General features: G+C 42.3%; 102 protein-coding genes (1 of these 102 running past the window's edge). 86 read left to right on the top strand and 16 right to left on the bottom strand.

Annotated elements, in window-relative coordinates; translation table 11 throughout:
* From V8G47_RS04470 to V8G47_RS04255, 44 genes are all read left to right on the top strand, one after another.
* Nucleotides 1-1,843: the 3' end of a PolC-type DNA polymerase III gene (locus V8G47_RS04470; RefSeq protein WP_336199043.1), read on the top strand. It extends 2,477 nt beyond the left edge of the window; only the last 1,843 of its 4,320 coding nucleotides appear in the window; its start codon lies off the left edge, out of view; its stop codon occupies nucleotides 1,841-1,843.
* Nucleotides 1,844-2,030: 187 nt separating this feature from the next.
* Nucleotides 2,031-2,501 carry a ribosome maturation factor RimP gene (gene rimP / locus V8G47_RS04465; protein ID WP_034760152.1) on the top strand — a complete coding sequence of 157 codons (471 nt, stop codon included), beginning with the start codon at nucleotides 2,031-2,033 and terminating at the stop codon, nucleotides 2,499-2,501.
* A gap of 35 nt (nucleotides 2,502-2,536) precedes the next feature.
* Complete coding sequence (gene nusA, locus V8G47_RS04460) at nucleotides 2,537-3,670, top strand: transcription termination factor NusA (protein ID WP_336199042.1); 1,134 nt, start codon at nucleotides 2,537-2,539, stop codon at nucleotides 3,668-3,670.
* 12 nt (nucleotides 3,671-3,682) lie between these two features.
* Nucleotides 3,683-3,952 carry an RNase P modulator RnpM gene (gene rnpM / locus V8G47_RS04455; RefSeq protein ID WP_336199041.1) on the top strand — a complete coding sequence of 90 codons (270 nt, stop codon included), beginning with the start codon at nucleotides 3,683-3,685 and terminating at the stop codon, nucleotides 3,950-3,952.
* Nucleotides 3,953-3,962: 10 nt separating this feature from the next.
* Nucleotides 3,963-4,265, top strand: a complete 303-nt coding sequence (locus tag V8G47_RS04450) for a YlxQ family RNA-binding protein (protein WP_336199040.1) — start codon at nucleotides 3,963-3,965, stop codon at nucleotides 4,263-4,265.
* Nucleotides 4,266-4,285: 20 nt separating this feature from the next.
* Nucleotides 4,286-6,466, top strand: coding sequence for a translation initiation factor IF-2 (infB, locus tag V8G47_RS04445; RefSeq protein WP_336199039.1), 2,181 nt, complete (start codon nucleotides 4,286-4,288; stop codon nucleotides 6,464-6,466).
* Nucleotides 6,463-6,741 (top strand): DUF503 domain-containing protein, encoded by a 279-nt coding sequence (locus tag V8G47_RS04440; protein ID WP_336199038.1) that lies wholly within the window; start codon nucleotides 6,463-6,465, stop codon nucleotides 6,739-6,741. The genes infB and V8G47_RS04440 overlap by 4 nt, the downstream gene beginning before the upstream one ends.
* Before the next feature lie 53 nt (nucleotides 6,742-6,794).
* Nucleotides 6,795-7,163, top strand: a complete 369-nt coding sequence (gene rbfA, locus V8G47_RS04435; RefSeq protein WP_060669663.1) for a 30S ribosome-binding factor RbfA — start codon at nucleotides 6,795-6,797, stop codon at nucleotides 7,161-7,163.
* A 100-nt stretch (nucleotides 7,164-7,263) separates the two neighbouring features.
* Nucleotides 7,264-8,169 carry a tRNA pseudouridine(55) synthase TruB gene (gene truB, locus V8G47_RS04430; RefSeq protein ID WP_336199037.1) on the top strand — a complete coding sequence of 302 codons (906 nt, stop codon included), beginning with the start codon at nucleotides 7,264-7,266 and terminating at the stop codon, nucleotides 8,167-8,169.
* Between the two features lie 18 nt (nucleotides 8,170-8,187).
* Nucleotides 8,188-9,138 (top strand): bifunctional riboflavin kinase/FAD synthetase, encoded by a 951-nt coding sequence (ribF, locus tag V8G47_RS04425; protein ID WP_336199036.1) that lies wholly within the window; start codon nucleotides 8,188-8,190, stop codon nucleotides 9,136-9,138.
* Nucleotides 9,139-9,273: 135 nt separating this feature from the next.
* Nucleotides 9,274-9,543: a 30S ribosomal protein S15 gene (rpsO, locus tag V8G47_RS04420; RefSeq protein WP_034760125.1), complete on the top strand. Its 270-nt coding sequence runs from the start codon at nucleotides 9,274-9,276 to the stop codon at nucleotides 9,541-9,543.
* A 346-nt stretch (nucleotides 9,544-9,889) separates the two neighbouring features.
* Nucleotides 9,890-12,013, top strand: coding sequence for a polyribonucleotide nucleotidyltransferase (gene pnp, locus V8G47_RS04415; protein ID WP_336199035.1), 2,124 nt, complete (start codon nucleotides 9,890-9,892; stop codon nucleotides 12,011-12,013).
* Nucleotides 12,014-12,156: 143 nt separating this feature from the next.
* Nucleotides 12,157-13,161, top strand: a complete 1,005-nt coding sequence (locus tag V8G47_RS04410; RefSeq protein ID WP_336199034.1) for a polysaccharide deacetylase family protein — start codon at nucleotides 12,157-12,159, stop codon at nucleotides 13,159-13,161.
* Between the two features lie 28 nt (nucleotides 13,162-13,189).
* Nucleotides 13,190-14,431 (top strand): M16 family metallopeptidase, encoded by a 1,242-nt coding sequence (locus V8G47_RS04405; RefSeq protein WP_336199033.1) that lies wholly within the window; start codon nucleotides 13,190-13,192, stop codon nucleotides 14,429-14,431.
* Nucleotides 14,432-14,548: 117 nt separating this feature from the next.
* Entirely contained in the window at nucleotides 14,549-14,782 is a 234-nt protein-coding gene (locus V8G47_RS04400) for a YlmC/YmxH family sporulation protein (protein WP_034760116.1), read from the top strand.
* Nucleotides 14,783-14,951: 169 nt separating this feature from the next.
* Nucleotides 14,952-15,854 (top strand): dipicolinic acid synthetase subunit A, encoded by a 903-nt coding sequence (dpaA, locus tag V8G47_RS04395; RefSeq protein WP_336199166.1) that lies wholly within the window; start codon nucleotides 14,952-14,954, stop codon nucleotides 15,852-15,854.
* A complete protein-coding gene (dpaB, locus tag V8G47_RS04390) occupies nucleotides 15,851-16,444 on the top strand; it encodes a dipicolinate synthase subunit B (RefSeq protein WP_261751129.1) in 594 nt (197 codons plus the stop codon). Before dpaA ends, dpaB begins: the two co-directional genes overlap by 4 nt.
* Nucleotides 16,445-16,647: 203 nt before the next feature.
* A complete protein-coding gene (asd, locus tag V8G47_RS04385; RefSeq protein ID WP_336199032.1) occupies nucleotides 16,648-17,694 on the top strand; it encodes an aspartate-semialdehyde dehydrogenase in 1,047 nt (348 codons plus the stop codon).
* A gap of 87 nt (nucleotides 17,695-17,781) precedes the next feature.
* Nucleotides 17,782-19,020: an aspartate kinase gene (dapG, locus tag V8G47_RS04380; protein WP_336199031.1), complete on the top strand. Its 1,239-nt coding sequence runs from the start codon at nucleotides 17,782-17,784 to the stop codon at nucleotides 19,018-19,020.
* Nucleotides 19,021-19,042: 22 nt separating this feature from the next.
* A complete protein-coding gene (dapA, locus tag V8G47_RS04375) occupies nucleotides 19,043-19,915 on the top strand; it encodes a 4-hydroxy-tetrahydrodipicolinate synthase (protein ID WP_442970798.1) in 873 nt (290 codons plus the stop codon).
* Between the two features lie 287 nt (nucleotides 19,916-20,202).
* A complete protein-coding gene (locus V8G47_RS04370) occupies nucleotides 20,203-21,870 on the top strand; it encodes a ribonuclease J (RefSeq protein ID WP_336199030.1) in 1,668 nt (555 codons plus the stop codon).
* A gap of 144 nt (nucleotides 21,871-22,014) precedes the next feature.
* Complete coding sequence (locus tag V8G47_RS04365) at nucleotides 22,015-22,749, top strand: ClpP family protease (protein ID WP_098441884.1); 735 nt, start codon at nucleotides 22,015-22,017, stop codon at nucleotides 22,747-22,749.
* The gene (locus V8G47_RS04360) at nucleotides 22,746-22,952 is read left to right on the top strand and encodes a YlzJ-like family protein (RefSeq protein WP_336199029.1); all 207 of its coding nucleotides are present in this window, start codon (nucleotides 22,746-22,748) and stop codon (nucleotides 22,950-22,952) included. Before V8G47_RS04365 ends, V8G47_RS04360 begins: the two co-directional genes overlap by 4 nt.
* Before the next feature lie 183 nt (nucleotides 22,953-23,135).
* On the top strand, nucleotides 23,136-25,499 hold the full coding sequence (locus V8G47_RS04355) for a DNA translocase FtsK (RefSeq protein ID WP_336199028.1): 2,364 nt from the start codon (nucleotides 23,136-23,138) through the stop codon (nucleotides 25,497-25,499).
* A 425-nt stretch (nucleotides 25,500-25,924) separates the two neighbouring features.
* Nucleotides 25,925-26,650: a GntR family transcriptional regulator gene (locus V8G47_RS04350; RefSeq protein WP_060669639.1), complete on the top strand. Its 726-nt coding sequence runs from the start codon at nucleotides 25,925-25,927 to the stop codon at nucleotides 26,648-26,650.
* A 50-nt stretch (nucleotides 26,651-26,700) separates the two neighbouring features.
* Nucleotides 26,701-27,795: a BMP family lipoprotein gene (locus V8G47_RS04345; protein WP_336199027.1), complete on the top strand. Its 1,095-nt coding sequence runs from the start codon at nucleotides 26,701-26,703 to the stop codon at nucleotides 27,793-27,795.
* 214 nt (nucleotides 27,796-28,009) lie between these two features.
* Nucleotides 28,010-29,545, top strand: a complete 1,536-nt coding sequence (locus tag V8G47_RS04340) for an ABC transporter ATP-binding protein (protein ID WP_336199025.1) — start codon at nucleotides 28,010-28,012, stop codon at nucleotides 29,543-29,545.
* Entirely contained in the window at nucleotides 29,538-30,587 is a 1,050-nt protein-coding gene (locus V8G47_RS04335) for an ABC transporter permease (protein ID WP_336199024.1), read from the top strand. The genes V8G47_RS04340 and V8G47_RS04335 overlap by 8 nt, the downstream gene beginning before the upstream one ends.
* Nucleotides 30,588-31,547 (top strand): ABC transporter permease, encoded by a 960-nt coding sequence (locus V8G47_RS04330; RefSeq protein WP_336199023.1) that lies wholly within the window; start codon nucleotides 30,588-30,590, stop codon nucleotides 31,545-31,547.
* 270 nt (nucleotides 31,548-31,817) lie between these two features.
* On the top strand, nucleotides 31,818-33,092 hold the full coding sequence (gene yfmF / locus V8G47_RS04325; RefSeq protein WP_336199022.1) for an EF-P 5-aminopentanol modification-associated protein YfmF: 1,275 nt from the start codon (nucleotides 31,818-31,820) through the stop codon (nucleotides 33,090-33,092).
* A 2-nt stretch (nucleotides 33,093-33,094) separates the two neighbouring features.
* Nucleotides 33,095-34,384, top strand: coding sequence for an EF-P 5-aminopentanol modification-associated protein YfmH (yfmH, locus tag V8G47_RS04320; RefSeq protein ID WP_336199021.1), 1,290 nt, complete (start codon nucleotides 33,095-33,097; stop codon nucleotides 34,382-34,384).
* Between the two features lie 70 nt (nucleotides 34,385-34,454).
* Nucleotides 34,455-35,171 (top strand): elongation factor P 5-aminopentanone reductase, encoded by a 717-nt coding sequence (gene ymfI, locus V8G47_RS04315; RefSeq protein ID WP_336199020.1) that lies wholly within the window; start codon nucleotides 34,455-34,457, stop codon nucleotides 35,169-35,171.
* A gap of 88 nt (nucleotides 35,172-35,259) precedes the next feature.
* A complete protein-coding gene (locus V8G47_RS04310; protein ID WP_034760081.1) occupies nucleotides 35,260-35,517 on the top strand; it encodes a DUF3243 domain-containing protein in 258 nt (85 codons plus the stop codon).
* A 231-nt stretch (nucleotides 35,518-35,748) separates the two neighbouring features.
* Nucleotides 35,749-36,540 (top strand): DUF3388 domain-containing protein, encoded by a 792-nt coding sequence (locus V8G47_RS04305; protein WP_034760078.1) that lies wholly within the window; start codon nucleotides 35,749-35,751, stop codon nucleotides 36,538-36,540.
* Nucleotides 36,541-36,559: 19 nt separating this feature from the next.
* Nucleotides 36,560-37,456: a RodZ domain-containing protein gene (locus tag V8G47_RS04300; RefSeq protein WP_336199019.1), complete on the top strand. Its 897-nt coding sequence runs from the start codon at nucleotides 36,560-36,562 to the stop codon at nucleotides 37,454-37,456.
* Between the two features lie 81 nt (nucleotides 37,457-37,537).
* The gene (gene pgsA / locus V8G47_RS04295; RefSeq protein ID WP_034760074.1) at nucleotides 37,538-38,116 is read left to right on the top strand and encodes a CDP-diacylglycerol--glycerol-3-phosphate 3-phosphatidyltransferase; all 579 of its coding nucleotides are present in this window, start codon (nucleotides 37,538-37,540) and stop codon (nucleotides 38,114-38,116) included.
* A gap of 72 nt (nucleotides 38,117-38,188) precedes the next feature.
* The gene (locus tag V8G47_RS04290) at nucleotides 38,189-39,424 is read left to right on the top strand and encodes a competence/damage-inducible protein A (RefSeq protein ID WP_336199018.1); all 1,236 of its coding nucleotides are present in this window, start codon (nucleotides 38,189-38,191) and stop codon (nucleotides 39,422-39,424) included.
* 198 nt (nucleotides 39,425-39,622) lie between these two features.
* Nucleotides 39,623-40,660: a recombinase RecA gene (gene recA, locus V8G47_RS04285; protein WP_060669610.1), complete on the top strand. Its 1,038-nt coding sequence runs from the start codon at nucleotides 39,623-39,625 to the stop codon at nucleotides 40,658-40,660.
* 446 nt (nucleotides 40,661-41,106) lie between these two features.
* On the top strand, nucleotides 41,107-42,666 hold the full coding sequence (rny, locus tag V8G47_RS04280; RefSeq protein ID WP_034760066.1) for a ribonuclease Y: 1,560 nt from the start codon (nucleotides 41,107-41,109) through the stop codon (nucleotides 42,664-42,666).
* Between the two features lie 162 nt (nucleotides 42,667-42,828).
* The gene (locus tag V8G47_RS04275) at nucleotides 42,829-43,632 is read left to right on the top strand and encodes a TIGR00282 family metallophosphoesterase (protein ID WP_336199016.1); all 804 of its coding nucleotides are present in this window, start codon (nucleotides 42,829-42,831) and stop codon (nucleotides 43,630-43,632) included.
* A gap of 136 nt (nucleotides 43,633-43,768) precedes the next feature.
* Nucleotides 43,769-44,029, top strand: coding sequence for a stage V sporulation protein SpoVS (gene spoVS / locus V8G47_RS04270; protein ID WP_034760060.1), 261 nt, complete (start codon nucleotides 43,769-43,771; stop codon nucleotides 44,027-44,029).
* A 102-nt stretch (nucleotides 44,030-44,131) separates the two neighbouring features.
* Complete coding sequence (locus V8G47_RS04265) at nucleotides 44,132-45,055, top strand: dipeptidase (protein ID WP_336199015.1); 924 nt, start codon at nucleotides 44,132-44,134, stop codon at nucleotides 45,053-45,055.
* Between the two features lie 767 nt (nucleotides 45,056-45,822).
* Entirely contained in the window at nucleotides 45,823-47,565 is a 1,743-nt protein-coding gene (locus V8G47_RS04260; RefSeq protein WP_336199014.1) for a 2-oxoacid:acceptor oxidoreductase subunit alpha, read from the top strand.
* 3 nt (nucleotides 47,566-47,568) lie between these two features.
* Nucleotides 47,569-48,435, top strand: a complete 867-nt coding sequence (locus tag V8G47_RS04255) for a 2-oxoacid:ferredoxin oxidoreductase subunit beta (protein ID WP_336199013.1) — start codon at nucleotides 47,569-47,571, stop codon at nucleotides 48,433-48,435.
* 22 nt (nucleotides 48,436-48,457) lie between these two features.
* Here V8G47_RS04255 and V8G47_RS04250 read toward each other — a convergent pair whose 3' ends face one another.
* Nucleotides 48,458-49,450: a hypothetical protein gene (locus V8G47_RS04250; RefSeq protein WP_336199012.1), complete on the bottom strand. Its 993-nt coding sequence runs from the start codon at nucleotides 49,448-49,450 to the stop codon at nucleotides 48,458-48,460.
* A gap of 491 nt (nucleotides 49,451-49,941) precedes the next feature.
* Between V8G47_RS04250 and V8G47_RS04245 the strand changes: the two genes are divergently transcribed.
* From V8G47_RS04245 to V8G47_RS04225, 5 genes are all read left to right on the top strand, one after another.
* A complete protein-coding gene (locus V8G47_RS04245) occupies nucleotides 49,942-51,114 on the top strand; it encodes a hypothetical protein (protein WP_336199011.1) in 1,173 nt (390 codons plus the stop codon).
* A 96-nt stretch (nucleotides 51,115-51,210) separates the two neighbouring features.
* Nucleotides 51,211-52,398 (top strand): hypothetical protein, encoded by a 1,188-nt coding sequence (locus tag V8G47_RS04240; protein ID WP_336199010.1) that lies wholly within the window; start codon nucleotides 51,211-51,213, stop codon nucleotides 52,396-52,398.
* Between the two features lie 20 nt (nucleotides 52,399-52,418).
* A complete protein-coding gene (locus V8G47_RS04235) occupies nucleotides 52,419-52,553 on the top strand; it encodes a hypothetical protein (protein WP_336199009.1) in 135 nt (44 codons plus the stop codon).
* Nucleotides 52,554-52,566: 13 nt separating this feature from the next.
* Nucleotides 52,567-52,953: a M67 family metallopeptidase gene (locus tag V8G47_RS04230; protein WP_336199008.1), complete on the top strand. Its 387-nt coding sequence runs from the start codon at nucleotides 52,567-52,569 to the stop codon at nucleotides 52,951-52,953.
* A 105-nt stretch (nucleotides 52,954-53,058) separates the two neighbouring features.
* Nucleotides 53,059-53,763 (top strand): glycosyltransferase family 2 protein, encoded by a 705-nt coding sequence (locus V8G47_RS04225; RefSeq protein WP_336199007.1) that lies wholly within the window; start codon nucleotides 53,059-53,061, stop codon nucleotides 53,761-53,763.
* A 56-nt stretch (nucleotides 53,764-53,819) separates the two neighbouring features.
* Here the strand turns inward: V8G47_RS04225 and V8G47_RS04220 are convergent, their stop codons facing one another.
* Both V8G47_RS04220 and V8G47_RS04215 read right to left on the bottom strand, forming a co-directional pair.
* Nucleotides 53,820-54,731, bottom strand: coding sequence for an NAD-dependent epimerase/dehydratase family protein (locus tag V8G47_RS04220; protein WP_336199006.1), 912 nt, complete (start codon nucleotides 54,729-54,731; stop codon nucleotides 53,820-53,822).
* Between the two features lie 86 nt (nucleotides 54,732-54,817).
* The gene (locus tag V8G47_RS04215) at nucleotides 54,818-55,882 is read right to left on the bottom strand and encodes a glycosyltransferase family 4 protein (RefSeq protein ID WP_336199005.1); all 1,065 of its coding nucleotides are present in this window, start codon (nucleotides 55,880-55,882) and stop codon (nucleotides 54,818-54,820) included.
* A 271-nt stretch (nucleotides 55,883-56,153) separates the two neighbouring features.
* Between V8G47_RS04215 and V8G47_RS04210 the strand changes: the two genes are divergently transcribed.
* From V8G47_RS04210 to V8G47_RS04180, 7 genes are all read left to right on the top strand, one after another.
* Nucleotides 56,154-57,113: a hypothetical protein gene (locus V8G47_RS04210; protein WP_336199004.1), complete on the top strand. Its 960-nt coding sequence runs from the start codon at nucleotides 56,154-56,156 to the stop codon at nucleotides 57,111-57,113.
* 225 nt (nucleotides 57,114-57,338) lie between these two features.
* Nucleotides 57,339-58,553, top strand: a complete 1,215-nt coding sequence (locus tag V8G47_RS04205) for a glycosyltransferase family 4 protein (RefSeq protein WP_336199003.1) — start codon at nucleotides 57,339-57,341, stop codon at nucleotides 58,551-58,553.
* A 48-nt stretch (nucleotides 58,554-58,601) separates the two neighbouring features.
* On the top strand, nucleotides 58,602-59,375 hold the full coding sequence (locus V8G47_RS04200) for a sulfotransferase family 2 domain-containing protein (RefSeq protein WP_336199164.1): 774 nt from the start codon (nucleotides 58,602-58,604) through the stop codon (nucleotides 59,373-59,375).
* Between the two features lie 178 nt (nucleotides 59,376-59,553).
* Nucleotides 59,554-60,648, top strand: a complete 1,095-nt coding sequence (gene wecB / locus V8G47_RS04195; protein WP_336199002.1) for a non-hydrolyzing UDP-N-acetylglucosamine 2-epimerase — start codon at nucleotides 59,554-59,556, stop codon at nucleotides 60,646-60,648.
* The gene (locus V8G47_RS04190; RefSeq protein ID WP_336199001.1) at nucleotides 60,638-61,630 is read left to right on the top strand and encodes an SDR family NAD(P)-dependent oxidoreductase; all 993 of its coding nucleotides are present in this window, start codon (nucleotides 60,638-60,640) and stop codon (nucleotides 61,628-61,630) included. Before wecB ends, V8G47_RS04190 begins: the two co-directional genes overlap by 11 nt.
* A complete protein-coding gene (locus V8G47_RS04185) occupies nucleotides 61,627-62,448 on the top strand; it encodes a dTDP-4-dehydrorhamnose reductase family protein (RefSeq protein WP_336199000.1) in 822 nt (273 codons plus the stop codon). The genes V8G47_RS04190 and V8G47_RS04185 overlap by 4 nt, the downstream gene beginning before the upstream one ends.
* Nucleotides 62,445-63,326 carry an NAD-dependent epimerase/dehydratase family protein gene (locus tag V8G47_RS04180; RefSeq protein WP_336198999.1) on the top strand — a complete coding sequence of 294 codons (882 nt, stop codon included), beginning with the start codon at nucleotides 62,445-62,447 and terminating at the stop codon, nucleotides 63,324-63,326. Before V8G47_RS04185 ends, V8G47_RS04180 begins: the two co-directional genes overlap by 4 nt.
* Nucleotides 63,327-63,379: 53 nt before the next feature.
* Here V8G47_RS04180 and V8G47_RS04175 read toward each other — a convergent pair whose 3' ends face one another.
* From V8G47_RS04175 to sat, 5 genes are all read right to left on the bottom strand, one after another.
* Nucleotides 63,380-64,261, bottom strand: a complete 882-nt coding sequence (locus tag V8G47_RS04175; protein WP_336198998.1) for a glycosyltransferase family 2 protein — start codon at nucleotides 64,259-64,261, stop codon at nucleotides 63,380-63,382.
* A 99-nt stretch (nucleotides 64,262-64,360) separates the two neighbouring features.
* A complete protein-coding gene (gene cysQ / locus V8G47_RS04170) occupies nucleotides 64,361-65,134 on the bottom strand; it encodes a 3'(2'),5'-bisphosphate nucleotidase CysQ (RefSeq protein WP_336198997.1) in 774 nt (257 codons plus the stop codon).
* 46 nt (nucleotides 65,135-65,180) lie between these two features.
* The gene (gene cysC / locus V8G47_RS04165) at nucleotides 65,181-65,777 is read right to left on the bottom strand and encodes an adenylyl-sulfate kinase (RefSeq protein WP_336198996.1); all 597 of its coding nucleotides are present in this window, start codon (nucleotides 65,775-65,777) and stop codon (nucleotides 65,181-65,183) included.
* Nucleotides 65,778-65,803: 26 nt separating this feature from the next.
* On the bottom strand, nucleotides 65,804-67,558 hold the full coding sequence (locus V8G47_RS04160; RefSeq protein WP_336198995.1) for an SLC13 family permease: 1,755 nt from the start codon (nucleotides 67,556-67,558) through the stop codon (nucleotides 65,804-65,806).
* 13 nt (nucleotides 67,559-67,571) lie between these two features.
* The gene (gene sat / locus V8G47_RS04155; RefSeq protein ID WP_336198994.1) at nucleotides 67,572-68,732 is read right to left on the bottom strand and encodes a sulfate adenylyltransferase; all 1,161 of its coding nucleotides are present in this window, start codon (nucleotides 68,730-68,732) and stop codon (nucleotides 67,572-67,574) included.
* 280 nt (nucleotides 68,733-69,012) lie between these two features.
* On the opposite strand from sat, the gene V8G47_RS04150 reads away from it, so the two are divergent.
* Nucleotides 69,013-70,215 carry a hypothetical protein gene (locus V8G47_RS04150; protein ID WP_336198993.1) on the top strand — a complete coding sequence of 401 codons (1,203 nt, stop codon included), beginning with the start codon at nucleotides 69,013-69,015 and terminating at the stop codon, nucleotides 70,213-70,215.
* A 41-nt stretch (nucleotides 70,216-70,256) separates the two neighbouring features.
* Here the strand turns inward: V8G47_RS04150 and V8G47_RS04145 are convergent, their stop codons facing one another.
* Nucleotides 70,257-71,330 carry a hypothetical protein gene (locus V8G47_RS04145; protein ID WP_336198992.1) on the bottom strand — a complete coding sequence of 358 codons (1,074 nt, stop codon included), beginning with the start codon at nucleotides 71,328-71,330 and terminating at the stop codon, nucleotides 70,257-70,259.
* A 322-nt stretch (nucleotides 71,331-71,652) separates the two neighbouring features.
* Between V8G47_RS04145 and V8G47_RS04140 the strand changes: the two genes are divergently transcribed.
* On the top strand, nucleotides 71,653-72,411 hold the full coding sequence (locus tag V8G47_RS04140) for a CsxC family protein (RefSeq protein ID WP_261751091.1): 759 nt from the start codon (nucleotides 71,653-71,655) through the stop codon (nucleotides 72,409-72,411).
* A gap of 145 nt (nucleotides 72,412-72,556) precedes the next feature.
* Here the strand turns inward: V8G47_RS04140 and V8G47_RS04135 are convergent, their stop codons facing one another.
* From V8G47_RS04135 to V8G47_RS04125, 3 genes are all read right to left on the bottom strand, one after another.
* Nucleotides 72,557-73,846, bottom strand: a complete 1,290-nt coding sequence (locus tag V8G47_RS04135) for a hypothetical protein (RefSeq protein ID WP_336198991.1) — start codon at nucleotides 73,844-73,846, stop codon at nucleotides 72,557-72,559.
* A gap of 318 nt (nucleotides 73,847-74,164) precedes the next feature.
* On the bottom strand, nucleotides 74,165-74,920 hold the full coding sequence (locus tag V8G47_RS04130) for a CsxC family protein (RefSeq protein ID WP_261751089.1): 756 nt from the start codon (nucleotides 74,918-74,920) through the stop codon (nucleotides 74,165-74,167).
* Nucleotides 74,921-75,117: 197 nt separating this feature from the next.
* Nucleotides 75,118-75,885: a CsxC family protein gene (locus V8G47_RS04125; RefSeq protein ID WP_261751088.1), complete on the bottom strand. Its 768-nt coding sequence runs from the start codon at nucleotides 75,883-75,885 to the stop codon at nucleotides 75,118-75,120.
* A 235-nt stretch (nucleotides 75,886-76,120) separates the two neighbouring features.
* Between V8G47_RS04125 and V8G47_RS04120 the strand changes: the two genes are divergently transcribed.
* Both V8G47_RS04120 and V8G47_RS04115 read left to right on the top strand, forming a co-directional pair.
* On the top strand, nucleotides 76,121-77,302 hold the full coding sequence (locus V8G47_RS04120; protein WP_261751087.1) for a ParM/StbA family protein: 1,182 nt from the start codon (nucleotides 76,121-76,123) through the stop codon (nucleotides 77,300-77,302).
* Nucleotides 77,303-77,314: 12 nt separating this feature from the next.
* A complete protein-coding gene (locus tag V8G47_RS04115; protein WP_336198990.1) occupies nucleotides 77,315-77,701 on the top strand; it encodes a hypothetical protein in 387 nt (128 codons plus the stop codon).
* Nucleotides 77,702-77,744: 43 nt separating this feature from the next.
* Here V8G47_RS04115 and V8G47_RS04110 read toward each other — a convergent pair whose 3' ends face one another.
* On the bottom strand, nucleotides 77,745-78,317 hold the full coding sequence (locus V8G47_RS04110) for a CotY/CotZ family spore coat protein (protein ID WP_261751085.1): 573 nt from the start codon (nucleotides 78,315-78,317) through the stop codon (nucleotides 77,745-77,747).
* Nucleotides 78,318-78,700: 383 nt separating this feature from the next.
* Here V8G47_RS04110 and miaB point away from each other — a divergent pair, with 383 nt between their 5' ends.
* The 3 genes from miaB (at nucleotide 78,701) to V8G47_RS04095 (ending at nucleotide 81,494) form a co-directional block, all read left to right on the top strand.
* On the top strand, nucleotides 78,701-80,266 hold the full coding sequence (gene miaB / locus V8G47_RS04105; RefSeq protein WP_336198989.1) for a tRNA (N6-isopentenyl adenosine(37)-C2)-methylthiotransferase MiaB: 1,566 nt from the start codon (nucleotides 78,701-78,703) through the stop codon (nucleotides 80,264-80,266).
* A 1-nt stretch (nucleotide 80,267) separates the two neighbouring features.
* Nucleotides 80,268-80,699: a RicAFT regulatory complex protein RicA family protein gene (locus V8G47_RS04100; protein ID WP_034759994.1), complete on the top strand. Its 432-nt coding sequence runs from the start codon at nucleotides 80,268-80,270 to the stop codon at nucleotides 80,697-80,699.
* Between the two features lie 258 nt (nucleotides 80,700-80,957).
* On the top strand, nucleotides 80,958-81,494 hold the full coding sequence (locus V8G47_RS04095) for an outer spore coat protein CotE (protein WP_034759992.1): 537 nt from the start codon (nucleotides 80,958-80,960) through the stop codon (nucleotides 81,492-81,494).
* A 129-nt stretch (nucleotides 81,495-81,623) separates the two neighbouring features.
* On the opposite strand, the gene V8G47_RS04090 is transcribed toward V8G47_RS04095, so the two are convergent.
* Nucleotides 81,624-82,613 (bottom strand): YeiH family protein, encoded by a 990-nt coding sequence (locus V8G47_RS04090; protein WP_261751082.1) that lies wholly within the window; start codon nucleotides 82,611-82,613, stop codon nucleotides 81,624-81,626.
* Between the two features lie 150 nt (nucleotides 82,614-82,763).
* Between V8G47_RS04090 and V8G47_RS04085 the strand changes: the two genes are divergently transcribed.
* The 13 genes from V8G47_RS04085 (at nucleotide 82,764) to V8G47_RS04025 (ending at nucleotide 99,427) form a co-directional block, all read left to right on the top strand.
* A complete protein-coding gene (locus tag V8G47_RS04085) occupies nucleotides 82,764-84,932 on the top strand; it encodes a DNA topoisomerase III (RefSeq protein ID WP_336198988.1) in 2,169 nt (722 codons plus the stop codon).
* Between the two features lie 100 nt (nucleotides 84,933-85,032).
* Nucleotides 85,033-85,551: an ankyrin repeat domain-containing protein gene (locus V8G47_RS04080; RefSeq protein ID WP_336198987.1), complete on the top strand. Its 519-nt coding sequence runs from the start codon at nucleotides 85,033-85,035 to the stop codon at nucleotides 85,549-85,551.
* Between the two features lie 226 nt (nucleotides 85,552-85,777).
* Complete coding sequence (locus V8G47_RS04075; RefSeq protein ID WP_336198986.1) at nucleotides 85,778-87,232, top strand: carbon starvation CstA family protein; 1,455 nt, start codon at nucleotides 85,778-85,780, stop codon at nucleotides 87,230-87,232.
* Between the two features lie 398 nt (nucleotides 87,233-87,630).
* The gene (locus V8G47_RS04070) at nucleotides 87,631-88,521 is read left to right on the top strand and encodes a nitrilase-related carbon-nitrogen hydrolase (protein ID WP_336198985.1); all 891 of its coding nucleotides are present in this window, start codon (nucleotides 87,631-87,633) and stop codon (nucleotides 88,519-88,521) included.
* Nucleotides 88,522-88,592: 71 nt separating this feature from the next.
* Nucleotides 88,593-89,948, top strand: coding sequence for an NAD(P)-dependent oxidoreductase (locus V8G47_RS04065; protein WP_336198984.1), 1,356 nt, complete (start codon nucleotides 88,593-88,595; stop codon nucleotides 89,946-89,948).
* A gap of 24 nt (nucleotides 89,949-89,972) precedes the next feature.
* A complete protein-coding gene (preA, locus tag V8G47_RS04060) occupies nucleotides 89,973-91,259 on the top strand; it encodes an NAD-dependent dihydropyrimidine dehydrogenase subunit PreA (RefSeq protein ID WP_261751076.1) in 1,287 nt (428 codons plus the stop codon).
* 16 nt (nucleotides 91,260-91,275) lie between these two features.
* The gene (hydA, locus tag V8G47_RS04055) at nucleotides 91,276-92,703 is read left to right on the top strand and encodes a dihydropyrimidinase (protein ID WP_261751075.1); all 1,428 of its coding nucleotides are present in this window, start codon (nucleotides 91,276-91,278) and stop codon (nucleotides 92,701-92,703) included.
* Between the two features lie 133 nt (nucleotides 92,704-92,836).
* Nucleotides 92,837-94,309 (top strand): NCS1 family transporter, encoded by a 1,473-nt coding sequence (locus V8G47_RS04050; RefSeq protein WP_261751074.1) that lies wholly within the window; start codon nucleotides 92,837-92,839, stop codon nucleotides 94,307-94,309.
* A gap of 44 nt (nucleotides 94,310-94,353) precedes the next feature.
* A complete protein-coding gene (locus V8G47_RS04045; RefSeq protein WP_261751073.1) occupies nucleotides 94,354-94,563 on the top strand; it encodes a hypothetical protein in 210 nt (69 codons plus the stop codon).
* A 16-nt stretch (nucleotides 94,564-94,579) separates the two neighbouring features.
* The gene (locus V8G47_RS04040; protein ID WP_261751072.1) at nucleotides 94,580-94,759 is read left to right on the top strand and encodes a hypothetical protein; all 180 of its coding nucleotides are present in this window, start codon (nucleotides 94,580-94,582) and stop codon (nucleotides 94,757-94,759) included.
* 61 nt (nucleotides 94,760-94,820) lie between these two features.
* Nucleotides 94,821-96,422, top strand: a complete 1,602-nt coding sequence (locus V8G47_RS04035) for a PucR family transcriptional regulator (RefSeq protein WP_336198983.1) — start codon at nucleotides 94,821-94,823, stop codon at nucleotides 96,420-96,422.
* 161 nt (nucleotides 96,423-96,583) lie between these two features.
* Nucleotides 96,584-98,050: a CoA-acylating methylmalonate-semialdehyde dehydrogenase gene (locus V8G47_RS04030; protein WP_261751070.1), complete on the top strand. Its 1,467-nt coding sequence runs from the start codon at nucleotides 96,584-96,586 to the stop codon at nucleotides 98,048-98,050.
* A 21-nt stretch (nucleotides 98,051-98,071) separates the two neighbouring features.
* On the top strand, nucleotides 98,072-99,427 hold the full coding sequence (locus V8G47_RS04025) for an aspartate aminotransferase family protein (protein ID WP_336198982.1): 1,356 nt from the start codon (nucleotides 98,072-98,074) through the stop codon (nucleotides 99,425-99,427).
* A gap of 33 nt (nucleotides 99,428-99,460) precedes the next feature.
* Here the strand turns inward: V8G47_RS04025 and V8G47_RS04020 are convergent, their stop codons facing one another.
* On the bottom strand, nucleotides 99,461-100,387 hold the full coding sequence (locus V8G47_RS04020) for a VanW family protein (protein ID WP_336198981.1): 927 nt from the start codon (nucleotides 100,385-100,387) through the stop codon (nucleotides 99,461-99,463).
* A gap of 131 nt (nucleotides 100,388-100,518) precedes the next feature.
* On the opposite strand from V8G47_RS04020, the gene V8G47_RS04015 reads away from it, so the two are divergent.
* The 4 genes from V8G47_RS04015 to mutL all read left to right on the top strand — a co-directional run bounded on the left by V8G47_RS04015 (nucleotide 100,519) and on the right by mutL (nucleotide 106,738).
* Entirely contained in the window at nucleotides 100,519-101,337 is an 819-nt protein-coding gene (locus V8G47_RS04015) for a hypothetical protein (protein WP_336198980.1), read from the top strand.
* A 132-nt stretch (nucleotides 101,338-101,469) separates the two neighbouring features.
* A complete protein-coding gene (locus V8G47_RS04010) occupies nucleotides 101,470-102,072 on the top strand; it encodes a DedA family protein (RefSeq protein ID WP_336198979.1) in 603 nt (200 codons plus the stop codon).
* A 163-nt stretch (nucleotides 102,073-102,235) separates the two neighbouring features.
* Nucleotides 102,236-104,857 (top strand): DNA mismatch repair protein MutS, encoded by a 2,622-nt coding sequence (mutS, locus tag V8G47_RS04005; RefSeq protein ID WP_336198978.1) that lies wholly within the window; start codon nucleotides 102,236-102,238, stop codon nucleotides 104,855-104,857.
* A gap of 12 nt (nucleotides 104,858-104,869) precedes the next feature.
* A complete protein-coding gene (gene mutL / locus V8G47_RS04000) occupies nucleotides 104,870-106,738 on the top strand; it encodes a DNA mismatch repair endonuclease MutL (RefSeq protein ID WP_336198977.1) in 1,869 nt (622 codons plus the stop codon).
* 41 nt (nucleotides 106,739-106,779) lie between these two features.
* Here the strand turns inward: mutL and V8G47_RS03995 are convergent, their stop codons facing one another.
* The gene (locus V8G47_RS03995) at nucleotides 106,780-107,226 is read right to left on the bottom strand and encodes a DUF4385 domain-containing protein (RefSeq protein ID WP_336198976.1); all 447 of its coding nucleotides are present in this window, start codon (nucleotides 107,224-107,226) and stop codon (nucleotides 106,780-106,782) included.
* Between the two features lie 190 nt (nucleotides 107,227-107,416).
* On the opposite strand from V8G47_RS03995, the gene V8G47_RS03990 reads away from it, so the two are divergent.
* The 6 genes from V8G47_RS03990 (at nucleotide 107,417) to hfq (ending at nucleotide 115,200) form a co-directional block, all read left to right on the top strand.
* Nucleotides 107,417-108,454 (top strand): methyltransferase domain-containing protein, encoded by a 1,038-nt coding sequence (locus V8G47_RS03990; protein ID WP_336198975.1) that lies wholly within the window; start codon nucleotides 107,417-107,419, stop codon nucleotides 108,452-108,454.
* A 154-nt stretch (nucleotides 108,455-108,608) separates the two neighbouring features.
* A complete protein-coding gene (locus tag V8G47_RS03985) occupies nucleotides 108,609-110,027 on the top strand; it encodes an FAD-binding oxidoreductase (RefSeq protein ID WP_336199163.1) in 1,419 nt (472 codons plus the stop codon).
* Nucleotides 110,024-110,584, top strand: a complete 561-nt coding sequence (locus V8G47_RS03980; protein ID WP_336198974.1) for an MFS transporter — start codon at nucleotides 110,024-110,026, stop codon at nucleotides 110,582-110,584. The genes V8G47_RS03985 and V8G47_RS03980 overlap by 4 nt, the downstream gene beginning before the upstream one ends.
* A 125-nt stretch (nucleotides 110,585-110,709) precedes the next feature.
* A complete protein-coding gene (locus V8G47_RS03975) occupies nucleotides 110,710-113,091 on the top strand; it encodes a penicillin acylase family protein (RefSeq protein WP_442970795.1) in 2,382 nt (793 codons plus the stop codon).
* Between the two features lie 888 nt (nucleotides 113,092-113,979).
* Nucleotides 113,980-114,939 (top strand): tRNA (adenosine(37)-N6)-dimethylallyltransferase MiaA, encoded by a 960-nt coding sequence (gene miaA, locus V8G47_RS03970; RefSeq protein WP_442970794.1) that lies wholly within the window; start codon nucleotides 113,980-113,982, stop codon nucleotides 114,937-114,939.
* 27 nt (nucleotides 114,940-114,966) lie between these two features.
* Complete coding sequence (gene hfq / locus V8G47_RS03965; RefSeq protein WP_079534150.1) at nucleotides 114,967-115,200, top strand: RNA chaperone Hfq; 234 nt, start codon at nucleotides 114,967-114,969, stop codon at nucleotides 115,198-115,200.
* The last annotated feature ends 143 nt before the right edge of the window (nucleotides 115,201-115,343 follow it).

The raw sequence follows: 115,343 nt of genomic DNA, 5'->3' as shown, positions 1-115,343 counted from the left end.
GGAAATGCGCCGGATGAGTTATGCCATGGCGAAAAGCATCTATGGAGAAGATCTTCCGGAAATTGTCGAAGCAAGAATCGAAAAAGAGTTAAAAAGTATCATCGGACACGGTTTTGCGGTCATATATTTAATCTCTCATAAACTTGTTAAGAAATCGTTGGACGATGGTTATCTCGTTGGTTCACGGGGATCGGTCGGATCTTCTTTCGTAGCGACCATGACGGAGATCACTGAAGTAAATCCACTGCCTCCTCATTACGTCTGTCCGTCCTGCAAGAAATCTGAGTTCTTTGATGATGGTTCAGTCGGATCGGGATTCGACCTGCCTAATAAGGACTGCCCGGATTGCGGGGTTCCTTATAAGAAAGACGGACATGATATACCGTTTGAAACCTTCCTGGGCTTCAAAGGAGACAAGGTCCCGGATATCGATTTGAACTTCTCAGGTGAATATCAGCCGAACGCCCATAACTATACAAAGGTTCTTTTCGGGGAAGATAATGTATATAGGGCAGGTACGATCGGGACAGTGGCGGAAAAGACCGCCTATGGATATGTAAAAGGATATGCGAATGATCATCAGCTTCAGATCCGTGGAGCGGAAATTGACCGTTTGGTAAGTGGATGCACCGGTGTCAAGAGAACAACCGGACAGCATCCTGGAGGAATCATCGTTGTACCTGATTATATGGATATCTTTGATTTCTCACCTATCCAATTTCCTGCTGACGATTCGAATTCCGAATGGAAAACGACGCATTTTGATTTCCATTCCATACATGACAATCTCCTGAAGCTGGATATCCTGGGACACGATGACCCGACTGTCATCCGCATGCTTCAAGATTTATCCGGAATCGATCCCAAGACGATTCCTACCGATGACCCTGAAGTGATGAAGATCTTCAGCGGTACAGAATCTCTGGGTGTTACGGAAGATCAAATCATGTGTAAAACCGGGACTCTCGGGATTCCTGAATTCGGTACGAGATTCGTCCGACAGATGCTTGAAGATACAAAGCCGACAACGTTCTCCGAGCTGGTCCAAATTTCAGGCCTCTCCCACGGTACAGACGTATGGCTGGGGAATGCACAAGAGCTCATTCATAACAACATCTGTAATCTGAGCGAAGTGATCGGGTGTCGTGATGATATTATGGTATACCTGATCTATCAGGGACTCGAACCTTCACTTGCCTTTAAGATCATGGAATTTGTGCGTAAAGGAAAAGGTCTGCAGGATGAATGGGTAGAAGAAATGAAGAAGAACGGGGTACCGGATTGGTATATCGATTCCTGCCTGAAGATCAAGTATATGTTCCCGAAAGCCCATGCTGCCGCATATGTATTGATGGCTGTTCGTATTGCGTACTTTAAGGTGCATCATGCACTACTTTACTATGCCGCTTATTTTACCGTTCGAGCGGAAGATTTCGATATCGAAGCGATGGTAAGAGGCTCACAGGCTGTAAGAGCCAAGATCGAGGAAATCAATAGCAAAGGCCTGGATGCATCACCGAAAGAAAAGAATACGTTAACGGTTCTGGAGTTGGCACTTGAAATGTGCGAGAGAGGCTATAAGTTCCAGAAAGTAGATCTGTACCGTTCAGAGGCTGCTGAATTTGTCATTGATGGAGATACTTTGATCCCGCCATTCAATTCCATCCCGGGACTTGGAACCAATGCTGCCATCAATATTGTAAACGCAAGGAAAGCCGGTGAATTTCTCTCGAAAGAAGATCTGCAGCAAAGGGGCCGCGTATCCAAGACCATCATTGAATATCTGGATAATCACGGCTGCCTTGAAGCCTTGCCGGATAAGAACCAATTATCCCTCTTTTAATACCGATACGACGGGAATTGTTTGCATAAAAATGTTGATTATGGTATATTTTTATTGGAAATACTAAAGATAGCTCTAAAGGTAGAAGAGTGGGGTCGCACCCCACTCTTTCGTTATTACATGGAGATTTTTTGAACTATCATTTCTAGTCTTGGTGCAAGATTTTCATATAGACCAGGAGGTAAGTATGAGCAAAATAACAACACTAGTAGAAGAAATTGTTACACCAATCTTAGATGACATGTCTTTGGAACTCATCGATATGGAATATGTAAAAGAAGGATCCAATTGGTTTCTTCGGATATTCATCGATAAAGATTCCGGTGTTGACATTGAAGAATGTGGAATAGTAAGTGAAAGACTTAGTGAAAAGTTAGATGAAATTGACCCAATTCCTCATAATTACTTTTTAGAAGTTTCTTCACCGGGTGCTGAACGTCCTTTAAAGAAAGACAAGGACTTCGAGAAAGCCATCGGCAAAAATGTTTATGTGAAAACATATGAGCCATTGAACGGCGAAAAAGCATTCGAAGGAACACTTCTTTCCTATACTTCAGACCAATTATCATTAGAAGTAACCATTAAGACTCGAAAAAAGAAGGTTGAAATTCCAACAGATAAGATAGCCATCGCACGATTGGCTGTTACATTTTCATAGGAACTAACCGCACTATAAAGGGGGATGAAACCACCATGAGCACTCAGTTATTAGATGCTCTAACTGTTTTAGAGAAAGAAAAAGGCATTGCAAGAGATGTCATCATTGAAGCTATTGAAGCGGCACTTGTGTCAGCTTATAAACGAAATTTCAACCAGGCTCAAAATGTCCGTGTAGACCTAAACCTTGATACGGGTACGATGAGAGTCTTCGCCCGTAAGGAAGTCGTGGATGAAGTGTTCGATTCCCGTCTTGAGATCTCAGTCGAAGACGCCGGGGAAATCAACCCAAGCTACGAAGTGGGAGACGTTGTTGAACTTGAAGTGACTCCTAAGGATTTCGGGCGCATTGCCGCTCAGACGGCTAAACAGGTTGTGACCCAGCGAGTAAGGGAAGCAGAGAGAGGAATTATCTATTCCGAATTTGTGGACCGGGAAGAAGACATCATGACAGGTATCGTTCAACGTCAGGATAATCGATTCATCTATGTGGCTTTAGGGAAGATTGAAGCTCTCCTACCGGTGAGTGAGCAAATGCCTAACGAAACATACAAACCTCATGACCGGATCAAGGTGTTCATTACAAAGGTTGAAAAGACGACAAAAGGTCCTCAAATCTTTGTTTCACGAACACACCCGGGCTTATTGAAGCGACTATTTGAAATTGAGGTTCCTGAAATCTTTGACGGAACGGTAGAAATCAAATCGGTTGCACGCGAAGCCGGAGACCGTTCTAAAATTTCGGTTCACGCAGAAAACCCTGAAGTGGATCCCGTAGGTGCATGTGTGGGGACCAAAGGTGCCCGTGTACAGGCAATCGTGAACGAACTAAAAGGTGAAAAGATTGATATCGTCCAGTGGTCGGAAGATCCCGTGACATTTGTAGCCAATGCTTTGAGTCCTTCTAAAGTACTGGATGTTCAGGTGAATGAAGAAGATAAGGCAACCAGAGTCGTGGTTCCTGACTATCAACTGTCACTTGCGATCGGTAAACGTGGTCAAAACGCTCGTCTTGCAGCTAAATTGACTAACTGGAAGATTGATATCAAGAGCGAAACAGATGCACGTGAATTAGGAATATATCCTCGTGAAGAGGCATTTTTGCCTCAGGATGAAGAGGACGAGTATGACAACGAGCCTTTAAATATTGATTTCGAAAATCAAGATTAAGAGGTGGGCAAGATGGGTGTAAATAAGAAGATTACTTTGCGCAAGTGTGTGGCAACGGGTGAAATGAAGCCAAAAAAAGAAATGATACGTATTGTCAGGTCTAAAGAAGGGGAGGTTTCCATCGATCCTACCGGTAAGAAATCAGGACGTGGAGCCTATCTCTCGAAGGATAAAGACGTCATTTTATTAGCAAAAAAGAAAAATACTTTAGCCAATCAATTACAAGCGAAAATAGATGAATCTCTTTACGATGAATTGATTAGCCTTGTAGAGAAGGAGTAACGTTTAGCGTATGAATCAGAATCGTTGGATGTCACTTTTAGGATTGGCGAATCGGGCACGTAAGATTATTTCAGGTGAAGAGCTTGTTATTAAAGAAGTTCGTAGTGGACGAGCGAAACTTGTCATCCTTTCCAAAGATGCTTCTGCTAATACAAACAAGAAAATCACGGACAAATGTAAATCATATAATGTTCCGGTATGCTTAGTGGAAAACAGGCATGACTTAGGTCAAGCCATTGGAAAAGAGGCCAGGGTAGTGGTCGCCGTAATGGATGCCGGCTTTGCCAAAAAATTATCCGAACTGCTCGATTGAATCTCAGTGGGGGTGAACATATGAGCAAGATGCGTGTATATGAATATGCAAAGAAATACAATGTTTCAAGTAAAGATGTGATCGAAAAATTAAAGCAACTGAATATTGAGGTATCAAACCATATGGCAACTATAGAAGATGACGCAGTAACAAAATTAGATGCAATGTACAAAGGTGATTCAAAAGGGCAGGGGAATAATGCCACGAAAGAATCTAAAACAAGTGCATCCAAGTCAGAAGAGGCTCCGAATAAGGAGAAAGTAAAGACAGCACCGAAAAGTCGTGAAGGAAAAAAACACGATCAACAGAACCAATCAAAGGAGAAGAAGGTCTTCAATAATAATAATAATAACAACAACAAAAACAGAAACAACAAACAAAATAATAAGCAGAACAAAAATTTCAAACAGGCTCCTCAACAGCAAACGCCTGCGAAGAAAAAAGAGCTTCCATCAAAGATCACATTCTCAGAATCACTGACGGTTTCTGAACTTGCCAAAAAGCTTCATAAAGAACCATCTGAAATCATAAAAAAACTATTTATGCTTGGTGTCATGGCAACCATCAATCAGGAACTGGATAAAGATTCAATTGAATTGATTGCAGGGGAATACGGAGTCGAAGTGGAAGAAGAAATCAAGGTAGACGCTACCGACCTTGAAGTATATTTCACTGAAGATACAGAAGAGCAAACAGAAGAACGTCCATCTGTCGTAACCATCATGGGTCACGTCGATCACGGTAAAACAACGCTTCTTGACTCAATCCGTAACACGAAAGTGACAGCAGGGGAAGCTGGCGGGATCACCCAGCATATCGGTGCTTATCAAGTTGAAGTGGACGGAAAGAAGATCACATTCCTTGATACTCCTGGGCATGCTGCCTTCACGACTATGCGTGCGCGTGGTGCCAAAGTGACGGACATTGCAATCATTGTAGTAGCTGCCGATGACGGTGTGATGCCTCAAACGGTTGAAGCAATCAACCATGCGAAAGCGGCAGAAGTTCCGATCATCATTGCTGTTAATAAGATGGATAAAGAAGCTGCCAATCCAGATCGTGTAATGCAGGAGCTTACAGAGTATGAATTGGTTCCTGAAGCATGGGGTGGAGACACAATCTTCGTTCCATTATCTGCATTATCAGGTGAAGGAATCGACAATTTACTTGAAATGATCGTTCTTGTAAGTGAAGTGGAAGAGCTTAAAGCGAATCCAAATCGTCTTGCACAAGGAACAGTCATCGAAGCTCAATTGGATAAAGGCCGCGGATCAGTTGCCACTTTACTCGTTCAAAACGGAACGTTAAAAGTAGGGGATCCAATTGTAGTCGGTAATACTTTCGGGCGTGTCCGTGCTATGGTCAATGACCTTGGTCGCCGTGTGAAAGAAGCTGGCCCTTCCGCTCCTGTAGAAATCACTGGACTGAATGATGTTCCACAAGCAGGGGATCGCTTTGTTGTATTCGAAGATGAGAAGACAGCTCGTTCTGTTGGTGAATCCCGTGCATCACAGGCGCTTCAAGCCCAACGTGGAGAGAAGTCGAAGGTAAGTCTTGAGAACCTGTTCGAACAAATGAAACAGGGAGAAATGAAGGACCTGAACCTTGTGCTTAAAGCGGATGTTCAAGGGTCGGTTGAGGCACTGGCCGCTTCATTAATGAAGATTGAAGTGGAAGGTGTCAATATCCGGATCATCCACACAGGTGTGGGTGCGATTAATGAGTCTGATATTACACTGGCGTCTGCTTCGAATGCAATTGTAATCGGCTTTAATGTGCGACCTGACGTCAATGCCAAGCGCACTGCCGAAGCAGAGGGCGTAGAAATTCGATTACACCGTATTATCTATAAGGTAATGGAAGAGATCGAAGCGGCAATGCAAGGGATGCTTGACCCAGAGTTTGAAGAAAAGATCATCGGTCAGGCGGAAGTGCGTCAAACATTTAAAGTGTCTAAAGTTGGTACGATTGCGGGAAGCTATGTAACAGAAGGTAAGATTTCTCGCGATAGCGGAGTTCGTCTGATTCGTGACGGAATCGTTATCTTTGAAGGGGAACTCGATGCCCTTAAGCGCTTTAAGGATGACGCAAAAGACGTAGCCAAAGGTTACGAATGTGGTATTACAATTAAGAACTTCAATGATGTGAAGGAAGGCGACGTCATCGAAGCCTTCATCATGGAGGAAATTACACGTAAATGATCACATATGTTGAATGTGAGTGCATGATTTATGACTCTCACTCATTAAAAGATAAGCGGGCTGTCCTCCAAAGGGTCATGTCCCGACTTAAACAAAAATTCAATGTATCGGTTTCTGAAATCGGACATCAAAATGTATGGCAGCGTACAAGGATTGCCATCGTCACTGTCGCTTCTTCCAAAGGGGCGAGTGAAAGAGAGATTGAACATGCATTGAAATTCATGGATTCTTTTCCTGAGTGGGAACGACTGGAAACCCAAATCGAGTCACTATAAGGAACGCCTTATATCAACGTATAACCATTAACGACATATAAGAGGTGATATTGATGAGCCATCGTGCGAATCGTGTTAGCGAGCAAATGAAGAAAGAGCTCAGCGATATTATCGGACGAAAAATAAAGGATCCACGTATTGGCTTTGTAACGGTTACAGATGTACAAGTATCCGGGGACTTACAACAGGCAAAAGTGTATATTACCGTTCTGGGTGGGGAAGACCAAAGAGAGAACACTCTGAAAGGTCTTGCAAAGGCAAAAGGTTTCATCCGTTCCGAAGTGGGACAGAGAATCCGCCTGCGTAAAACACCTGAAATTATTTTTGAGTTTGATGAGTCGATTGATTATGGTAACCATATTGAATCTTTATTAAGAAAAGTTCAAGATGAACCAGAAGAGTCTAAAGATACAGAAGAGTAATATGAAAGGGCTGATCCGGACGGAAGTACAATTCCAGAGGATCAGCCCTTTATGTTTCACTTGTATGGATCCAATATAATACATACTGGAGGTAATATAGATGAATGGTATCCTGCCCTTATGGAAGCCCAGGGGAATGACGTCCCATGATTGTGTCTTTAAGTTGAGGAAACTACTCAAAACAAAAAAAGTCGGCCATACCGGTACCCTGGACCCTGAAGTCTCGGGTGTCCTGCCCATTTGCGTCGGACGGGCCACCAAGATAGCGGAGTATATAACAGCATCCGGAAAGACCTATGAAGGAGAAGTCACGATCGGATATTCCACCACTACAGAGGACGCTTGGGGAGAGAAGGTCGAAGAAAAGAAGGTGGACCGGATCATCAGAAGAATGGAAGTTGAGGAGATTCTTCAAAGTTTGACTGGTGACATCATCCAGACACCGCCTATGTTTTCGGCAATCAAAGTAAATGGAAAGCGGTTATATGAATATGCGAGACAGGGCATAGAAGTCGAAAGACCTTCAAGGACTGTACATATCCAAAGGCTGCAATTGCTGGAGGAGTGGAATGAGTTAGACCTTGATCATCCTTCATTCACCTTTGAAGTGGTGTGTGGGAAAGGAACTTATGTAAGGACGCTTGCCGTTGAAATCGGGAATGGACTGGGGTATCCTGCTCATATGTCCGCCCTTACGCGTACGCAATCAGCAAGTTTTAGAAAAGAAGATTGTTTCACGTTCGAACAGATACAGGAGTTTGTTCAGAATGAAGAGCCACAAAACCTTCTTCTTCCACTGGAAATGGGGCTTTCTCATTTGCCGAAAATGACAATTAGTGATACATTAGCAGAGAAAGTGAAGAACGGAGCACGCCTTGAAGAGCCTGAGGACTGGCAGGACGGTTCCGTAGTGATGGAGCATAAAGGCAAGGCCATCGCCATTTATCAGCGGCATCCTGACAAGCCTGGGATTATCAAGCCTGTCAAAGTGCTTTTCAACGACTAGTGAAAAAGGTGAAATACTGTGAAAGTAATAACTGTACATCATCCCCATTCAATTAGTAAGAATGAATTTCCACCCCTGGTACTCGCCCTGGGATACTTCGATGGAGTTCATAAAGGACATCAAAGGGTGATCAGGGCAGCAGTGGAAGAAGCGAAGGAACAGGATGTTTCGAGCGCCGTGATGACATTTGATCCCCATCCTTCCGTTGTACTAGGTCATAAACACCAGCATATACACTACATAACACCATTGGAAGATAAGAAAGAAATCATAAAGGAACTCGGTGTGGATTACTTATTCATTGTCCGGTTTACGTCGGAATTTGCAAATCTGACTCCTCAGGACTTCGTCGATCAATATATTATCGGCCTAAATGTAAGGCATGTAGTAGCAGGATATGACTATTCATATGGCAGAATGGGGAAGGGTACGATGGAAACCCTGCCCTTCCATTCCCGCGATATGTTCTCCTCAACGACCGTTTCAAAGCTGACAGATGCTGATCTGGATTTGAAAGTGAGCTCTTCCTTGATAAGGGAGAACCTTAAAGAAGGCGACGTATCCAGGGTGAAAAAGCTTCTTGGCAGACCGTTCAAAATGAAGGGAACGGTCATACATGGAGATAAAAGAGGTAGGAAAATCGGGTTCCCTACAGCGAATATCGAACTCTCCGATGACTACCTGACCCCTAAGGTTGGGGTTTATGCGGTAAGGATGAAAATTTATGATAAATGGTTCGATGGTGTGTGCAATATCGGGTACAAGCCAACCTTTAAAAATCCGGACGACTATTCTTTGACAATCGAAGTCCATCTTTTTGATTTCCACACTTCCATTTACGGAGAAGAAGTGTTCATTGAATGGTATGATAGAATAAGGGACGAACAGAAATTTTCCGGAATAGAGGAGTTAATCTCCCAAATTCAGAAAGATAAGGACCAGGCGATAGACTACTTTGCGAAAAATTGAGGATTACACTTGATTTTTATTTAAAAGAGTAGTATTCTAAATATCGTATGAAATGAACCTTTGCTTGGCATCACGATTCACCAACGGCTGCTCAGTAACAGGGGATTTGAAAGAAATTATTAGGAGGTGAAAAGGATGGCTATCACTAAAGAGCGTAAAAACGAACTTATCAGTGAATACAAAGTACATGAGAACGATACTGGATCTCCAGAAGTTCAAATTGCTGTCCTAACTGAAGAAATTAACAACCTGAACGATCACTTACGCGTTCACAAGAAAGATCACCACTCTCGTCGCGGTCTTCTTAAAATGGTAGGTCACCGTCGTAATCTATTATCTTACTTACGTAAGAAAGATGTACAACGCTACCGTGAGTTAATTAACAAATTAGGTTTACGTCGATAAACAGACAAAGGAAGCGGGATTATGTCCCGCTTTTTCTTTAGCTTTCATAAGTGGAAATCTTTGTATGATCCTCCACTTCTTTTTATACATTTTCATCATTTGAAGTATTCATTTTTCTCGTTTTTGTCTAAAATACATAATATGTATACAATATGGATGGAAACCCATCGTACAATGGGTCTGGCATCCGCTTTGATACAACATCCTGTATTTACATAGTCAGCAGGGATTCAAATCAAACGAATATAACAGCGCATATGTGCATGATATAGATTAATTTTTATGTTTATCCGGGTTGGGTACAGGCCGAACCTTTTAGTGATATATAAAGAGAGGGGTACACTTTATGGAACAAACTAAACAAACCTTTTCCATCGAATGGGCCGGAAGAGAATTGACGGTCGAAGTTGGCCAATTTGCCAAACAAGCGAATGGAGCGGTAATGGTACGTTATGGAGATACTGCGGTACTTAGCAGTGCTACAGCTTCTAAAGAGCCAAAGCCTTTGGATTTCTTCCCATTAACCGTTAACTATGAAGAGAGATTATATGCAGTGGGTAAAATCCCTGGAGGATTCATTAAACGTGAGGGCCGCCCGAGTGAGAAAGCCATCCTTGCGAGCCGCTTGATAGATCGTCCCATCCGACCATTGTTCGCAGATGGATTCCGTAATGAAGTTCAAGTAATCAGCATTGTAATGAGTGTAGACCAGAATTGTTCATCCGAAATGGCAGCTATGTTTGGTTCTTCATTAGCGCTATCGGTTTCAGATATTCCGTTCGAAGGTCCGATTGCAGGAGTCATCGTTGGTCTTGTCGATGGGAAATTCATCATTAACCCTTCTGTAGAGCAATTGGAGAAGAGTGAGATCCATTTATCCGTTGCCGGTACGAAAGATGCCATTAATATGGTAGAAGCGGGTGCAGATGAGGTTCCTGAAGAGACAATGCTTGAAGCAATCATGTTCGGTCATGAAGAAATCAAGCGTCTGGTTGCTTTCCAGGAGGAAATCGTCGCTAAAGTCGGTAAAGAAAAATCTGAAATTCAACTTGTTGAATTAGATCAAGACGTTGAATCAGAAGTTCGTTCCTTATGTGAAAGTGAATTGATCCCTGCCATTCAGGTTCAAGAAAAGCATGCTCGTGAAGAAGCAATCAAAGCAGTAAAGAATAAAGTGATGGCTGTATATGAAGAAGAGAAGGAAGCTGATGAAGCTACCCTGAAGCAAGTAAAGAAAGTGATGGACAAGCTTGTGAAGAATGAAGTCCGTCGTCTGATAACAGAAGACAAAGTACGTCCGGATGGCCGGAAGGTTGATGAAATCCGTCCACTTTCTTCAGAGGTTGGATTACTTCCAAGAACGCATGGCTCAGGATTGTTCACACGTGGACAAACCCAAGCATTAAGCATTTGTACATTGGGAGCTCTTGGAGATGTACAGGTCCTTGATGGTTTAGGGATCGAAGAATCAAAACGATTCATGCATCATTACAATTTCCCTCAATTCAGTGTAGGGGAAACAGGACCGATCAGAGGACCGGGCCGTCGTGAAATCGGACATGGGGCTCTAGGTGAAAAGGCTCTGGATCCAATCATTCCAAACGAAAAAGACTTCCCTTATACAATCCGACTTGTATCGGAAGTACTCGAATCAAACGGTTCAACTTCTCAAGCAAGCATTTGTGCAAGTACTCTTGCAATGATGGATGCCGGTGTTCCTATTAAAGCACCAGTAGCAGGGATTGCAATGGGGCTCATCAAGTCAGGTGAAAACTATTCCATCCTGACAGATATTCAGGGAATGGAAGATCACCTTGGTGATATGGACTTTAAAGTAGCCGGGACTTCTAAAGGTGTAACCGCTCTTCAAATGGATATCAAAATTGATGGGTTATCCCGTGAAATTCTGGAAGAAGCACTTCAACAAGCGAAAAAGGGAAGAATGCAGATTCTTGACAGCATGTTAGCAACAATCGGTGAAGCAAGAACGAGCCTGTCCCAATACGCTCCGAAAATCCTGACCATGCATATCAATCCTGATAAAATCCGCGACGTCATTGGACCAAGTGGTAAGCAGATCAATAAGATCATCGACGAAACAGGCGTTAAGATTGATATTGAGCAGGACGGAACGATCTTCATCTCATCTACCGATGAAGAGATGAATAAAGTAGCTAAGAAAACGATTGAAGATATCGTTAGAGAAGTTGAAGCTGGACAAATGTATCTTGGAAAAGTGAAACGAATTGAGAAATTCGGTGCATTTGTAGAAATCTTCAGTGGTAAAGATGGACTTGTCCATATTTCTGAACTTGCAGAAGAACGCATCCGCAAGGTGGAAGATGTAGTGGCGATCGGTGACGAAATCCTTGTAAAGGTTCTGGATATCGATAATCAAGGAAGAGTCAACTTATCACGAAAAGCAGTTCTTAAGGAACAGCGCGAAAAGGAAGAACAAAACCAAGGTTAATCTTTAAGATTGGCAGGCTGTCCTGTAGGGAGCAAACTCTCCTCCGGGACGGCCTTTTTTATCTGTTCGATGAGCTTTAATGGCGCGTGTTCTACCCTGTTCTTTTCTTACATATGTTTGTAGGAGAAGGAAGGTGGACAGGGATGGAAAAAAAATACTTGATTGGATTTAGTCTAATTGCTATTCTGACTTTAGTAGTAGTGGAGAATCCTCTATCAGATCAGTATGTGAACGGCTTAAAGCAAGAGGCGGTAGTAGTGAATGGAGTAAACAGCACAAACGACCTCACCCGTATGATAAAAGAGGAAGCTAAATCAAGAGAGATACCGGCTCAGGATGCTGTGATAGATAGCGTTTGGAAAGCTACACCTGGATATAATGGATTGAAAGTAGACGTAGAGGCGTCTTTACAAAACATGAAGAAAGAAAAATCGTTTGATGAAGACAAACTGATCTACAAACAAATCCCTCCAGAAAAGCATTTACCTGATTTACCTGCCTCTCCTGTTTATCGTGGGAATCCTGATAAGCCCATGGTGTCCTTTATTATCAATGTAGCGTGGGGGAATGAATACATCCCTGATATGCTTGCAACTTTGAAAAAGCATCAGGTATATGCTACGTTCTTTCTAGAGGGGAGATGGGTGAAGAATAACCCTGACTTGGCGAAGATGATCGTGGATGCAGGGCATGAGGTGGGGAATCATTCGTATTCCCATCCTGATATGAAAGTGCTTGAAGCAACCAAGGTAAGAGAAGAATTGAAAAAAACAAATGAAATGATTGAAGTGACCACCGGTGAAAAAGTAAAGTGGTTTGCTCCCCCAAGCGGCAGCTACAGGGATGAAGTCGTTAAAATTGCAGATGAAATGCATATGAGGACAATCATGTGGAGTGTGGACACGATCGATTGGCAAAAACCACAACCCAATGTGCTGATTGAACGTGTGATGGGCAAGATGCACAAAGGGGCGATTGTACTCATGCATCCGACTGCTTCAACAGCCAATTCATTGAACACGCTGATTCTTCAAATAAAAGAAAAAAACTTAAGGCTGGGTACGATTTCAAGTTTAGTGAGAGAAGAGAGAATCGTTGAAGAGGCAGATAATTCGCCACAACAAGGAGATAGTAAGAAGAAGCAGTAACTTCGCATCATGAATAGGAGGAACTTTCTTGATTAAGAAATATACATGCCAAAATGGATTGCGAATTGTACTGGAAGAAATTCCACACGTTCGCTCCGTAGCGATAGGGGTCTGGATCGGTACCGGCTCACGTAATGAAACTGAACAAAATAATGGGATCTCCCATTTTCTTGAGCATATGTTTTTTAAAGGCACAAAGACCAAGACTGCACGTGAAATAGCCGAGTCCTTTGATAGCATAGGCGGACAGGTTAATGCATTTACTTCAAAGGAATATACGTGCTATTATGCAAAAGTATTGGACAATCATGCAGATTACGCATTACATACACTCTCAGATATGTTTTTCAACTCCACTTATGTAGAAGAGGAATTGAATAAGGAAAAAAATGTAGTGTATGAGGAAATCAAAATGTATGAAGATACCCCTGACGATATTGTTCATGATCTACTCAGTAAGGCAATTTATGAAAAGCATCCACTGGGGTATCCGATCCTGGGAACGGAAGATACACTGAACACATTTAATCAGTCTAAATTGAAGGAATACATGCATGACATGTACACACCGGATCAAGTTGTGGTATCCGTTGCCGGAAATGTGGATGAGTCATTCATCAAAGAAGTTGAAAAGTTATTCGGTTCATATGAAGGTGGAAAAGGGCCGGAAGAGAGGCTAAAGCCTGCTTTTCATTACAATAAGCTTGCCCGCAAGAAAGATACGGAACAGGCACATTTATGCTTAGGGTTCGATGGTCTTGAGATCGGTCACCCCGACATTTACAATTTGATTGTGTTGAATAATGTATTGGGTGGAAGTATGTCTTCCCGTCTCTTCCAGGAGGTTCGCGAACAGAGAGGACTTGCCTATTCTGTATTTTCATATCATTCCGCATACGAAGACAGCGGGATGGTGACCATTTATGGGGGAACAGGGGCCAATCAATTAGATCAATTATTCGATACCATTGACAGTACACTGCAAGCTCTTAAAGCAGAAGGGATCACCTCTAAAGAACTGCAAAACAGCAAAGAGCAGTTAAAAGGAAATCTTATGCTGAGCTTAGAAAGCACCAATAGCCGTATGAGCAGGAACGGAAAGAATGAATTACTGCTGAAACGACACCGGACCCTGGATGAAATCGTTGAAGAAATCGATGGAGTGACCATGGATAAAGTCAATCGTCTGGCTTTGGACATCTTCACAGATGACTATGCTTCCTCACTCATCAGCCCGGATGGAAACCTGCCTCAAAACATGAAAAAATGAACGTGAAAAGCAGACCTCCTGAGGTCTGCTTTTCTTTATGAACGTTAAGTTTTTCTTCTAAAAAATGTGGACAGTGTATACATTGTACTACATAGCTATTTTTAGGAGGATACGATCATGAGGCTAAGTGAATTAAGCGGGAAGGAAATCGTTGATTATAAAAAAGCGGAGCGGCTTGGCATCCTGGGGCAGACAGATCTTGAATTTAATGATAAGTCAGGCAGCATCAGTGCACTGATCATCCCCACCGGTAAATGGCTGAGGAAGCAGGGCGGGGAAATCCGGGTTCCCTGGCATCAGATCAGGACAATCGGGGCAGATATGATCATTTTGGAAGTCTCGGATGACTGATTCAATACTCTAGTAAAACGAAACGGGTCCTGACCCGTTTTTTATTTTGGCTGCTTTCCAAGCGTCCATACTTGCTTTTCTTCTCACCCATTGGGTCTGTGCAACATACACTGTTGAAGTGAAAAGGGATTTAGAATAGCGATTATGTAAAAAGTAGGTGAAATCAGTGATGCTGACCGGAATGCAGATCGCAGTTCTAGGCGGAGATGCTCGTCAACTTGAGATTATTCGAAAGCTTACGGAGTTGGATGCCAAAATATCACTCGTAGGTTTTGAACAATTAGATCATGCCTTTACAGGGGCTACGAAGGAAAAACTCGGTGAAGTGGACTTTTCAGTGATGGATGCCATTATCTTACCTGTACCCGGCACGAATCTACAAGGAGAAATCGATACGATTTTTTCAAATGAGAAAATCACGATAACGGAAGAAATTGTATCTGAAACGCCAGAGCACTGTAAGATCTATTCAGGAATTAGTAATGCGTATTTGGATCAAATCATGTCTTCAACGAACCGCAAACTTGTTCAGTTGTTTGAAAGAGACGACGTTGCCATCTATAACTCCATCCCTACAGTAGAGGGAACGATTATGATGGCTATTCAACATACAGACTTTACGATCCACGGATCCGACATCGTGATATTGGGTCTCGGCAGAGTGGGTATGAGCGTGGCCAGGACGTTTCATCATTTAGGAGGAAGGGTGAAGGTCGGAGTGCGCAAAAGTGAGCATCTGGCCAGGGTGACCGAAATGGGGTTAGTGCCATTCCACTTGGATGATTTGGAAAAAGAGGTTGAGAATTGTGATATTTGTATTAATACAATTCCAGTGCACATAGTGAAGGCTGGCGTTATAGCCAAAATGCCTGCCCATACATTAATTATCGATTTGGCTTCAAAGCCGGGGGGTACAGATTTTCGTTATGCAGAAAAACGCGGGATTAAAGCATTGTTAGCCCCAGGGCTCCCAGGAATCGTAGCACCGAAAACGGCAGGCCAGATCCTGGCGAATGTTCTTTGTCAATTATTAGAGGAAGATTTTGATTCAGGAAAGGAGAGTTCATCATGAGTGTGAAAGGAAAACGTATCGGGTTTGGTCTCACAGGATCTCATTGTACGTATGATGCCGTGTTCCCTGAAATTGAAAGATTAGTGAATAATGGAGCGGAAGTCATGCCGATTGTGACATCTACCGTTATGAATACGGAAACAAGATTCGGCAAGGGAGAAGATTGGATCAAACGTATTGAAGACGTAACCGGCCATAAGGTGATCGATTCAATCGTCAAAGCAGAACCACTCGGGCCAAAGATTCCACTGGATTGCATGGTGATTGCCCCCCTGACGGGTAATTCAATGAGTAAGTTTGCCAATGCAATGACTGATTCCCCTGTGTTAATGGCCGCCAAAGCAACACTGCGTAACCACCGCCCTGTAGTACTCGGAATTTCCACAAATGATGCTCTGGGATTAAATGGTATAAATCTGATGAGATTAATTTCAACGAAAGATATTTATTTTATTCCGTTTGGGCAGGATGCACCTGAAAGTAAGCCAAAATCGATGGTTGCCAGGATGACATTGATTCAAGAGACGATCGAAGCGGCCATGGAAGGACATCAGCTTCAACCAGTTGTCATTGAAAGATATTTAGATTAATTCAAGAAGAAGGTCATCCCCTCGGGAAATTCAGATGACCTTCTTTTCATGCATATGAAAGATAGACGAACCCGGAATCACCAATAAAAAATCCTATTGTCGAATAATTGTTTATGTTAAAATATTCTTTATTATAGTAATAGACTAAATTAACTTACCTATTGTACTATGAGAATATTGAATGGTTGGAAGGAGAGAAGGTTTTGAATACAACGGGATTTCATGTAGCTGTTGTCGGTGCCACCGGTGCCGTCGGACAACAAATGCTTCAAACATTAGAAAAAAGGGATTTTCCTATAAAACAATTGACTTTACTATCATCAGCACGTTCTGCAGGCTCCACTGTACTATTTAAAGGGAAAGAATGGACGGTTGAAGAAGCGAAGCCCGAAAGTTTCGAAGGGGTCGATATCGCTTTATTTAGTGCAGGTGGGAGTGTATCCAAACTTCTTGCTCCTGAAGCCGTAAAACGCGGGGCGGTCGTAGTCGACAATACGAGTGCATATCGAATGGATCCCGATGTTCCACTTGTCGTCCCGGAAGTGAATGAAGAGGACATCAAACTTCACAAGGGGATCATTGCCAATCCGAACTGTTCGACGATTCAAATGGTTGCAGCACTCGAGCCGATACGTAAGCAGTATGGCTTGAAGAAAGTAATCGTATCCACTTATCAAGCCGTTTCAGGTGCAGGTGCCGTTGCAATTGATGAACTTCACGCCCAATCACAGGCCATTTTATCCGGTGAATCATTTGAACCTGGTGTGTTACCTGTAAAAGGCGACAAAAAGCATTATCAGATTGCTTATAATGCCATTCCTCAAATTGATAGATTTCAGGATAACGGCTTTACATTCGAAGAAATGAAAATGATCAATGAAACGAAAAAGATCATGCATATGCCTTCCCTAAAGGTATCAGCGACATGTGTCAGATTACCGGTTGTAACAGGTCACTCCGAAAGTGTATATATTGAAATTGAGAAGGATTCTGTTTCGGTGAAGGATATCCACGCACTTCTTAAAGATGCACCCGGGGTAACCCTGGAAGACGTACCTGAAGAACAAATCTATCCGATGCCTGCACATGCCGTAGGTAAGCCGGATGTATTTGTGGGCCGCGTCCGCAAAGATCTTGATGAAGAAAGAGGGTTCCATATGTGGGTTGTCTCTGACAACTTACTGAAGGGAGCTGCCTGGAACTCTGTTCAAATCGCAGAAAGTTTAATGAATCTGGGGCTAATTAAGTAATGAAGAGGGATCATTTCAGCAATTAATCTGCATAATTCCACTAATCGTTTTTCAGATACCTCTTGAATATGACAACGAGGTGTAGTCATGAAAGTGATCGTTCAAAAATTTGGTGGAACATCTGTACGTGATGAGGCAAGTCGTTTGAAGGCAATCGCCCACACGAAACAAGCAATCGACAAAGGGTATAAAGTGGTGGTGGTGGTCTCGGCAATGGGAAGAAAAGGGGAACCCTACGCCACAGATTCCCTTTTGTCCTTAATTGGTGGCAGGAACACGTCAATAAGCAAGCGGGAACAGGACCTTTTACTATCCTGTGGAGAAATCATTTCGAGTCTGGTGTATTCCAATTTGCTCCTCGAGCATGGAATCCGATCGACTGCCCTGACCGGAGCCCAGGCAGGTTTCCGGACGAATAACGATTTTAACAATGCAAAAATTATAGAGATGAAATGCAGCCGTTTGGTAAGGGAACTGGAACATCATGATGCCGTCGTAGTGGCAGGCTTTCAGGGAGCGACCAAGGACGGGGATGTGACAACCATTGGAAGAGGGGGCAGCGATACCTCCGCCTCTGCTCTTGGTGTCGCATTAAAAGCGGACTACATCGATATTTTTACGGATGTGGAAGGGGTCATGACCGCTGATCCACGTATTTCTTCCAAAGCAAGGCCGATAACGGTCGTTTCATATAATGAAGTGTGTAATATGGCATATCAGGGAGCCAAGGTAATCCATCCAAGGGCGGTTGAAATTGCCATGAATTCGAATGTACCGATACGGATTCGTTCAACCTATTCAAATGGAGAAGGCACTCTTGTGACGACACTGGAAAATACGAAGGCCCATAAAGAGTTCAGGAGTCACCCCGTCACAGGGATCGCTCATGTATCCAACCTCACCCAAATTAAAGTATTCGCTAAGGAAGATCAGTACAATCTTCAAGCCGAAGTGTTCAAAGCCATGGCCAAAGAGGAGATCAGCGTTGATTTCATTAACATTTCCCCGAGAGGTGTCGTGTACACGGTGGGTTCTTCGGTGGCGGATGATGCAATCAGGGTTTTAAGAAAGATTGGGCATAACCCTGTCATAGAATCGGAGTGTGCCAAGATCTCAGTGGTGGGAGCGGGAATGACAGGTGTACCCGGGGTGACTTCTGCCATTGTATCTTCCCTCTCTAATGAAGGGATCCGCATACTTCAATCAGCAGACAGTCATACGACCATCTGGGTTCTGGTGAAGGAAATGGACTTGATCAATGCCATCAATGCCCTTCATGATACATTCCAATTACAAGAAAGAAATGCTACATTCAGAGTGGGATAAACTTACGAGGAGAGTGACTAGATTGAATTTTGGCCGCGTTTCTACGGCGATGGTAACACCATTTGACCGTAAAGGAAATATTGATTTTACCAAAACGACGCAATTAATCCATTATCTGATCGAGAATGGATCGGATTCATTAGTAGTAGCAGGCACTACCGGGGAGTCTCCCACCTTAACGAAAGAAGAAAAGATCGCACTTTTCCGCCATGCCGTGAAAGTCGTGAATGGCAGAATTCCGGTCATTGCAGGGACCGGAAGCAACAACACCCATGCTTCGATCGAACTTACTAAAAAGGCGGAGGAGGCAGGCGTAGATGCCGTCATGCTTGTAGCGCCTTATTATAATAAGCCGAGTCAGGAAGGGATGTACCAGCATTTCAAGGTGATTGCAGAATCAACTTCCTTACCTGTCATGCTGTATAATATTCCGGGCAGGTCAAGTGTCAATGTCTCACCTGAAACGATTATTCGTCTCTCAAAGATTGAGAACATCGTTGCTGTGAAGGAAGCAAGCGGGGATCTGGACAGCATGACTGAAATCATTTCCCATACGGCTGATGATTTTATGTTGTACAGTGGTGATGATGGCCTCACACTTCCGGTACTATCCATTGGAGGGGCGGGAATTGTGTCAGTGGCTTCCCATGTCATCGGAAATGAGATGCAGGAGATGGTATCATCCTTTTTAGGAGGGAACATCATCCAAGCAGCACAACTGCATCAAAAGCTCCTTCCGATCATGAAAGGCCTGTTTACGAGCCCGAACCCCACTCCGGTCAAAACGGCCCTTCAGATGAAAGGTCTGGACGTTGGCTCAGTGCGCTTGCCACTGATCCCACTGACAGAAGTAGAAAGGGCGAAACTGTCTCACGTGCTCGAAGCCTTATCTTAATATAATGTGCATGCTATATCCTAAAGACTGTGAAGATATGTCCTTCACGGTCTTTTGTTTTTTCTTATAGGGCGAAATCCGTTTGGTTTCTTGAGAGAGATAATTCTTCAAAAGAAGAAGGAATTATTCTTACCGTATCGAAATAGTAACGTAGAATAAATGATTGCAGTCTTTTTCCTAATCCTGAATTTGAAGGATAAAATTGGTTGTACTACCAAAATGGTATCAAGTATAATGAATATAACTGATTGAAGATCGGGGAAGGAACAGCATAGGAGGACATAATGGTGAGTAAGATAAAGAATGAAAGCATTAAGGTGATACCACTCGGGGGAGTGGGAGAGATAGGCAAGAACATGTATGTGATCGAAGTCGACCATGAAATATTCGTGATTGACGCAGGGCTTATGTTTCCTGAAAATGAAATGCTTGGGATCGATATCGTCATTCCTGACATTCAATATTTGATTGAAAATAAAGAGCGGGTCAAAGGGATCTTCCTGACTCATGGACATGAAGACAGTATCGGTGCGATTTCATATGTATTAAACAAGATCAAGGCTCCAGTCTATGGAACACGCTTAACGAATGCACTGGTTAAGGCACGTTTGAAGGATGAACATATCAGGGATGATGTGAAGTTCTATACGATTCATTCCGATAGCTATCTTACTTTTGATGGGGTGAATGTGACGTTCTTTAAAACCACACACAGCATTCCTGATTCAGTTGGGATTTGCATACATACATCTGAAGGGGTCATCGTCCATACAGGCGAATTCAAGTTCGATCAATCGGCAAAGCATCTTTACCGGCCGGATTTAGGCAAGATGGCGCAAATCGGTGAGAAGGGTGTCCTTTGTCTGTTGTCTGACAGTAAAGAGGCCGAGAGACCAGGGTTTACAACATCAGAGTCGGTTATCGAACAACATATCACGAACGCCTTGAGGAAAGCGTCAGGGAGAGTGATTGTGGCATGCTTCGCCTCGAATTTAATTCGTCTTCAGCAGGTATTTGATGCAGCTGAGCAGAATAATCGAAAAGTGGCTGTGGTCGGGAAGAGTTTAAAGAGAGTCTATGATGTGGCTTTGAAGCTCGGCTACCTTCATGTCCGGGATGAAATGATCATCGGAATTGATGAAATGGAGGATTATCCTAAAGATGAAGTCCTCATCATAGCAACAGGAACTCAAGGGGAACCGTTTGAAGCCCTTCAACGTATGTCCAAGCGTTCCCATCGTCTTGTAAACATTGAAGAAGGTGACACAGTCCTCATTACCGCTACACCTTCCCCAGGAATGGAAGTGATTGTCGGGAGGACGATCGACATGCTATATAGAGCCGGGGCAAATGTATTAACCGCGTCGAAAAAAGTTCATGTGTCAGGTCATGGGAGTCAGGAAGACTTGAAGTTCATGTTGAATATCATGAAACCCAAGTATTTCATACCCATTCAGGGTGAATATAAAATGCTCGTCGCTCATACCCAGCTCGCCCACGATACCGGACTGCCTTATAAGCAGATCTTTATCATGGATAAGGGGGACGTGCTTCAATACAAGGACGGAAAGATGAGAATGAGCGGCCGAGTTCAGGCCGGGAATGTCTTGATTGATGGGATCGGTGTCGGGGACGTAGGGAATATTGTCCTTCGTGATCGTAAGTTATTATCGGAAGACGGTGTATTTACGGTTGTCGTCACCATCAACAGAAGATCCAAGTCTATCGTCTCAGGACCTGAAATCATCTCCAGGGGTTTCGTATATGTGAGGGAGTCCGAGGAATTGATCGAAGGGGCAGGGGGAATCGTGACGGATGTGGTTCATTCCTATCTGCAAAAAGGTTCTTTTGAATGGACAGCGATCAAGCAGGACATCCGTGATCAACTAAATTATTTCCTATTTAATAAAACACGAAGAAGACCGATGATTTTACCTATCATCATGGAAGTATAATGTGTGGGGCTATTTGTTTCGAACAAATAGCCCCATATTTATTTGAACACAAAGAATGAAGTATGAAAACACTCCCATATTAAAATAATAACAAGAGAATGGGATTGAAAAGGAGATGTTTTCATGGAACAAAATCATGAACATATGCAGGATGAGCCAAATAAAGGACAGGATGATCAGAAAGACAAACCGTCTGGATTGATGGAAAAGATTCAACAGCTGGGTCAAACCAATGTTCCACAACTTTCTCAAGACTCCAATATTCACTGCCTCACCATTGTGGGCCAGATAGAAGGACATATGCAGCTGCCGCCTCAAAATAAAACAACGAAGTATGAGCATGTCATACCCCAGCTTGTGGCCATTGAACAAAATCCTAAGATCGAAGGGCTGGTTGTGATTCTGAATACGGTCGGGGGAGACGTAGAAGCGGGTCTGGCCATTTCTGAAATGATTGCGTCACTATCCAAGCCTACTGTTTCTGTCGTACTTGGGGGAGGTCACAGCATCGGGGTTCCGATTGCTGTATCTTGTGACTTTTCATTTATTGCAAGTACAGCTACTATGACGATTCACCCCGTTCGATTAACCGGTTTAGTCATCGGTGTGCCCCAAACATTTGAGTATCTTGATAAAATGCAGGACCGGGTAGTCAGCTTTGTCACAAAGCACAGCAATATCACGGAAGAGGATTTTAAAGACCTTATGTTTGCAAAAGGGAACCTCACAAGGGATATAGGTACGAATGTGGTGGGGGATGATGCAGTGGAGTACGGATTGATCGATGGAATTGGCGGCATCGGGTCGGCGATCAGAAAGATCAATGAATTGATTGAGATGAAGAAGCAGGCAGATTCACAAGAGGGACTGGTTCAATGATCCTCTATACAATGGTTCCAAGTGATCTGGTGTTCCCGGCCGATGGAAGTGAATTCAACGGGCAAATGATGATAAACTATCAGGGCGTTCCCCTTCTGGTTCAGCAGGAGGAGAACAAATATCGAATCATCAGGGTTATGAGCAGTGATCCCGCCCATTACTTAAATGATCAAATTTGCCCAGGGGAATATCTTAACAATTAAGTGAGAAAGAGGATTTTCCCGTATTAGTGGTTATGCTATAATATTACTCAGAAGACAGTAGATACGAAAAGTTCACGGGAAGGGTTTGACACCTTAGGCACATACATTGCCCCAAAGGGTCAGCCCTTTCTTCATCTTTTAGTACATAAATCAGAAGACTTCAACAGAATTTAGGTGAATGGTTTGGCAAAACGGAAAAAAAGAAAAAAACGCTCTCAAACAGGCTCTGCACTGAAACAGACGATCAAGTTCGAGATCATAGGATTGATCCTATCCGCATTAAGCTTGATATCCATCATTGAGCTTGGAGCGGTTGGAAAGGCACTCGTATATTTTTATCGTTTCTTCCTAGGAGAATGGTATATGATTGCCCTTCTATGGATGCTGTATGTAGCGGGCTACCTGATGATTAAACGAGAGGTACCGATGTTGTTCAGCAGGAGACTTGTCGGGGTATACATCATCATTGCCAGTTTCCTCCTATTAAGTCATGTGAAATTATTTGATCTCCTTTCAAATGGAGGTTCATTCGCTAATCCCAGTGTCATCATGAATACGTGGGACTTATATTGGATGGATGTCAACGGTGAATCCAGTACTTCCGATCTTGGAGGAGGAATGATCGGCAGCCTCCTGTTTGCGGTATCCTACTTTCTATTTGATTCACAGGGAGCGAGAATCGTCAGCGCAACGTTCATTATGATCGGCATCATCCTGGTGACTGGTAAATCCATTGGGGACGTACTTGGAAGAGCAGGGAAACGCTTTGGTGAATTCATGAGTAGTCAATGGTCAGCATTTAAACAGGATATGAGCGACTGGAAGGAAGAGCAATCCAAGAAAAAAGAAATAAAAGAAAAGCAAAAGCAAGATGCACCAAAGAAAAAGGAAGAATCGCCTGAACCAATAGTTCCAGAGGAAGAAGAAACCCGTGAACCGATCATCTCGAATTTCGCAGAGCGTGCATATGGCGGATCACAATCAAAAGAAGACCCCGTCTCTTCGGGTTCAGGGACAAGTAACGGTAAAGAGGCTTCTTCATCAGGGAAAGAGGGCGATACGGAAGGGGAAGCAGAAGCAGCCCCTCCAATCACCTTTACGGAAGTGGAAAATAAAGATTACAAGCTTCCTTCGATCTCATTATTAAAAACCCCGCGAAAAACGGATCAGAGTAACGAATATCAATTGATTCATGCCAACGCGGCAAAGCTTGAAAGAACATTCCAGAGCTTCGGGGTAAAGGCGAAAGTGACGCAAGTCCATCTTGGCCCGGCAGTCACAAAGTATGAAGTACACCCAGATGTAGGAGTGAAAGTAAGCAGGATCGTCAACCTGAGTGATGATCTGGCATTGGCCCTTGCAGCGAAAGATATTCGGATTGAAGCTCCGATCCCGGGAAAATCGGCCATCGGTATTGAAGTTCCGAACTCAGAAGTAGCCATGGTGTCCCTGCGGGAGGTCCTTGAAGCGAAGGAGCATAACAAACCGGAGGCTAAACTGCAAATTGGCTTAGGGCGTGATATTACAGGTGAAGCGGTACTCGCAGAGCTGAATAAAATGCCCCATTTACTAGTAGCGGGAGCAACGGGTAGCGGTAAGAGTGTATGTATCAATGGAATCATCACGAGTATACTCATGAGGGCAAAGCCCCATGAAGTTAAACTGATGATGATTGATCCGAAAATGGTTGAACTGAACGTATACAATGGAGTTCCACATCTCCTGGCACCCGTCGTAACAGATGCCAAGAAAGCGTCTCAGGCTTTAAAGAAGGTTGTAAGTGAAATGGAGCGCAGGTATGAGTTGTTCTCTCATACGGGAACGAGGAATATTGAAGGTTACAATGACTACGTTAAGAGACAGAATATAGAAAATGAAGACAAACAGCCCCTGCTGCCTTATATCGTTGTGATTGTAGACGAGCTGGCGGATCTAATGATGGTAGCCTCGAGCGACGTGGAGGATGCCATCACAAGGCTTGCACAGATGGCACGTGCTGCCGGAATCCATCTAATCATTGCGACGCAGCGTCCATCCGTCGACGTCATAACAGGGGTCATCAAAGCCAATATCCCGTCACGGATTGCCTTCGCCGTATCTTCCCAAACCGATTCCAGAACGATCCTGGATTCCGGTGGAGCTGAAAAGCTATTGGGTAGGGGAGATATGCTCTTCATGCCTGTTGGGGCATCCAAGCCAACAAGGGTGCAAGGTGCATTTTTATCAGATGAAGAAGTAGAAGAAATCGTTGACTTTGTCATCTCCCAGCAAAAGGCTCAATATCAGGAAGAAATGATTCCTGATGAAGTGCCGGAGGATGAGAAGTCAGGGGAAGCGGAAGACGAATTATATCATGATGCCGTCCAGTTGATCGCGGAAATGCAAACAGCATCCGTTTCGATGCTTCAAAGAAGATTCAGGATCGGCTATACGAGGGCCGCGAGATTGATCGATGAAATGGAAGTAAGGGGAGTAGTTGGCCCTTATGAAGGCAGTAAGCCCAGAACCGTCCTGGTCGGCAAGCCATCAGAAGAGCAGAGTTCCTGATGGGAGGTGTGTTACTCTATTCATAATGAATGGGGTAACATGCCTTTTTTTTGTGCGTGAATTGAGGGAAAAACTCCAAATGAATACGCTTTAATGAAACTGATACGGGTTTATCCACGAATGTGTTATACTATTAAAAGCGTTTACAAATGTAATGCCTTTGTTGAGAGTATGTAAAAAATGATATCGGAAAACGATCTGACTGTAAAAAAGTAGTTAATATATCCCATTTAAGCCCATTTAACCAACTATTTTTTCAATATTTTTACAGAAAAGGATTCTAAATTGTCATTCTAATCATTTTTTTCGACAAAATCACACAATGCTATTCCTTTATCAAAAAAAAAGTGTTATAGTATTTTCGATTAGTAGGAAAGATATACATCAGAGGTCTGATGTCTTGAGAAAATGTGGTGGTGGTTCCAGTGACAATAAAAACAGACAATCGGCATTTATACTTACAAGTAATTGACCGTTTGAAGAAGGATATCGAGGCGGGAATTTACAAAGAAAAAGAAAAACTCCCATCTGAATTCGATCTTTCCAAACAGTTAGGTGTAAGTAGGGCTACTCTTAGGGAAGCTCTCAGAATTCTTGAGGAAGAAAGTGTCATCGTACGACGTCATGGTGTAGGTACATTTGTAAACGCAAAGCCGCTCTTCACTTCGGGTATCGAGCAGCTGAACAGTGTAACGAACATGATCAAGCAGGCTGGTATGGAGCCAGGGACCATTTTCTTAAGCTCAACAACTCAAGAAGCTACTGAGGATGATGTGAAGAGGTTTACTTGCAATGAAGAGGACGACGTGATCCTCATTGAAAGGGTTCGAACCGCAAACGGGGAACCGGTTGTATATTGTGTGGACAAAATTCCTGAGAAAGTCATGCCGAGGAATTTCACACATGAGGATAATTCGATCTTCACCGTTTTAGAAAAACGGGAGAATAAGAGAATTACCCACGCGGTGGCACAAATCGAACCAATGGGATATCACGATAAAATCTCCCCTATTCTAAATTGCGAGCCGGAAACGGCCTTACTCGTCTTAAAGCAAATGCATTTTGATGAAAACGACGAGCCGATCCTGTATTCCGTAAACTATTTCAGATCAGACAAATTTAGCTTCCAGGTATTAAGAAAGCGCGTATAACAGCAATCCATCTTACTACTAATTTATTACAAAAACAGGGGGTACTCTAGGTGAAAAAACGTAAATTCGGTTTAGCGTTATCATTTGTTCTGGCAGCAGGTACATTATTAGGTGCTTGTGGAACAAGCAAGGACAAAGAAGGTGCATCTAGTGGTGAAGGCAAGAAAGAAGATCAATTTACAGTAGCAATGGTTACAGATGTTGGTGGCGTGGATGACAAATCATTCAACCAATCTGCTTGGGAAGGTCTGAAAGCCTTCGGTAAAGAAAACGACATGGAAAAAGGTAAAGATGGATTTGACTACTTACAGTCACAATCTGATGCTGACTATGCTACGAACTTAAACACATTAGCTCGTCAAGACTTTGACTTAGTATATGGTATCGGCTTCCTTATGGAAGGTGCAATCAATGATATTGCACAACAACAAAAAGATTCACATTTTGCAATCGTGGATGCTGTAGTGGATCAACCGAACGTTGCAAGCATCATGTTCAAAGAGCAGGAAGCTTCTTTCCTTGCTGGAGTGACAGCAGGACTTGCGACAAAGACGAATAAAATCGGATTCATCGGTGGTATGGAGATCCCTGTAATCGAACGTTTCCATGCTGGGTTCATCGCTGGCGTCAAAGCAGTCAACCCGGATGCAGAAATCGTTGCTGACTATGCAGGAGCTTTCGACAAAGCTGAACTTGGACAAACGATCGCTTCAAAAATGTACTCTCAAGATGTAGACGTTATCTTCCACGCAGCTGGTGGAACTGGTAATGGATTATTCAAAGAAGCACGTGACCTGAAAGAAAAAGATCCTTCCCGTGAACTTTGGGCAATCGGTGTTGACTCCGACCAGTCAGCAGAAGGTAAAGTAGGAGATCACAATATCATCCTTACATCAGCTCTTAAGCGCGTTGATAACGCAGTAGTGGATCTTTCCACTAAAGCGAAAGAAGGGAATTTCCCTGGAGGAGAGACAATCCTTTACGGTCTTAAAGAAGACGGCGTAGGACTTGCTGAATTAAATGACGAACTTTCCAATAAAGATGAAGTTATGAAAAAAGTGGATGAATGGAAAGAAAAGATTAATAGCGGAGATGTAAAAGTTCCTGAATCTATTAAAGATGCGGAAGCTTTCTCAGCTAACTAATCATTCATGATGGATAAGATGGCCGGAAATTTCCGGCCGCTTGTCCTCATACAAAAATAGATTCATAAATTAATAGAAATTTAATTGAAGTATAGAACATTTCTATCTTTCATTTAGATTTTTATTCGGGGAAACCCTTTTTTTTCTGAGTAGTGAAGGTCTGACCTCTAACTACTAGATAAATATCCCTAGTCTATGCAAGGAGTGATTAGCAATGGATTATGTAATCGAGATGCTGAATATCCGCAAAGAATTTCCCGGCATCGTAGCAAATGACAATATTACCCTTCAGCTCGAAAAAGGTGAAATTCATGCGCTTCTTGGTGAAAATGGTGCAGGTAAGTCTACATTAATGAATGTATTATTCGGGCTATACCAACCAGAACAAGGAGAAATACGGGTAAAAGGACAGAAAGTGAACATTACCAATCCGAACATAGCCAATGATCTCGGAATCGGTATGGTCCATCAGCATTTTATGCTGGTCGATACCTTCACTGTAACAGAGAATATCATTCTTGGGAGAGAGCCGAAATCCGGAGCTACAGTGGATATTAAAAAGGCGGAAAAAGATATCCTTGATATCTCTGAAAAATATGGATTGAAAGTAGATCCGAGTGCTAAAATTTCTGAAATTTCTGTAGGTATGCAACAGCGTGTAGAGATTTTAAAAACACTTTACAGAGGGGCGGAAATCCTGATCTTTGATGAACCGACCGCTGTATTGACACCTCAAGAGATCAAAGAACTGATTCAAATCATGAAAACACTGATTAAAGAAGGTAAATCAATTATCCTCATCACTCATAAGCTTAAAGAGATTATGGAGGTGTGTGATAATGTAACCGTTATCAGGAAAGGTAAAGGAATCGGCACAGTGAAGGTCTCAGAAACTGATCCGAATCACCTTGCCAGTCTGATGGTGGGACGTGAAGTCACATTTAAAACAGAGAAGAAAGAAGCTACACCTAGTGATAATGTCCTCGAGGTTCGTGACTTAAACGTAAAAGATCAACGGAATGTCCCTGTTGTAAAGGGCTTGAACCTTGAGGTGAAAGCAGGGGAGATCCTTGGCATAGCCGGTGTGGATGGAAACGGACAAAGTGAGTTGATTGAGGCCATCACGGGTCTTCATAAAGTCGACAGTGGTTCAATCAAACTGAATGGAAAAGAAATCGCAAATATGAAACCCCGTAAAATTTATGAATCAGGTGTAGGTCATATTCCTCAGGACAGGCACAAGCATGGTCTGGTACTTGATTTTCCTATCGGGGAAAATATGGTTCTTCAGACCTATTATCAGAAACCTTATTCCAACAAAGGGGTACTTAGTTATAAAAATATTTACAATCAGGCGAGAAAACTGATATCAGAGTTTGATGTACGGACACCTTCTGAGTTCACCCTTGCCCGGGCTTTATCCGGTGGTAACCAGCAAAAAGCAATCATTGGCCGTGAAGTAGATAGAGATCCGGATTTATTGATAGCTGCTCAGCCGACCCGGGGTCTTGACGTCGGAGCGATCGAGTTCATCCATAAGCGTCTGATTGAACAAAGGGATAACGGGAAAGCAGTACTGCTGCTTTCATTTGAACTGGATGAAATCATGAATGTAAGTGACCGGATCGCCGTGATTTATGAAGGAGCAATTGTGGCCGTTGTCAATCCAAAAGAAACAACCGAACAAGAGCTTGGATTACTAATGGCCGGCTCGAAAAGGAAGGAAGCGGGAGGGAACGCAAATGTCTAATCGATTAACCAATATATTGATCCCGGTCATCTCAGTCCTTTTGGGTATCATCGTCGGAACGATTATCATGCTTGTTAGTGGATACGATCCGATTGCGGGATACTCCGCACTATGGAATGGTATCTTCGGAGAAATATACTATGTCGGGGAAACAATCCGTCAAGTCACACCGTATATTTTGGCAGGATTGGCTGTTGCCTTCGCCTTTAGAACGGGATTATTCAATATCGGAGTAGAAGGTCAATTAATTGTAGGGTGGCTTGCAGCTGTATGGGTAGGGGTCGCATTCGATGAGTTACCTAAGGTGATCCATTTACCCCTTGCAATCATCGCAGCAGCATTAGCTGGTGCTTTATGGGGCTTTATACCCGGTCTGCTTAAAGCGAAATACCGGGTCCATGAAGTAATTGTCACGATCATGATGAACTATATTGCCCTTCACGTCACGAATGCGATTATCCGTGATGTGCTGACAGATCGTAAAGACCGCACAGATTATATAGCAGATTCGGCTTCATTGAAGTCTCCTTTCTTTGAAAGCTTAACGGACTATTCCCGTCTGCACTGGGGAATCTTCATCGCACTTGCTTGTGTATTCATTATGTGGTTCCTGCTTGAGAAAACTACCCGTGGTTATGAACTGCGTTCTGTAGGATTCAACCAGCACGCTTCTCAATACGCCGGCATGAACGTAAATGGTAATATCATTCTGTCCATGGTCATCTCAGGAGCATTTGCCGGACTTGCTGGAGCTATGGAAGGACTCGGAACATTTGGTTATGCCTCAATAAAAGGAGGATTCACAGGGGTCGGGTTCGATGGGATCGCTGTAGCCCTTCTTGGAGGAAATGCAGCCATCGGAGTAGTGTTCGCTGCTCTATTATTTGGAGGACTTAAAGTAGGGGCGCTGAATATGCCTCTCGATGCAGGAATTCCAAATGAACTGGTAGATATTATCATTGCCCTTATTATTTTCTTTGTAGCATCCGGTTATATGATTCGTTATCTGATTCAGCGATTTAGTAAAAAGGGGGTGAAATAAGTGGGTTTTATTGATATCTTGACGATCCTCATCCCATCAACATTACTGTGGGCAACACCACTTATTTTCACTGCTTTGGGAGGAGCGTTCTCAGAGCGTTCAGGCGTAGTTAATATCGGACTTGAAGGTCTGATGGTCATCGGTGCATTTTCAAGTATCGTATTTAACCTTGCATTTGCTGATACTTTCGGTTCCGCGACACCGTGGGTGGCTTTGATCATTGCCATGGTGATGGGTGCCCTTCTTGCCATCCTGCATGCGGTTGCTTCTATAACATTCAGGGCTGACCAGGTCGTTTCCGGTGTCGCCATCAACCTGCTTGCAGTGGGATTGACTCTTTTCTTAGTCAAACGCATTTATGGAAAGGGTCAAACGGACATCATCTCAGAAGGATTCGGCAAAGTCGATGTTCCATTACTACACAAGATTCCGGTCATCGGAGATATATTCTTTTCTAACACATATTGGCCGCCATTCGTCGCGATCCTTGTATCCTTCATTGTCTGGTTCATTATGTTCAAAACGCCATTCGGCTTAAGATTGCGTTCTGTGGGTGAACATCCTATGGCCGCAGACACAATGGGGATCAATGTAACGAAAATGCGCTATGTCGGTGTCATCATTTCCGGTGCTTTTGCAGGTGTCGGCGGGGGAGTATACGCCCAGGCGATTTCCTCAGACTTCAGCCATGCAACGATCAGTGGACAAGGGTTCATGGCCCTTGCAGCCTTGATCTTCGGGAAATGGCATCCACTTGGAGCCATGGGAGCGGCCCTGTTCTTCGGGTTCGCCCAAAGTTTAAGTATAATCGGATCCAGTATCCCATTATTCGAAAACATTCCAAGCGTCTACCTGTTAATTGCACCTTACGTATTAACCATCCTTGCACTAACCGGCTTCATCGGTCGTGCAGATGCACCCAAAGCACTGGGTACACCATACATCAAAGGAAACCGTTAATAAATCAAACAAACCAAAAAGATATCCCGGAACCCGGGATATCTTTTTATATGGATTGAATTTCGTTTTAAGGAGGGTTGTCTCCGCCACATAATGAAAAAACGATAAGCATATAATAGTTTATTCATAAGAGCATTCTTCCAATAGAGGAAGATGCTTGAAATCAATCTCCCTCTACATGTATAGTTATACATAAATACCGCACAATAAGGGTGTTTATTAATTTTGCATTTAAATCGATTGAAGTATGGAACTAAGGAGGACGGTACGATGACAGCCATAAACGAAATAGTGAAGAAGAAACCTGGTTACACGCTACATATCGTTCAAACGGATAAGTATAAAACCAATAGCCTCGTATTAAAGATGAAAGCCCCCCTCGATCCCGAAACAGTCACTTTACGGGGATTACTGCCCCATGTGATGCAGAGCAGCACAAAGACTTACCGGAGCACTACGGAGTTACGCTCCCATCTGGATGAGTTATATGGAGCGAACTTTTTTGCGGATTTAGGTAAAAAAGGTGAGTGCCATGTGGTCAGTATGTCTGTTGAAATCGCCAACGAAAAGTTTTTGAGGGATTCTGAACCCCTGCTTCAAAAAGGAATCGAATTCCTTGCAGATGTCCTTCAGAATCCTCATGTTGAAAATAACGAGTTCGACAAGAAAACAGTCGAAAAAGAAAAACGGAACCAAAAGGTCAGAATCCAAGCAGTATATGATGATAAAATGCGCTATGCCAATTCACGACTGGTGGAAGAAATGTGTAAAGGTGAGCGTTTCGCCCTCCATGTAAATGGTGTAAGTGAAGAAGTGGAGTCCATTACTGCGAAGAGTTTATATGAATATTATCAAAAAGTGATGGCTGAAGATCAGTTTGATCTTTATGTGATTGGTGATGTCGATGTTAATGAGGTTGAAAGCCTCTGTGATCGATTACTCCAATTAAATGAACGCACTCCTAAACAAGTGGATGCTTCTCTTGTGAAGCAAAAGGAAAAAGAAAATGTCGTAAAAGAAAAACAGGATGTGAAACAAGGGAAGCTTAACATGGGCTACCGTACACATACTCAATATGGCGACGATGATTATTTCGCTCTTCAAGTATTCAATGGAATATTCGGTGGCTTCTCTCACTCCAAATTGTTCATTAATGTGAGGGAGAAAGCGAGCCTCGCATATTATGCTGCGAGCCGCCTCGAGAGTCATAAAGGTTTATTGATGGTGATGTCCGGTATCGAATTTGAGAAGTATGATCAAGCGGTAGGAATCATCAACGAGCAGCTACAGGCAATGAAGGACGGAGATTTCACGGATGGGGAAATCGATCAGACAAAAGCGGTCATCCGTAACCAGCTCCTTGAAACCATCGATACTTCAAGAGGTTTGGTTGAAGTTCTTTACCATAATGCGGTAGCTCATGAAGAAATCGACCTGAAACACTGGTTGGATGAGATTGAGAAGACAACAAAAGAAGATATCGTAAAAGCCGCAAATAAAGTTGAACTTGATACGATTTACTTTCTAACAGGAATGGAGGGATAAAGGTGAAGAAAATTTCCTTCGATCAATTACAAGAAGATTTGTATTATGAAAAAATGTCTAATGGGTTGGACGTATACATCCTCCCGAAAAAAGGTTTTAACAAGACGTATGCTACATTTACAACGAAATACGGAAGCATCGATAATCATTTTGTCCCATTGGATGAAAATGAATTCGTAAAAGTACCCGATGGGATCGCCCATTTCTTAGAGCATAAATTGTTTGAAAAAGAGGATGGAGATGTCTTCCAACAGTTCAGTAAGCAAGGGGCATCCGCCAATGCATTCACTTCCTTTACAAGGACAGCTTATCTGTTCTCGAGTACGACCAACGTAGAACGGAATTTAGAAACACTCATCGATTTTGTTCAAGATCCGTATTTCACGGAGAAAACGGTAGAAAAGGAAAAAGGCATCATCGGTCAGGAAATCACCATGTATGATGATAATCCGGATTGGCGATTATACTTCGGGGTCATCCAGAATATGTACAAAAATCATCCTGTTAAAATCGATATTGCCGGAACGATCGAATCCATCACCCCGATTACAAAGGATATGCTCTATCAGTGTTATAATACATTCTACCATCCAAGCAATATGCTCTTATTCGTGGTGGGGTCGGTCGATCCCGAACAGATCATGAATCAGGTCCGTTCGAATCAGGAAAAGAAAGATTATGAAAAAATGCCTGAAATCAAGCGTAAATTCGAGGATGAACCAGAGACAGTGGCGGAGAAAAAACAGGTCCTCAAGATGAATGTCCAAAGTCCTAAATGTATCGTCGGACTGAAAGCTCCGGAACCAATCCAGCAGGGGCGGGAAATGCTTAGACAAGAGCTTTCCATGAATGTTTTTCTTGATATGCTGTTCGGAAAGAGTTCACCGTACTATTCCGAACTTTATAATGATGGATTGATCGATGAGACATTCCATTATGACTATACACAGGAAAATGGCTTTGGTTTCCTTACGGTCGGTGGAGATACGGAAAAGCCGGATGAGCTCTCTGAGAAGGTACAATCGCTCCTTCTGAAAGCGAAACGGGAATCTCTTTTTACTGAGGAAGGTCTTGAGAGGACGAAAAAGAAGAAGATTGGTGCATTCCTGCGTGCCATTAATTCTCCTGAGTATATTGCGAATCAATTTACCCGCTATGCCTTTAATGAAATGGATTTATTTGAAGTCGTGCCTACCCTTGAATCGTTGAAATATGACGATATCCAGGCGGTTGCGGAGTCCATTATCAGTGAAGAACGATTTACTGTATGTCAGGTCGTACCTAAAGCATGATGGAAGGGGGGGCTATCCTTTTTAAAGGATAGTTCCTCTATTCATGTGAATGACGTTTGGAGTGAAACCAATGAAGTATGCATTAATAACAGGGGCATCTGGTGGAATCGGGAGTAGTACTGCTCTTACATTGGCAGAAGAGGGCTGGAATTTATACCTGCATTATCATTCCAATGAAAGTGCAATGAAGGAACTGGTTCATAAAGTCGAAGCGTTAGGAGTGGAGGCCATCCCCATTCAGGGTGATCTTGCCAACCCGGACGAAGTGGGTCATCTTGTGCATTCCATATTCCGCCTCGATGCGATCATTTACTGTAGTGGAAATTCTACCTGGGGGCTCTTCCAGGACCATTCAGAAGACGATATGGATCAGATGATCAATCTTCATGTCAAAAGTCCTTTGCTCCTTGTTCAAAAACTCCTGCCAAAGCTGATTGACCGGAAAGGGACAATCGTCATGGTGAGTTCGATATGGGGACAGATAGGAGCTGCCTGTGAGGTTGTATATTCAACAGTCAAAGGTGCTCAATTAGCTTTTGTGAAATCGTTGAGTAAAGAGCTTGCATTAAGCGGTGTAAGGGTAAACGCCGTTGCTCCCGGGGCCGTTGATACGTCCATGATGGGCGCGTTTACGGATGAAGATAGAGATGCGATCCGTGAAGAGATCCCTATGGGACGGCTTGCTCATCCGGGTGAAATTGCTGACTCCATTCAGTTCCTTCTTTCCTCCAGGTCCTCTTATATTACCGGCCAAACCCTTTCCGTCAACGGGGGATGGCACACATAAAAAATTTTTCAATCAAATGATTCCAGCGCATAATTTTTCCTCCAGGATACAAACTAAGGTTGTATTTCAATAAAGGAGGTCATGACAAATGTCTGTATTAGATAACTGGTCTGATTGGAAAAACTTTTTAGGGGATCGCCTAAACCAGGCAGAACACAGCGGCATGGAGCACGAAACGGTAAATGACTTGGCTTACCAAATCGGTGATTACTTAGCCAATCAAGTCGAAGCTAAGAACGATCAGGAAAAAGTATTAGCGGATTTATGGTCAGTCGCGTCTCCAGAAGAGCAACATGCCATCGCCAATATGATGGTCAAGCTTGTTAATAATAACGGTAGTCGTTAAGGAGAGGGATTTCCCTCTCCTTTTTCTTATGGGGGATGACTTACATCACCATAATATTGGTCTTCAAGTTATCATTTTACGTATGAATGAGAAATTGTACATATTTATGTAGGTTTTGCTTTTCTATTAGCAGGAAATCATTTATTATAATACCTAGATGTTTAAATAACTTTTCGAAATATGTCGATTTTTATCGAAGTGGGATGTCACATTTTTCTGGGGAGGTAAGCGATGGAACGCAAAGAATGGTATTTAGAGTACGAAATTCAAAAAAATCGTCCCGGCCTCTTAGGTGATATTTCCTCGTTATTAGGGATGCTTTCTATCAATATAGTGACGATAAATGGTGTGGATGAAGGAAGAAGGGGAATGCTTCTCCTTGCCAATAATGATGAACAGATCATGAGGCTTGAATCCATCCTTCAAACGATGGATACAATCAATGTGACAAAGCTCAGGGAACCTAAATTAAGGGACCGTCTTGCTGTGCGTCACGGCCGTTATATCCAGCGTGATGCCGACGACAAGAAAACGTTTCGATTTGTTCGTGATGAGCTTGGTTTATTAGTTGATTTTTTGGCTGAATTATTTAAGCAGGAAGGACACAAGCTTGTTGGGATCAGAGGGATGCCCCGGGTAGGGAAGACCGAATCCATCGTGGCATCAAGTGTATGTGCGAATAAGAAGTGGCTTTTTGTCTCTTCTACATTATTAAAGCAAACGATACGGAGCAAGCTCATTGAAGACGAGTATTCCGCTGAGAACTTATTTATTATAGACGGCATCGTTTCTACACGCCGTGCAAGTGAAAAGCATTGGCAGCTGGTGAGGGAAATCATGAGATTACCTGCTGTGAAAGTAATCGAACATCCTGATGTATTCGTTCAAAACTCTGAATATTCACTTGAAGATTTTGATTATATCATTGAACTTAGAAACGATCCTGATGAAGAAATTACATACGAATTAGTTGAACAAAATAATCTATTTCAAAATTCCGATTTTGGAGGTTTTGATTTTTAATATTGGAAGGTGTTAAGTAGTGACGGAATTAGGAAATCGTTTAAAGGAAGCTCGAGAGGCTAAGAATTACAGCCTTGATGATTTACAAAGGATAACAAAAATTCAAAAACGCTATTTGGTTGGGATCGAAGAAGGCAATTATGATGCGATGCCGGGTAAATTCTATGTGCGTGCATTCATTAAGCAATATTGTGAAGCAGTCGGACTTCCTCCTGAGGTGATTTTTGAAGAACATAAGGAAGAAATACCGACGACCTATGAAGATGAAATACCGGTTTCCCTTTCAAGGGTGCAGTCCCGGAAGAGTGTTTCAGAGAGCTCGACGAAGGTATTTGACTTTCTGCCGAAGCTCCTCATTGCCCTGTTTGTCATCGGTGCACTTGTTGCCGTGTGGGTTTTTTGGCAAGGGAAAGTAGGGGACAAGTCTCCTGAATCCAACCCAGCAGAAAACCAGACTCAAGTAGATGTTGATGAGAATAAGAGTGCTGAGGGCGAGAAGCCTGAAGAAGAAACAAATGATAAAGAACAGACCGAAGAACCCAAGCCTTCAGAAGATCACAATGACGGTGAAGATAATTCTCAGCCTGAACAGTCTTTAGAAGTAGTGGATTCTTCAGACTATAAAACGACGTACAAATTGAAAAATGCAAAAGAATTCAAGCTGCAATTGTCAGCTAAGGGAGACACGTGGGTAAAAGTATTTAACACCGACGACCAGGTTTTGTTTGAAGGACTGTTAAAACAGGGAATTAAAAAGGACTTTGATCTTTCTGATGATAAGCAGGCATATCTCATTATTGGGGATGCTTCGAATACAGAAATAAGTGTGAACGGCAAACAGCTTGAATATAAAATTTCTGCAACTGATGTCGTCAGGCAGGATATCATCATCAATTACTCACCGCAGGAACAATAATTGAAACGGGAGGAGTTTTAATAACTCCTTTTTCTTACATACTAAAGGTATACGCGTTTTTAAAGCATTGGAGGTAGAAAGGTGAACTTACCTAATAAGATTACAGTATCAAGGATATTTTTAATTCCATTATTTTTAATCATCATGCTTGCACCGTTAAATTGGGGTGAGATGATGTTTCTTGGAGCGGAAATGCCGGTCAAGCATTTTGTTGGAGCATTGATCTTTATCATTGCGGCAACGACGGATTGGATCGACGGGTATTATGCAAGGAAACTGGACCTAGTGACAAATCTGGGGAAATTCTTAGATCCGTTGGCAGATAAACTGCTTGTATCGGCTGCTTTAATCGTACTTGTCGAGATGGGTCTTGCGCCATCGTGGATCGTCATCATCATCATCAGTCGCGAGTTTGCCGTAACAGGACTTCGCCTCGTATTAGCAGGGGAAGGGGAAGTGGTTGCTGCAGGTCAACTCGGCAAGATCAAAACCTGGGCACAGATCATTGCCATATCTGCCCTTCTTCTCCATAACGCCATTTTCGAACTGATCAATCTCCCATTTGCAACGATTGCTCTATGGGTGGCTATGTTTTTTACAATCTGGTCAGGATGGGATTATTTCAAACATAATAAAAAAGCATTTGTAAATTCGAAATAACAGAGTACACCAGGGGATTGATTCAAATAGAATCATCCCCTTCTTTTCACCATATTTTAGGGGGGGATTAAGATGAATGCAGAAATAATAGCGGTTGGTTCTGAGTTACTGCTTGGACAAATCGTCAATTCAAATGCTCAATTCATTTCCGAGCAATTAGCCGAAATGGGAGTGAACGTGTATTATCACACTAGTGTGGGGGATAACCCTGCCCGTTTACAGCAGGCCATAGAGGTAGCGAAGAAGCGGGCGGACTTATTAATCTTTACTGGAGGTCTTGGACCTACAAAGGATGATCTGACTAAAGAAACAATTGCAAATGCTTTAGGAACGACTTTAAGCATGGATTATGAAGCATTGGAATCGATAAAAGGCTATTTTCAGAAGGTCAATCGTGAAATGACACGGAATAATGAAAAACAAGCCCTCATCTTATCGGGGGCCCATGTATTGAAGAACGAGCACGGCATGGCTCCCGGGATGTTATTGAAAAAGGACGGTAATGCTTATATGCTTCTTCCGGGGCCGCCGTCTGAAATGAGGCCGATGTTTGATAAGCACGGCAAACAGGCAATTCTGAACTTGATGAAGAAGAAAGAAGTCATCCATTCACGGGTACTTCGTTTCTTTGGCATCGGGGAAGCAGAGCTTGAAACGGATTTGGAAGATCTGATCGACAGGCAAACCAATCCTACGATCGCCCCTCTCGCGGGTGACGGGGAAGTGACCTTGAGGCTTACGGCTAAGCACGAGTCAAGGGACATTGCCGTGTCATTATTGGATTCAGTTGAAAAAGAGATCTTGAACAGGGTGGGGGAATACTTCTACGGATATGATCAGGATTCCCTTGTTGAAGTGGGGTTCCATTTATTAAAAGAGAAGGGACTTACCCTTTCATGCGCAGAAAGTTTGACTGGAGGACTGTTTCAGGCTCAACTGACGTCTATACCCGGAGCATCGGATGTTCTGAGTGGTGGGGTGGTCTGTTATCAGGATGAGGTCAAGAAAAGGATTTTGTCTGTTAATGATCGTACACTGAAACAGCATACAGCAGTAAGTGAGCAATGTGCACGAGAACTGGCTGAAAACGTTAGAGAGCTGTTTTCCACCGACATCGGGGTCAGCTTTACAGGTGTAGCAGGTCCGGATGCTCACCAAGGCCATCCTGCCGGGACCGTCTGGATCGGATTATCCATGAAGGATGGAACGACCAAGGCATTTCTATTGAACCTTGGAGGGGGCAGGAATGGGAACCGAATGAGAACGGCTAAGTATGGTTGGCACTATTTGATCAAGGAATTGAGTTAGTTTGTAGAGGCTGTCTTCTTTTTGAAGGCAGCTTTTTATCATTTTTTCACTCCGGCACATCCAAAGAAAAAAACCGAATGAATGTTCGATTTTTTTCTTGTTTTCTCTAATAAAAACGTTTATAGTATAGATAGGTTGGATTTGAGACAAACTTATAAGTTGTCGATTACAAGATTTATATTCAAAGGAGGAAGATTTGTGAGCGATCGTAAAGCAGCCTTAGATATGGCGTTAAAACAAATAGAAAAGCAGTTTGGTAAAGGCTCAATCATGAAGCTTGGGGAGAAAACGGACAGAAACGTAGTAACATGTCCAAGTGGTTCACTTGCACTGGACGCTGCTCTTGGAATAGGCGGATATCCACGTGGAAGGATCATTGAGGTATATGGTCCCGAATCATCCGGTAAAACAACAGTGGCACTTCATGCGATAGCAGAGGTACAGGCTCAGGGCGGGCAGGCAGCATTCATCGATGCTGAGCACGCACTTGATCCCGAGTATGCTCAAAAGCTTGGGGTAAACATAGATGAATTATTGCTTTCACAACCAGATACAGGTGAACAGGCATTGGAAATCGCTGAAGCACTTGTACGAAGCGGCGCGGTGGATGCCATCGTTATCGACTCTGTGGCAGCCCTTGTACCGAAAGCGGAAATCGAAGGGGAGATGGGAGATGCTCACGTTGGTCTTCAAGCCCGTTTAATGTCACAGGCCCTTCGTAAACTTTCCGGTGCCATCAATAAGTCTAAGACCATCGCAATCTTCATCAACCAGATCCGTGAGAAGGTCGGGGTCATGTTCGGTAATCCCGAAACGACTCCCGGTGGACGCGCACTGAAGTTCTATTCTTCCGTACGTTTGGAAGTCCGCCGTGCCGAAACCCTTAAGCAGGGGAATGAAATGGTAGGGAATAAAACGAAGATCAAAGTAGTGAAAAATAAAGTGGCTCCACCTTTCCGTGTAGCCGAAGTGGACATCATGTACGGGGAAGGAATCTCCAAAGAAGGGGAAATCGTCGATCTTGGGTCTGAATTGGACATCGTTCAAAAAAGCGGTGCCTGGTACTCCTACAATGAAGAGCGCCTAGGTCAGGGCCGTGAGAACGCAAAGATCTTCCTGAAGGAAAATCCTGAGATTCGTAATGAAATCATGCTGAAAATCCGTGAACATTACGGATTGGATACAGGCCGTGCCGAAACGGACGACCAAGGTGAATTAAGTCTTCTGGAAGACTAAGTGAGGAAAGAGAAGCAGACGTGATTTGGTTTGCTTCTCTCTTTATTATGTATGGGAATACGCGTTTTTGTGGAAAATAGTAACAATCCCTTTTCTCATAAATGGTGGGTAATCGATACAAGACAGGTTATACATACCCCGAATCACTGGTTGAGCCAGAACTTCTCAAAATAAAATGAAAAAGATGGTTCTGGTTAAAAAGCATTCACAAGCCCAATGCGACAGTGTCATTTTTTGTCGATTACAAAAAAACCCTTGAGAAATCTAGTGATAGAGGGCTCAACCCCTTGACAATAAATTTTCAGAGATTTAAAATTAACATGTATATTTTACAAATTTTTCGAATGAATATTTGAAAGCCTAGCGCTGTATATTTTGTTCAAGTGAGCAATGTACAAGCCGACATGTAAAAAACATGACAGTTCATAGCAAGAGGAGGTGAAATAATGCAACCTATTACAATCATCTTCATTTTGCTTGGCCTAATCGTCGGTGTAGTTGTTGGATACCTAATTCGTAAGTCCATTGCTGAAGCAAAGATTGCTGGTGCTAAAGGTTCAGCGGAGCAGATTTTAGAAGATGCGAAGCGCGAGGCAGATGCTCTGAAGAAAGAAGCACTTTTGGAAGCAAAGGACGAAAATCATAAACTTCGCACTGAAATGGAAAATGACCTTCGTGAACGAAGAAATGAATTGCAAAAACAAGAAAATCGTTTGATGCAAAAAGAGGAAAACCTCGATCGAAAAGATGAAACGCTTGATAAGCGTGAAGGCTTACTCGAGAGAAAAGAGGGGACTCTTAACGAGAGACAACAACATATTGAAGAGATGGAAAGCAAAGTGGACGAGATGGTACGATCACAGCAAACAGAGCTAGAACGTATCTCTAGCCTGACTCGTGATGAAGCGAAAGGAATCATCCTTGACCGCGTAGAAAATGAACTCTCCCATGATATCGCCATCATGGTCAGAGAGCATGAAACCCGTGCGAAGGAAGATGCAGATAAGAAGGCGAAAGAAGTCCTTTCACTGGCTATTCAACGTTGTGCTGCTGAACATGTGGCAGAAACAACGGTCAGTGTTGTGAATCTACCGAATGATGAGATGAAAGGTCGAATTATTGGGCGGGAAGGACGTAACATTCGTACGCTGGAAACACTTACGGGTATTGATTTAATTATTGATGATACTCCTGAAGCGGTTATTCTTTCTGGTTTTGATCCGATTCGTAGAGAAACGGCTCGAATTGCATTAGAGAAATTAGTTCAGGATGGACGTATCCACCCTGCACGAATTGAAGAAATGGTGGATAAGTCCCGCCGTGAAGTGGATGAGTATATCCGGGAAATTGGTGAACAGACAACTTTCGAAGTAGGCGTTCATGGGCTTCATCCGGATTTGATCAAGATCCTGGGGCGTTTGAAGTATCGTACAAGTTACGGTCAAAACGTTTTAAAACACTCAATGGAAGTGGCCTATCTGTCCGGACTACTCGCAGCAGAGCTTGGTGAGGATGAAAGACTCGCCAAACGTGCCGGATTGCTTCATGATATCGGTAAGGCAATCGATCATGAAGTGGAAGGAAGCCACGTCGAAATTGGTGTAGAGCTTGCAACGAAGTACAAAGAGCATCCTGTTGTCATCAACAGTATCGCTTCTCACCATGGAGATACAGAGCCAACATCCATCATTGCCGTACTGGTTGCTGCAGCTGATGCTTTATCTGCTGCAAGACCTGGAGCAAGAAGTGAGACGCTTGAGAACTACATCCGTCGACTGGAGAAACTTGAAGAAATCTCAGAGTCATATGAAGGCGTTGAGAAATCTTTCGCGATCCAGGCAGGGCGTGAAGTACGCATCATGGTAAGACCGGAAGCCATTGACGATCTGGAATCACACCGATTGGCAAGGGATATCCGTAAACGTATTGAAGATGAGCTTGACTATCCAGGCCATATTAAAGTAACGGTCATCCGTGAAACAAGGGCCGTCGAATACGCAAAATAAGAGGTTGACTCGAGAAGGGATATCCCTTTCGAGTCAGCTTTTTTTATCTCTTTCTATGATCCGTCGCAGAAGGGATGATGGATTCTTTTAGGATGAATAGGCGACAAGATATTTGTGATACAATAACGACAAGACTTAATACATATAGAGAAGGGAATTTTCATGAAAATATTATTTGTTGGAGACGTAGTCGGTTCAATGGGCCGTGAAATGATTACAGAATACCTGCCTAAGTTAAAGAAAAAGCATTTACCGGATTTTACAATCGTAAATGGAGAGAATGCTGCATCCGGTAGAGGGATTACTGAGAAAATATATAAACAATTCTTACAAGATGGTGCCAATATGGTCACCCTGGGAAATCACACATGGGACAATAAGGATATCTTTGATTTTATCGACTCATCGAAACAAATGGTGAGGCCGGCTAATTTCCCTGAAGGAACGCCGGGGAGCGGCTTAGTGTTTGGGGAAGTGTACGGTAAAGAGGTCGCGGTCATCAACGCTCAAGGAAGGACGTTTATGCCTCCACTTGATGATCCATTCAAAGCTCTTGATGAGCTTGTAGATGAGGCAAAAAAGAGAACATCTATAATATTCGTAGATTTTCATGCAGAGGCAACAAGTGAGAAGCAGGCTGTAGGCTGGTTTCTGGACGGACGAGTTTCTGCAGTGATTGGAACGCACACTCATGTTCAAACAGCGGACAACCGGATCCTTCCAAATGGGACAGCCTTCATGTGTGACGTTGGTATGACAGGCCCATACGATGAGGTATTGGGAATGAGTAAGGATTCCGTTCTAAGGAGATTCCAGACCAGTTTACCTGTTCGTTTTGAAGTACCGAAGGCCGGTCGGAAGATCCTGAGTGGTTGTTTAATCGACATTGATCAGAAGACAGGGAAAGCTAAAAAAATAGAGCGCATATTGATCAACGAAGACCATCCATTTATGGCAGAATATTAATTGTTTTCCTTTCTTTTTCGGTGTTACCGGAATGATTTGTCCATTTCCTGAATATAGTATCAGTGGAATCATTTATACCAAGTTTGTTCTTTACCACGGACATACGGTATGGGGGAAATGACAAGGAGGAAAAGGAATGGAAATATTAAAAGTTTCAGCAAAATCTAATCCTAATTCTGTAGCTGGTGCACTCGCCGGTGTTCTTCGTGAGAGAGGAGGAGCTGAAATTCAAGCTATCGGTGCCGGAGCTTTAAATCAAGCCGTCAAGGCTGTTGCCATTGCAAGAGGCTTTGTGGCTCCCAGTGGTTTAGATTTAATATGTATCCCTGCATTTACGGATATTCTGATCGATGGAGAAGAACGTACGGCGATAAAGTTAATCGTGGAACCAAGATAATTAACCATAGGCTGTTCATTAAAGGGGACCCTTTAGTGGACAGCCTTTATACTATAAAAAAATATACATATTAATGAAGAGAAACGGAAAGGAAGACCCCATATGATATTTGATGCACACTGTGATGTGTTGATGAAGCTATATTTAGAGCCGGGGAGTGGGTCCTTTCAATCGAAGGGTTCCTTACATATTACGTATCCTCAACTCATTCAAAGCAGCAGTAAAATACAGCTGTTCGCAATCTATATCCCATCCTACCTGAAGCCGGGGCAACGGTTTCAGGCAGCACTTGAAATGGTGAATCTGTTTCATAATAAGATCCTTAAGCCAAACCCTAAGCTGAAATTCGTCACCTCTAAAAAGGATGTAGAACGTCTTGCGGAAGATGAAATAGGGGCCATGCTGACCCTGGAAGGTGCCGAAGCATTGGAGGAGGATCTTACAAAGCTCGAAATCCTATACAGGCTGGGAGTCCGATCAGTCGGTTTGACGTGGAATTGGGCCAATGCAGCAGCAGATGGTGCCCTTGAACCGAGAGGGGGCGGGTTGACCAACTTTGGGGAGGAAGTCGTTTCCTTCTTAAATGAGAAAAGACTTTGGACAGATGTCTCCCATCTATGTGAAAAAGCATTCTGGGATGTGATGGAATCAGCTGAATACCCGATAGCATCCCACTCAAATGCCTACTCGATCTGTCCCAATCCACGAAACTTAAAAAATGATCAAATTGAGGCACTCATTAAGAAGAACAGTGTAATGGGCATTACCTTTGTTCCACCATTTTTAAACAAGAAAGGGACAGCGGAGATTTCTGATGTAGTCCGCCATATCGAACATGTATGTAGTCTCGGAGGTGAGGATCATGTCGGATTTGGCTCCGATTTCGACGGCATAACACAACCCGTCCAAGGTCTATCCTCATACATCCATTATGATAACTTAGTCAACACCCTCCAACGATACTACAGTGAAAGACAAGTGGGGAAATTCTTATTCCAGAACTTCTTTAAGAGACTGCCTGATTGATCACAATAAACTCTTTTCTAAACGTTGTTGCTATGTAAGGTAGCGAGTAGTGGTTGATTTCCGTTCCAGGTGCTCGCTTTCCGCGGGGCGTGAGTTGAGCCTCCTCGGGCTTTGCCCTGCGGGGTCTCAACTTTCCCGCAATTCCCGCAGGAGTCGAGCACCTTCCACTCCAATCAACTTTCCAAGCGTAAGCGTCTCACTATAATTGCTACACCATTGCATACACCAACTTCTATTCTATTAGTTTCAGTGACGGATTTCAGTTAATCATACAAATACTCTTTCTTACCTTATGTGAATGATCCATACTGCTCCGACATACCGGGCCTATGTTGTTCTTGCTAAAGCAATCAATGTATATAGCAGGTTCTAGCTGTTGATTGTAGTGCAAGACGAAGACTCCTACGGGAAAAGCGGAATAGGTAAGACCCCGCAGGAGCGAAAGCTGTGAGAAGGCTAGCCGAACGCCCGAGGAAAGCGAAGTCTTGCACGGAAATCAACAGCGGTGTAACAAGTGATCTTAACTATTTGTTTGATTGTTCGTCTTTAGAGGAACTGGAATTAGATATGTCCCATCCTCATTTTCGCAATATGAATGTGTTCCGAATGATAATCTCTTCAATACAGTAGTGATTTAAAGAGAAAAGTGATAAACTGATAGAGTAAATGATATGAAAATGCTGCATCGGTAATAGATAATTGATCCTAATGAAGAGAATATGCTTCAACAATAGATGTTGCAAATAATGATTGAAGGGGTGTAATGAATGAAGGAACAGCTTTCATGGAAAGTTGGCGGACAGCAAGGGGAAGGTATTGAGAGTACAGGTGAAATCTTTTCCATGGCCCTCAATCGCCTTGGGTATTTCTTATATGGTTACCGCCATTTCTCCTCCCGTATTAAAGGGGGACATACAAACAATAAGATTCGTGTAAGCACCACGCAAGTACGTGCGATTGCGGACGATTTAGATATTTTGGTTGCATTTGACCAGGAAACGATTGATGTGAATTACAAGGAATTACATAGCGATGGCGTCATTATAGCTGATGCAAAGTTCAAACCTGTGAAACCTGAAGATACGGATGCTTCCCTTTACATTGTTCCCTTCACTGAATTAGCGACGGAGCTCGGGACTTCCCTCATGAAGAACATGGTGGCAGTGGGTGCTACCTGTGCCGTTCTCAATCTAGATCCAATGGTTTTCAAGGAAGTAGTGGAAGAGATCTTTGGTCGCAAAGGTGAAACGGTCGTTGAGAAAAATATGGAAGCGATCAAGCAGGGATTCGCGGCGATGAAATCAGAACTCGGTGACAAGGTAGGTTCCCTGCAACTGAAAGAGGCAGATGGGAATAAACGTATGTTTATGATCGGAAACGACGCCATAGCTCTGGGTGCACTCGCTGGAGGCGTTCGATTGATGGCGGCTTATCCGATTACGCCGGCATCTGAAATCATGGAGTATCTCATCAAGAAGCTGCCGATGGTCGGTGGGACCGTCATTCAAACGGAGGATGAGATCGCAGCTGCCACTATGGCAATCGGGGCGAACTACGGTGGAATCCGTTCCTTCACGGCTTCAGCTGGACCAGGGCTCTCACTTATGATGGAAGCAATCGGGCTATCCGGAATGACAGAACAGCCGCTTGTTGTGGTGGATACACAGCGCGGGGGACCGTCTACAGGGTTGCCTACGAAACAGGAACAATCCGATTTAATGGCGATGATTTACGGAACTCACGGTGAAATTCCTAAAATCGTCCTGGCACCAAGTACCGTTCAGGAAGCGTTTTATGATACAGTGGAAGCATTTAATCTGGCGGAAGAGTATCAATGCCCTGTCATCATTCTTTCGGATCTTCAACTTTCCTTAGGTAAACAAACGGTGGAGCCCCTTGATTACAGTAAAGTGGAAATACGCAGAGGAAAGCTTGCAGCCAATGAATCTGAATTAGAAGAATTAGAACCAAAGAAATATTATAAGCGCTTTGAAGTGACGGAAGATGGGGTATCACCCCGCGTCATCCCTGGTATGAAAAATGGGATCCATCATGTTACAGGCGTTGAGCACGATGAAACCGGAAAGCCATCCGAATCTCCTGTGAACAGACAGGCGCAGATGGATAAACGTATGCGCAAACTTGAGAATATCAAATTCCAAAATCCGATTCACACACATGCCCCTCATGAAGAGGCTGACTTGTTATTAGTAGGTTTCAACTCCACACGCGGAGTAATTGAGGAATCGATGGGTCGTTTGGAAGCCGATGGAGTGAAAGTGAATCATGCCCATATCCGTTTGATCCATCCTTTTCCGTCCGATGAATTGGAGCCACTTATGCATTCAGCGAAGAAAGTGGTTGTAATTGAAAATAACGCTACCGGTCAATTAGCCAACATTATCAAAATGAATGTAGGCTACGGGAATAAAATCGTTAAAATGACAAAGTATGATGGAACACCATACTTACCAAATGAAATTCATTCAAGATGTAAGGAGTTGAACTGATCCATGGCTACCTTCAAAGATTTCAGGAATAATGTGAAACCAAACTGGTGTCCTGGATGTGGGGACTTCTCGGTACAGGCCGCGATCCAACGGGCTTCTGCCAATGTGGGTCTGGATCCGGAACAGTTAGCGGTCGTTTCAGGGATCGGATGTTCAGGACGCATATCCGGATACATCAATTCTTACGGCTTTCACGGAATCCACGGGCGGTCACTTCCAATCGCCCAGGGATTGAAAATGGCCAATAAAGACTTGACCGTCATCGCTTCAGGCGGGGATGGGGATGGATTTGCCATCGGTCTTGGGCATACGATCCATGCCATTCGCCGGAATGTGGATGTCACATACATTGTAATGGACAATCAAATTTATGGATTAACAAAAGGACAAACGTCTCCACGTTCGTCCGCCGGGTTCAAAACCAAGTCTACGCCACAGGGATCGATCGAACAGGCGCTTTCCCCGATGGAAATGGCCCTTTCGGCAGGAGCAACCTTTGTTGCTCAAAGCTTCTCATCCGACTTGAAAGAACTGACGGCATTAATCGAAGCGGGACTTAACCATAAAGGTTTCTCCCTGATCAATGTGTTCAGCCCTTGTGTCACATATAATAAAATCAATACGTACGATTGGTTTAAAGAGAACCTAACAAAGCTCGCTGATGTAGAAGGTTATGACCCGTCGAACCGGGAGCAGGCCATGAATACACTCATGGAGAAGGATGGACTGGTTACTGGTTTGATTTATCAAAACAATGAACAGCCATCGTACCAGGACCTGGTATCTGGTTATTCCGAAGAGCCTCTCAGTACTCATGATTTACGATTAGATGAAAGTAAATTTAATGAATTAGTGAAAGAATTTATGTAATGGAAGAAACCGGACTCCTTTTTTAGGGGCCCGGTTTGTTTTTTAATTTATTGATTTCTTCATTCAAGAGGGAATTAGTGAATTGAAGATGATGAATGGTATTTTCATAATTTTTCAAAGTGTCTTTCGTGGTGAGGGAACCTTCTTCACCGTTTATAAATACTTTATCCTTCAAATCTTTAATGTTCATTCTGACGGATTGAAGTGACCGGGTAAAGACGTTTTTTTCATCCTGCATTTTTTTTAATTTTTCCCGTAACTGTTGAATGGATGACTCATTATCCTTCTGAACTTGCCCTGCACGTTCCAGATCTTCTATTTGTCGCTTGTTGACCGATTCATATATGATCCTGGATTCCGTCAAAAGATTATGTGACTCATATAACTCGATCTCATTTAAGTATAGGCGATTTTGTAGTATTTCATTGTCATACAGGAGACGATGAATCCGATCCTCATTCATAAACTTCTCAATAAGGAAATGGTGCTCCTGTGAAGCCAGCTCACTCACATCCTCAAGTAACGCCTCAAGCTCCCATATTTGGATTTCTTTTTTATATAATTGTTGTTGTGTTTCTTGGTTAGCCTTTAATATGAGATCCTTCTCCTTTAATAGGTAACTATTCTCAACTTGTAAGGCCATGATTTCGTGTGCCAGTGAACTTCTTGATTCCGTTTGTTCCTTTGTATCTGATACATAATGAGTCGTGAATGTCCGTAGTTTGTCTTTGAGTTGGTTCAGAATGTAACGGAGCTTTTTCACTTCCCTTTCCTGAGCAGACAAAAGGGCTTGGTATCTTGAGGTTTCCTTATTTTTTTCAGAAGCCTGGATTTCAAGCTCTTGAAGATATGTTTGTATCCTGCTTTGTAATAAGTCGTTTTCTTTTTTGATGGCGACATATTGTTGGGCGCGGCTACCGCTTTCTAACTTTTCACATTTGTTTTTGTACTTTTCCATTTCAGATTTATAATGGATGATTTGCTGCTGGAGCTGGATGTTCGAAAGTTGATTCATGTACGTAAGCTCCTTTCGGCAGTTTTTTCTAATATGTATATGTAAGGAATAGGATGAACGGTATTTGTCCATGAAAGAAGCCATGTAAACTTCCCAGCGTTTACATGGCTTTTTATATAATTAATATCATTGCAATGATAGTCGATTGTTCACGTTCGTAATATTCATTTAAAGGAAGCAGCGTAACCATAAAAGTTGATTTACACTATATATGAAAGTTTTAGCTTAATCTTCATGTTCATAACGTTGCATGTTTATACAATTTATTTTATTTTATTCCTCCTTTCTTATGGTATATGATATGACGGTTTGTATGCTGACGTACTGTCAAACGTCTATAGAATCAGCCTATTTTTGAATAGAATTAAAAAAACTATTAATAAGCCTATTATTTTTTTTTGAATAAATAGGTGTTTACTCTATACCAAATTCTTTCTCGTCCATAGGATATAGTGTGATATAAATATTCATTAGAAGAAAGGAAGATTTGTTTGAAGAAGCGTAAACAATTTAGGGGTTCCCAGACTCCGACACCATCTCCGTCACCGATTCCATTGGATACCAATGATTTAGCACCGGAATGTATTCGCGTAGACAAAGTATATGACTGGGTGTTCTTTGCGAATAAATATGAAAACAAGAACTTCATTCCAGATGAAGCTTGTCGTGCGGCAGTAAGTGCAGCATTAGCAGCTGGCCAAAGAGTAGAGGTGCAAACGGCACCAGTAGATCCAGCTGACGTCAGCGTTTCCGGTTCAATTATTGAAAATGGAAATCCTGGAAAAGTTCTCATCGTGTGGACGGTACCGGTTGATGTTACCATCCTGATTAATGGAGTAGCCGAGTGTTCATTTACTGTGCGTACACAGTTCACAGACGAAATCATGCTTTGTGTGCCGGTAGGAATCACCAATGCGAACTTAAACATCAGAGCTACCCAAGTAATTGCAACGTCCAGTGGAGTATTAATGGGACCAGATCCATTTGGACCAATGATTCCATTGAAAGTCGTACTTTGTAAAGATGTTCAAGTTGAGTATCCGGTCAAGCTTGAAGTACTGGCTAAATTCTGTTTCCCTCGTCCGAACAATATCCCCGTGCCGGAAGAAAGACTTCAATGTGACTTGAGTTTACTTGAATTCCCACGTCAATGCCCTGGATTATTCCCGGTTGCGAACTGTGAATGCCAGGCAACTGCACTTGCAAGAAATGAAGATACTGAAGCAACATTCGGTTCTGGCGGAACAGCAGACCTAGTAACAGGTCTATCCACGTTAAGAGCTGAAATCTGTCAAGAATGCTCTCTTGCAGACAGTACTTGGTCTTACTCCTTCACGGATACAGAAGTCGGTCCTACACCAGCTCCGACTGCAACAGGATTCCAACCTGACTTCAGCTTCACATTCGATCCATCTTCAATCGACAGAGTCACTTGTGGTGACGATGCCCTTACTGCAGTTGGAGAAGGTATCCGTTACTTTGACGGTGCACCTGAACAATTATTCTATGAACTGCAAATCTTTGATGCACCAACTGAAGGATTCCGCTTGATCCTCAGAAATACAGCTAACGTCGTAATCTTTGATAGTGGAGTAGTCGATGCTTTGGTTGAGTTTGGTGAGTGTGAAACATTCGCTGACTTACTTGGAGATTCAGACATCTAATTAAATGAGGGAGAGAGTGAGCTCTCTCCTTTTTTTTTAACATGTAAACAAACCGTACATATGATGGTACTAAAGGAATTTTTGGAGGTGAGACAAGTGAGCGAGGAGGATAATAAATGGAAACCTGACACAGACGTGCCCGGGGTCATGCATGACATTCATATGCTCTCTGAAGAGCTGGAGTCTCTATATCATCATTATTCAACACGAATTAAGAATGTGTCAGAAGAGTTGTCCAGGGAAAGATCTAAACATAAGGTCTATCAACTGGAAATTGCGGAGAATCATCACACCATCCAAATGCTGACAGAACAAATTGAATATTTACTTCAAGAGGTTGAAGTAAGGCATGAGCTTTATATTCAATTGTTGCAGAATGAATCGATGAAAAGGGATAAAATGGAAAATGACGAAATGACCTTCCAGGAAGAATCTAGTGAAGGAACCATCATTGATGGTAACCCGTGGGAGGTCACAGATCATATGCTACCTGCATCCATCCCTGAAATCAGAGTGATTTACGAAAGTATTCAAAGTGACATGAAAACAAACCTTGAACAATTAAAAAATAAAGCGATTTCCTTATTGATTGAAACGAATGAGTATTACTTATCAGAGAAAAAAAAGGCTATTGAAGTTGAAATGTACCATAACGCGTTCATTACACAGATGGAATGGTTACAAATGCAGAGAAAGCAATACATGGGTCGAAATAAAGAAAGGTGGTATACAGAAGTGTGGAATTTTTTGTGGGGTAAAGAAGAGGGAAACAATCATCCTGAAATACTGAAGAAGTTGGATCTCATAGAGGAGCAGTTGGTATCTTATTCAGCTAAATTCAACGAAGTGAAGGAAACATTGGCAAAAAATACAGACAGGGAGGAAACGACTCAAAAGTATATTCAGAAGATGGGAGCTTTACAGGACGAGATCAAGAAAATCGAGGGACTTTATGAAGATGAGCTTCATTCGCTGAAAAATCAACTGGAAGATTTCAAACAAAGAGAAAAAGATCTTGAAAGACAAATTAGTTTATTAAATGAAAAATATACAGGTAAACAAAAAGAAAAAAGTCAGCGTGAAGTGGAACTCGAACAGGAATTGAATCGGCTGAGAAAAGATCTTCAATCCCAATCCAATAAAAGAAACGAACTATACAATAAAATGAAGCAGCAAAAGAAGCAAGCTCCACAGGTGAACCCTCAATTTGATGAATATGGACATATTCCAATGGCTTCTGAAGCGAAACGCACCATGTTTAATCCGAATAAGTATATTAGGTAATTTGGAAAGGGGGGATAAAAATGCAATCAAAAGATCTGAACAAAATTTATAGGGAAAGAAAAAGTGTGCCCATCGGTATCAAAAAAGAAGAAAGAATCCAAATGGAAGCCAAAAGAACGAAATTTAAATACAAAGGCTGCGGGTGCAACGCCTAAAGAAATCGTTAAAATGACTAATCGGGTTCACAAAACCATTTTAATTGAAGTAAAAAAGGATTTGCCGAATGAGGGCTGTGGATTCATTTCAGGGACAGGGAATATTTGTAAGACGATTTGGCCGATGAGAAATTCAGAGCCTTCACCGTATTCTTTTGCCATCGATCCAGAGGAACAGGATCAAGTCATGGATCAAATGCTTCTGAAGAAGGAAGCTTTTATGGGGGTTTATCACTCCCATCCTTATGGAATTCCTGTTCCCTCCAGGGACGATGTCGCCTACGCCCACCACCCGGAGCTTTATTATTTCATAGCCGCTGTCGGTGGCGGGAAAGAAGAGGTCAGATGTTACAAGATTCATAACGGAAAGGTCAAGCATATCGATATAGTGATTGAATGAAAGAGTGCCAATGCACTCTTTTTTTTCTGGGTGATGATACAAGCATCTTACCACCACCTTCATATACTGGTATTATCACTTTCTATAATGAAAGAAGGGGACTACATGAAGGTATCAATCATTATCCCATTTTATAATTGCGCTTATATTGACCAGGCGATCAATAGCGCTCTTCGTCAAACCTATAAAGACATTGAAGTGATCGTTGTGGACGATGGTTCAACTCAATATGTTGAAAAAATTCAACCTTTTAAAAATAGGATCAAGTATATAAGGAAGTCAAATGGTGGGACGGCATCTGCTTTAAATGCAGGTATAAGGGCAGCAACAGGAAAGTATTTTGCCTGGCTGAGCTCTGATGATATGTTTGTTGAAAGCAAGATAGCAAGGCAGCTGGCCTATATGAATTTAATCGGTTCCAACCTGTCTTACACAGCATTTACCACCATTGATCATCAAAATAAAGTATTGAACGAGATCCACTCAAGGAAAATGAATAGAAAATCGTTTCAAAATCTGCTTCTGAAGGCATGTCCTGTGAATGGCTGCACCGTGATGGCAGAAATCGATTTAATCAAGAAGGCAGGCTGGTTTGATGAAAATCTTAAATTCACCCAGGATTACGAAATGTGGTGCCGGCTCAGCCTGTATACGAAAATGCACTACTTGGATGAAGTCCTTGTATTATACCGTGTCCATCCCAGTATGGGTTCAGCGAAACATGGTGCGGGGATGGTGAAAGAATCACAGTATATCCAAAAGAAGTATCGGAAATTTTTCCAAATGGAAAACAAAAAAAATAGACATTAAAAAAGCATCATTCATTTTCAATCAGGAAATGAATGATGCTTTATTGATGTACCGGGTTATAGGGAGTGGGATATATAGGTTTCCTTCATTCCCTTCTCAAATGAATAACCAGGTTCCCACCCTAAAACACGTTTGGAAAGAGTATTATCCAAACAGCTATGCTTAATATCCCCTGGTCGATCCGAAGCATGGAAGGAATCGATTTCATTCTTATGATACTTCTTCAATAAATTTATGATTTGCAGAATGGACGTCTTTTCCCCGGTGCTGATTTGCATGGTCACGTGTTTTTCCTTTAAGGCAGCGGCAATATTTGCTGTCACTACATCCTGTACATAAATGTAGTCACGGGTCTGCAGGCCATCTCCATTGATTTTCAAAGGTTCCTGTTTCTTTAATTTTTCAAGGAAGACAGCAATGACTCCTCCTTCGCCTTTAGATGTCTGACGTGGTCCATAGACGTTCCCGTACCGCAGGATGGTGTAGGGGATTTTAAATGTGTCGTGATACAGTTTTATATAGTGTTCAGCAGTCAGCTTTGATAATCCGTAGAATGAAATCGGCGATGTAGGATGTGTTTCGTCAATTAACTCACTGTGTGCATTCCCGTACACTGCTGATGTAGAGGAAAAGACAAAGTTTTTAACAGGTGTATACCTGCACGCATCCAATAAGTTAATGGTTCCAGCTAAATTTGATTGCATATCAGCGAGTGGACAAGCAGTGGACCTGGATACATCAGCCTGGGCAGCGAGGTGAAAAATATACTCAGGCTTCTCTGAAATGATGAGTCGGTGTGCATCCGGTGATGAAATATCCATTTCGTGAAAAGAGGCAGTCGGATTGAGATACTCCTTTTTACCACTGCTTAAATTATCCATAACGTGTACGGCGTATCCCCTGGCAAGTAAAGAATCTACTAAATGGGATCCGATAAATCCTGCTCCTCCTGTAACAAGTGCTTTCAATTGACATCTCACCTTTACGTTATTTTCAATAGCATATGTTCAAGGGGGGCCTTTTGATTGAACAGGAGTCCAGAGTGTAACTGAATCTATAAGCCTATCGACTTTAACATTTTCAAAAAGTGTTGACTATATTGTGTGTGGCTGAACTGTGATTTCAGGTGCAGCAGGGCGTTTTCAATAATGTATCGGCGCAGGATGGAATTGTCCATTAGTTCTTCGGCTTGTTGGACAGCATGTTGAATATTGCCTATTTGATAGTATTTACCTGATTGGTTATGCAGGATTGTACTTCTGACCCCATCTGAATCGGTTGTAAGGACCGGACACCTGCAGCTCATGGCTTCCAGCAGTGAGTACGGTGCCCCTTCCACTTTTGAAGTTGAGCAAAGAAATCCGCCGGAGTCCCCAATCTTGGAAAAATAACCAGGCATTTGGTTATTCGGTATATTTTGAAGTAGGTGTACGTGTTTTTCAAGATTCAATCTGCTCTTCAATTGAATGAATTCCTTCCTTTCATTGGGGGTGGACAAGCTGGGATCTTCAAACATATATAACTGGATATTTCTTTTCTTAGCCAGTTGATGGCCGATGTGAAGAAATTCACGCCAATTCTTATTGTCCTCAAGCCTTCCGATCCATGCCATGATTGGGGTATCTATTTTTGGGAGCTTCTGGTAAGTGAAGGCTTTATGATCAAAGCAGTTATTGAATTCAAATATGGGTGTGGAGGAAAAGAATTCCCTGAAGATGGCCCCGATATGAGGAGTCTTCGGATACAAGAGGGCATCACAATATTTTTGTACAAATGGAATGGCGAGTTGTAACTGTGCCCTGGCCACACTTTGTGGGCCGAACCCTTGTATCTCAAGGATCATTTTGCCTTTGAACCCTAAGTTCCTGAACCTTTCCATCGCAGCATAATCCGAGGTGATCACCATCGCATCATATTTTTCCCTATGCAGGATGTTTTTTATCTCTTGATCATTATTGGTAATGTAGACCTTTGATTGCTCATGATTCATCAATGCTCTTCTCTTGCTGTAATATAAGAAATCGCATCGTATACCGGCTTTTTTCAACGCAATGGCCCTTTGTCTGTTTAATGTTTCCACCCCTCCGCTCGGTACGTAAAAAACGAATAGTATTTTCATCTATAGTCCTCCGATCAAATTAACGTTTCCAAAAAACAATACTACTATTTTTATATGTGAGCATCCCCTGATTGTACGGGCTAATCGGATATTATTTAGGGGGGATTCCCAATTTATTCAATGACACTGTCAAAAGATACAAGCAGTACATAGTATAAAGGGAGAAGTCGATCGGATATACTGACCATCTCCCATGGCAGTGTTGGGATGGGGATTTTGCAGTTTCCGAAAGCAAAGAGACTACTTATAGTGAATAAAGGGGTGAGAATAATTGAAAGATTTATATCTTGTCGGGGCTGAACAGAAGTCCAAGGTGCTGAAGGATTGGGAACAGTTTAAAAAGGCCGTTGTATTGAAGATGGATGGATCGACCAAACAGACGAAAAGGATAATCGAGTACATTTCTCCAAAGGAAGCATCTCCGGATCACGAACCTTCCTATTCTTTCACAGCTGGAACCATGATGGGAGACAGGCTGTTTGTTGGGACTCAAACTGAAATCCTCGTATACAATACAACCACTCATAAGATGGAGGACTATTATAGCTTACCGATATTCAATGATGTTCATCATGTCAAACCGAGAAAGAATGGAAACCTGCTCGTTGCAAATACCGGATTGGATATGGTCGTTGAACTTGATCCAAAGAGGAAGGTAATAAATCTCTGGAACGTCATGGGGGAAGGACCGTGGAAACGATTTGATCCAAAAACCGATTATAGAAAAGTTCCCACAACCAAGCCACACCAATCACATCCCAACTATGTATTCGAACTGAAGGATGATATTTGGGTGACCAGGTGTTTACAAAAAGATGCCATTTGTTTGACTGACAGGTCGAAAAGAATAAATATTGGAAGACAATTGATTCATGATGGAGTTCTCTTTCATGGGAAACTTTACTTTACTCAGGTGGATGGCAGGATTGTCATAGTCGATTCCAAAAACTTGAAAATTGAAAGAGTGGTTAACCTGGAGGAAGTCGGTGTGCATAAAGGGAAAATTGGGTGGTGCAGGGGAATCAAACCTCTATCTGAAGATATCGTATTAGTGGGTTTCTCAAGGATCAGGCCACAAAGTAAAAAAATGGAGGATGGCTCTACGAGATATATAGGTGATTATGGGGTCATGCCAACGAGATTATCTTGTTTTAATATCAAAACCAACACATTGATATGGGAGAAGAATCTTGAGGAGTGTGGATTAAATGTCATTTATTCCATTCACTAATGGTTGTCTATGGAGACGCTGATTGAACATAAAAATATTCAACAACGGAGTGAGAATCACTATGTTACCCAGAAAAAATTATTTTATTCGTGTTCAAAAGCAAAATCAGCTGAATGGTAAAAGAACCAAAAGTAAACAAAGCAACCGGACTAATCAGACACCACTTTCAATACCAGACCCAAGAATCCAATCGATCCTAGATCAGTTTCCAGGAGGGTGATGAGAATGAAAATTTTACTAGCTACTGTATTTCCCCTGCCAGGTGGAGGAATATGGTCTTTTGTTTCCAATCTCAGAAATATCCTCGTCCGGGATGGTCATCGCGTAGATATATTATGCACTTCTCATCAAAACTCAAAAGTAGTCATCTTAAATAGTAATACTTGCATAAATCTTGACCCTTTCCGCTCTACAGTGAATAGAAAACTGCTGAGTTCCGTCCCCAAGCTTGTCAACAATCCATGGGTGTTCCATGCAGAAATGAACAGATATTTATTTGAACAGGGAATATCTTCACTGGATTTGACCCAATATGACGTCATTCATGCCCAGGACGTCATCTCAGCCACAGCATTGAGCCGGGTAAAACCTGGCAGTGTCCCTCTCGTGACCAGTGTCCATGGGTTTTTGACCGGAGCGATCTTTCATCAATATAAATCCATGAATAAACCAATGGAAAATCATGATATTTGGAAAACCTTCGTTCTTCAATATTACTCAAGGCTGGAACAAATCGGGTATGAAGCAAGTGATGTTATTCATACATCCAGCCTTTGGATGAAGGGAATCATTGAGAATGAGTTCAAGATAGCAACGTCCAAAGTGGAGACCTTTCGATATGGGGTGGAATTATCTGATTATCGACAGATGCCATTACAGAAAAATGAAAGTGAAAAGAAAATTATTTTAGCTGTCAGCCGATTAGTGTATTTAAAAGGATTGCATCATTTGATAGAGGCTTTATCGTATGTCAAATCAAAGGAAAAGTGGGAGTGTTGGATCCTGGGAGAAGGGGAAGAAGAACGAAATTTGAAAGCTGCCTGTAAAAAATTCAACATTGAAGACAGGGTCACTTTCTGGGGACACTCCTCCAGGGTGAAGGAGCTGATGCGGCAAGCGGATATGATGGTGATGCCCAGTTTACAGGAAAATCAGCCATTTGCCGTCATTGAGGCTCAACTCTTAGGTCTTCCGACAATTGTCAGTAATGCAGGTGGTTTACCTGAAATGATCGAGAACAATAGAAATGGGATGATTGTTGAAAAAGGGAATAGCATTCAGTTATCGTCCTCAATCGAATATCTCTTGAATAATCCGTCAAGGCGGGATCAGATGAGTCAATACGCGGTGAAAAAGGGACAGGTTATGTGGGATGTCAACACTCTCGGACGTAATAGCATTCAGCTGTATAAAAAAAGTATTCAATTGAAACAGAAATAAATATGGAACGGAGGTGAAACAGTGAATAGGAAATCAGCTATTGAAATTATGAAGAAATATCGCAGAACACCGTTATACCATCAGGATTTTCCTCTGATGCTTTTATGGACTCCGAAAGCAGGTTGTACAACATTTGCCCGCTGGTTTTTTTATCAGATAGGACTATTAGAAGAAGCTCTTGCTTATAATCCTTCCATACATGTGTACAAAGGGAGGGTGTATTTTAAGCAGAAGAATTATCTTGATTTGAATGCAAGTGAGAAGATATTTAATAATAAAACAACCTATAAATTAGTCAGGGACCCTTATAAGAGGGCAGTGAGCAGTTATTTTACCATAGCCTATTACTGTTATAGAGGTCTTCCGAATATAGGGATGAATAAGGACAAAGAAAGGATTCTCGCGATGTTTTACCCTAATTCATCATATAAAGGAATTTCATTTAAACAATTCTTATATTATTTATCAAAAGTTGGAGCGGATTATACGATCGTGGATGGTCATATCGCTAAACAATATTGTCCCGAAGAGGAATATTTTTCTCCCCAGTTAATTAAATTGGAGAACTTTAGAAAAGAAATTAAGGGTGTTGAAGAAAAGTACAAACTTCTTTTATCCCCTGAAAGTGTATTAACCTCCCCGAATTCATTTGCCCCTAAGATGATTGAAACCGGGCTTAACTCAGACACGATCTTAACCTTACCCCAACTTATCCACGGCCCTTTACCCGAATATAAGTCCCTCTATGATAAAGAAACGATTCAGTTATGTAATCATGTATTTCATGATGACTTTAACGCTTATAACTATGAAAAAAAATAAAGCATCAGTCCTCTTTTATGAGGGCTTTTTATATCATCCTTATTATTATTTGTTTGGTGAAAGGAGAATGGATCAGCATATGAGTCAATCGCCTTTTTTCATAATAGAGAGAAGAGTCCAGGACATGTCCATCTTTTCAACATAAATATAATAAGAGAAACAAAAAGGAGAGGTGATCATGAAGATTGTGACTGTTTTAGGAACACGACCTGAAATTATCCGATTGAGTCTCATTATGAAAAAATTGGATCTACTTGCGGATGAACATATCATTGTCCATACAGGTCAAAATTTCACACATTCCTTAAATGGTGTGTTCTTTAAGGAACTGGGTTTAAGGGCGCCTGATTATGTACTAGCCGATAAGCAGCAAACCCTTGGTGAACAACTTTCATCTTTATTTACAGAACTTGAAAAGATACTGGTGAAAGAAGAGCCCGATAAAGTATTGGTACTTGGAGATACAAACAGTGGACTGAGTGCCATTCTTGCAGAAAGAATGATGATACCGGTGGTCCATATGGAAGCCGGTAACCGTTGTTTTGACTTGAATGTACCAGAGGAAAAAAACCGTAAAATCATTGATGCGGTGTCTTCTTACAATCTTGTATACACTCCTTACAGCAAGACGAACCTTCTTAAGGAAGGAATGACATCAAGCAAAATCATCATAACGGGTAATCCAATTTTTGAAGTGCTTACCCACTATGATCGCCAGATAGAGGATAGTTCCGTTCTTCACCAATTATCTCTGGGGGAAAAAGATTACTTTCTTGCAACCATTCACCGTGCCGAAAACGTCGACAACCCCGTCCATCTCAGTTCCATTGTCAACGCCCTGAATGAACTCGCCGACACACACAAAAAGAGAATCATTCTGAGCACGCATCCCAGAACCCGTTCGAAACTGCATGCAGCCTCACATATACAATTACATCCACTTATCGAACTTCACGAACCATTTGGCTTTTTTGACTTCATTAAGCTTGAAAAAAATGCATTCTGCGCATTAACGGATAGCGGTACTGTCCAAGAAGAATGTTGTATCTTTCACATTCCGACTGTAACCATCAGAAAGACAACGGAGAGACCTGAAACCGTGGATTGCGGGAGCAATTTTATATCCGGTTTAAAGGAAGAAAACATCATAACCGGGGTCAAGGTGATGACTTCGAAGCAATCCAACTGGACATGTCCGGCAGAGTATCTGGATACAAATGTTTCAGATAAAGTGATTAATATTCTATTAGGGGGTTCCGACATTGTTTACTAACAAGACGATTCTAGTGACTGGTGGCACCGGTTCATGGGGAAATGAACTGGTGAGTCAACTGCTTGAGAAAGATCCGAAAGAAATCCGCATATTTTCAAGAAATGAAACGAGTCAGGTATTGATGAAGCAAAAGTTTGAAAATCATCCCAAGCTGACGTTTGTCATTGGGGACGTGAGGGACAAGGAAGCTGTGAGAGAAGCCTCACAAAGGGTTGATTATATCTTTCACCTTGCTGCCCTCAAGCATGTCCCTGTGTGTGAATTTCAGCCATTGGAAGCACTGAAGACGAATGTAGTGGGAACTCAGAACATCATTGACGCAGCAATTGAAAATAATGTAGAAAAAGTCATCAATATTTCTACAGATAAAGCAGCAAACCCGTCCAATTTTTATGGATTTACAAAAGCGATGGGTGAGAAGTTGATCATCAATGCAAATGTGTTAACGGATAAAACAAAGTTTGTCTGTGTACGGGGAGGAAACGTATTGGGTACGAACGGAAGTGTCATTCACGTATTCAAACATGGAATCAAAACAAAGTCCAGAATCGGCATTACGGATAAAAAAATGACCCGTTTCTTCCTTACGATTAAAGATGCCATTAAGCTACTTTTCAAGGCAACGTATGAAAGTCATGGAGGCGAGATTTTCGTAATGAAAATGCCGACATGCAAGATTATGGACCTTGCAAGAGTATTGATAGATGAATATTCTCCAGATAAAGAAGTAGTTATTGAAGAATCGGGCATTCGTCCAGGGGAAAAGCTCCATGAACTCCTTCTGACAGAATTTGAAAGCCAAAATACAATCGTCTATGACAACGAATATTTTGTGATTCTGCCAACCATACCTATAAAGGGACTGGCAGAATATTATGACGGCTTTCCTAAAGTAGATTTAGATACCTACTCCTCTAAGGATAATATCATCAGTCATGATGATATCAAATCAATGCTGAAGGATGGAGGGTTTCTAGAATGAAGATCCTCGTTCTGGGAGGGCACGGAATGGCTGGTCATGTCATCGTGGACCATTTGAAGCGAAGTGGCCATCAGGTCTATTATACAGTAAGAAAAGAAGATACTGAGGGAATCCGATTGGATGTCAGGAATCTTGAAAATGTGAGGAAGGTTTTGAAAGAGTGTAGTGCTGACATTGTCATTAATGCGACGGGTCTCCTGAATGAGTATGCTGAAACCCATGTGATGGAAGCGGTTCAGGTAAATAGTTTATTACCTCATGCACTGAAGGAGATGGTCAATGAATTCGGAGGCAAATTAATCCATATCAGCACAGATTGCGTGTTTTCAGGGGAAAAAGGGCGATATTCAGAAAACGACACGAAAGATGGTACCAACATCTATTCTAAGTCAAAGTCCCTGGGAGAAATTGAATCACCTCCTCACTTGACAGTACGCACTTCCATCATAGGGCCTGAGTTGAAAAAGGATGGAATCGGTCTTCTTCATTGGTTCTTGCAGCAGAAAGGGACGATCAATGGCTATCAGAATGTCTTCTGGAATGGGGTGACGACACTTGAGTTGGCTAAAGCCATCCAGGCGTTCATCACGGATGATGTTTCAGGGCTTTATCATTTAAGCGTAGATCAAAGGATTTCTAAATATGACCTGCTCACCCTCTTCAAGGAAATCTTCAGGCACGATGAAGTGGACATCACACCAGTCGCGGAACCGGTACATGATAAAACTCTTCTTCATACAAGGAAGGATTATAAATATTCCGTTCCAAGTTATAGGGAAATGCTGGTTGAACTCCGTGATTGGATGAAGGGGAAATGAATAAAGTATTCATTTCCGGTGCGACGGGTTTCACTGGTCACCATGCTTGCGAATATTATGATGGGTTGGGTTATGAGGTCTATGCGGCTGTACGTAATCATTCTCTTTCCACTAAAGATGTTCGAAATGTGCATTGCAATCTAATGGATGCAGAAGCTTTGATGGTTTTACTTGAAAAAATTCGGCCAGACCTGATCCTTCACCTGGCCGCACAGAATCATAGCGGTCAATCCTGGAATGATCCCGTTACGACCATCAATACAAATGTAATCGGGACGATGAACCTCCTGGAAGCAGCAAAAAAAATCGTTCCCCGCGCGCGGATCCTCATTACAGGCTCTGTAATAGAATTCAATCCCTGCCACTCAACAGAGCCGAATCACCCATATGGACTATCAAAGTACATTCAGACTCTCTTATCAAGAAGTTGGTCCTCGTTTTATGACCTGGATATACGGATTGCCAAAACGTCCAATTTAATCGGTCCCGGCCATTCCAATGGCATCTGCTCCCTTGTTGCACAGAAATGTTTACAGTATCGGAAAGGGGACATAGAAGGATTTCACTTTCACAATGTACTGGATCGACGGGATTTCCTGGACGTAAGGGATGCGGTAAGGGCCTATGATTTCATCCTCCAAAAAGGAAGAAAGAATGAGACCTATGTCGTGGCATCAGGGGAAACGAATACTTTATTAGAAGTGGCGAAAGAATTGAAGAGGCTGTCTCAAAGTGACCTTCCATTAACCACGCAGCAGTTCGAGCACACGCCACCTGTTCATTATGTAATAGACAAACTTGAAAATCTCGATTGGAACCAGACCATACCCTTGAAGCAGAGTTTGAAAGATATCGTCGACTATTTTAAACAAGATTAACCGCTATCCCATGAAAGCTGAACCATTCAGCTTTCATGGGATATATTTTTTTTCTAGAAGTAGATGTTGAACTTCTTAAATAAGGCATCAACATCCATTTTTCTTCTTTTTACATAGTGAGCCCTTTTTTGTAATACCCCATCTTTGAGTACTTTTTTCTCTATGGTTGCTGCTGATCCATGGACAACCAGCGATTTTGCTTTCTTGATTCTTTTATCATCAAAATGAAGATAGGCCATCCTGAGTAAATTGTAATAGATTCCCTCATAGTTTACAGTGTACGGATGAGTTGTTCTAAACAAGTGCAGTACGGTAACGTTCGGGTCACAATGACATCGATAGCCAAACAGCCAAAGCTTGAGGGATAATTCAACATCTTCATGGCCCCATGTGGAAAAGCCTGTTTCAAATCCACCTACATCGTCAAACACTTGTTTAGAGATAATGATGCAGGCACCGGGCAGTACAGCCGTTTCAAATAGAGATTTTCGTTTCTGATGCCATTTGATCTTGAGTGAAGGAGTGAGGGACTGGCCGTATCCTTTTACGACGGGGTCCTGGATAGATCCGATGGCAGGGCATACGGCGTCGCTTGACCCCTTGACGATGTGGAAGACCAAACGATCGATCCAGAAATTTTCAAAGGTCATATGAGCATCACAGAATGCTAAATATGGATGTCGGGCTCTCGCTGCTCCCATGTTTCTGGCATTAGCCGGTCCAACCCCGTTTGTTCTAATATACGTAACTTTGTCCCGATATGGATAGTGGGTTAAAAAATTGCAGCATTGATCAGTTGAAGCATCATCCACGATAACGGCTTCCATCTCGATATTAGTGTTCAACGTGAACAAAGAGTCCAGAGTCATTTTCACGTTCTTCCCTTCATTACGCACCGGGAAAATGATGGATACCTTTGGAGGCTTGTTTCCCATAATCTCGCTCCCTTAAACTGAAATATTCTACGTTAGTGTATGTAAATGGGGATTTTCCGTGAATAGTGAAGAAGGCTGCGACGAGTGCCGCAGCCTTCTTCATTTTTTTATGGAACAAATGAAAGAAGGATTCGTAAGGACTTTCTTGTTATAAACAAGAGGGTTACCGGTCTCATATTCAATCACCTGTCCATATGCTTCCTCTACGATCATCTGACCCGCAGCTGTATCCCATTCCATGGTAGGGGCAAGTCGGGGATAATAGTGTGCGCTTCCTTCTGCGACCAAACAAAACTTTAATGAGCTTCCAATCGAAGTGAATTCAAGTTCTCCTTCTTGCCGTTGAAGGCCGTCGATATACTCCCGGGTAGCTTCCGACAGATGGGATCTTGAAATCACAACTTTCTTTACGCCTTTTGAAACAGTAGTGATCTTTACCTGTTTTCTCTTTTTCGAAGAACTGGCAGAAATGAGTTTATAGGCTCCTTTGTTCTCTTCCGCATAATAAAGTGTATCAGGTACTGGTGCATAAATGATGCCCAATACTGGCCTATTTCCCTGGATAAGGGCAATATTGACCGTGAATTCGCCATTTTTCTTAATGAATTCTTTCGTCCCGTCCAGAGGGTCCACCAGCCAAAAAGATGACCAGCTCTTTCTTTCATTGAAAGGGATACTGGCCCCTTCTTCACTGAGTATAGGAATGGTGGGAGAAAGATTGCTTAATTCGGTTTGTATATATGAGTGTGACAACTGATCTGCAATGGTGAGGGGGGATCGATCCGCTTTATCATGGATCGTATAGGCATCGTCGTATACTTCCAAGACTTTTTTTCCTGCCCCAATCGCAATTTCAATAACCTCATTCAGCAACTATCATCAACTCCTCGTATGAAATAGAAATAAATTTTAATAATCATTATATGAATCGCTTATTCCTTAAATAGTTTAATATTTGCAGAACGGATTCATCTATTGGTTGATTCTCTGTATCAATTACGATATCAGGGGATTCGGGGATTTCATAAGGAGAATCGATACCACTAAAGTTTTTCAACTCTCCTTTTTTCACTTTCTCGTAAAGGCCTTTCGGATCTCGACTGGCGCAAGTTTCAATGCTCGCCTGTACATAGATTTCGATGAACTCCCCATGTGGTAATAGGGATCTGATAAATGCCCGGTCTTCTTTATAGGGAGAAATAAAAGCAGCCAAGGTCAAGATGCCGGCATCGACAAAAAGTTTCGATACCTCACCAATTCTTCGGATGTTCTCGGTACGATCTTCTTCTGAGAATGCTAAATCACAATTCAAACCGTGACGAATATTGTCCCCGTCAAGACGGTACGTGTGATGTCCAAGCTCATGTAATTTCTTTTCTACTTCCACAGAGATTGTAGACTTTCCAGAACCGGACAATCCTGTAAACCAAAGCAATGCACTTTTATGCCCATTTAGTTGCTGCCTGTCTGCTTTCTGGACCTTGCCCTCATGCCACGTAATATTTTTCTTAATCATCTTAACACCTCCAATGTTTTCGATCGTTATAACCAAAAGTAATAGACCAGTAATACAGTGGTGATCATTGTAAGGATATTCAAGGGGATCCCCACCTTTAAGAAGTCTTTGAATCGATAGCCTCCCGGTCCATATACGATCAGGTTGGTCTGATAACCGATCGGTGTCGCAAAGCTTGCGGAAGCGGCAATGGTAACCGTTACGGCCAAAGCTGTTGGATTTAAATCCAGAGTATTTGAAACTTCCAGGATAATAGGGAACATGAGGACGGCAGCAGCACTGTTCGTCATCATTTCGGTAAATACATTAGTAAGGAGATAGATTGCCATAATGACGGCAAAAAGGCCAAACGGCTTAGAAGCGTGCATCAGTAGATCGGCAAGAAAAGCGGCGACACCTGAGTGTATCATCGCATACCCGATACCGAACGAGCAGGAAACCACCATGAGTACATTCCATTGAATGGCATTCTTTGCCTGGAGAGGACTGGCGATTCTTAAAGAAAGTAATAACATTGTCACAAACGCCATTCCTGTTAGCATCGAAATATATCCTAATGTCACCAGAAGGATCATCGTTCCCAGTAGTCCGACGGAGAACCATCCATTCCATGTCTGTTTACGGGTCATCATGGTCTTCTCCAGTGTAGCGGCAATATAGAAGTCATTCGTGTTGGCTTTCTTATAAAAATCAGTTCCCGTGGCAAGTAGTAAGATATCTCCCGGTTTTAAAATGATATCACCAATTTTATATTTCAACCGTTGATTTTGTCTGTGAACAGCTATTACAGCTGCATTGAATCTGCTCCTGAAATTGGTGTCCTTAATCTTCTTATATAATAATGAAGAATGATGGGAAACCACTGCCTCCGTCAACTGATGGTGTTTTGGAAAAGAGGATCCGCCATTGCTTTGTAACAAGAGGCCTTTATGTGATTGAAGCTCTGTGATGGTGGTAATATCCCCGGTGAATACCAAGCGGTCATGTGCCTTTAATAATGTTGTATTCGATACTGGAGTAATGGTCTCATCTTCCCTGATGATACTAACAAGAAATAGTCCCTTTAAGCTTCTTAACCTGGCTTGTTCAACCGTTTTCTGAATGTAAGAGAAGTCATCGAGTATTAAGACTTCTCCAGTGAACTCTCGTAAGGATTCAATATTGACAGTGCCTCCTCTCTCAGGAAGTAAGGAAGAACTGAAAAATATGAGATAACATAGGCCTATGAGAGTAATCGGTACCCCTATTTTCCCCAGTTCGAAAAACGTGAATCCAGGCAGGTTCGAGTCAAGAAGCAAACCATGGACAACGAGATTTGTGGAAGTACCAATAATGGTTATGGTACCTCCAAGGATCGTAGCATATGAAATTGGGATCAAAAATTTTGAAGGGGCGAGATGATGATCCTCACACCATTTCTTCACAAGTGGCGTAAAAGCGATGACGATGGGAGTATTGTTCAGGAATGCAGAAAGAAAAGAGATGGGGAAGAGGAGCTTGGCAAGCATGTGTTTCCTTGAAGTTGAACGGTTTAATAGCTTTTTGAAGGCATGATCCACAATTCCACTGTTTTGAATACTTCCGGCAATGATGAACAATAAACCGATGGTCAACATCCCTTCATTTGAGAATCCCCGTATGGCTTCCTGTGGCGTAATGACACCGGTCATGACAAAAAGGAGGAGAGTGGATGGAAGAATGATTTCAGGTCGCTCCACCTCAAAGACCAGCAATGACAGCATAGCGATCATTCCGATGATGACAATATAAAATTCAATCATGATGTAATCTCCTTCAGCTCTCCCTTTGAGAACCTTCCCCCATTTCATTAAGAAGTACCTCTATCACTTCTGGCCTTGAAAATTCTATTGGAGGCATTGTTCCGTCTTTTAACATTTTTCGCACTTTCGTACCGCTAAGGTGGATATGAAATTGTTCATCATGAGGGCATGTTTTTGAAGTAGCCATTGCAGCACATTTAATACAATGGAAGGCATGCTCGAACTTCAATATCTCGATACCGATATCTTCTCTGGTAAATTGATTGAAGATTTCCTGTGCATCGTACGTTCCATAATAATCCCCGACACCTGCGTGATCCCTGCCGACAATAAAATGGGTGCATCCAAAGTTTTTTCTTACTATACTGTGGAATAAGGCTTCCCTGGGTCCAGCATATCTCATGGCTGCAGGGAAGGTGGATAAGAGGACTCTCTCTTTGGGATAATACTCGTCGACTAATACTCGATAGCTTTTCATACGAATCTCTGCGGGAATATCATCTTGCTTTGTGTCGCCTACCAAAGGGTGTATCAAGAGACCATCGACTAGTTCAAGTGCTGTTTTTTGCAGATATTCATGAGCTCTGTGAATGGGATTCCGCGTTTGAAATGCAACGACTGTGTTCCAACCCAATTCATTAAATCGCTCTCTAAGCTGTTTCGGCGTTCGAAAATCTTTTTTGAAAATGGCAGGGAACCGAAGAAGTTTGACCGGACCTGAGACATACACGTCGTCTTTCTGATACGTCTTTTGAACCCCAGGGTGAAGGTTGTCCAATGTCCTAAATACGAAAAGGGCTTCCGCCTCTTTACTATATTCATATATTTCTTCAATTTCTAATGTTCCGTAGATCACTCCATCTTTTCCTTTAAGGGAAACGGTTTCCCCGATGGAAAATGTCTTACTCACTCTCTTCGGCACGGGGAGTGTAATGGGCAAACTCCAAACCATACCATTCGATAACCTCATTTCTTTCAATACGTGTAAATAGTCTCTTTGATTCATGAAACCCGTTAAGGGGCTGAAGGCTCCCGTTGAGAGCAGCACTAAGTCGGACAGACCCCAGGAATCGAGTGTAATTGATGGGAGAGTGGATGACTTTTTAAGTAACTCATCGCGCTCCTTCCCGATAACAACTTGATCAACAAGCATACCTCCGTGTGGGGATATCATAATGATTTCTCCTTTCGATTGGAATAATTCAATAAAGCAGTTGATGACCAGAATCCATCTGATCTACGGCTCCATTTATAGCTTTATAAAAAACTAACAATCTTGCTTTTACTAGTTTATGTGATGATCTACCAGTGGGAGAGGGCTGTTTAATAAAACAAGCATCTGCCTAGAAATGAAAGCGAAAGCGGCTTCAAAGATAATTATTTCAGAAATTCATATTTTTTTCCCCGTATTCATAAGATACATAGACTACAACAAAAGGGTGGTGAGCCTGTACATGAAATTATCAATCAACAACCATGATTGGGGAACGATTCCATTACATTCCGTAGCTGCCATCCAATTTTATTGTGCGGAGAATAATCATCAATTTCATTTGGACGAAGAAGCACAGAGGGTGGAAGTGAAAAGTTCCCTTCACGGAAAGAAAGTATGGCTATCAGTTAATACAAAGAATGCAAATATAAACAATGAAATAAATGAAAAAGTGATAGGCGCATTAACGAATTATGGAATAGTCGTTTCACCAAAACGTGATACAGGCAGGATCAGTGAGGGGGATTTGTTTGTTGAATTAGTGTCCAGTCATTCACAGGGTGAAGGCAAGTCTGTTTCGGTCGGTTATAATGAAAGGCTGAATTCCATCAATGTAAAGAAAAATCTCTCAATATATAAGAATGAACTGCCCTTCAAGGGATACTATTTGATACCTGAACACCATTCCATTCCCCATCTGAGATGCTCGATTAAATGTAAAGAAGAGGAATTCCTGTTAAAAGAAAGCCCTGTCTTACTAACCCAATGTGTGCTGAAAACACTGCTTGGAAATCAGAAGCCAAATTTATTGGATCTTAATATTCTCCAGCTATTCCAAACGGTAAGTAATCAAACAGGGGAATCAAGCAGTCATACAGTTCAGAAGAAACCAATTAAAGATATCCATATGGATGATAAAACGTACGAAGAAATCAAAATGCGAAAAGCAAATCGTAAAGTTCAAAAGGCTCAGGAAAAAAAGCCATATGCGGAAATATATTTTGATTACAATGTCATACCCAATCGAAAATCAGAACGCTACTCCATCAAAGCCGATTTCTTCATAAAGAACACAGGAAATGTTGACCTGATGAATCCGAAGATCTGCTTTCGAATGGATCCGCCTGATAAGATTGAAATAGGAGGACAGATCCTCCCACCTGAAATGAGTGAAATCTTTTCCCTGCAAGGTCAAAACGGGGCACAAGGATGGAAGTATATGGGGAAGGATTGGTTGGAAAAGGCCTATTCCACAGGAGAATACTGGATAGAATCAATACAGGAATCATTCATCCCCCCTGGTGAAACGATAGCAGTGGAGGGGCTGCAATATACGGTTGAACCTCTTGAAGAACAGGAAGTTTCAACTATTTTAGGCTTTGTACTATTTGAAGAGCAGGAGCTTCAGCTTAGCTCAAATAACAAGATAAAGATTACTTTTTAACAAGAAGACGATGCCACGGAATGAACTGTGGCATCGTTTTTTCATTCCTTTTCATTCTCTATGAAGTAATAATCCATCGGAGCTGGGAGTTTTTCTGCAGAAGATGGTTGACGTGCTGTAATGATAGGGGCCTGACTGCGTTTTTGACTCTCTACCAGACGTTTGAGCTCCAATAGACTGTGGGTCAAGGTTACATTATATTCCCGTATAGAGTCGACCTCCTCGAGAAAATCAATAAACTTTTGCTCCACTTGCTCAAATTTCCCCTCGAGTACCTCATTCTGTAGAGTAAAGTGAATGTCCTGTTCTTGTTCAACCGCTTCGATTCGTTCATCCTGCAGTTTGGTACGTTGATCGATATCAGCAAATTGGGAGGAAAGCCACCATTCATTTTCTTCAAAATGTTTTTGATATTGACTGATGAATGTTTTAATATACTCCATCTTTTGCTTTTCTGCTTGAATTAGTTGCTCCTTTGCAAATTGCAATGAATCAAGGGTATGTTTCCTTTCTGACAAGGCCTTTTCCAACTCTTCGGTTTTAGCTATCAGGTTAAAGAATATTTCTTTTTTCGTATCTTCTGAATGGGCCAGAGCTGAGTTTAAATCTGAAATATGAAGTTTTTTTCCTTGCAGTTCACTGTTTAAGCTGTCTATTTTTCTTAGATGCAGGATGTTTTCCTCCAATAGGGATTGATTTTTACTGAAGAGATCTTGTTGCTCCTTCTCGATTTCCGTTATTTTATGAGATAATTGTTTTTTTTCAAGCTTGATGGAAAGGAGTTCCTGTTGAAGGTCATTTTGGCTCACTTGCGACTGCTGCAACAGCTCATCCTTGCCGTGTAAGGCGTCATGAAGTGCCCTTGCCTGACTTTCCAGCTTCTCTTTGCCTTCTTTAAACAGGTTTCTGTCTTTTATAAGTTCCCTCTCAACGGTTTCGTTCTCATCGATCCGGCGGTAAGCAAGCGTTAATTCCTCCTGCGCCTTCTGAAGTTGTTCCTTATGGTACTCATTTTCAGCATACAAATAACTGCTTTTCAAAGTTCGAATCGTTTTATTCAAGTTCTCGATCTCGGATTTCAAATAGAGGACCTCTTGATCGGAAATGGTGTACATTGGTGGTAATTTCGCATCCTCCCTTATGATAATCTCCTCCTAAAGACTTTTACTCTATTGTATGGACCCAATTGGCTAAACGTTACAAGTACCCAAGCTGTCTAGATTGATTAAAAGCTTACTGTGTATGAGTTCATAACATGTTTCATAGATTACTAGAAGGAGTGCTAGAAATATGTTTAAGCCTACCGACAGTCGTCCACTCATTTCTTCAAAAAATTCATAGATTATAGTAAGTCAATAGAAAAGGAATCCTCACTGTTTTTATTACATCTATGACCTTTTCCATTGATTAATTTATGACTATCAGGAGTGAATGGATATGAAAAAGAATACAGGCTGCGGATTTGGTCATCACGGATGCCCTCCACAACCATCAAGCGATAAGGCAAAATCAAAAAGCTTATTTACAGAAACTTACGTGCCAGATGTTGACTTGGAAGAAGTAACAGTAGTTCTGGGAGATGTATTTCTTCAATCTTTAACAGAAGCGGAAGTTCATCTGCCAACCTATGCTAGTGCCATTAAAAACATCGAGAAAAACGTCTCTCTCACACAATGTAAAGCGATTCCTGTACCAGGGTTTCCGGATTACGTGAAATTATTCGTAGAAGGGATTGTCCATAAGAACATTCAATATGTAGAAGGTTCCTATGGAGTAGTAAAGGATTATAGTGTTGACATTCCTTTTAAAGCGTATGATCGAGTGAGACTGGCTACCCCTGTCAGCAATCCGTTCGGAATTGACTTCAGCATTAAGAAGAATGTGCTGCAAAGAAGAGAACTTGCCAAGGACGGAATGGGAGCTAACCGCTGCGAATTTGGATCATTGACGTTTGAAATCAATAATGAACCGATCAATTGCAAACTTCTGGCTTCTGCTGTTAATCAGTGGGATATTACCGAGAACTTTGACAACTGGGGACGCTTTAATAAAATCACAGAAAAAATGGACATCAATCTGCTTATTAAATTAACTCAGAAGAGACAGCAAATGGCTGGAGACGGGGATACAGCTGGAGGAGAAGAGCAAGGTCCAGAAGTAGTCTATAATCGTTTCAGAAATATCATCCAACAATAATGACTAAATGGAAATGTCTTGTAAGCGATGGAGCATGCTTTCTTGAAAGGCATTGTAAGAGATTACGAAGATAATGGTGCGAGGGCAGAGTGAAGAGTTGAAAAGGGGTTCACCCTGAGGGTGAACCCCTTCCTCTTTATACATATCATTGAATCAAATCATCTGAATGGATGTGCACAAATTGTTCTTGTGTTAAATGTAGGCATACCTGTAAACAACCTTGGATTTTTAAAGTTGACTGGCCATTTTGCTTAATGGATTCATGGTGACTGATAAACGTGAAATCTTGTAGAAAATGTTCAATTGGTTCACAGAAGGAATAATGACATTCATGATGAGTGCTTGGTTCTTGGGTGTTTTCTGCCAGGAATGTGTATTCTTTCATCTCACTCATAGGGATATTAGGCGGAAGTATCCAACGAATGGGAATGGTGTGATCCCATTGAATCGGGATGTGGATAGAGTGTATGGAAGCTGTTTCCCCTGGGTTTACATATTGAATCGAAGCAACAAGAGTCCCTTTCACAAACACAATTCCAGCAGGAAGTGGAGTATTCGATTTAAGAGATTGGATGGACCAATGTATAGAAAGGATATGTTCAATTGGAAACGGTAATTCAACGTCTTTAAAGATGGCGACCTCAATCTGCAAAGTGGACAGTACAACGGGAATCTTTACAGTTAATGAGCGAGAGTCGGGTAAAGTGGTTTCATTCGAACTTTCCAGGTCCAGGTGTTGTTCTTCCGAAAATAGTTCATTTTCGAAACGGTCTTTTAATGCCGTCAGATTTGGGTGTTGGGGTCCGGTTTCCTCGACATCCTCTTGATGTTCATGACTGACTTCATCGGTCTCCTCTTGATGTTCAGGTTTGTCGTATCTGATATCCTCTTCCTGCTCCTTGATCGTTTCCCGCTCTGTGGAAATCTTTTTGAGAACAGAGGTTAAGGAACCAATGCAATGAACGAAATCGGTCTGCTTACTTGTCAGCGGACTCAAATTTTTTTCACAATAGATTGTTTCTAAGTAATGACTAAATGAAGGCAGGTGATTTTCATTATGATCAAATTCATGATCCGAGTATAGCATTTCTTCTTCAGGTGCAGGAGGGGGAGCATTGATGAGATTCCGATTTCGTTCGTGATGGTCTTCTTCGTCTGCGTGGAGATATCTCTGCTCCTCCAGCTCTTCCTCCAACATCATAAATATCTCTTCCCGGATCGATACAGGTTCATTTCCCACTTCAGTATCCTCTATAAGAACTTCTTCCTCCAAATAGGACTCGATTTCATTCTTTTCATCTGAAGTGGAAGGGGCGGCGTTGTTCCAGGTTTCAGTTATATCCTTTACAGTGTTATCGGACTTCAAGTCCCCGTGTTCCTGTTCATCAGCTGAACCATCGGTTTTGCTCAGTTTATTTTCTTGGTTTACCTCCATATCCATCACCTTGGGTGGAGGGAAAAACGTCGGGTGGGAATGAATTTTCTCCTGAGAACCTTTTGGCGGATCTGTATTTTTTACGGGACTTTTTTCATTCGTCACATGATCTTGTAAGGAAAGGTCTTGCTTCTGAGTAAGGTTAAATATAGAAAATGAAGGAGATTTCCGGTTGTTTCTTTCCTTTTCTGTCATCTTATTCAGAAAATAGCTTTCTATATCATTATTGTTTTCTTCTCTCATAATCATGGTGATCGGTGCGTTTTACATCACACCTAATCATTTACCTCCTCTCTAAAAATGAATGAATAGGCATGATCAGTCACAATCATCATTCGTGGTGGAGGTAACCCGTATTTGTTGGTTCTGAAGAACTTTTACACATATATCTATGACCATTTTCTCTTCGATGGTGCGGAAGTAGCCTTCTCCAATGGGACCGGTATGAGGGAGTGGGCACCGGTCGATGGCTTCATCCCACTCAATGATTTTGCTTGAAACCAACTCACAATACGGGATTTCATTGTAAAATTGATGGCTTTCCTGATGGAATTGGGATAAATCATGGGTTTGTAGTTCATCTTTTTCCGGATACCCGGAAGGCAGCGGCTTTGAAATAAAGAAATCAAATTCCTGACGATTATTCACTTCCGGCATGACCGGCATGGATAAGAAATGCTTAATGTCTGTCACACATTGAAAAGGTATATCCACTGTGTATGAGTGAAGATCTGATGCAATCGATGTAAGGGACGTTTCTTCAATTTCTTTACAAGGGCTTGCATATTGGATGTTTTTTCGTACAAAACCTTTTACAAAAAGTTTATTAGAAGGAAGAAGAAGTCTGCACTGTGTTAATTTTATCGTTTTTTTAATATCTTTAATTTCCAAAACGGCTTCTGGAAAAGTGATCGTCGCATCTACATTTACCTGTAGTGTCAGTTCCGCCAAAACAACAGGTACCTTGGTCACAATTTTTCCGATACTGACTTTTGGGTGATGACAATGGCTTTTACAATCATGCATATTTGACGTTCCATGGCATTCGGACATTTTATGATGATTTTCAAACATAAGGGGCCTCCTAAAGCAAGATAATGCCATCTTATGATTTAGATTGATAGTTGTTTGGGCCTGAGCCTATATGTATAGAGACTAATTATGGAAAGCCTGCCACAAATACTGATGAGAATGTTGTTCAGAAAGAAAATGCACACGCCCTACTGTTCTCGGGAACAGTAGGGCGTGTGCTGATGATACTAGTTTACTGCTTATTCTGCAGTAAGGCGGATTTGCTGTTTTTGTAATACTTTAATGGTAAAGTTGAGGGACATTTTTTCTAGCATATTGTAGAAATACCCTTCACCTACAGGACCTTCGGATACACGATCTGTTGATTCATCCCACTCTAAAATACTGCTTGAAAGCAATTCACAATAAGGAAGTTGATTGTAGTATTGATTGCTGTATTGATGGAATTGGGAGATATCATTGGATAAATATTGATCCTTCTCTGGATAGCCTGTACCTAAATCTTGAGCTCTAAAGAAGTCAAATTCCTGACGGTTATTTGTTCTTGGGAGCTGGACTGGAGAATCCAGGGTAATCGTAGTCATGCATTTGAAAGGGACGCGGACTGTTAATGATTTAATATCAGAAGATATGCAGGATCCATCGAATCCAGATCCTCCACATGGTGTTGCATATTGAATGTTCTTGCGCACATACCCTGATAATAGCAGAGGAAATTGTGCACCATCTTCACTGAAGTCGCCATTGCTTGTTGGAATTGTCATTAAACGGCATTGTACAATTTCGACTTTCTTTTTTACATCTTTGATTTCCATTACAGGCTCTGGAAATGTAATGTGGGCTTCCAGGTTACTTGATACACGATATACTCCTAAATCTACTGGGACATGGACAATTCTTTCACCTGCCGGGGTTAGAATGGGATCGACTGTTGTGTTGTCGCAGTGATCGAGTGAAGCAGACTTATCTACGTTCACACAATTTTTACTCTTATTATAATCACTCATTTTTTTTCCTCCTATTTAATAAACAATATTTAAACTACACTTTATAATATGCGGGAAGAAACTATTAAGAGTGGATATATGAATCAGTATAAGAGTGGAAATTTACTAGGGAAAATCATTTTAGTAGAAATAGCGCTCTTCCATTTTTCGTTACTGCCCCGGAAAAATTTATGACTGGGTACGTGCACAGATGTTTTCTATCCCGGCATAAGCTTTAGGGAAGGAGGAGGATGTAATGGATAGGCATAATTATGCAGCTGTTGACTTGGGAAACAGCTTTTATAAAGCCATTGTATCAACTCAAGGTGAAGTGAGAGAGTATTCCATGCCGAATGCAATTGCGTTATTTGATGAAGAATTTTATGAGAAACCTTACGACGACGAGGATGTTTTACTACAAGACAATTTGATTGTGGAAGTGAACAGTTCAGCACTTCATGAAAAAAGGGATCCATATTATATCGGTAAAGCAGCAGCCAGACAGCGAAATGTGAGTTTAACGGCCTTTAATAATCAGAAGGTAGATGAAGACCGTACTTACACCCTTTTATTTGGCATGTTGGCCCATCATGCTGTAATGAACACCCGATCTGAGACAGATCTATCCTTTGAGATCGATCAATTGGCGGTCTCTCTGCCGACCACTCAGTATAAAGAGCGGAAAGATACGTTGAAAAGCCGTCTCATCGGGACCCATACAGTTTATCTTCACAAGGTTCCTGGTATGGCTTCCCCTAAAGAAATCATTGTAAGACTTCAGATTAAAGATGTCATTATCGGGGCTGAAGGAGCCTGTGCCTACCTGGCATTGACACGGGATGAAGAGACATTGGGAGTCAAAGATGAAGCTCTTTTACAGGACTCTGCCAAAGGGATCCTGATCGGTGACCTGGGAGGGGATTCAGTGGATTTTGTAGGAATCAAAAATAATAAGCCAGTGGCTTCCATCGAGGGCGAACCTTTCGGGATCAACCAGTTTTTAGACCATATCATTCAGAAAGTAAGTAAGTATGAGCTATACAAGTTTGATTCAAGGTCTGAGCTGGAGGAGAAGCTGGTGGCAGGTCAATCCGAGTGGTATGTAGAACCATTCGCAGGTGTGAAAAAGGATATAAGTAAATATATCATCCCTCAGTTAAAATCATTGGCCATTAAATACCTGGAACATTTCGACCGTGTAAGGAACAGCTCAAATGAAATAAAAGGGGCGGTCAAATACATTGCAGTTGGCGGTGCAGCAAAAATAGCCGAATCCCATATAAGGGAAGCGGCGGTGAAGTGGGCAGAAAGAGGACGCCCCATTGAATTATTTTTCCCGCAAAATATGGAAAAATTAAACGTAACAGGATTGATGATCCTTGCAAAATTGAATCAGTTAAAAAACAATCCTGTGCATATGCAATATACAAAAAGCTAAAGGTTGATGAGTATGCCTGAAAAATATGCAGATTACTTTCAAGATACCATTCTAACGATCCCCGATAGCTTCGTAAATGTTAAAACCGGGGAAACGAAAGCCATCACTTCCAAGATTAAAGAGCAAGTCGCCTATCATGCCAAAAATAATACATTGAATCATCTTGTTTTTTCTGCACTGCATGATTACCTGCATCACGCTAAACCTGTTCAAGTTACGGTACAATCCGAACATGCCATATTAGAAGAACTAGTGGAATTAAAGAGATTGCTGCTTCAACATGGAAATGATTCCTCCAAGACCTTGAACGAATACAACATTAAGAGTCCAAAGGAACAAAATCATGCTTCCGTTGGAATGAAAGAAATTGACGATCTACTTGAAGCTTTTGGAGGATGAAAAAGGTGAACGACTCTCGTTCACCTTTTTTCATTGGATGCATTTATAAATGAACGGCAGGCAGGCAGGTAATAGCACAGAAACAAGACAAGTCAACAGTTATACAAATTCCGGTTCCCATCAAATCATCCACACTTTTGTGGTCGATCTGTTTACAAGGTGAAGAGAGGGCGCATTTACTTTCATGATGATGGGAATCGCCCTTATGGTGGTCGGATTTAAAGGTCAATAATTCAAGAGTCGCACATTTATGATCAAGGTCTATTACCTTAAAGACGTAGGTCTCAATGCACTTGAAGGTTTTTTTCTTTTTTGAGTGACAGTGATAGGTCGTAACACCAGTGCCCTTAAATGGCTCGCAGCCACAATATAAAATAAAAGGGATGGTATTCTTCTTGGGTTTCTTTTTTTCACAAAGTAAATCCTCTATGGACTTTTTACACGAAGAATCACAACCATGGTCTTTTCTTGCTTTTTTCTGAGCTTCAAGGATTGCTTCTAAAACGTCTTCTACACAATGATTATAATGCCTGGAGCGGGAGTCATGGCATTTGTTCTTTTGATAATCTTCATGGAAATAGGTGTCCTGGGCATTTGAATTCTGACTATAACTCATTCTTTAACACTCCTTTACAATTTACTACTAATTATCATACGTTCATAAGGGAATATTCGATTGAGCCTCTAGCCTAAAATGATAAAAAATAGATTTCAGGTACATAATTGGTAGTTAATCAATGCTTAAGGGATGTGACGATAGATGAACGTTTCCCTGTGTGGCAGAAAGAGGATACATATGTAAAGAAATGATCATAGTACAGTAGAATTACTAGCTATGATAGGAATGAAACATTTTTCAACACTTTAGCGACTCTATTGTATGTAGGGTTGAAAACCTTTATACTATAGTAATGTGCAACAATGTTTATCCTGTTAATTCGGCCGGCTTTATATATAGAAGAAAACGGTTTGGTTATAGAGGTAGAAAGGGGATTATTCATGAACGAAGAACAGCGAAAACATGGACAACAATCGAAGTCTGTATCTCCAGCAGACCAAAAATCTGTTAAGGATTACAGCAAGTACTTTGAAAGTGTCTATATCCCTCCGTCTTTAAAAGATGCCAAGAAGCGTGGGAAAGAAGAAATAAAATACCATAATGACTTTACAATCGATGATCAATATAGAGGACTCGGGGAAGGAAAGAAATTCTATATCCGCACCTATGGTTGTCAAATGAATGAGCATGATACAGAAGTGATGGCAGGGATCTTCATGGCACTCGGTTATGAAGCAACGAATTCGACAGAAGATGCGGATGTCATCCTATTGAATACATGTGCCATCCGTGAAAACGCTGAGAATAAGGTGTTCGGCGAATTAGGACATCTCAAACATTTAAAACGGGAAAAGCCTGATCTATTAATTGGAGTATGCGGATGTATGTCCCAGGAAGAATCGGTTGTCAACAAAATCCTGAAAACCTATCAACAGGTCGACATGATCTTTGGAACGCATAATATTCATCGTCTTCCTCAAATATTATCTGATGCTTATATGTCCAAGGCGATGGTCGTTGAGGTCTGGTCGAAAGAAGGGGACGTCATTGAGAACCTTCCAAAAGTCCGCCGTGGCAATATCAAGGCATGGGTCAATATCATGTACGGATGTGACAAGTTCTGTACATACTGTATCGTGCCGTATACACGAGGGAAAGAAAGAAGCCGCCGTCCTGAAGAAATCATTCAGGAAGTCCGCCATCTGGCTGCACAAGGGTACCAGGAAATCACTCTCCTTGGTCAAAACGTCAACGCATACGGTAAGGATATTGAAGACCTTCAGTATGGGCTGGGAGACTTAATGGATGATCTTCGTAAGGTGGATATTCCACGTATCCGATTCACTACCAGTCATCCAAGGGATTTCGATGATCATTTAATCGAAGTTCTTGCCAAGAAAGGAAATCTGGTCGAGCACATTCATTTACCTGTTCAATCAGGTTCGACAGATGTCCTGAAAATCATGGCACGAAAGTATACCAGGGAACAATTCCTGGAATTAGTGGGCAAAATTAAAAAAGCCATGCCGGACGTGGCGCTTACGACAGATATTATCGTGGGTTATCCAAATGAGACCAATGAACAATTTGAAGAAACCCTTTCTTTATATAAGGAAGTTGGCTTTGAATCAGCATATACCTACATCTACTCTCCACGGGAAGGTACCCCTGCAGCGAAGATGAATGACAACGTGCCGATGGAAGTGAAGAAAGAACGCCTTCAAAGGCTGAATGCAGTGGTGAAAGAATATTCTGCTGAAGCGATGAAGAAATATACGGGTCAAATCGTTGAAGTGCTTGTGGATGGGGAAAGCAAGAAAAATCCGGACATATTGGCAGGCTACACAAGACGCAGTAAGCTCGTAAACTTCAAGGCTCCTAAAACAGCCATTGGGAAAATAGTGAAAGTGAAGATCACAGATGCCAAGTCGTGGTCATTGGATGGGGAAATGGTAGGAGAAGGCCAAATCGGAACAGAATTCCAGGAAGCAGTAGAGGTGAAATAATATGGCAAAGTATACAAAAGACGATATTATGAAACGTGCAGAAGAATTGGCAACAATGATTGCTGAAACGGAAGAAGTGGATTTCTTTAAGCGGGCGGAAGCACAGATCCACGAAAATCAAAAAGTCCGTGAAATGATCGCAAGTATCAAGAGTTTACAAAAACAAGCCGTTAACTTCCAACACTATGGGAAAATCGAAGCCCTGAAAATGGTTGAGGCGAAAATTGAAAACCTTGAAAAGGAAATCGATGAGATTCCGGTTGTTCAACAATTTAAGGAATCCCAAACGGATGTGAATGATTTACTGCAAATCGTTGCTTCGGTGATTTCAAATAATGTGACAGATCATATCATCGAGACTACGGGTGGTGACCTACTCCGTGGGGAAACAGGTTCACATGTGAAAAATTCAGCCCCTGGCAGCTGTTCCTGATTCAGGGATCATATTAAACGCCATACAAACACAGGTCATAACGATCTATACAGGAAAGGGATCTCCCTTTCCTGTATAGATCGTTTTTTTTGTTTGTTATTTCACCATTCCCGTCAAGCGCATTCCGGAACATTCAATTGGGATTCGCATACAATACATTATCTAAGCAACAATCCCATTATGTAATAAAATTTACTCGCACAAACACCTAGATAGTCGCATAAGATGAATTGAAAATGAATGAGGAGGTTCGCTCGAATGGCAGAATATAGAGAGATTATCACTAAAGCGGTCGTAGCGAAGGGACGTAAATTTACACAGTCTCATCATACGATTTGCCCACCGCATAATCCATCGAGCATTTTAGGCTGCTGGATCATTAACCATCAGTATGAAGCACACAAAGTCGGCAAGAAGGTCGAAGTTCACGGTTTTTACGAAATCAACGTATGGTACTCCCACAGTGACAACACGAAAACTTCGGTTGTAACCGAGAGAGTAGAATATACAGATTGCATTAAATTGAAATACCGTGATCCAGACTGCTTAGATGACATTGAAGTATGTGCGAGAGTACTGCAACAGCCAAATTGCTGCGAAGCGGTCATTTCACCGAACGGTAACAAAATCATCGTTCACGTCGAACGTGAATTCCTGGTGGAAGTTATCGGAGAAACGAAAGTATGTGTCCTAGTGAATCCTGAAGGTTGTGACGATGAAGACTGGGATTGCGACTTGGATGATGAAGAATTTGAAGAGTTAGACCCAGACTTCTTAGAAGGCGACGAAGAATAAAATAGACTAGGAAGACGGCCTCTTCCTAGTTTTTTCTTCTTAGCACGTAAGCAGTCGGAAAATGGATATGAACCAACGGGCATCTGTGCAGATGCTCTTTTTTTATGGAAATGTCGTTACTGTTTTCGCTTAGAGAATAAGCAATAAACTGATGACAGCGCATGTGATAGAAGCGATCAATCCCGTCAGGAGAGGTTTAATTCCCAGACGGATGATATCTTTTCCTTTTACTTGAAGACCCACAGCCGTCATCACCATGATGATCATGAACTTGGACGAACTCTTAAGGTATGACTCCATGTTCATTGGAATCAATCCAAATGTATGAAGCAGTGACATGGCCAGGAACAAAAATATGAACCACGGAAAGGCTTTCTTATAATGAGATCCCCCTGTACTTTTCTTCCTTAAGATAAACGGAAGAATGAACATCACAGGAATCAGGAATAATGTTCTGGCAAGCTTCACCGTCGTCGCTACTTCACCTGCTTCGTCTCCATATGCGTAACCAACGGCAACCGCCGAAGAAGTATCATGTACGGCGGTACCCGCCCAGATCCCAAACGATAGATCAGACATGTCGAGAAGATGCCCGATGATGGGATACGTAACAAATGCAATTAAATTAAAGAAGACGATCGTGGATAATGCATAAGCGGTTTCATCCTCTTTAGCACCGACGATCCCTTTAACGGCTGAGATTGCTGTGGCTCCACATATGCTGGTGCCGATACCGATCAATAAGCTCAGCCTTTTATCGATACGGAGCCATTTCCCTACAACATAAGTCACTGAAATGCCTATGGTGACAGAGAAAAATATCACCCATAGAGCTCTTTGACCGATATGGAGGATATCATAAAGGCTCAATCCTACACCCAGAAAAACGATGGCCACTTTCAATAGAACCTTCAAAGTAAACTGTATTCCCGGATCGAAAGCTTTTGGGAGTTTTGTTGTGTTTTGGAGGATCGCCCCGATCAAGATCGCAAATAACAAGCTGCCGATCAGTGGAAAAAGGGTGCCCAACCCTCTTGATATTATACTGATTAATAGGATGATGAAGAGGCCCCAGGCTTCTCTCGGAAGAATGGAGCCTTTGTGTTTGTCATGCTGCAAAATTCATTAGCTCCTTTATTAAGATCGACCATGTATAAGTATAGTACAATCTCCCTAATGACGTGAACCAAAATGCACTACTCTATTTATTGTATGTTAAAATAGAAAAGATATAGAAAATATAGACCCAGTAATGAAAGGATTTTTTACATGAAAAAGATTTTGGTCCTGGCAGAAAAACCTTCTGTCGGTAGAGATATTGCCAGAGTACTTCAATGTACGAAAAGTGGAAATGGATTCTTGGAAGGGAATGATTATATCGTCACTTGGGCTCTTGGACACCTGGTGACCCTTGCAGAACCTGAAAGCTACGACGATCGATATAAATCATGGAATCTTGAAGATCTACCCATGCTCCCTTCTTCCCTTAATCTTGTCGTGATCAAGAAAACAGGAAAACAATTCAGCACGGTCAAAGCGCAAATGACCCGCCCTGATGTAAAAGAGATCGTCATAGCCACCGATGCCGGTCGTGAAGGGGAGCTTGTCGCCCGTTGGATCATTGAAAAAGCCCGGGTGAATAAGCCGTTAAAACGGTTATGGATTTCATCTGTCACTGACAAGGCCATCAAGGAAGGATTCAAAAGACTGAAAGATGCGAAAAGCTTCGAAAATTTATATGCTGCCGCCGAGGCACGATCCGAAGCTGATTGGTACGTGGGGATGAATGCAACAAGAGCCTTGACCACCAAGCACAATGCCCAATTGTCCTGCGGACGTGTACAAACACCGACGATAAGTATCATTGCGCAGCGAGAGGAGGAAATAAAGAATTTCACCCCCAAACCTTTTTACGGAATACAAGCTGTGACGGATAAAGGGACCTTTGTGTGGTCAAACAGGAAAAACAATGATACGAGAACGTTCTCCAAAGAAGAAATCACTTCAATCATGGAGTCATTAAAAGACAGGAAGGAAATCGTCATTCAGTCTGTGAAGAAAACATTGAAGAAAAATGTTGCACCTTCCCTTTATGATTTGACTGAATTACAAAGAGATGCCCATAAGATCTTTGGATTTTCTGCTAAAGAAACGCTTTCTATCATGCAGAAATTGTATGAGCAGCATAAATTGGTGACGTATCCAAGGACAGATAGTAAACATTTATCAAGTGATATGGTTTCAACACTCAAGGACAGATTGAAAGCGGTGAACGTTCAACCATACCGAAAGATGGCCCACAGGGCGTTACAGGGCACGGTGCAATTGTCAAAAGCTTATGTAGATGATCAAAAGGTGACAGATCACCATGCGATCATCCCTACGGAAGAAACACCTTTTATTCAGAAGCTGCAGGACAGGGAAATAAAAATATATGATTTGATCGTCAAGCGTTTCTTAGCTGTATTCCTTCCTCCCTATCAGTACGAACAAACGACTGTAGATGCCTCAATCGGGTCAGAAACATTCCAAACAAAAGGGAAGCGGATTGTAGACTCCGGATGGAAAGAACTCTATGATCACAACACTGAAGCGGACCAGCTTCTTTCCAGAATGGAAGAAGGGACTGCCTATCCGGTTCTGTCAATCAAAGAAACGGAAGGACAAACCAATCCTCCAGGAAGATTTAATGAGGGTACACTGTTGTCTGCAATGGAGAACCCTAAGAAGTTCATGAAAGAAAGCAATAAAGACCTGCTCGCTACAATTTCTGAGGCAGGCGGCCTTGGAACTGTCGCAACTAGGGCAGATATTATTGAAAAGCTCTTCAATTCAGGGGTAATAGAGTCAAAAGGAAAAGATATTCATATCACTTCCAAAGGGAAGCAACTATTGGAACTGGCACCTCTGGATCTCAGGTCACCTACCTTGACAGCGGTGTGGGAGCAAAAGCTTGAAAAAATCGCCAACGGCTCCCTGAAAAAGCAGGAATTTCTGAATGAAATCAAGGATTATACGAAGAAGTCCGTCAGTGAAATCAAACATTCAACTCAAAAATTCACCCATGATAACCTGACAGGTACCAAATGTCCGGACTGTGGGAATTTAATGTTGGAAATTAAGAATAAGCATGGAAAGAAACTGGTTTGCCAAGACAGGGAATGTGGTCACCGGAAAAATATCAGCAAGAAAACGAATGCCCGGTGTCCGAATTGCCATAAACGCCTGGACTTAAGAGGAGAAGGGGAAGGCCAGACATTCACTTGTGTTTGTGGACATCGGGAAAAATTATCGACATTCAATGATAGAAGAAAAAAAGAAAAGAATAGTAAAGCGACAAAAAGGGATGTTAATAAATATTTAAAAACACAACAGAAGGAAGAGCCGGTCAATACAGCATTAGCTGATGCCTTAGCAAAATTAAAATTGGATCAGTAGCCTTTCCTGGGGATGAGTGCCTATTTTGGCAATCATCCCTATCTTTTATCATAATTAATTGGTAGAATATTTGTAATTATGAAAAAACGAGGTGAAATCAGTGACATCCTTTACAATTGAAGAGTTTTTCGAGGCAATCGAAACGGGCAATAAAGCGGTAGTCGAACAAACGTTAAGAAATGATACAAATCTTTGTAATGCAGAGAATGAACAAGGTTTAACCGCCCTCGGGGTAGCGTCGCATTTTGATCAAAAGGAAATTGTGGAGCTTCTTCTGAATTTTGGTGCAGATATTAATTCCGTTTCCAATTCAAAGGTAGCGTATATTCCATCCAACACAGCATTACATGCAGGAATTGCCGGTAAAGCGTCAAAAGAATTAGTGGAATTCCTGCTTGATCAGGGAGCGAATGTAAATCAGAGTGATTCATCCGGCCATACACCTTTACATATTGCTGCATTTGATGGTTCTGCAGAGATTGTGACTTTGCTGCTGGCTTATGGAGACGATCGAGCCAACCAATCACAACATACCCAATCTCCTTTGGAGATCGCTACTGAAAGAAATAATAAGGATTTTTTGAAGGCTCACGAGAAATTTGTTAAAACGAAAATATAGAAGCCGATAAGGTGCATTCCCAAGAGGGGGGTGCGTCTTTTTGTTATATTGAAAAAATTTTAAATGAATTGTACGCGGTTTCATTGTTGGTTTAAAAGGCTTTATATGAATCCATTGATGTTTATATATTCTGAAAAAATAATGTTTTTAGAAAATTCTGTTGTTATTTGTCGTTTTTCGTATTAGAATAAACCTTAATTTCAATTAGTGAAGGGAGGACATCGTGATGCTCACATTTCTTGCATCCATCTGTATTCTGGTAGTTGGTTATTTCTTTTATTCAAAGGTGGTAGAAAAGATTTTCGGGGTGGATGATTCCAATATCACACCTGCATATGCAAAAAAAGACGGCTTGGATTATATGCCCATGAGCTGGTGGAAAGCAAGTCTGGTACAACTCTTGAACATTGCGGGATTGGGTCCGATCTTTGGTGCGATACTTGGTGCTTTATACGGTCCTGTCGCATTCCTGTGGATTGTAATAGGAACATTGTTCGCTGGAGCCGTACATGATTATTTTTCCGGAATGCTTTCTCTCAGACATAATGGGGCACAGTTCCCGACAATCGTAGGGAAATATTTGGGGAAACCCGTTCAGTCCGTCATGAACATTTTGTCCATCGTGTTAATGATCCTTGTAGCGGCAGCCTTTACATCAGGGCCGGCGCAACTTATGGCAGAGGTGACGCCACTTAACTTTATGACCTCTCTGGTTATTATCTTTACATATTTTCTGGTTGCAACAGTTTTACCGATCAATAAAATCATCGGTAGGATTTATCCGATTTTCGGTGGGATACTTATATTTATGGCGGTAGCAATCGGAATCGGATTATTCTTCTTTGAACACCCGGTCCCGAATTTAACATTTGAGAACATGCATCCAGGCGATCTGCCTTTATGGCCTCTCTTAATGGTCACCGTGTCATGCGGAGCCATTTCCGGCTTCCATTCCACTCAAAGTCCGATCCTTGCAAGGACCTTGAAAAGGGAAAGCGAAGGTCGGAAAGTATTTTATGGGGCGATGGTTGCTGAAGGAATCATAGCACTTATCTGGGCTGCGGCAGGGATGGCATTCTTTAATGGAACAGCCGGTCTTCAGGAAGCACTCGCTTCAGGAGGTCCTGCAGGGGTGGTTAATGAGATCAGTAAAACGACACTGGGGACTCTCGGCGGTATACTGGCGGTCCTTGGTGTCATCATCCTTCCTGTGACGACAGGGGATACCGCCCTCAGATCTTCACGTATGATGCTCGCAGATTTACTGAGCGATTTTAGGAAAAAAGAAATGAAAGGGAAATGGCTTCCAGGATTACTCGTCATTCCTGTTGCAGTACCTACTTTCCTGCTGACTCAAATTGATTATACTTTTCTTTGGAGGTATGTAGGCTGGTCGAATCAAGTAGTTGCGACGGTCATGCTTTGGACCGCTTCCATCTATTTATTGCAGAAAGCAAGATTTCACTGGATTTGCAGCCTTCCAGCTTTGTTTATGACAGGTGTGGTAAGTTCGTATATTTTTTATGCACCAGAAGGCTTCGGTCTTTCCTATTCTATTTCCATGGTTCTTGGAGCAATCATCTGGTTAGCCGTATTGGCCTGGTTTATTGGACAAGTTGTAAAGTACAGACCGGAAAGACAGCAGTCACTGAAAATAAAATCAGTCAATTCATACCGTTAATCGAAGAAACAGCCTTTTCATTTGAGGAGGCTGTTTTTTGTGCATGAAAGATAAGTTGAATGGAGGGATTTGTGAACTTTGTCGATTAAAAACTGAATTTTTATAAGATTTAGACAAATTATTCTACAAATTTCGCAGAGTGCGTATGATACCTTATGAGAAACGGACAAGAGTGCTCAAACAAAAATGACAATACATAATGACAAATGATGAAGGTAGTTCGTCTTACAAAATGTGTAATGCAATCTTTTTTCGTACGGGTTAAAATTAAGTGAAAATATTAAAAATTCAGAATTTATCTAGAGGGCAGTGAAATCTAGTAAGTGTTTACATATGAAACTATAACAATGAAAGCGCTTACTATTTTATAAAAATCCTAATGTAATGGGGGAATTGGAATGTCAGATTTGGTTACAATCGGACTCATTCAGGCTTCTCATGATGTAGACGGGGATGAAACAGTAGACGTCCATAAAAAGAATGCAATCAAAAAGCATGTGGAACTAGTGAGGGATGCAGCGAAAAAAGGGGCTCAGATCATATGCTTGCAGGAGATATTCTATGGGCCGTACTTTTGTTCAGAGCAGAATCCTAAATGGTATGACTCTGCAGAAGAAATTCCGAATGGTCCGACTACAAAACAATTCCAGGAGTTGGCCAAAGAGCTGAGTGTGGTCATCGTCCTGCCGATCTATGAGAGGGAGGGAATAGCAACCTACTATAATACGGCAGCTGTCATCGACGCAGATGGGACATACTTGGGGAAATATCGAAAGCAGCATATCCCTCATGTGGGTGTCGGAGAGGAAGGATACGGGTTCTGGGAGAAATATTATTTCAAACCTGGAAATCTTGGGTATCCGGTATTTGATACTGCTTATGCCAAGGTAGGGGTCTACATTTGTTATGACAGGCATTTCCCTGAAGGAGCGCGTTTATTGGGGCTGAAGGGGGCGGAAATTGTCTTTAATCCGTCAGCGACCGTAGCAGGTCTTTCCGAATACTTATGGAAACTTGAACAACCTGCTCATGCAGTGGCAAATGGGTACTATTTGGGGGCCATCAATCGCGTCGGATATGAAGGTCCCTGGAATATGGGTGAATTCTACGGCCAGTCCTATCTCGTCGATCCGAGGGGGAGCTTTGTTTCAGTTGGAAGCAGGGATCAGGATGAAGTGATCATCGGGGAAATGAATAAGAAGTTATTAAGAGAAGTAAGGGACACATGGCAGTTTTACCGTGACAGGAGACCCGAAACCTATAACGATATGACGGCGTTACTTCCTTAACCAAGCTGGAAAGATAAGAAGTGCTTCATCATCTTGATTCATTAATCGGAAATGAAGAGGGGGAAGTCAGTTTGTCTAACACACTTTCATTACTCAATCTCGAGAAGAATTTTCAGGAAACCCATAAGGGATTAACGGGCAGGGAGGCATTAGAGGAAGCGAATCGATGTTTGTACTGCTATGATGCACCTTGCATTCAAGCCTGCCCGACAAGCATCGATATACCATCATTTATAAAAAAAATTGCATCGGGTAATTTAAAGGGTTCCGCTAAGACCATCATGTCTGCCAATCCCGTTGGCGCGAGCTGCTCAAGGGTCTGTCCGACAGAGGAGCTATGTGAAGGAGCATGTGTTCTGAATTCTTCAACCAAACCCATTATGATCGGCGATCTTCAACGGTATGCAACGGATTGGGCAAGACATAATGACACTGTACTCTTTGAAGCGGGAGTGCCTAACGGAAAGAAAGTCGGAATCATCGGCGGGGGACCGGCGGGGCTTTCTGCAGCAAGGGAACTCGCGCGGTTTGGATATGATGTAACGATCTATGAGGCTGAAAAAGAAGCGGGGGGCTTAAATACTTATGGCATCGTTTCGTTCCGCCTTCCTCAGAGCATTTCTTATTGGGAAGTGGAACAGGTAAAGAAACTGAATGTAAAGATCCGGACCAGTGTAAAAGTGGGTCAGGATATATCTGCCGAGGAGATCCTAATGAACCATGACTTTGTCATCCTGGCTGCAGGTATGTCGAGTGTACCGGACTTACGGATTCAAGGAGAAGAACTGATAGGCGTGCATGATGCCATCGAGTTTGTGAAAAAGACCAAAAGCGGCAAGTTGAATCACGAGTACATCGGTAAAAAAGTAGTGGTGATCGGTGCAGGAAACACAGCCATTGATGGAGCCACATGCTCCATTCGACTAGGTGCAGAAAATGTAAAAATCTTATACCGGCGTACTCAAGAAGAAATGACAGCTTATGATTTCGAATACGAATTTGCCAAGCAGGACGGTGTGGAATTCCGTTGGTTGACGGCTCCCCAAAGGATCATCGGGAATGAAAAAGGAGAGGTTACAGGGATTGAATGTATCAAGATGGAGCTTGGTGAACAAGGGCCAGATGGAAGAAGGCGCCCCATTCCGGTTAAAGGCTCCGAATTCACTTTGCCCGTTGACGTCGTCATTAAAGCCATAGGACAGACCCGTCATCTTACACTCATTGAAGAATTCGGGTTGGAGCACTCTGAAGGAGTGGTGAAGGTTGATCCCGGTACTTTTCAAACGTCGAATCCTTCGATTTTTGCCTGTGGGGACATCGTATTCGGTAAAGGTATCGGGGAAGCGATGGTTGTTACGGCAGCAGAGCAAGGGAAGCAGGCAGCATACCATTTACATGAGATCTGTTCGACAGTAAAAATGAATTAAAACTGTTTAAGAGGGGGGAATTCCATGGCGAATTTAAGCATAGATTTAGCGGGGATCAAATCACCCAATCCATTTTGGTTGGCATCTGCGCCACCGACGAACTCAGGGTATCAGGTTCAAAGGGCTTTCGAGGCTGGTTGGGGAGGTGCGGTTTGGAAAACGTTGGGTGAACCCATCATAAATGTGTCATCCAGGTTCGCAGCCGTAAGCTTTAACGGTCAGAGGGTAGCGGGTTTTAACAATATCGAACTGATTACGGATCGGCCATTGGAAGTGAACTTAAAAGAGATATATGAAACCAAGAAGAGATTCCCGAATCACGCCATCATTGCTTCACTAATGGTGGAGCCAAAGCAGGAAAAGTGGCATGAAATCGTCAAAAAAGTGGAGGATGTAGGCGTTGACGGATTGGAACTGAATTTCGGATGTCCCCATGGGATGGCTGAACGGGGGATGGGGTCGGCCTCCGGTCAAGTACCTGAGCTGGTCGAGAAACAAACTCATTGGGCAAAGGAAGTGGCAAGGACACCGGTCATTGTTAAGCTGACACCCAATATAACAGATATCACCGTGACAGCCGAAGCAGCCGTCCGAGGCGGAGCGGATGCTGTCAGCATGATCAATACGATCAATAGTCTTGCAGGAGTGGATCTGGATTCATGGAACACAATTCCTCATGTGGCCGGTAAGGGAGCTCACGGTGGCTATTGCGGTCCTGCAGTGAAACCTATTTCCTTGAACATGGTGGCAGAATGTGCCAGGAATCCGAGGATCAATGTTCCGATTTCAGGCATGGGGGGAGTGTCGAACTGGCAGGACGCCGTTGAGTTCATGCTCATGGGTGCTTCCGGGGTTCAGGTATGCACGGCAGCCATGCACCACGGTTTCAGGATCGTTGAGGATATGCTGGATGGATTAAATAATTATTTAGATGAAAAAGGAATAGCAAGCGTTCAGGAGATTGTTGGAAAGTCAGTTCCTAGATTTTCCGATTGGGGGAATCTGGATCTGAATTATAGCGTAGTGGCCCAGATCAATAATGACGTATGCATCAATTGTAATAAGTGCCACATTGCATGCGAAGACACGTCTCATCAGTGTATTGATATGTTGAAGGATTCTGATGGAAATAGCTATCTGAAGGTGCGGGAGGAAGATTGTGTGGGATGCAATCTATGCTCGATTGTCTGTCCGGTTGATGGTGCCATAGACATGATTGAAGTTCCGAGCGGTCAGATGCCGATGACCTGGAACCAACGTCAAGCAGTCATGAGTAACCTGTCGGGCTCTAAAGTAAATGCAGTAAAATAACCCAGGAGGTACCGTAATGGAAAAAATCATTCAAAATGGAACGATTGTCACAGCTACCGATACGTATAAAGCAGATATCCTGATACAAGACGGAAAGATTGCCGCGATTGGAAAAGGATTTGATCCAGGAGAGGCTGAAGTGATCGATGCAAGTGGGAAATTCATTTTTCCAGGAGGAGTCGATCCCCATACACATCTGGAAATGCCATTTGGTGGCACGGTCTCAAAGGATGACTTTGAAACGGGAACGATTGCCGCTGCATTTGGTGGGACAACGACCCTCATAGATTTCTGTTTAACGAATAAAGGAGAACCTCTTCAAAGTGCCATCGATACATGGCATGCAAAATCAAAGGATAAAGCCGTTATCGATTATAGCTTCCACCTGATGATCGGGGAGATCAATCAAGAGGTCCTCTCTCAGCTGCCTGATGTCATACAGCAGGAAGGCATCACATCGTTCAAAGTGTTTATGGCGTACAAAAATGTATTTCAGGCAGATGATGAAACCCTATTCCGGACACTGGTTGCTGCAAGGGAACTCGGGGCCCTCGTCATGGTTCACGCAGAGAATGGGGATGTTATTGAATACTTAACCGAGAAGGCATTAGAAGAAGGGAAAACGGAACCGATTTATCATGCTTTGACGAGACCTCCTGAACTTGAAGGGGAAGCCACCGGCAGAGCAGCTAAATTAACGGGATTAGCGGATTCCCAATTATATGTTGTTCATGTTTCGTGCTCGGAGGCTGTGGAACAGATTTCAGCGGCGAGGAGTAAAGGGTTGAATGTATGGGGGGAAACATGTCCACAGTATCTGGTACTTGATCAAACCTATTTAGAGCGCCCCAACTTTGAAGGGGCGAAATACGTATGGTCCCCTCCACTCAGGGAAAAGTGGCATCAGGACGTTTTATGGAACGCATTGAAAAGCGGGCAGCTCCAAACATTGGGATCTGATCAATGTTCTTTTGATTTCCAGGGGCAGAAGGATTTAGGAAAAGAAGATTTCACTAAAATTCCGAATGGCGGACCGATCATTGAGGACCGTGTATCTATATTATTCTCAGAAGGGGTGGAAAAAGGACGCATAAGCTTGAATCAGTTTGTAGATATCATGTCAACAAGAAGTGCCAAATTGTTTGGGTTGTATCCTCAGAAAGGAACCGTTGCCGTTGGATCGGATGCAGATATCGTCATCTTTGATCCGGAGGCAGAAAGAGTCATCTCTGCTGCGACCCATCATATGGCAGCAGATTATAACCCGTTTGAAGGCATGAAAATCAAAGGTGAACCCGTCTCTGTATTATCCAGGGGTGAATATGTCATCAAAGATAAAAAGTTTGTAGGAAAAAAGGGTACCGGCAAGTATATCAAGAGAGCGAAATACGGTAACCTGCTGGTAAATGAAGAGAGTGCAGCACTTCAATCCTCTAAGAGCTGATAAGCATTATAGATAAACATCCACCTTAATCTTAGAACAACTCCTCGCGAGCCGGGTGCAGGGACTGCGCCCGCTCGCCTCTCTTGTTAAGAAGATTGGTAAAGCCATTCGAAGCAAACAAAGTGGGGTGTTCATGTTGAAAAGAAGTTATTTAAAGTCTCCCGATTTATTACCCATCAAAGAAAGTGAAAGGAAAGTTACAAAGCTTGGCTATTCCTTTATGTGGGTGGGGATGGTCGTCGTCCTTGCAACCTTCGCAATCGGTGGGGCAGGCGTCGTGTCGTTACCATTACCCCTTGTTGTTTTAGCCACCATCATAGGATCCCTTGCCATTGGATTATTTATTACCTTAACAGGCGATATAGGGATTGAACATGGTGTATCCTTCCCTGTATACATGAGAGCACCCTTCGGAACGATCGGGACGCATATTCCATCCGTGGTCCGCGGCCTGGCTGCTTCCATGTGGTTCGGAATCAACACATACTTCGGGGCTACCGCGATGAACGGAATTCTTAATATATTATCAGGTTTTGATAATTGGTTTGTTTGCTTCATGATTTTTGCGATTCTTCAATTGGTGAATACGGCACTTGGGATTAAAGCTGTGGAACGTTTTGCGGACCTTGCCGCCCCAGTCATCATTCTCATCTCCGTATGGATGTATTCTTCATTATCAGACTCCGCAGCCTCCCAGGGAAGAGATATCTGGAGCTGGGTTGAAAGTCCGGTGACGGGGGCAGCCACATTCACTGCTTTCCTTGTTGTGATTTTTAGTAATATGGGATTTTGGGCAACACTTTCAGCAGATATTCCTTCCATTTCACGCTTCATGAAGGCTCCAAGCAATGAAAGGAATTGGTTCAAGAGAAACCGGAGTGCACTCATAGGTAATCTTATAGCCCTACCGATTACTCAGGCATTTATGGTATTAATCGGCGGTATTTCGTATATTGCCGTACTGAATTATGATCCTGTAGTTGCCCTTCAGGAGGCGGCAAGCGGGTTTGTTTTAGGAGTCCTGCTCCTGATGATCGTCCTGGCACAATGGTCTACGAATATTGCGGCAAATATAGTCCCTGCAGCCACCATTTTTTCAAATGTAGGGGGACCCAAATTTCCTTTTTGGGCCGGTGTGTTAACAGCCGGGGTCGTGGGGACGATTGTACAGCCATGGAACCTCTTCGATATCATCATTCCCGTTCTGCTATTTGTGGGTGGGATTTTATCCGCCATCGTGGGAATATTGATATCAGATTACTATTTTATAAGAAAACGCCGGGTCAATGTCCCCGCATTATATGAAGACAGGGGACAATTCAGCTATATGAAAGGTATCAATCTTGCTGGCTTCATATCATGGATCCTTGGGGCAGTCGCTTCATATTTCGTTCCTAACTTCTCGTTTCTGGTTGGATTTGGTATAGGAGCCCTCTGCTATTACGTTTTGGCTAAATATTGGTGGTTCAAGAAGTATGAGCAGGCAGAACTCTCCGATCCCAGTGATGAGAAGTATTTGGGAATGTCGGTAGGCCGTGATTGGATCATTGAAGAAGCAGAGGAAAACGTTATCGAAAAATCCCCAACAGGCACAAGTATTTCTTGAATGGGCGAAAGTGGTAGCAAATAGGATGATGAAAGGGTGTCGAAATGTCCGATTATCAAGAGTTTTTAAGCGAAAGAGACAAGATTGATTTTCTTCTGCAAAAGGGTTTTAAAATAGAAAAGGTCACTGAAAATCTCAGTGGGGCTTTTGTTGTATTTAAACATACTGAAAATAAGAGAAGCGCCACTTTGCATGTGAAAACGGCGAATGCACGAAAGTATTTTTCAAATCTATTATTTCAAACACATCATTGAAAGGGGGCCTAGCGGCATGAGGGATCTGCCCGTAGACAAAGAATTGACGGTTGCCCCCGGAAACATGCAAACGACGGATGAATTCATACATTGGGTATTATCCGTCTTGTCTTCGAATCACTTGACGGAAGAACAATTAGTGAAGTGGTGGGGTGAGGAGATACAGTTTGCAATCCCCCATACTGAAGAGGAGTGAAGGATTGGTCCTGCCAATCCTTTTTTCTCCATTTACTACGCCAAACAAAAGGGAGAGAAGGATGAAAAGTCATTTCTATTTTTCAGTGAAAGATATCCTGGAAAGAAAGTACTTTGAACACGCTAAGGTGATAGCTGGACACAGAGGTCTCTCCAGACAAGTAAAATGGGTACACATTGTCGAAGTCACTTCTATAAAAAATCTTCTTAACGGGAATGAATTGATCCTTTCAACTGGTCTTGCCTTGAAGGAGGAAGGGAGTTTCCTATCACTGATTCACCAGTTGGGGGCTTGTGGTGCAGCGGCCCTTTGTATCGAACTTGATACGAATATCTCTACCATACCGGCAGCTGTATTGGAGTGGGCGGATGAATTTGATTTCCCCATCATTGTTTTTGAAAAAGAAGTCCCGTTTGTCAGTATCACTCAGGATATACACGCCGTAATCATCAATCAGCAATATGAGATGATCAAGAAACTTGATTTCTATGCTCAGAACCTGAATAAGTTGCTGCTGTCAGTCAAGCACTGCAGGGATATCCTTCAAGTATTACATAAAGAATTAAATGTACCGGTACTTTTTCAATTGAAAGAACAAGATGTTAAGGTTCATCCCTTAATGTGTTCATCTGAAGAAGAGCTCTTCCTGCAAAACTACTATAAAAGCAAAGACAGTAAAGATCATCACGTTGCTTCAACGAAGGTCATCCTATTTGATCAGGAGTATGCAGAGCTTTACATCTGCCGGTACAATCATCCGTTTAGTGAATATGAGCTGCTGATACTTGACCGGACTTCCACCGCCCTTGCTCAATATTGGATGAGGGAATTGTATTTTGATGAACAAAAACGCTTGGAAGAATCAAAATGGATCATGTCCTGGTTAAAAGGAGATCAATCATACGATGGACTTGCCGCTTTCATGGATGAACTAAACGTATCGATCCACGGTGGTGTCGTATGTATTTGCAAGACGAATACACTGGCTGATAAAGAAATGCTTGATTTAACCTTCTTCAATCTAGTAACAAAAAGCATATTTGAACAATATGGATTCAAAGTGGTGCCCGAAAGGATCGATCATGATTTAGTCTTTATTCTCCTTGATACCCGGAGAACCGGTGATTGGAAGGCACGATTGATCAGTGCTTATGAAAAGATTTTAAAATCAGGATTTTTCAGAAAGTCGTCAGGTGCAGTATTTGCCACAGGTAAATATCAGCTCGAGATGATGGATATTCATAGAAGCTATGAAACTGCTAAGGATACCCTTGCGTTTCGAACGAAAGTCGATGGAGGAGACCATTATTGTTTCTTTGATGACCTTCATTTATTCAGATTGATTTCAATCGTCAACGAGAATGTAAACATGTGGGAAATGATAGAAGAATTTCTTTCCCCGTTAATAAAATACGACAGGGACCACGATGGGGATTTATTGAAAACACTTAAAGTTTTCCTGGCTTGTCAGGGGTCAAAGCAAGAAACCTCCAAAAGATTATTTATTGTGAGACAAACACTCTATCATCGACTGAAGAAAATAGAAGATATGCTTGGTGAAGATTTTATGAGATCGGATAAACGGGTGACCATCGAATTTCTATTGGCGGCTCATGAATATTTGCTGCCTCAAAGTTTATTGAAGAAGACAAAGGTACATTAAAGACAGCTTTCAGAAATAGTGTCCAGCGGGAATCCCTGGTTATGTTACACAATGTCTAATGAATGACCTGACGTTTTCTTTCATAATGAAATTATCGAGTATGCAGAAAGTTCTGAACTTCTTCGGGGATATTTTTAAAAAATAATAAGGAGGAACTGAATATGACTGTAATAAAAAAAGATGTAGCAGTATTAAAAAATTTCATTGGGGGTAAGTGGGTGGATTCCCTCAGCTCACAAACATTGGAAGTCTTAAATCCAGCCACAAATGAAGAGATTGCGAGGGTGCCGATCTCTACTAAAGAAGATGTGGCAATGGCAGTAAAAGCTGCGAAGCTTGCTTCAGAAACATGGAAAAAGACCCCGGTGCCGAAACGTGCCCGAATTCTGTATAAATATCATACATTGCTTTCAGACAATCACGATGAACTGGCCAGATTGGTGGTGCAGGAGAATGGAAAATCATTCAAAGAAGCGTATGGTGAAGTACAGCGTGGACTGGAATGTGTGGAATTCGCTTGCGGAGCACCCACCCTCATGATGGGAGAGACGCTCAGTGGGATAGCGGAAGATATCGACTCCGAAATGTTCCGCTATCCACTGGGTGTTGTAGGGGGGATTACTCCGTTCAACTTCCCTATGATGGTCCCGTTATGGATGTTCCCCCTTGCCATCGCCTGTGGAAATACTTTCGTATTGAAGCCATCTGAAAGAACCCCGATCTTAGCCAATAGACTTGCAGAGCTGTTAACGGAAGCGGGAATGCCTGATGGGGTCTTCAACGTGGTGCACGGTGCCCACGATGTGGTGAATGGCTTACTGGAAAACAAGGACATTGCGGCGATATCATTTGTCGGAAGCCAGCCTGTTGCGAAATATGTATATCAACAAGCCGCCTCACAAGGAAAAAGGGTGCAGGCACTATCAGGGGCAAAGAACCATCATATTGTCATGCCCGATGCGGATTTCAATAAAGCGGCTGAACATATCATCAGTTCAGCATTCGGCAGTGCAGGACAGAGATGCATGGCATGCAGTGCAGTAGTGGTGGTTGGAGACAACGAAGAGTTTGTAAAGGCTTTAAATAAAAAGGCAGACGAATTATGTATAGGGGACGGGATGGATGAGGAAGTACTGCTAACTCCCGTCATTCGAAAGGAAAATCGGGAGAAGACTCTCGGTTATATAGAAAAAGGCATACAGGAAGGAGCGTCACTCATTAGGGACGGCCGTAAAGAGATGGAAGATTTCAAGGAAGGGAACTTCTTGGGGGCAACGATCTTTGACCATGTGACACCAGAAATGACGATTGCAAAAGAAGAAATGTTTGCACCTATCCTCAGCCTTTTAAGAGCTGAAGATCTGGACGGGGGACTGGATTACATCCGCCAGTCAAGATACGGTAATGGGGCTACGATCTACACGAAAGACGCCGGCGCCGTCCGCCAGTTCAGGGAGGAAGCAGACGCCGGGATGCTGGGTATCAATGTGGGGGTTCCTGCGACCATGGCATTCTTCCCGTTCTCAGGGTGGAAGGACTCTTTCTATGGAGATATGCATGTTAATGGTAAGGACGGAGTAAATTTCTATACTAGGAAGAAAATGATCACTTCTCGATTTGATTTTTAATCAGGGTTAGGGGGAATCTTCATGGTAAAAGCAGGTCACTCTCAAGATGTATGGTTAAAGCAGGATGAGAAACTCATTTGGCACTCCATGAAACCATATAATCCCGAGGGAACGATGGTTGTGACGGAATCTCACGGATCGTGGATAACTGATCAGGATGGACAGAAGTATCTTGATGGTATGGCAGGATTATGGTGTGTAAATGTTGGATATGGACGACAGGAGTTAGCAGAGGCAGCTTACGAGCAGCTCAAGAAAATGGCTTACTTTCCTCTTACCCAAAGCCATCAGCCGGCCATTGAACTTGCAGAGAAGTTAAATCAATTACTTGGTGATGAATATGTGATTTTCTTTTCCAACAGTGGATCTGAAGCCAATGAAACGGCCTTTAAGATCGCCAGACAATATCATCAACAAAACGGTGATCACGGAAGATATAAAATTTTCTCCCGGTATAGAGGATATCACGGTAATTCTATGGGGGCATTGGCTGCTACAGGGCAGGCTCAGCGTAAATTCAAGTATGAACCATTGGCGCCTGGATTTCACCATGTTGCTCCTCCCGACGCATACCGCGATGAAGTGACAGGTGGAAATCCCCATGACCTTCCAGGCGTGAAGGCGATTGATCAGGCCATGACATGGGAGCTAAGTGAAACAGTCGCTGCCCTGATCATGGAGCCAATTATTACAGGCGGAGGCATCCTCATGCCGCAGGATGGCTATATGAAGGCGGCCAAAGAAGTGTGTGTGAAGCATGGTGCCCTCTTAATTGTAGATGAAGTGATTTGTGGATTTGGACGGACCGGAAAGGCATTCGGCTTTATGAATTATGACGTGAAGCCTGATATCATCACAATGGCCAAGGGGATCACCAGTGCTTATCTCCCGTTGTCGGCCACTGCTGTAAAGCGTGAGATCTATGAAGCCTTTAAGGGATCTGAAGAATATGATTATTTCCGTCATATCAACACATTCGGGGGAAATCCTGCAGCCTGTGCGCTGGCTTTGAAGAACATTGAAATCATGGAAAACGAGAGACTCTTTGAACGGTCAAAAGACCTGGGGGAGAAAACATTGAATTCCTTGAAAAATCACCTCCAGGATCATCCCTATGTAGGGGATGTCAGAGGAAAGGGACTATTGATCGGAATTGAGATGGTGACTCATAAGGATACCAAAGAGCCACTGGAACTGGATAAAGTTAACGCAGTCATAGGATATTGTAAGCAGAATGGAGTCATCATTGGAAAAAACGGTGCTACTGTGGCAGGATTCAACAATGTCCTGACAATATCACCTCCGTTAAACATCGAAGAAGAAGATCTGGAACGACTGGTATCGACTGTCATTGAAGGGATACAACACCTTAAATAATCAGGTTAAAGGCGTCTGCCAATGCAGATGCCTTTAATTTTGTATGGAATGATCGACTTGTTTTTCCTGGGGTAATTCCCGGGATGCACTGGGGACCTTTCTTTTTTTCACATTGATAAGATCAGATGAATGGACGGTTATGATCACTTGCCCATTTGAAATTTTTGCCCGAATGAGAAGAGGCTGATTATAAACATTTTTAAAGGTGAAATCGGGCCCGTACCAGCTCACGGTAGCATCCCTTCCCTCAGGGACATATGGCACTCGTTTCGAGTGATGATACCTTTCCAATATGGTTACGCCCGCTTGATCGACCGCATTATATAAGGTCGATGATACTTGGCAGATACCACCCCCGATATCCTCTGAAAGTTCCCCTCTTACAATGACTGGTGCTTTTTTATAACCCTTTTCTTTCGTTCTTTTTCCGACCACGCCATTAAAAGAGAATACTTCCCCTGGAAACACCACCGTATTGTTGATTTTTTTGGCTGCCAGGGTAATATTTTGCGTTCGCTCTTCATTATGTTTATTAAAGAACGTAACATACTGCCCGATCTTTTGTGTTCGTATGTGTGCGAGAATTTCACTATCCACCTTTGGATATAACGTCAACAAAGGGGGGGCGATCACTACCGATCCCTTTGAAAACAAGAAACCATCGACCAGAGCACGAAATTTTCTTTCATGGAGCTTATATCCAGCCATTTCGGTGATTATCCGGTTATGTTCGTTAATATAGGCATTATGTGGAGGGGTGTAGACCATATTCTGAACGTGTGAAACAAAACCTTCATAATGTTTCTCATTCATTAATGGTTCATCCAATAATGGCACTTCCAGATAGTGACGGTCAACTGAAATGGGTGTATGATTTGGTGACTGGATATGTAGGTGATCATGATTTCCCGATGCCGGAAACACTAACAGACCTATCGCCGTCAGTTTAATCAAAAGCATAAGAACCCTCCCTTTCATTGGTAGTATCCGTATATGTAAGCTGTTTCATGTCCACCCGATATTTCCAAAAATTGAGCGAATGAACCGGCAATAAGGTGACCAAAACTAAGGGAAAAAATGAGGTTTCGTACATGCTTTTTATGATGAGATTCACAATCGTCCTATCAATGCTCCTTGCCTTTGGAGCAAAATCGGCCGATGCCTTTCCGAGTTTTCAAGTTGAGATTCTTCCATGGGAACAAGTAAAGGAAATAATTCCAAACCACTCTTATTTTACGATTATTGATATAGATACCGGATTGTCTTTCAAGGTGCAGAGAAGGGCAGGAAGCAAGCATGCCGATGTGCAGCCGGTCACAGAACAAGACACGAAAATAATGAAAGCCATTTACGGAGGGAAGTGGAGTTGGGATCGTCGTGCGATTCTGGTATTGGTTCATGACCAGCTCATCTCTGCTTCCATGAATGGAATGCCTCATGGTGCCGGAGCACTCCAAAATAATTTTTCAGGGCATTTCTGTGTCCATTTCTACGGAAGTACGACGCATAAGACACCCACTCCAGACTTAGCCCATAAAGTCATGATATTGAAAGCAGGTGGGGAACTGGACAGTTTCCTGTACCGTATGGATCCATATGAATTGATCAGTGTACTTGAGATCGCCATTAATCAGCAGGATGAAGGGCTTCTTTCCCAAATAATGACTGGAAACAAACGTTCAATAAAAAAAACACTTGCTTCAGTGGAACATTTCCGGATTACCCAAAGATCCATACTTCCAGTTGAGGATTTGCCTGCTCTTGTGGCATTGAAAGTACAATTCAAGGTGAAATGGATCAGGTCTGATCATTCACAGGGGGAAAAGGATGCTGTTCTTTATTTACACAGGGATTCATTGGAAGATCAGTGGAAAATAGATGGTCCAACATTCACTGATGAAATTCATTAATTTACCAACTAGCTAACATTAATTCCCTACAGTGGATGAAATCTTATCCTTTATATGAGTTTTCATTAGGTGAAAGAGGGAAAAGGGTATATAAATGAATCGTGGAGGGAAAGTCCGATGTTGGAGTTTGTCATGAAATTAATTAAGGAGTTGGGAATGTGGGGGCTATTCGCCGGAAATGCCATTGAAGCATCCTCATTGCCTTTTCCAGGCGCCCTTGTGACGCTGACTTATGGGTACGTATTGGATCCATCCCCGATGAAGCTTTTAATATTAGCACTCACCAGCAGTGCCATCTATACCATTTTTAGTTTCATCCCTTATGGTATTGGATTCAAGCTGAAGGACAAGATCAAGGAAAAAACCAGTTCCAAGAAAATTGAAAAGGGTCAGAAGTGGTTTCGCAAATGCGGATTGTGGAGTATAGCGATTACGAGACCCCTCGGCATCGGTAATTATGTCTCATATGTTGCAGGCATCAGTAAAGTGAATAAGTGGAAGTTTGGTGGATTAACCTTTATAGGAATATTCCCGATCACCCTCACGATGTTAATAGTCGGGAAAAATGGTAATTTGAAATCCGTTCAATCCATGATGAGTCATATTCAGACCTATCTTCTTATCGGAGGGGCAGTAATCCTTATTGGATACCTGCTATATAAATTCGTGTATAAACCAAAAGCGAAGTCCGCTTGTTTACAAGATGACACAAGTATCGCCAAGCATGCTGAATAAATAAACTGAAAGTTCGCTCCTGAAAATGGGAAGCGGATTTTTTTTGATTACAGGGCATTACATCATGGGCTTCCTCAATCTACTACATGCTTCAACCCTGATCTATATGATATAATGAATAGTCGAGAATAGCAGATTTACTTGGAAAGGTTTGAATGAAACCATGACACAATATACTCCAATGATAAAACAATACTTACAAGTAAAGGCAGAATACCAGGATGCCTTTTTATTTTTTCGTTTAGGCGATTTTTATGAAATGTTCTTTGATGATGCTGTTAAAGCATCGCAGGAACTTGAGATAACCTTAACAAGCCGTGATGGGGGTGGAAAGGAACGAATCCCCATGTGCGGTGTACCCTATCATTCTGCTCCTAATTACATAGAGCAGCTCATCGATAAAGGATTTAAAGTAGCGATATGCGAGCAGACCGAAGATCCAAAGCAAGCCAAGGGGGTCGTGAGAAGGGAAGTCGTCCAGCTCATTACACCCGGTACGGTGATGGATGGGAAAGGTCTGAATGACAAAGAAAATAACTATATTGCTTCCGTAACCGCTTTTGATGATGATACGTATGGCCTTGCCTATAGTGACCTTACAACCGGTGAAACCAAGGTGACGGTCGTTTCAGAAGGACTGCAGGCGTTGATGAATGAATTAGCCACCATTGGGGCGAAAGAAGTGGTCATCCATCCTGATCTTTCTGATGAAATTCAGGGGAGAATCAAAGAAAGAACCGATGTTACGTTATCGTATGAGCAGGACTCGAATCCTGGACACGCTTTCTCTCATCTGGTGGAACCACTGAAGCAAGGGAAACTCATTCAAGCTTCTTCTCTCCTGTTCCATTATTTATTCCGAACACAGAAAAGGAGTTTGGATCACCTGCAAATCGTGGAGACGTATCAGATCCACCAATTTATGAAAATGGATTATTATTCGAAGCGTAATCTGGAGCTGACAGAAACCATCCGTTCCAAAGGAAAGAAAGGATCACTTCTTTGGCTGCTGGATGAAACGATGACAGCGATGGGTGCACGACTTTTGAAGCAATGGATCGATCGTCCCCTCATAAATAAACAGGAAATCGAAAAACGTCAGACAGTGGTGGATGTGTTATTGGAACGCTTCTTTGAAAGGCAGGATCTGAGAGAGAGACTGAAAGAAGTGTATGACCTCGAGAGACTGGCTGGCCGCGTTGCTTTCGGAAATGTAAACGGACGTGATTTGATTCAGTTGAAAAAATCCCTGCAACAGGTCCCCGTGTTAAAGCAATTGATCCAATCGCTGGAGAATGATGCAACCGATGAGCTTGTCGCCAGGCTCGACCCTTGTGAAGAGTTGACGGATCTTCTCGAAAAGGCATTGATCGAAAATCCTCCATTGTCTATAAAAGAAGGAAGTTTGATTCAGGATGGGTATCATGAAGAACTGGATCAATATCGTGATGCAAGCAAAAATGGTAAATCGTGGATCGCGAAGCTTGAACGCGACGAAAGGGAAAGGACTGGAATAAGGTCACTTAAAGTAGGATTCAACAGGGTATTTGGTTATTACATCGAAGTAACGAGAGCGAATCTGCAGCACTTGGAAGAAGGGCGCTATGAACGGAAGCAGACTTTAACCAATGCGGAGCGGTTCATCACCCCGGAATTGAAAGAGAAAGAATCCCTGATCCTTCAGGCTGATGAAAAGAGTGTGGATTTAGAATATGAATTGTTCATTGGGATACGTGAAAGGGTAAAGGAATTCATCCCGCGCCTGCAAAAACTGGCGAAACTTGTCAGTGAACTGGACGTTCTACAGTGCTTCGCTACAGTCAGCGAGAAACGCCATTACACCCGCCCTGTCTTCAATGACGAAAGAAGGATCATGTTGAAAGATGGACGGCATCCCGTGGTGGAAAAGGTGATGGGTGCCCAGGAGTATGTTCCGAATGACTGCTATATGGATCCGGAAAGAGAAGTCTTTCTCATCACCGGACCAAATATGTCGGGTAAAAGCACCTATATGAGACAGGTGGCGCTAACGAGCATCCTGGCCCAGATCGGGTGTTATGTACCTGCAAGCGAGGCAAACCTTCCTGTATTTGATCAGGTATTCACCCGCATTGGAGCAGCGGATGATTTGATCTCCGGTCAGAGTACATTCATGGTAGAAATGCTTGAGGCGAAAAATGCCCTCATTCACGCGACTCAACAAAGTCTGATTCTGTTCGATGAAATTGGACGGGGCACCTCCACTTATGACGGGATGGCACTGGCACAAGCAATCATTGAATACATCCATGAACATATCGGGGCTAAAACCTTATTCTCCACTCACTACCATGAATTAACCGTTCTTGAGGAAGAGTTGGCCAAAGTGAAAAATGTTCATGTAAGTGCGATGGAGCAAAATGGCAAACTTGTTTTTCTTCATAAAATCAAAGAGGGTGCGGCAGACAAAAGTTATGGAATACATGTTGCAGAACTCGCTGAACTGCCACAAGTCCTCATTCAGAGAGCGAATGAAATTCTTCTTGAGCTCGAACGGAAGGAAGAACCTTCATCTTCCCATGAAGTAGCCGCTTCAAGAGAGTCGTTTGTTGAAAAGCGGGAAACACGTGGAGAAGATTTGGCCCAGCTATCCTTTTTTGACGCTGAAAAATCGGAAAAGAAAGAAAAGCTGAATTCCAAAGAAAAGAAATGCATAGAGGAATTAAAAAAATTGGATATCCTTGAAATGACGCCATTGGATGCTATGAATACGCTATACGGGATCCAAAAAAAGTTAAAGCAATAAGGAGGTGGAACTGTGGTGAAAATATTTCAGCTTGATGATTCCCTTTCTAATAAAATCGCAGCAGGGGAAGTGGTGGAACGACCGGCTTCTGTGGTGAAGGAACTCCTTGAAAATAGCATCGATGCCGGTGGGACCGTCATTGAAATCCATATCGAGGAAGCAGGTTTACAATCCATACGCATCATCGATAATGGTGACGGAATTGAGAAGGAAGATGTCCAAACAGCCTTTAAGCGGCATGCAACGAGTAAGATCAAAGACGAAAATGACCTATTCCGGATCCGGACGTTGGGATTCAGGGGAGAAGCCCTTCCAAGTATCGCTTCCGTTTCTTATTTTACATTAAATACGAGTACTGGCGAAGGTCCGGGTACAAGTATTGAACTCCAAGGTGGAAAAGTACATTCGATCGAAAGCACGTCGTCCAGAAAAGGAACCGATATCACAGTTTCACAACTATTCTTCAATACACCTGCACGGTTAAAATACATGAAAACCATTCATACGGAGCTTGGGAACATAACGGATGTAGTGAACCGGATCGCCCTTGCCCATCCTTTTATCTCGATCAAACTTCTCCATAACGGCAAATCGCTTTTGCACACCAATGGTAATGGGGATGTCCGGCAGGTCCTTGCCGCGATATACGGAGTCGGGATAGCGAAGAAAATGGTACCAATCGAAGTAGAGTCCCTTGATTTTAAAGTAAAAGGATTCATTTCCCTTCCTGAGGTCACGCGGGCATCAAGGAATTACATTTCGACGATGATCAACGGGAGATTCATAAAGAATTATGCACTGGCGAAAGCGATCGGGGAAGGATATCACACACTCCTCCCCATCGGACGACATCCCATCGTGCTCCTTAGTATCGAGATGGACCCGATTCTGGTGGATGTGAATGTGCATCCGTCCAAAATGGAGGTCCGCATCAGTAAGGAAGCAGAGCTCAATGCGTTGGTGACGGAAGGGATCAAGAGGGTGTTTAAAGGAAAGGAACTGATTCCATCAGGATCCCTCTCACCTAAACTGGCTCAGCCGAAGTCGGAGCAGACATACATGAATCTCGATCACGCCGCTAAGCGACAAGAAGGTAGATATGGTAACAGTGACTCCGTCCGTGAGCCTTTGCTGCCTAAAGAAGAAATGGTGAAGCTGTACGAGCCGCAACCACCTGGCATTGATACGGATGCCACAAGTATCGTTTCTAATGAAGAACCTTTTCAACGGTACCCTATCGAGGAAGAAGAAGCCCGGGAACAACCTATACAAGAAAGCGACGAGGAAAAGGAAACACCCAGGGTTCCCACTCTTTATCTTGTCGGGCAAATGCATGGCACGTATATTTTCGCCCAAAATGAACGTGGTCTTTATATCATCGATCAGCATGCAGCTCAGGAACGGATAAAGTATGAGTTTTATAGAGAGAAAGTGGGGCAGGTCGCGAAAGAGCTTCAGGAACTCCTCGTTCCCCTTACACTTGAATTCTCCACGGATGAGTATATTAAGATCAATGAATCTCGTTCTCTCCTTGAAGAAGTAGGGGTTTTCCTTGAGGATTTCGGATACAACAGTTTCATCGTACGTGCCCATCCACAGTGGTTTCCTAAAGGGGAAGAGCAGCAAACCATCGAAGACATGATTGAGCAGATCATCAAAATGAACAAGGTCGATATTAAAAAGCTCAGGGAAGAAGCAGCCATCATGATGAGTTGCAAAGGATCTATCAAAGCAAATCATCATTTGAGGAATGAGGATATGCAGGCGCTGCTGGATGAATTAAGGAGAACCAGCGATCCATTCACCTGTCCTCACGGTCGACCGATTATCATTCATTATTCCACCTATGAAATGGAAAAAATGTTTAAACGGATTATGTAATGGAATGAATGGGGATGAGCCTTTATAAGGTTCATCCCCATTCATCCATATTTGTTCTGATGTTCTTTTTTCCTTTTCAGATAGTCCTCATCTTCTCTCGCCAATTTCCATTTCCCTTCAAAAATGGCAGCTGATTCAGCTTTCTGTTCATCTATCTTTCGATCATTGGTATCCCCATTCTTATCATACTTTTTTCCCCCAGGGTAATTGGCGTACCTTCTAGCCCTCGTATAGCCCATCTGAAGGAATTTCCTTCCCATATCCATTCCCACAAAATCATTATCCTCCTTATATTGAAGAAACATGCGGTAAATGGTATTTGAGGACTCTTCTGCAATTTCCGGTGTTTTAAAACGCCACTCGGGAAGGATTTCACTTTTATAGGGCTCTACAAGTAAAACGCCTTGTTCCCCGCGGCCTACTCGGTATTTTTCAGGAAATTTACGAAAATCTATGGAATCAAAATCAAGATCATAATCAAAAGACATGACTCTCACCTCCTAACTACCTTTTACCCACAATCTCCATAGGGATAAACGAAGAGAAGTTCACGAGAGAGATTTCCGATAATAACATTATGGTAACTAGGTGTATTTCATATTAAAAGAGGATTTTCACTTCTTTTCTTTAATGTATATAGAAAGGATGTAAGCGCTTTTTTGATGAGGGGGGATGAGCATGATTGAAGTTGAAACGTCTTTACACAATGAATCCGTTCAGGAAGAAACATATTTAACAGCATCATATCGAGTGGATAAACGGCAGTTTTCTGAAAAAGAATATAATAAATTTGTAAGGTTGAAGGGGGTCAGGGATTGGTCCACGTTAACTTGGAAGGACGTTGGTCGGCCTTATGAGGTGAGGTCCTTTGCTAAAGAAAAAAAGGATTGGGAAAAAGAAAACGGAAAATCACTACCCGTCCATACGTCTTGGGAAATGTTTAATCGCTCTTTCCACGAATGGTTTGTGAAAGACGTACCTGCAGAAACGAAGGAAAGCAGAAGTCGCATCGTCAGGAATGCTTTGAAATTGAATGTAAAAAAATCCACGGAAGCATTAGGGGATCATCTTAGGCTGCATCTCTGGAATTATGTGCACAGAATTCAGGATGGTGTGTGGGATCCCAGGGGGAAGAGAGCCTTATTCAGCGGACTTGACGTCGTTAAGCCGAAAATATTATTTTTAGGGGCAGCTGAAGGATATGAAGCCATGCAGCTCTCAGCCCTTTATCCCGGCAGTGAAATCGTGATGGTCGACTATGATTCGTTTTGTCGTGATACCCGGTATCAGGAATTTCCGGATACGTACCCGTTCCTCGGACCAAATCCCTCCACAGGTGGATTCAAAACGTATTATAAGGGTGACTTTAAGACAACATACATCGTCGCGGATATCAGGGACTTATCGTTCGGAAAGGAGTTTGACATCGTTTTGAGTGTTGGACTATTAGAACATTTTCCCGATGATTATAAGCCGGAAGTGATAGAGTGGCATCGGAAATTCTTGAAGCCGAATGGATACATGGTCCTGACTACACCAAGGGCTCAACTTAAATCCAAAGTCTACTACGAAGTGATGGCGGATGTGATGAACCACACGTACAGGGAACTGATGACCGTCGAACAAATGGGTCTATATTTATATGAAAATGGGGCGGATATTTTACAGCACGGTTATATCAAAGTTCATAATGGAATCATTGCGAAAGCAAGGTGAGGGATGAAAAGCTTTTGATTAAGTCAATCAAAGGCTTTTTATTTTTGGAAAATATATATTGAATAATCGTTCTTTTGGTGTAAAATTACACTAAAAGAGTAAAGGGAGTGTTGATAAATTGATTGCACTTGTGAAGGGTAAGCTCAGGGGATGGATGTTTGTTGCCCCTATTGTATTATCATATATACTGATATTCCAATGGGAATTGAATGAAAGAGACTCAAAAAACATCATTACGGATGTAAGCCGATTAATGCCAACAAAAATTGATAAAATTGTTAAAGGTAGTCAAGAAAAAGGTATAGTAGACGCGCTTTCTAAAGCAAGAGAAGAAAATCTCAGAGTATCGATTGCGGGTAAGAGACACAGTCAAGGAGGGCACACATATTACCCAGATGGGATGGTCATAGATATGACAAGTTTCAACGAAGTGCTTAATGTGGATCCATCTGGTAAAACTGTTCATATGCAGAGTGGAGCAACTTGGGATGATATACAAAAAGCGATAAATCCTTATGGACTTTCAGTGAAAGTGATGCAATCGCAAAATATATTCACAATAGGCGGATCATTATCCGTAAATGCTCATGGAAGGGATATAAGAAATGGTTCGTTAATTGAAACGGTGAATTGGTTCCGTCTTTTAAAGCCTGATGGTGAGATCATCACCGTTTCAAGAAATGAAAATGAAGAGCTTTTTCCGTTAGTCATAGGGGGATATGGGTTGTTCGGTGTAATCTTGGACGTGGAGCTACAACTCACATCTGATGAGCTTTTGACATTGGAAACCGAGGAGTTGACCGTTGAAGACTATGAAGATTATTTTAATCAAACCGTTTTAAAAGATGAAAATGTAAGAATGCATTTAACTCGATTGTCAACTGCTCCGGATACATTTCTACAAGATATGTATGTGACTAATTACAGGGTTAGTGACGATCAGGAGAAGTATATTGATTATAATACTCTGAAAAAAGATGAATTTACTGGTTTAACAAAATTCTCGCTCGGACTTTCTAGAGATTTTGATTGGGGGAAAAACCTCTTTTGGGATATGCAGAAATCATTCTTTGTGAAAAGCGATGGTAATTTGGAAACCCGAAATAATGTGATGCGTTCAGAATCAAAGTTTTTAGAATACAAAGGTGAAAACGACACAGATATTTTACAAGAATATTTTGTTCCAGTTGATGAGTATGAAGAATATATCGATGATTTACGAGAGTACTTGGCTGATGAGGACATTAATCTTATGAACATCACAGTGAGGTATGTGAATCAGAGTGAAGAAGCAGTTTTATCTTATGCAAAAGAAGATATGTTTGCTCTAGTCCTATTAATTAATCAGGGATTGGGGGAAGAGGAAAGAAAGCAGACCGGAGAGACCATTCGCGGTATGGTTGACATCACCATTGAACATCGGGGAAGCTATTATCTTCCTTATTACCAATATCCCACAGACGAACAACTACACCAAGCTTACCCAAAAGCGGAGCAATTCTTCCAAAATAAGCGGCAGTTTGATCCTGATGAAAGGTTTGTGAATATATTTTATGAGGTGTATGGAAAATGAGATGGTTAATTGTTTCTCAAAGTTTTGCAATGGTAGCTGCGAGTGTGTCTTTCCCATTTTATTTACTTTTTATTGAAAATATCGGAAGTGACTTTTCGAGTTTTGGATTTGCTTATGGATTGTTTACGTTAAGCGGAGCCATCTTCCATCGCTTTATTGGAAGGCTGTCGGACTTAATTGGGGGTCAGATCCTTCTCATCTTTTACAGTATAGGAATGAGCTTCCTCTTTCTGCTCATCCCCTCTACAGGTTCAATTCAAGAAGTATATATGATTCAGGTATTACTTGGAATGTTGGGCGCATTGCAAAAGACGTCAGAGAAAGTGGTGATCAGTGACATGACCGAGCATGCTTCTAGAGGGAAGAGCATTGGACAATATCATTTTTGGACAGCTCTATTTTCAAGTATTGCTGTGATGGGTACAGGGTTCATCTTGGAATATTTCACAATCCATTTTCTATTCTATGCTTGTTCCCTATTCTTTTTGATTAGTGGACTCGTCATTATCATATGTGGGTCTAAATCGAAACGATCTGTTCCCATGTCGGTTGACTAGATGCATGACAGTACCTTCATGATAAAATTCTCCTTCATAAGAGAAGGATTTACTCTCTTAAAGGGCTAATTATAGAGTTAGGTTTATTTTCTGAAAATTCTATGTATAACTCAGGGGGAAATGGAATGAATGGAGGAATTGAGCTTCGAAAGCAGAGAAAAAATATACATCTAAAAATAACGCTGTGGACCGCAGGAAGTATATTATTTATCCTCCTCGGGCTATTGATCTTTGCAAATTATTATATTGACAGGTCGCTTCCCGTGACATCCGGCACCATTACACTGAAGGGATTATCGAATGAAGTTAAAATCATTAGAGATGAAGATGGCGTGCCTCATATTCAGGCTCAAAATGAAAAAGATCTTTATATGGCACAAGGATATGTTCAAGCGCAGGATCGTTTGTTCCAAATGGATCTAAGCCGGCGCCAGGCATCGGGAAGATTGAGTGAAGTTGTTGGGGAGAAGGCGGTGGATAGGGACAAGTTCTTCCGTACATTTGGTTTAAGGAGGGCAGCGGAGGTATCCTTCACCGCCTATCCGGATGAAGCAAAGCAGCTTCTGGAGTGGTATGCAGAGGGAGTCAATGCCTATATGGAAGAAGCGATAGACGGGGGAAGTCTTCCTATTGAATTCACTCTATTAGGTTATAAACCTGAGAAATGGACACCGATTGATTCTTTGACCATCGGGAAATACATGGCTTTCGACTTGGGGGGACATTGGCAGGGCCAGGCCTTCAGGTATTGGGCATTGGATAATCTATCGAAGGAGAAGGCTTATGACCTGTTTCCGACTTATCCGAAAGATGCGCCTACCATTCTCTCATATATAGGAGAACCACAGATTGATTTCAAGCAATCATTTGCTGCAGCAGTCATACCGCCGGAATTTAACGGAAGCAATAACTGGGTTCTCAGCGGAGATAAGACCAAAAGCGGAAAGCCTTTACTGGCAGACGATCCACATTTATCACTGGGGACACCTTCCATATGGTATCAAATGCAGCTCGAATCACCTGAAGTCAATGTAAGTGGAGTGATCTTTGCCGGAATTCCCGGAATTATCCTGGGTCATAATGAACAGATTGCATGGGGGGTCACCAACACGGGTCCAGATGTACAGGACTTGTATATTGAAAAGCGCAGCGAGGAAGATCCAGATCTGTTTTTGTATGACGGGAAATGGGAAAAGGCAACCATTGTACAAGAACCGATTAAAGTCAAAGATAGTGAGACCATACCTTATAAGGTCACTATTACGAGACATGGGCCGGTGATTTCAGAGTTTGCTCATCAAGATGAGGCAAAAGAAGTGATGGCCATGAGATGGACCGCATTGGATCCGAGTCTTGAGCTCTCCGCCATCATCAATATCAACAAAGCGAAGAATTGGGATGAATTCGAAGAAGCCCTGGAGGACTTTCATGTTCCTACACAGAATTTCGTATTTGCTTCTAAAGATGGCACGATTGCATACAAGGCAAATGGAAAGATTCCTATCAGGAAGAAAGGGGATGGATTATTGCCTGTTCCGGGATGGGATCCTGATTATGATTGGCAGGGATTCATTCCTTTTGACGAACTTCCGAAAGTGATCAATCCTGAATCAGGCTTTGTGGCAACTGCGAATAATAAAGTAGTGGGTGAAGATTATCCTTACCATATCAGTCATCACTGGGCACAACCGTATCGATATATGAGAATTTCTGAATACTTAGAAGGAAAGAATGAACTTACGATTTCTGATATGAAAGCATTGCAAATGGATCAGAAGAATTTGCACGCACGTGAATTTGTACCTATCATTACGGAGGATTTGGAGACCGGGTCATTGACCGATGAGCAAACAAAAGCCATTGAGATCCTGAAATCATGGAACTATCTTGATAATAAAAACTTAGCGGCCCCCCTGATTTTTCATCAGTGGATGAACGAAATATCAACAGGGCTATTTGAAAAGGACGTACCAGACGATATGATGAAGCTCTTTGAAGGGCGTCAAAGTGTTGTCGATGAACTCATCCGAAAAGCTCATAATGGAGAGGAGTCTGAGTGGTTTGCAGATCAAGAAGGATACGATTCATTCTTGGCGAAATCCCTTATAAGTGCACTGAGTGAGCTTGAGGAAGCATATGGATCTTCCATGGATGAATGGGAGTGGGGGATGTATCATAGAGTGTATTTTGAGCATCCATTATCAAGTGCTTCACCAATCTTAAAAAAGTTCTTGAATGCCAGAGAGCCTGTACCCGTGGGAGGAAGCAGGGTAACAGTGGAGGCTGCAAGTTATAATGAAGAAGGTATCGTGAATCACGGTGCTTCATGGAGGTTCGCGATCGATACTTCCGACATGGAGAACGGCTATCATATCGTCGGCCCGGGACAGGCGGGTCATTACAAGAGTGAATGGTATCAAGATCAAATTGACGCCTGGGTAAATGGAGATTATCATAAAACCTCACTTGCAGGCTCGAAAGGAGATCAATTGATACTAAAACCATAACAAGTCTAAGAGGTTGAGACAAAAGAGTTTTGTTAAAAGAAAATCCGAACGATCATTCGAAATCGTTCGGATTTATCATTTAGCTGTATACGTAAATACAGGTGGTTTTGGATGTAGTGAGTAGTGGTTGATTTCCGCTCCAGTTGCTCGCTTTCCGCGGGGCTGGCGGTGAGCCTCCTCGGGCTAAAGCCCTGCGGGGTCTCACCTGTCCAGCGTTTCCCGCAGGAGTCGAGCAACTTCCGCTCCAATCAACTTTCCAAGCGTAAGTGTTTCACTGCAACATTGAAGAGACCCATTGCATAAACCAATATAAAGTTCCAATGATGAATTACCGTTACTTATATAAATACTTTTACTTACCTGATGTAAATGACTCATTTTGCTCCGAATGATCAAAACATCCGAGAGCTATAAAGTCTTTGTATGAATAACAACCATTTTGAAACGGGACTTTTAAAATTTTTGCTAAAGTTTATACACTGTAGAGAGCAGGATCTAGCTTTTGATTGGAGTGCAAGACGAAGACTCCTACGGGAAAAGCGGAATAGGTAAGACCCCGCAGGAGCGAAAGCTGTGAGGAGGCTTGCCTTCCGCCCGAGGAAAGCGAAGTCTTGCATGGAAATCAAAAGCGGTGTAACAAGGGATCCTACCTGATTTTTTTTGTTCGTCTTTAGAGAAGATGGATTAGATATGTCCCAGTCTCTTATCTTCCTCGGTACAATCAGAACGTTTTGTTATGGTAAGAAAAGGGTACATTCACTTCATGGCAAATTGTTTTTTGAATAAGACCGGGGGAAATGGAAATACTGACAAGATGTGATTTCAAACCTTCTATTATTATGGTACGATAATATGTAAAGAAACAGTTACATAGAAAGCAGTGAACGTATGACAAGAATGAATAAAGAGAAAGTGATTGTCCTTATTGGTCCGACTGCTGTAGGGAAAACCAGTACAAGCATAACCCTTGCAAAACGATTTGATGGAGAAGTCATTAGTGGGGACTCCATGCAAATATATAAGGGGATGGACATCGGAACTGCAAAAATCAGGAAAGAAGAGATGGAAGGCGTACCCCACCACTTGATCGATATAAAAAAACCTGAAGACTCTTTTTCAGTGGCGGAGTTTCAAAATCTTGTAAGAAAGAAAATATCCGACATTCATGCACGGGGGAAAACACCTTTGATTGTGGGTGGTACGGGCCTTTACATTCAGTCAGTCCTATATGATTATCAATTCACAGAAACACCCGGCGATGAACATTATCGTGCAAAGTTAGAAGCAGAGCTTGAAAAGCATGGAGCTGATCGGCTTCATCATAAGCTGGTTAAGGTGGACCCGGTTTCAGCCGGGAACATTCATCCTAATAATACGAGGCGTGTGATCCGTGCATTGGAGATTTTCCATTGTACCGGTAAGACGATGAGTGAGTATCAAAGCTCCCAAACTGACGAGCTTCAGTATGATGTGGCGTTAATTGGTTTAACCATGGATCGGGAAAAACTGTATGAGAGAATCAATCTTCGGGTAGACCTGATGATACAAGAAGGACTTTTGGAAGAAGTGAGAGCGTTATATGATGGTGGCCTGAGAAACGTTCAATCTGTACAGGCGATAGGATATAAAGAACTTTATGACTATTTCGAAGGTACCATCAGTCTGGAAACGGCCATAGAGAACCTTAAGCAAAACTCCAGAAGGTACGCCAAGCGTCAGCTTACCTGGTTCCGAAATAAAATGGATGTTGCCTGGTACGATATGACAGAAGAAAGTTTGCACAGCAAAAATATTGAGGACATTTCAGAATTTATTGCAGGAAAGCTTCAATTAAAGTCGAATAAGTAATGTAGAGATAGAAGAGGAGGACTAACCATGAAACAATCCATTAATATCCAAGATCAATTCCTAAATCAATTGCGAAAAGACGGTTCACTCGTAACGGTATTCCTTTTAAATGGCTTCCAGATTCGCGGTCAGGTAAAGGGGTTTGATAATTTTACCGTCCTTTTTGAAACAGAAGGTAAACAGCAACTGGTATATAAACATGCCATTTCAACATTCGCCCCGCAGCGAAATGTTCAAATAAATTTTGAAGAGCAAAATTAATGTTCATGTGAAAGCTGCCTTTGTGGCAGCTTTCAGCTTGTAGACAAAGTCTAAGAATTAGACCAAGTCTACAAGCTTTTTTTGTATAATAGAAAGGAATAAAGCTTTTGTGGGGGATAAAAATGTTATCAAAACACACTAAA

The organism is Rossellomorea sp. LJF3, assembly GCF_037046045.1.
Taxonomy (GTDB): domain Bacteria; phylum Bacillota; class Bacilli; order Bacillales; family Bacillaceae_B; genus Rossellomorea.
Note: the sequence above shows the minus strand (reverse complement) of the source record. Positions and strands in the feature narration are given on the sequence as shown.

Bases quoted from the DNA above. Each gene is read 5' to 3' on its own strand.
- rimP (WP_034760152.1), top strand. From the start codon at position 2,031: ATGAGCAAAATAACAACACTAGTAGAAGAAATTGTTACACCAATCTTA.
- nusA (WP_336199042.1), top strand. From the start codon at position 2,537: ATGAGCACTCAGTTATTAGATGCTCTAACTGTTTTAGAGAAAGAAAAA.
- rnpM (WP_336199041.1), top strand. From the start codon at position 3,683: ATGGGTGTAAATAAGAAGATTACTTTGCGCAAGTGTGTGGCAACGGGT.
- V8G47_RS04450 (WP_336199040.1), top strand. From the start codon at position 3,963: ATGAATCAGAATCGTTGGATGTCACTTTTAGGATTGGCGAATCGGGCA.
- infB (WP_336199039.1), top strand. From the start codon at position 4,286: ATGAGCAAGATGCGTGTATATGAATATGCAAAGAAATACAATGTTTCA.
- V8G47_RS04440 (WP_336199038.1), top strand. From the start codon at position 6,463: ATGATCACATATGTTGAATGTGAGTGCATGATTTATGACTCTCACTCA.
- rbfA (WP_060669663.1), top strand. From the start codon at position 6,795: ATGAGCCATCGTGCGAATCGTGTTAGCGAGCAAATGAAGAAAGAGCTC.
- truB (WP_336199037.1), top strand. From the start codon at position 7,264: ATGAATGGTATCCTGCCCTTATGGAAGCCCAGGGGAATGACGTCCCAT.
- rpsO (WP_034760125.1), top strand. From the start codon at position 9,274: ATGGCTATCACTAAAGAGCGTAAAAACGAACTTATCAGTGAATACAAA.
- pnp (WP_336199035.1), top strand. From the start codon at position 9,890: ATGGAACAAACTAAACAAACCTTTTCCATCGAATGGGCCGGAAGAGAA.
- V8G47_RS04410 (WP_336199034.1), top strand. From the start codon at position 12,157: ATGGAAAAAAAATACTTGATTGGATTTAGTCTAATTGCTATTCTGACT.
- V8G47_RS04400 (WP_034760116.1), top strand. From the start codon at position 14,549: ATGAGGCTAAGTGAATTAAGCGGGAAGGAAATCGTTGATTATAAAAAA.
- dpaA (WP_336199166.1), top strand. From the start codon at position 14,952: ATGCTGACCGGAATGCAGATCGCAGTTCTAGGCGGAGATGCTCGTCAA.
- dpaB (WP_261751129.1), top strand. From the start codon at position 15,851: ATGAGTGTGAAAGGAAAACGTATCGGGTTTGGTCTCACAGGATCTCAT.
- dapG (WP_336199031.1), top strand. From the start codon at position 17,782: ATGAAAGTGATCGTTCAAAAATTTGGTGGAACATCTGTACGTGATGAG.
- V8G47_RS04365 (WP_098441884.1), top strand. From the start codon at position 22,015: ATGCAGGATGAGCCAAATAAAGGACAGGATGATCAGAAAGACAAACCG.
- V8G47_RS04360 (WP_336199029.1), top strand. From the start codon at position 22,746: ATGATCCTCTATACAATGGTTCCAAGTGATCTGGTGTTCCCGGCCGAT.
- V8G47_RS04340 (WP_336199025.1), top strand. From the start codon at position 28,010: ATGGATTATGTAATCGAGATGCTGAATATCCGCAAAGAATTTCCCGGC.
- V8G47_RS04335 (WP_336199024.1), top strand. From the start codon at position 29,538: ATGTCTAATCGATTAACCAATATATTGATCCCGGTCATCTCAGTCCTT.
- yfmF (WP_336199022.1), top strand. From the start codon at position 31,818: ATGACAGCCATAAACGAAATAGTGAAGAAGAAACCTGGTTACACGCTA.
- ymfI (WP_336199020.1), top strand. From the start codon at position 34,455: ATGAAGTATGCATTAATAACAGGGGCATCTGGTGGAATCGGGAGTAGT.
- V8G47_RS04310 (WP_034760081.1), top strand. From the start codon at position 35,260: ATGTCTGTATTAGATAACTGGTCTGATTGGAAAAACTTTTTAGGGGAT.
- V8G47_RS04305 (WP_034760078.1), top strand. From the start codon at position 35,749: ATGGAACGCAAAGAATGGTATTTAGAGTACGAAATTCAAAAAAATCGT.
- V8G47_RS04290 (WP_336199018.1), top strand. From the start codon at position 38,189: ATGAATGCAGAAATAATAGCGGTTGGTTCTGAGTTACTGCTTGGACAA.
- rny (WP_034760066.1), top strand. From the start codon at position 41,107: ATGCAACCTATTACAATCATCTTCATTTTGCTTGGCCTAATCGTCGGT.
- V8G47_RS04275 (WP_336199016.1), top strand. From the start codon at position 42,829: ATGAAAATATTATTTGTTGGAGACGTAGTCGGTTCAATGGGCCGTGAA.
- spoVS (WP_034760060.1), top strand. From the start codon at position 43,769: ATGGAAATATTAAAAGTTTCAGCAAAATCTAATCCTAATTCTGTAGCT.
- V8G47_RS04265 (WP_336199015.1), top strand. From the start codon at position 44,132: ATGATATTTGATGCACACTGTGATGTGTTGATGAAGCTATATTTAGAG.
- V8G47_RS04260 (WP_336199014.1), top strand. From the start codon at position 45,823: ATGAAGGAACAGCTTTCATGGAAAGTTGGCGGACAGCAAGGGGAAGGT.
- V8G47_RS04255 (WP_336199013.1), top strand. From the start codon at position 47,569: ATGGCTACCTTCAAAGATTTCAGGAATAATGTGAAACCAAACTGGTGT.
- V8G47_RS04250 (WP_336199012.1), bottom strand. From the start codon at position 49,450: ATGAATCAACTTTCGAACATCCAGCTCCAGCAGCAAATCATCCATTAT.
- V8G47_RS04235 (WP_336199009.1), top strand. From the start codon at position 52,419: ATGCAATCAAAAGATCTGAACAAAATTTATAGGGAAAGAAAAAGTGTG.
- V8G47_RS04230 (WP_336199008.1), top strand. From the start codon at position 52,567: ATGACTAATCGGGTTCACAAAACCATTTTAATTGAAGTAAAAAAGGAT.
- V8G47_RS04225 (WP_336199007.1), top strand. From the start codon at position 53,059: ATGAAGGTATCAATCATTATCCCATTTTATAATTGCGCTTATATTGAC.
- V8G47_RS04215 (WP_336199005.1), bottom strand. From the start codon at position 55,882: ATGAAAATACTATTCGTTTTTTACGTACCGAGCGGAGGGGTGGAAACA.
- V8G47_RS04205 (WP_336199003.1), top strand. From the start codon at position 57,339: ATGAAAATTTTACTAGCTACTGTATTTCCCCTGCCAGGTGGAGGAATA.
- V8G47_RS04200 (WP_336199164.1), top strand. From the start codon at position 58,602: ATGAAGAAATATCGCAGAACACCGTTATACCATCAGGATTTTCCTCTG.
- wecB (WP_336199002.1), top strand. From the start codon at position 59,554: ATGAAGATTGTGACTGTTTTAGGAACACGACCTGAAATTATCCGATTG.
- V8G47_RS04185 (WP_336199000.1), top strand. From the start codon at position 61,627: ATGAAGATCCTCGTTCTGGGAGGGCACGGAATGGCTGGTCATGTCATC.
- V8G47_RS04180 (WP_336198999.1), top strand. From the start codon at position 62,445: ATGAATAAAGTATTCATTTCCGGTGCGACGGGTTTCACTGGTCACCAT.
- V8G47_RS04175 (WP_336198998.1), bottom strand. From the start codon at position 64,261: ATGGGAAACAAGCCTCCAAAGGTATCCATCATTTTCCCGGTGCGTAAT.
- cysC (WP_336198996.1), bottom strand. From the start codon at position 65,777: ATGATTAAGAAAAATATTACGTGGCATGAGGGCAAGGTCCAGAAAGCA.
- V8G47_RS04160 (WP_336198995.1), bottom strand. From the start codon at position 67,558: ATGATTGAATTTTATATTGTCATCATCGGAATGATCGCTATGCTGTCA.
- sat (WP_336198994.1), bottom strand. From the start codon at position 68,732: ATGATATCCCCACACGGAGGTATGCTTGTTGATCAAGTTGTTATCGGG.
- V8G47_RS04150 (WP_336198993.1), top strand. From the start codon at position 69,013: ATGAAATTATCAATCAACAACCATGATTGGGGAACGATTCCATTACAT.
- V8G47_RS04145 (WP_336198992.1), bottom strand. From the start codon at position 71,330: ATGTACACCATTTCCGATCAAGAGGTCCTCTATTTGAAATCCGAGATC.
- V8G47_RS04140 (WP_261751091.1), top strand. From the start codon at position 71,653: ATGAAAAAGAATACAGGCTGCGGATTTGGTCATCACGGATGCCCTCCA.
- V8G47_RS04135 (WP_336198991.1), bottom strand. From the start codon at position 73,846: ATGGAGGTAAACCAAGAAAATAAACTGAGCAAAACCGATGGTTCAGCT.
- V8G47_RS04130 (WP_261751089.1), bottom strand. From the start codon at position 74,920: ATGTTTGAAAATCATCATAAAATGTCCGAATGCCATGGAACGTCAAAT.
- V8G47_RS04125 (WP_261751088.1), bottom strand. From the start codon at position 75,885: ATGAGTGATTATAATAAGAGTAAAAATTGTGTGAACGTAGATAAGTCT.
- V8G47_RS04120 (WP_261751087.1), top strand. From the start codon at position 76,121: ATGGATAGGCATAATTATGCAGCTGTTGACTTGGGAAACAGCTTTTAT.
- V8G47_RS04115 (WP_336198990.1), top strand. From the start codon at position 77,315: ATGCCTGAAAAATATGCAGATTACTTTCAAGATACCATTCTAACGATC.
- V8G47_RS04110 (WP_261751085.1), bottom strand. From the start codon at position 78,317: ATGAGTTATAGTCAGAATTCAAATGCCCAGGACACCTATTTCCATGAA.
- miaB (WP_336198989.1), top strand. From the start codon at position 78,701: ATGAACGAAGAACAGCGAAAACATGGACAACAATCGAAGTCTGTATCT.
- V8G47_RS04100 (WP_034759994.1), top strand. From the start codon at position 80,268: ATGGCAAAGTATACAAAAGACGATATTATGAAACGTGCAGAAGAATTG.
- V8G47_RS04095 (WP_034759992.1), top strand. From the start codon at position 80,958: ATGGCAGAATATAGAGAGATTATCACTAAAGCGGTCGTAGCGAAGGGA.
- V8G47_RS04085 (WP_336198988.1), top strand. From the start codon at position 82,764: ATGAAAAAGATTTTGGTCCTGGCAGAAAAACCTTCTGTCGGTAGAGAT.
- V8G47_RS04075 (WP_336198986.1), top strand. From the start codon at position 85,778: ATGCTCACATTTCTTGCATCCATCTGTATTCTGGTAGTTGGTTATTTC.
- V8G47_RS04070 (WP_336198985.1), top strand. From the start codon at position 87,631: ATGTCAGATTTGGTTACAATCGGACTCATTCAGGCTTCTCATGATGTA.
- preA (WP_261751076.1), top strand. From the start codon at position 89,973: ATGGCGAATTTAAGCATAGATTTAGCGGGGATCAAATCACCCAATCCA.
- hydA (WP_261751075.1), top strand. From the start codon at position 91,276: ATGGAAAAAATCATTCAAAATGGAACGATTGTCACAGCTACCGATACG.
- V8G47_RS04050 (WP_261751074.1), top strand. From the start codon at position 92,837: ATGTTGAAAAGAAGTTATTTAAAGTCTCCCGATTTATTACCCATCAAA.
- V8G47_RS04045 (WP_261751073.1), top strand. From the start codon at position 94,354: ATGTCCGATTATCAAGAGTTTTTAAGCGAAAGAGACAAGATTGATTTT.
- V8G47_RS04040 (WP_261751072.1), top strand. From the start codon at position 94,580: ATGAGGGATCTGCCCGTAGACAAAGAATTGACGGTTGCCCCCGGAAAC.
- V8G47_RS04035 (WP_336198983.1), top strand. From the start codon at position 94,821: ATGAAAAGTCATTTCTATTTTTCAGTGAAAGATATCCTGGAAAGAAAG.
- V8G47_RS04030 (WP_261751070.1), top strand. From the start codon at position 96,584: ATGACTGTAATAAAAAAAGATGTAGCAGTATTAAAAAATTTCATTGGG.
- V8G47_RS04025 (WP_336198982.1), top strand. From the start codon at position 98,072: ATGGTAAAAGCAGGTCACTCTCAAGATGTATGGTTAAAGCAGGATGAG.
- V8G47_RS04020 (WP_336198981.1), bottom strand. From the start codon at position 100,387: ATGCTTTTGATTAAACTGACGGCGATAGGTCTGTTAGTGTTTCCGGCA.
- V8G47_RS04015 (WP_336198980.1), top strand. From the start codon at position 100,519: ATGCTTTTTATGATGAGATTCACAATCGTCCTATCAATGCTCCTTGCC.
- V8G47_RS04010 (WP_336198979.1), top strand. From the start codon at position 101,470: ATGAAATTAATTAAGGAGTTGGGAATGTGGGGGCTATTCGCCGGAAAT.
- mutS (WP_336198978.1), top strand. From the start codon at position 102,236: ATGACACAATATACTCCAATGATAAAACAATACTTACAAGTAAAGGCA.
- V8G47_RS03995 (WP_336198976.1), bottom strand. From the start codon at position 107,226: ATGTCTTTTGATTATGATCTTGATTTTGATTCCATAGATTTTCGTAAA.
- V8G47_RS03990 (WP_336198975.1), top strand. From the start codon at position 107,417: ATGATTGAAGTTGAAACGTCTTTACACAATGAATCCGTTCAGGAAGAA.
- V8G47_RS03985 (WP_336199163.1), top strand. From the start codon at position 108,609: ATGTTTGTTGCCCCTATTGTATTATCATATATACTGATATTCCAATGG.
- V8G47_RS03980 (WP_336198974.1), top strand. From the start codon at position 110,024: ATGAGATGGTTAATTGTTTCTCAAAGTTTTGCAATGGTAGCTGCGAGT.
- V8G47_RS03975 (WP_442970795.1), top strand. From the start codon at position 110,710: ATGAATGGAGGAATTGAGCTTCGAAAGCAGAGAAAAAATATACATCTA.
- miaA (WP_442970794.1), top strand. From the start codon at position 113,980: ATGACAAGAATGAATAAAGAGAAAGTGATTGTCCTTATTGGTCCGACT.
- hfq (WP_079534150.1), top strand. From the start codon at position 114,967: ATGAAACAATCCATTAATATCCAAGATCAATTCCTAAATCAATTGCGA.